Annotated in this window: 107 protein-coding genes and 9 tRNA genes (1 of these 116 only partly in view); 36 read left to right on the top strand and 80 right to left on the bottom strand. The window is 61.0% G+C overall.

The annotated features are described in order from the left end of the window. Position 1 precedes the first annotated feature (1 nt). The 8 genes from IF690_RS11100 to thrS all read right to left on the bottom strand — a co-directional run bounded on the left by IF690_RS11100 (position 2) and on the right by thrS (position 7,301). Positions 2-358, bottom strand: a complete 357-nt coding sequence (locus tag IF690_RS11100) for a MerR family transcriptional regulator (protein WP_007920509.1) — start codon at positions 356-358, stop codon at positions 2-4. Then, entirely contained in the window at positions 339-641 is a 303-nt protein-coding gene (gene ihfA / locus IF690_RS11095) for an integration host factor subunit alpha (RefSeq protein ID WP_002553164.1), read from the bottom strand. The genes IF690_RS11100 and ihfA overlap by 20 nt, the downstream gene beginning before the upstream one ends. Before the next feature lie 3 nt (positions 642-644). Continuing rightward, positions 645-3,023, bottom strand: coding sequence for a phenylalanine--tRNA ligase subunit beta (gene pheT / locus IF690_RS11090; RefSeq protein WP_202700063.1), 2,379 nt, complete (start codon positions 3,021-3,023; stop codon positions 645-647). A 36-nt stretch (positions 3,024-3,059) separates the two neighbouring features. After that, positions 3,060-4,076 (bottom strand): phenylalanine--tRNA ligase subunit alpha, encoded by a 1,017-nt coding sequence (gene pheS, locus IF690_RS11085; protein WP_202700062.1) that lies wholly within the window; start codon positions 4,074-4,076, stop codon positions 3,060-3,062. Positions 4,077-4,185: 109 nt separating this feature from the next. Further along, positions 4,186-4,542, bottom strand: a complete 357-nt coding sequence (rplT, locus tag IF690_RS11080) for a 50S ribosomal protein L20 (protein ID WP_007905879.1) — start codon at positions 4,540-4,542, stop codon at positions 4,186-4,188. A gap of 30 nt (positions 4,543-4,572) precedes the next feature. Continuing rightward, the gene (gene rpmI, locus IF690_RS11075) at positions 4,573-4,767 is read right to left on the bottom strand and encodes a 50S ribosomal protein L35 (RefSeq protein WP_002553160.1); all 195 of its coding nucleotides are present in this window, start codon (positions 4,765-4,767) and stop codon (positions 4,573-4,575) included. 60 nt (positions 4,768-4,827) lie between these two features. Beyond that, positions 4,828-5,379 carry a translation initiation factor IF-3 gene (gene infC / locus IF690_RS11070; protein WP_169914426.1) on the bottom strand — a complete coding sequence of 184 codons (552 nt, stop codon included), beginning with the start codon at positions 5,377-5,379 and terminating at the stop codon, positions 4,828-4,830. Continuing rightward, on the bottom strand, positions 5,379-7,301 hold the full coding sequence (gene thrS, locus IF690_RS11065; protein WP_009043059.1) for a threonine--tRNA ligase: 1,923 nt from the start codon (positions 7,299-7,301) through the stop codon (positions 5,379-5,381). The genes infC and thrS overlap by 1 nt, the downstream gene beginning before the upstream one ends. Positions 7,302-7,686: 385 nt before the next feature. On the opposite strand from thrS, the gene IF690_RS11060 reads away from it, so the two are divergent. Both IF690_RS11060 and IF690_RS11055 read left to right on the top strand, forming a co-directional pair. Next, entirely contained in the window at positions 7,687-7,986 is a 300-nt protein-coding gene (locus IF690_RS11060) for a hypothetical protein (RefSeq protein ID WP_007920518.1), read from the top strand. Between the two features lie 292 nt (positions 7,987-8,278). Continuing rightward, positions 8,279-8,491, top strand: coding sequence for a cold-shock protein (locus IF690_RS11055; RefSeq protein ID WP_003179963.1), 213 nt, complete (start codon positions 8,279-8,281; stop codon positions 8,489-8,491). A 73-nt stretch (positions 8,492-8,564) separates the two neighbouring features. Here the strand turns inward: IF690_RS11055 and IF690_RS11050 are convergent, their stop codons facing one another. After that, on the bottom strand, positions 8,565-8,876 hold the full coding sequence (locus tag IF690_RS11050; RefSeq protein WP_023968640.1) for an I78 family peptidase inhibitor: 312 nt from the start codon (positions 8,874-8,876) through the stop codon (positions 8,565-8,567). Positions 8,877-9,036: 160 nt separating this feature from the next. Further along, the gene (locus IF690_RS11045) at positions 9,037-9,342 is read right to left on the bottom strand and encodes a hypothetical protein (protein WP_202700061.1); all 306 of its coding nucleotides are present in this window, start codon (positions 9,340-9,342) and stop codon (positions 9,037-9,039) included. Between the two features lie 163 nt (positions 9,343-9,505). On the opposite strand from IF690_RS11045, the gene IF690_RS11040 reads away from it, so the two are divergent. Beyond that, positions 9,506-9,718, top strand: coding sequence for a hypothetical protein (locus IF690_RS11040; protein WP_202700060.1), 213 nt, complete (start codon positions 9,506-9,508; stop codon positions 9,716-9,718). Positions 9,719-9,752: 34 nt separating this feature from the next. Here the strand turns inward: IF690_RS11040 and IF690_RS11035 are convergent, their stop codons facing one another. The 8 genes from IF690_RS11035 to IF690_RS11000 all read right to left on the bottom strand — a co-directional run bounded on the left by IF690_RS11035 (position 9,753) and on the right by IF690_RS11000 (position 17,414). After that, positions 9,753-10,781 carry a nucleoside hydrolase gene (locus IF690_RS11035; protein ID WP_007920524.1) on the bottom strand — a complete coding sequence of 343 codons (1,029 nt, stop codon included), beginning with the start codon at positions 10,779-10,781 and terminating at the stop codon, positions 9,753-9,755. Positions 10,782-10,821: 40 nt separating this feature from the next. Then, complete coding sequence (rbsD, locus tag IF690_RS11030; RefSeq protein ID WP_202700059.1) at positions 10,822-11,226, bottom strand: D-ribose pyranase; 405 nt, start codon at positions 11,224-11,226, stop codon at positions 10,822-10,824. Beyond that, complete coding sequence (gene rbsK / locus IF690_RS11025; RefSeq protein ID WP_202700058.1) at positions 11,223-12,140, bottom strand: ribokinase; 918 nt, start codon at positions 12,138-12,140, stop codon at positions 11,223-11,225. The genes rbsD and rbsK overlap by 4 nt, the downstream gene beginning before the upstream one ends. A gap of 22 nt (positions 12,141-12,162) precedes the next feature. After that, a complete protein-coding gene (locus tag IF690_RS11020) occupies positions 12,163-13,182 on the bottom strand; it encodes a LacI family DNA-binding transcriptional regulator (RefSeq protein WP_202700057.1) in 1,020 nt (339 codons plus the stop codon). A gap of 3 nt (positions 13,183-13,185) precedes the next feature. Then, positions 13,186-14,163, bottom strand: a complete 978-nt coding sequence (locus tag IF690_RS11015; protein ID WP_202700056.1) for an ABC transporter permease — start codon at positions 14,161-14,163, stop codon at positions 13,186-13,188. Continuing rightward, positions 14,160-15,713 (bottom strand): sugar ABC transporter ATP-binding protein, encoded by a 1,554-nt coding sequence (locus IF690_RS11010; RefSeq protein ID WP_202700055.1) that lies wholly within the window; start codon positions 15,711-15,713, stop codon positions 14,160-14,162. The genes IF690_RS11015 and IF690_RS11010 overlap by 4 nt, the downstream gene beginning before the upstream one ends. A 57-nt stretch (positions 15,714-15,770) precedes the next feature. Beyond that, positions 15,771-16,727, bottom strand: a complete 957-nt coding sequence (locus IF690_RS11005; RefSeq protein WP_202700054.1) for a sugar ABC transporter substrate-binding protein — start codon at positions 16,725-16,727, stop codon at positions 15,771-15,773. 231 nt (positions 16,728-16,958) lie between these two features. Further along, the gene (locus IF690_RS11000) at positions 16,959-17,414 is read right to left on the bottom strand and encodes a hypothetical protein (protein ID WP_202700053.1); all 456 of its coding nucleotides are present in this window, start codon (positions 17,412-17,414) and stop codon (positions 16,959-16,961) included. A 324-nt stretch (positions 17,415-17,738) separates the two neighbouring features. Between IF690_RS11000 and IF690_RS10995 the strand changes: the two genes are divergently transcribed. From IF690_RS10995 to IF690_RS10985, 3 genes are all read left to right on the top strand, one after another. After that, on the top strand, positions 17,739-18,827 hold the full coding sequence (locus tag IF690_RS10995; RefSeq protein WP_202700052.1) for an asparaginase: 1,089 nt from the start codon (positions 17,739-17,741) through the stop codon (positions 18,825-18,827). A 234-nt stretch (positions 18,828-19,061) separates the two neighbouring features. Beyond that, entirely contained in the window at positions 19,062-19,304 is a 243-nt protein-coding gene (locus tag IF690_RS10990; RefSeq protein WP_075118956.1) for a DUF1654 domain-containing protein, read from the top strand. 4 nt (positions 19,305-19,308) lie between these two features. After that, positions 19,309-19,998, top strand: a complete 690-nt coding sequence (locus IF690_RS10985; protein ID WP_202700051.1) for an endonuclease — start codon at positions 19,309-19,311, stop codon at positions 19,996-19,998. 122 nt (positions 19,999-20,120) lie between these two features. On the opposite strand, the gene IF690_RS10980 is transcribed toward IF690_RS10985, so the two are convergent. Next, entirely contained in the window at positions 20,121-20,477 is a 357-nt protein-coding gene (locus IF690_RS10980; RefSeq protein ID WP_202701382.1) for an SPOR domain-containing protein, read from the bottom strand. 267 nt (positions 20,478-20,744) lie between these two features. On the opposite strand from IF690_RS10980, the gene csrA reads away from it, so the two are divergent. Next, a complete protein-coding gene (gene csrA / locus IF690_RS10975; RefSeq protein ID WP_007920550.1) occupies positions 20,745-20,939 on the top strand; it encodes a carbon storage regulator CsrA in 195 nt (64 codons plus the stop codon). Positions 20,940-21,283: 344 nt separating this feature from the next. Continuing rightward, positions 21,284-21,532 (top strand): hypothetical protein, encoded by a 249-nt coding sequence (locus tag IF690_RS10970; protein ID WP_009048117.1) that lies wholly within the window; start codon positions 21,284-21,286, stop codon positions 21,530-21,532. A gap of 74 nt (positions 21,533-21,606) precedes the next feature. On the opposite strand, the gene IF690_RS10965 is transcribed toward IF690_RS10970, so the two are convergent. From IF690_RS10965 to IF690_RS10940, 6 genes are all read right to left on the bottom strand, one after another. Next, positions 21,607-22,068: a DUF2214 family protein gene (locus IF690_RS10965; protein ID WP_202700050.1), complete on the bottom strand. Its 462-nt coding sequence runs from the start codon at positions 22,066-22,068 to the stop codon at positions 21,607-21,609. A 135-nt stretch (positions 22,069-22,203) separates the two neighbouring features. After that, positions 22,204-23,667, bottom strand: coding sequence for a glycosyl hydrolase family 18 protein (locus IF690_RS10960; RefSeq protein WP_202700049.1), 1,464 nt, complete (start codon positions 23,665-23,667; stop codon positions 22,204-22,206). A gap of 46 nt (positions 23,668-23,713) precedes the next feature. Further along, a complete protein-coding gene (locus IF690_RS10955) occupies positions 23,714-24,343 on the bottom strand; it encodes a lytic polysaccharide monooxygenase auxiliary activity family 9 protein (protein WP_202700048.1) in 630 nt (209 codons plus the stop codon). A 322-nt stretch (positions 24,344-24,665) separates the two neighbouring features. Next, a complete protein-coding gene (locus IF690_RS10950) occupies positions 24,666-25,016 on the bottom strand; it encodes a hypothetical protein (protein WP_202701380.1) in 351 nt (116 codons plus the stop codon). A gap of 155 nt (positions 25,017-25,171) precedes the next feature. After that, positions 25,172-25,534 carry an NUDIX hydrolase gene (locus IF690_RS10945; RefSeq protein WP_202700047.1) on the bottom strand — a complete coding sequence of 121 codons (363 nt, stop codon included), beginning with the start codon at positions 25,532-25,534 and terminating at the stop codon, positions 25,172-25,174. A gap of 789 nt (positions 25,535-26,323) precedes the next feature. Further along, positions 26,324-26,400: transfer RNA gene (locus IF690_RS10940), tRNA-Val, on the bottom strand. Positions 26,401-26,583: 183 nt separating this feature from the next. Between IF690_RS10940 and IF690_RS10935 the strand changes: the two genes are divergently transcribed. Next, entirely contained in the window at positions 26,584-27,867 is a 1,284-nt protein-coding gene (locus tag IF690_RS10935) for an NAD(P)/FAD-dependent oxidoreductase (RefSeq protein ID WP_202700046.1), read from the top strand. 210 nt (positions 27,868-28,077) lie between these two features. On the opposite strand, the gene IF690_RS10930 is transcribed toward IF690_RS10935, so the two are convergent. The 12 genes from IF690_RS10930 to truA form a co-directional block, all read right to left on the bottom strand. Continuing rightward, positions 28,078-28,154: transfer RNA gene (locus tag IF690_RS10930), tRNA-Asp, on the bottom strand. A 101-nt stretch (positions 28,155-28,255) separates the two neighbouring features. Further along, positions 28,256-28,332: transfer RNA gene (locus IF690_RS10925), tRNA-Asp, on the bottom strand. 59 nt (positions 28,333-28,391) lie between these two features. After that, positions 28,392-28,467, bottom strand: a tRNA-Val gene (locus IF690_RS10920). Between the two features lie 159 nt (positions 28,468-28,626). Then, on the bottom strand, positions 28,627-29,394 hold the full coding sequence (locus tag IF690_RS10915; protein ID WP_219733791.1) for an SDR family oxidoreductase: 768 nt from the start codon (positions 29,392-29,394) through the stop codon (positions 28,627-28,629). Positions 29,395-29,399: 5 nt separating this feature from the next. Then, positions 29,400-30,611, bottom strand: a complete 1,212-nt coding sequence (locus tag IF690_RS10910; RefSeq protein WP_009048109.1) for an O-succinylhomoserine sulfhydrylase — start codon at positions 30,609-30,611, stop codon at positions 29,400-29,402. Between the two features lie 33 nt (positions 30,612-30,644). Next, a complete protein-coding gene (gene purF, locus IF690_RS10905) occupies positions 30,645-32,150 on the bottom strand; it encodes an amidophosphoribosyltransferase (protein ID WP_009048108.1) in 1,506 nt (501 codons plus the stop codon). Between the two features lie 41 nt (positions 32,151-32,191). Beyond that, on the bottom strand, positions 32,192-32,749 hold the full coding sequence (locus IF690_RS10900) for a CvpA family protein (RefSeq protein ID WP_007921975.1): 558 nt from the start codon (positions 32,747-32,749) through the stop codon (positions 32,192-32,194). A gap of 99 nt (positions 32,750-32,848) precedes the next feature. Then, positions 32,849-33,526: an SPOR domain-containing protein gene (locus IF690_RS10895; protein ID WP_202700045.1), complete on the bottom strand. Its 678-nt coding sequence runs from the start codon at positions 33,524-33,526 to the stop codon at positions 32,849-32,851. Further along, a complete protein-coding gene (gene folC / locus IF690_RS10890) occupies positions 33,510-34,817 on the bottom strand; it encodes a bifunctional tetrahydrofolate synthase/dihydrofolate synthase (protein WP_202700044.1) in 1,308 nt (435 codons plus the stop codon). The genes IF690_RS10895 and folC overlap by 17 nt, the downstream gene beginning before the upstream one ends. Next, positions 34,814-35,734: an acetyl-CoA carboxylase, carboxyltransferase subunit beta gene (gene accD / locus IF690_RS10885; RefSeq protein WP_007921980.1), complete on the bottom strand. Its 921-nt coding sequence runs from the start codon at positions 35,732-35,734 to the stop codon at positions 34,814-34,816. The genes folC and accD overlap by 4 nt, the downstream gene beginning before the upstream one ends. 268 nt (positions 35,735-36,002) lie before the next feature. After that, on the bottom strand, positions 36,003-36,626 hold the full coding sequence (locus IF690_RS10880; protein ID WP_016704909.1) for a phosphoribosylanthranilate isomerase: 624 nt from the start codon (positions 36,624-36,626) through the stop codon (positions 36,003-36,005). A gap of 64 nt (positions 36,627-36,690) precedes the next feature. Then, the gene (truA, locus tag IF690_RS10875) at positions 36,691-37,515 is read right to left on the bottom strand and encodes a tRNA pseudouridine(38-40) synthase TruA (protein WP_016704910.1); all 825 of its coding nucleotides are present in this window, start codon (positions 37,513-37,515) and stop codon (positions 36,691-36,693) included. Between the two features lie 232 nt (positions 37,516-37,747). On the opposite strand from truA, the gene IF690_RS10870 reads away from it, so the two are divergent. Continuing rightward, positions 37,748-38,407 (top strand): M24 family metallopeptidase, encoded by a 660-nt coding sequence (locus IF690_RS10870; protein ID WP_202700043.1) that lies wholly within the window; start codon positions 37,748-37,750, stop codon positions 38,405-38,407. Between the two features lie 76 nt (positions 38,408-38,483). Here the strand turns inward: IF690_RS10870 and IF690_RS10865 are convergent, their stop codons facing one another. The 6 genes from IF690_RS10865 to leuC form a co-directional block, all read right to left on the bottom strand. Further along, a complete protein-coding gene (locus tag IF690_RS10865; protein WP_202700042.1) occupies positions 38,484-41,093 on the bottom strand; it encodes a motility hub landmark protein FimV in 2,610 nt (869 codons plus the stop codon). A gap of 202 nt (positions 41,094-41,295) precedes the next feature. After that, positions 41,296-42,306, bottom strand: a complete 1,011-nt coding sequence (locus tag IF690_RS10860; RefSeq protein ID WP_202700041.1) for an aspartate-semialdehyde dehydrogenase — start codon at positions 42,304-42,306, stop codon at positions 41,296-41,298. A gap of 178 nt (positions 42,307-42,484) precedes the next feature. Further along, positions 42,485-43,597 (bottom strand): aspartate-semialdehyde dehydrogenase, encoded by a 1,113-nt coding sequence (gene asd / locus IF690_RS10855; protein ID WP_007921989.1) that lies wholly within the window; start codon positions 43,595-43,597, stop codon positions 42,485-42,487. A 54-nt stretch (positions 43,598-43,651) separates the two neighbouring features. Continuing rightward, positions 43,652-44,734 carry a 3-isopropylmalate dehydrogenase gene (gene leuB, locus IF690_RS10850; RefSeq protein ID WP_202700040.1) on the bottom strand — a complete coding sequence of 361 codons (1,083 nt, stop codon included), beginning with the start codon at positions 44,732-44,734 and terminating at the stop codon, positions 43,652-43,654. A gap of 178 nt (positions 44,735-44,912) precedes the next feature. Next, positions 44,913-45,557 carry a 3-isopropylmalate dehydratase small subunit gene (leuD, locus tag IF690_RS10845; RefSeq protein ID WP_009048098.1) on the bottom strand — a complete coding sequence of 215 codons (645 nt, stop codon included), beginning with the start codon at positions 45,555-45,557 and terminating at the stop codon, positions 44,913-44,915. 10 nt (positions 45,558-45,567) lie between these two features. Then, positions 45,568-46,986 carry a 3-isopropylmalate dehydratase large subunit gene (leuC, locus tag IF690_RS10840; RefSeq protein ID WP_202700039.1) on the bottom strand — a complete coding sequence of 473 codons (1,419 nt, stop codon included), beginning with the start codon at positions 46,984-46,986 and terminating at the stop codon, positions 45,568-45,570. Positions 46,987-47,131: 145 nt separating this feature from the next. Between leuC and IF690_RS10835 the strand changes: the two genes are divergently transcribed. Together IF690_RS10835 and IF690_RS10830 are read left to right on the top strand one after the other, a co-directional pair. After that, complete coding sequence (locus IF690_RS10835) at positions 47,132-48,022, top strand: LysR family transcriptional regulator (RefSeq protein WP_053260337.1); 891 nt, start codon at positions 47,132-47,134, stop codon at positions 48,020-48,022. Between the two features lie 81 nt (positions 48,023-48,103). Continuing rightward, positions 48,104-51,382, top strand: a complete 3,279-nt coding sequence (locus IF690_RS10830) for a sensor domain-containing protein (RefSeq protein WP_202700038.1) — start codon at positions 48,104-48,106, stop codon at positions 51,380-51,382. 115 nt (positions 51,383-51,497) lie between these two features. On the opposite strand, the gene IF690_RS10825 is transcribed toward IF690_RS10830, so the two are convergent. The 11 genes from IF690_RS10825 to uvrB all read right to left on the bottom strand — a co-directional run bounded on the left by IF690_RS10825 (position 51,498) and on the right by uvrB (position 59,695). Further along, positions 51,498-51,944 (bottom strand): Hsp20 family protein, encoded by a 447-nt coding sequence (locus IF690_RS10825; RefSeq protein ID WP_038580533.1) that lies wholly within the window; start codon positions 51,942-51,944, stop codon positions 51,498-51,500. A gap of 121 nt (positions 51,945-52,065) precedes the next feature. Beyond that, a complete protein-coding gene (locus IF690_RS10820; protein WP_202700037.1) occupies positions 52,066-53,025 on the bottom strand; it encodes a tRNA dihydrouridine synthase in 960 nt (319 codons plus the stop codon). Positions 53,026-53,145: 120 nt separating this feature from the next. Beyond that, complete coding sequence (locus tag IF690_RS10815) at positions 53,146-53,583, bottom strand: acyl-CoA thioesterase (RefSeq protein ID WP_007922008.1); 438 nt, start codon at positions 53,581-53,583, stop codon at positions 53,146-53,148. Positions 53,584-53,631: 48 nt separating this feature from the next. After that, positions 53,632-54,465 (bottom strand): alpha/beta fold hydrolase, encoded by an 834-nt coding sequence (locus IF690_RS10810; protein ID WP_202700036.1) that lies wholly within the window; start codon positions 54,463-54,465, stop codon positions 53,632-53,634. Positions 54,466-54,494: 29 nt separating this feature from the next. Continuing rightward, positions 54,495-55,034, bottom strand: a complete 540-nt coding sequence (locus IF690_RS10805) for a TetR/AcrR family transcriptional regulator (protein WP_097302715.1) — start codon at positions 55,032-55,034, stop codon at positions 54,495-54,497. Positions 55,035-55,216: 182 nt separating this feature from the next. Beyond that, a tRNA-Glu gene (locus tag IF690_RS10800) sits at positions 55,217-55,292 on the bottom strand. An 80-nt stretch (positions 55,293-55,372) separates the two neighbouring features. Then, positions 55,373-55,448 (bottom strand) — tRNA-Ala (locus IF690_RS10795). Between the two features lie 53 nt (positions 55,449-55,501). Beyond that, positions 55,502-55,577, bottom strand: a tRNA-Glu gene (locus IF690_RS10790). Between the two features lie 79 nt (positions 55,578-55,656). Continuing rightward, a tRNA-Ala gene (locus IF690_RS10785) sits at positions 55,657-55,732 on the bottom strand. Between the two features lie 225 nt (positions 55,733-55,957). Further along, the gene (gltX, locus tag IF690_RS10780) at positions 55,958-57,439 is read right to left on the bottom strand and encodes a glutamate--tRNA ligase (RefSeq protein WP_007922014.1); all 1,482 of its coding nucleotides are present in this window, start codon (positions 57,437-57,439) and stop codon (positions 55,958-55,960) included. A 240-nt stretch (positions 57,440-57,679) separates the two neighbouring features. Continuing rightward, complete coding sequence (gene uvrB / locus IF690_RS10775; protein WP_038631267.1) at positions 57,680-59,695, bottom strand: excinuclease ABC subunit UvrB; 2,016 nt, start codon at positions 59,693-59,695, stop codon at positions 57,680-57,682. A gap of 337 nt (positions 59,696-60,032) precedes the next feature. Here uvrB and IF690_RS10770 point away from each other — a divergent pair, with 337 nt between their 5' ends. The 4 genes from IF690_RS10770 (at position 60,033) to IF690_RS10755 (ending at position 63,565) form a co-directional block, all read left to right on the top strand. Further along, a complete protein-coding gene (locus tag IF690_RS10770; protein WP_202700035.1) occupies positions 60,033-61,229 on the top strand; it encodes an amino acid aminotransferase in 1,197 nt (398 codons plus the stop codon). Positions 61,230-61,353: 124 nt separating this feature from the next. Then, entirely contained in the window at positions 61,354-61,548 is a 195-nt protein-coding gene (locus IF690_RS10765; protein ID WP_023968605.1) for a hypothetical protein, read from the top strand. Positions 61,549-61,768: 220 nt separating this feature from the next. Beyond that, positions 61,769-61,844 (top strand) — tRNA-Asn (locus tag IF690_RS10760). A gap of 563 nt (positions 61,845-62,407) precedes the next feature. Then, positions 62,408-63,565 (top strand): MFS transporter, encoded by a 1,158-nt coding sequence (locus tag IF690_RS10755; RefSeq protein ID WP_202700034.1) that lies wholly within the window; start codon positions 62,408-62,410, stop codon positions 63,563-63,565. A 54-nt stretch (positions 63,566-63,619) separates the two neighbouring features. On the opposite strand, the gene IF690_RS10750 is transcribed toward IF690_RS10755, so the two are convergent. Then, positions 63,620-65,158, bottom strand: a complete 1,539-nt coding sequence (locus tag IF690_RS10750) for a nucleobase:cation symporter-2 family protein (RefSeq protein WP_202700033.1) — start codon at positions 65,156-65,158, stop codon at positions 63,620-63,622. A 236-nt stretch (positions 65,159-65,394) separates the two neighbouring features. Between IF690_RS10750 and IF690_RS10745 the strand changes: the two genes are divergently transcribed. After that, positions 65,395-65,814: a hypothetical protein gene (locus tag IF690_RS10745; protein ID WP_202700032.1), complete on the top strand. Its 420-nt coding sequence runs from the start codon at positions 65,395-65,397 to the stop codon at positions 65,812-65,814. Positions 65,815-65,979: 165 nt separating this feature from the next. Here the strand turns inward: IF690_RS10745 and IF690_RS10740 are convergent, their stop codons facing one another. After that, positions 65,980-66,816, bottom strand: a complete 837-nt coding sequence (locus IF690_RS10740; protein ID WP_202700031.1) for an arylamine N-acetyltransferase family protein — start codon at positions 66,814-66,816, stop codon at positions 65,980-65,982. Between the two features lie 186 nt (positions 66,817-67,002). Here IF690_RS10740 and IF690_RS10735 point away from each other — a divergent pair, with 186 nt between their 5' ends. Then, a complete protein-coding gene (locus IF690_RS10735) occupies positions 67,003-67,467 on the top strand; it encodes a GNAT family N-acetyltransferase (protein ID WP_202700030.1) in 465 nt (154 codons plus the stop codon). Here IF690_RS10735 and IF690_RS10730 read toward each other — a convergent pair. Then, positions 67,436-68,998, bottom strand: a complete 1,563-nt coding sequence (locus tag IF690_RS10730; RefSeq protein WP_202700029.1) for a sensor domain-containing diguanylate cyclase — start codon at positions 68,996-68,998, stop codon at positions 67,436-67,438. The two genes, IF690_RS10735 and IF690_RS10730, sit on opposite strands and share 32 nt — an antisense overlap. Positions 68,999-69,255: 257 nt before the next feature. On the opposite strand from IF690_RS10730, the gene IF690_RS10725 reads away from it, so the two are divergent. Further along, complete coding sequence (locus IF690_RS10725) at positions 69,256-69,744, top strand: hypothetical protein (protein ID WP_202700028.1); 489 nt, start codon at positions 69,256-69,258, stop codon at positions 69,742-69,744. 51 nt (positions 69,745-69,795) lie between these two features. On the opposite strand, the gene IF690_RS10720 is transcribed toward IF690_RS10725, so the two are convergent. Further along, positions 69,796-70,650 (bottom strand): LysR substrate-binding domain-containing protein, encoded by an 855-nt coding sequence (locus IF690_RS10720; RefSeq protein WP_202700027.1) that lies wholly within the window; start codon positions 70,648-70,650, stop codon positions 69,796-69,798. A gap of 94 nt (positions 70,651-70,744) precedes the next feature. Here IF690_RS10720 and IF690_RS10715 point away from each other — a divergent pair, with 94 nt between their 5' ends. The 3 genes from IF690_RS10715 (at position 70,745) to tal (ending at position 73,726) form a co-directional block, all read left to right on the top strand. After that, entirely contained in the window at positions 70,745-71,383 is a 639-nt protein-coding gene (locus tag IF690_RS10715; protein WP_202700026.1) for an FMN-dependent NADH-azoreductase, read from the top strand. Between the two features lie 225 nt (positions 71,384-71,608). Beyond that, positions 71,609-72,610 (top strand): tRNA dihydrouridine(20/20a) synthase DusA, encoded by a 1,002-nt coding sequence (dusA, locus tag IF690_RS10710; RefSeq protein ID WP_202700025.1) that lies wholly within the window; start codon positions 71,609-71,611, stop codon positions 72,608-72,610. Between the two features lie 189 nt (positions 72,611-72,799). Continuing rightward, positions 72,800-73,726: a transaldolase gene (gene tal, locus IF690_RS10705; RefSeq protein WP_202700024.1), complete on the top strand. Its 927-nt coding sequence runs from the start codon at positions 72,800-72,802 to the stop codon at positions 73,724-73,726. A 75-nt stretch (positions 73,727-73,801) separates the two neighbouring features. On the opposite strand, the gene rssC is transcribed toward tal, so the two are convergent. Together rssC and rssB are read right to left on the bottom strand one after the other, a co-directional pair. Beyond that, positions 73,802-74,284 (bottom strand): anti-sigma factor antagonist RssC, encoded by a 483-nt coding sequence (rssC, locus tag IF690_RS10700; RefSeq protein ID WP_202700023.1) that lies wholly within the window; start codon positions 74,282-74,284, stop codon positions 73,802-73,804. After that, positions 74,284-75,465 (bottom strand): two-component system response regulator RssB, encoded by a 1,182-nt coding sequence (gene rssB, locus IF690_RS10695; RefSeq protein ID WP_007926968.1) that lies wholly within the window; start codon positions 75,463-75,465, stop codon positions 74,284-74,286. The genes rssC and rssB overlap by 1 nt, the downstream gene beginning before the upstream one ends. Positions 75,466-75,742: 277 nt before the next feature. Between rssB and IF690_RS10690 the strand changes: the two genes are divergently transcribed. After that, positions 75,743-76,042 carry a PilZ domain-containing protein gene (locus IF690_RS10690; RefSeq protein WP_053278169.1) on the top strand — a complete coding sequence of 100 codons (300 nt, stop codon included), beginning with the start codon at positions 75,743-75,745 and terminating at the stop codon, positions 76,040-76,042. 59 nt (positions 76,043-76,101) lie between these two features. Here the strand turns inward: IF690_RS10690 and IF690_RS10685 are convergent, their stop codons facing one another. Next, on the bottom strand, positions 76,102-76,785 hold the full coding sequence (locus IF690_RS10685) for an MlaA family lipoprotein (RefSeq protein WP_202700022.1): 684 nt from the start codon (positions 76,783-76,785) through the stop codon (positions 76,102-76,104). Between the two features lie 201 nt (positions 76,786-76,986). Here IF690_RS10685 and pcrP point away from each other — a divergent pair, with 201 nt between their 5' ends. Together pcrP and IF690_RS10675 are read left to right on the top strand one after the other, a co-directional pair. Beyond that, entirely contained in the window at positions 76,987-77,607 is a 621-nt protein-coding gene (gene pcrP, locus IF690_RS10680; protein ID WP_202700021.1) for an HAD superfamily inactivated hydrolase PcrP, read from the top strand. A gap of 113 nt (positions 77,608-77,720) precedes the next feature. Then, entirely contained in the window at positions 77,721-77,984 is a 264-nt protein-coding gene (locus IF690_RS10675; protein WP_007926964.1) for a DUF4404 family protein, read from the top strand. A gap of 45 nt (positions 77,985-78,029) precedes the next feature. Here IF690_RS10675 and queF read toward each other — a convergent pair whose 3' ends face one another. Both queF and copI read right to left on the bottom strand, forming a co-directional pair. Beyond that, positions 78,030-78,860 (bottom strand): NADPH-dependent 7-cyano-7-deazaguanine reductase QueF, encoded by an 831-nt coding sequence (gene queF, locus IF690_RS10670; protein ID WP_202700020.1) that lies wholly within the window; start codon positions 78,858-78,860, stop codon positions 78,030-78,032. Positions 78,861-78,928: 68 nt separating this feature from the next. Next, positions 78,929-79,483 (bottom strand): copper-resistant cuproprotein CopI, encoded by a 555-nt coding sequence (gene copI, locus IF690_RS10665; RefSeq protein ID WP_202700019.1) that lies wholly within the window; start codon positions 79,481-79,483, stop codon positions 78,929-78,931. A 155-nt stretch (positions 79,484-79,638) separates the two neighbouring features. Here copI and IF690_RS10660 point away from each other — a divergent pair, with 155 nt between their 5' ends. After that, complete coding sequence (locus tag IF690_RS10660; RefSeq protein WP_202700018.1) at positions 79,639-80,319, top strand: heavy metal response regulator transcription factor; 681 nt, start codon at positions 79,639-79,641, stop codon at positions 80,317-80,319. Further along, complete coding sequence (locus tag IF690_RS10655; RefSeq protein ID WP_286673838.1) at positions 80,319-81,680, top strand: heavy metal sensor histidine kinase; 1,362 nt, start codon at positions 80,319-80,321, stop codon at positions 81,678-81,680. Before IF690_RS10660 ends, IF690_RS10655 begins: the two co-directional genes overlap by 1 nt. 63 nt (positions 81,681-81,743) lie before the next feature. On the opposite strand, the gene IF690_RS10650 is transcribed toward IF690_RS10655, so the two are convergent. The 3 genes from IF690_RS10650 to IF690_RS10640 all read right to left on the bottom strand — a co-directional run bounded on the left by IF690_RS10650 (position 81,744) and on the right by IF690_RS10640 (position 84,994). Then, positions 81,744-82,988 (bottom strand): lipoprotein-releasing ABC transporter permease subunit, encoded by a 1,245-nt coding sequence (locus IF690_RS10650; RefSeq protein WP_202700017.1) that lies wholly within the window; start codon positions 82,986-82,988, stop codon positions 81,744-81,746. A gap of 64 nt (positions 82,989-83,052) precedes the next feature. Then, positions 83,053-83,736: a lipoprotein-releasing ABC transporter ATP-binding protein LolD gene (gene lolD / locus IF690_RS10645; RefSeq protein ID WP_164485326.1), complete on the bottom strand. Its 684-nt coding sequence runs from the start codon at positions 83,734-83,736 to the stop codon at positions 83,053-83,055. A 7-nt stretch (positions 83,737-83,743) separates the two neighbouring features. Next, a complete protein-coding gene (locus IF690_RS10640) occupies positions 83,744-84,994 on the bottom strand; it encodes a lipoprotein-releasing ABC transporter permease subunit (RefSeq protein WP_023968586.1) in 1,251 nt (416 codons plus the stop codon). A 94-nt stretch (positions 84,995-85,088) separates the two neighbouring features. On the opposite strand from IF690_RS10640, the gene IF690_RS10635 reads away from it, so the two are divergent. Beyond that, on the top strand, positions 85,089-85,676 hold the full coding sequence (locus IF690_RS10635; protein WP_023968585.1) for a PilZ domain-containing protein: 588 nt from the start codon (positions 85,089-85,091) through the stop codon (positions 85,674-85,676). Between the two features lie 61 nt (positions 85,677-85,737). After that, a complete protein-coding gene (locus IF690_RS10630) occupies positions 85,738-86,460 on the top strand; it encodes a glycerophosphodiester phosphodiesterase (protein WP_202700016.1) in 723 nt (240 codons plus the stop codon). 42 nt (positions 86,461-86,502) lie between these two features. Here IF690_RS10630 and sthA read toward each other — a convergent pair whose 3' ends face one another. Together sthA and IF690_RS10620 are read right to left on the bottom strand one after the other, a co-directional pair. Beyond that, positions 86,503-87,897: a Si-specific NAD(P)(+) transhydrogenase gene (sthA, locus tag IF690_RS10625; protein WP_007926939.1), complete on the bottom strand. Its 1,395-nt coding sequence runs from the start codon at positions 87,895-87,897 to the stop codon at positions 86,503-86,505. 201 nt (positions 87,898-88,098) lie between these two features. Then, positions 88,099-89,076, bottom strand: coding sequence for an FAD:protein FMN transferase (locus tag IF690_RS10620; RefSeq protein ID WP_202700015.1), 978 nt, complete (start codon positions 89,074-89,076; stop codon positions 88,099-88,101). 394 nt (positions 89,077-89,470) lie between these two features. Here IF690_RS10620 and IF690_RS10615 point away from each other — a divergent pair, with 394 nt between their 5' ends. After that, the gene (locus tag IF690_RS10615) at positions 89,471-90,769 is read left to right on the top strand and encodes an MFS transporter (RefSeq protein ID WP_202700014.1); all 1,299 of its coding nucleotides are present in this window, start codon (positions 89,471-89,473) and stop codon (positions 90,767-90,769) included. Positions 90,770-90,848: 79 nt separating this feature from the next. Here the strand turns inward: IF690_RS10615 and IF690_RS10610 are convergent, their stop codons facing one another. Beyond that, on the bottom strand, positions 90,849-92,312 hold the full coding sequence (locus tag IF690_RS10610; protein ID WP_202700013.1) for a glyceraldehyde-3-phosphate dehydrogenase: 1,464 nt from the start codon (positions 92,310-92,312) through the stop codon (positions 90,849-90,851). Between the two features lie 350 nt (positions 92,313-92,662). Here IF690_RS10610 and mfd point away from each other — a divergent pair, with 350 nt between their 5' ends. Genes mfd through IF690_RS10595 form a run of 3 tightly spaced genes read left to right on the top strand, consistent with a single transcriptional unit; the run spans position 92,663 to position 99,391 of the window. Further along, positions 92,663-96,112: a transcription-repair coupling factor gene (gene mfd, locus IF690_RS10605; protein ID WP_202700012.1), complete on the top strand. Its 3,450-nt coding sequence runs from the start codon at positions 92,663-92,665 to the stop codon at positions 96,110-96,112. Positions 96,113-96,122: 10 nt separating this feature from the next. Next, the gene (locus IF690_RS10600; RefSeq protein ID WP_202700011.1) at positions 96,123-96,686 is read left to right on the top strand and encodes a CsiV family protein; all 564 of its coding nucleotides are present in this window, start codon (positions 96,123-96,125) and stop codon (positions 96,684-96,686) included. 11 nt (positions 96,687-96,697) lie between these two features. Beyond that, positions 96,698-99,391, top strand: coding sequence for a DEAD/DEAH box helicase (locus tag IF690_RS10595; protein ID WP_202700010.1), 2,694 nt, complete (start codon positions 96,698-96,700; stop codon positions 99,389-99,391). Positions 99,392-99,496: 105 nt separating this feature from the next. On the opposite strand, the gene IF690_RS10590 is transcribed toward IF690_RS10595, so the two are convergent. The 3 genes from IF690_RS10590 to IF690_RS10580 all read right to left on the bottom strand — a co-directional run bounded on the left by IF690_RS10590 (position 99,497) and on the right by IF690_RS10580 (position 102,162). Beyond that, positions 99,497-100,240: an S-methyl-5'-thioinosine phosphorylase gene (locus IF690_RS10590; protein WP_202700009.1), complete on the bottom strand. Its 744-nt coding sequence runs from the start codon at positions 100,238-100,240 to the stop codon at positions 99,497-99,499. A gap of 11 nt (positions 100,241-100,251) precedes the next feature. After that, positions 100,252-101,250: a beta-N-acetylhexosaminidase gene (gene nagZ / locus IF690_RS10585; RefSeq protein WP_202701376.1), complete on the bottom strand. Its 999-nt coding sequence runs from the start codon at positions 101,248-101,250 to the stop codon at positions 100,252-100,254. Between the two features lie 204 nt (positions 101,251-101,454). After that, complete coding sequence (locus IF690_RS10580) at positions 101,455-102,162, bottom strand: TetR/AcrR family transcriptional regulator (RefSeq protein WP_202700008.1); 708 nt, start codon at positions 102,160-102,162, stop codon at positions 101,455-101,457. A gap of 252 nt (positions 102,163-102,414) precedes the next feature. Between IF690_RS10580 and lexA the strand changes: the two genes are divergently transcribed. Next, complete coding sequence (gene lexA, locus IF690_RS10575) at positions 102,415-103,023, top strand: transcriptional repressor LexA (RefSeq protein WP_007921301.1); 609 nt, start codon at positions 102,415-102,417, stop codon at positions 103,021-103,023. 10 nt (positions 103,024-103,033) lie between these two features. Beyond that, complete coding sequence (gene sulA, locus IF690_RS10570; RefSeq protein WP_202700007.1) at positions 103,034-103,507, top strand: SOS-induced cell division inhibitor SulA; 474 nt, start codon at positions 103,034-103,036, stop codon at positions 103,505-103,507. A gap of 103 nt (positions 103,508-103,610) precedes the next feature. Here sulA and IF690_RS10565 read toward each other — a convergent pair whose 3' ends face one another. From IF690_RS10565 to IF690_RS10535, 7 genes are all read right to left on the bottom strand, one after another. Beyond that, entirely contained in the window at positions 103,611-103,844 is a 234-nt protein-coding gene (locus tag IF690_RS10565) for a hypothetical protein (protein WP_009042980.1), read from the bottom strand. 252 nt (positions 103,845-104,096) lie between these two features. Further along, positions 104,097-104,621, bottom strand: a complete 525-nt coding sequence (locus IF690_RS10560) for a DUF6586 family protein (protein WP_009047965.1) — start codon at positions 104,619-104,621, stop codon at positions 104,097-104,099. 141 nt (positions 104,622-104,762) lie between these two features. After that, a complete protein-coding gene (gene topA / locus IF690_RS10555; RefSeq protein WP_202700006.1) occupies positions 104,763-107,375 on the bottom strand; it encodes a type I DNA topoisomerase in 2,613 nt (870 codons plus the stop codon). A gap of 114 nt (positions 107,376-107,489) precedes the next feature. Continuing rightward, positions 107,490-107,726, bottom strand: a complete 237-nt coding sequence (locus IF690_RS10550; protein WP_023968538.1) for a DUF1653 domain-containing protein — start codon at positions 107,724-107,726, stop codon at positions 107,490-107,492. A gap of 89 nt (positions 107,727-107,815) precedes the next feature. Continuing rightward, a complete protein-coding gene (fadA, locus tag IF690_RS10545) occupies positions 107,816-108,991 on the bottom strand; it encodes an acetyl-CoA C-acyltransferase FadA (RefSeq protein WP_180924835.1) in 1,176 nt (391 codons plus the stop codon). Between the two features lie 29 nt (positions 108,992-109,020). Continuing rightward, positions 109,021-111,168, bottom strand: a complete 2,148-nt coding sequence (fadB, locus tag IF690_RS10540; RefSeq protein ID WP_202700005.1) for a fatty acid oxidation complex subunit alpha FadB — start codon at positions 111,166-111,168, stop codon at positions 109,021-109,023. A 555-nt stretch (positions 111,169-111,723) separates the two neighbouring features. Continuing rightward, entirely contained in the window at positions 111,724-112,161 is a 438-nt protein-coding gene (locus IF690_RS10535) for a hypothetical protein (protein WP_009047960.1), read from the bottom strand. Between the two features lie 104 nt (positions 112,162-112,265). Between IF690_RS10535 and IF690_RS10530 the strand changes: the two genes are divergently transcribed. Further along, positions 112,266-112,703: a universal stress protein gene (locus tag IF690_RS10530; protein ID WP_007921319.1), complete on the top strand. Its 438-nt coding sequence runs from the start codon at positions 112,266-112,268 to the stop codon at positions 112,701-112,703. Between the two features lie 89 nt (positions 112,704-112,792). Here the strand turns inward: IF690_RS10530 and IF690_RS10525 are convergent, their stop codons facing one another. After that, a protein-coding gene (locus IF690_RS10525) for an ATP-binding cassette domain-containing protein (protein ID WP_023968535.1) crosses the window boundary here: on the bottom strand, positions 112,793-113,653 show its final stretch. The gene runs 1,059 nt beyond the window's last position; the window shows 861 of its 1,920 coding nt (coding positions 1,060-1,920); its start codon lies beyond the right edge, outside the window; its stop codon occupies positions 112,793-112,795.

Here is a 113,653-nt window from a genome sequence, read left to right as displayed (position 1 = left end):
ACTACTTCTTGAGTACCACCAGAACGTCCTCCAGTTCGGAGATCATCTGGCGGATCAGTTGCTTGTACTGGGTGGTGTCGTCTTTGGCTTCATCACCGGAAAGACGCAGGCGTGCTCCACCGATGGTGAACCCCTGATCATAAAGCAACGCGCGGATCTGCCGGATCATCAGCACATCCTGGCGCTGATAATACCGGCGATTTCCGCGGCGTTTGACAGGGTTGAGTTGAGGAAACTCCTGCTCCCAATAACGCAGCACATGCGGCTTGACCGCACAGAGCTCGCTGACTTCGCCGATGGTGAAGTAGCGCTTGCCCGGAATGACCGGGAGCTCGTCGTTATGACTTGGTTCCAGCATAAGCCTCAACTCGGGCCTTCAACTTCTGCCCTGGACGAAAGGTGACCACACGGCGTGCCGTGATCGGGATTTCTTCACCCGTCTTCGGGTTACGGCCAGGTCGCTGGCGTTTATCCCGAAGGTCGAAGTTACCGAAACCGGACAATTTGACCTGTTCGTTATCTTCGAGAGCGTGCCTGATTTCCTCAAAAAACAGCTCGACCAATTCCTTGGCCTCACGTTTATTCAGGCCCAGCTCTTCGTAGAGACGTTCGGCCATTTCAGCTTTCGTCAGAGCCCCCATACGTCACTTCCTTAACGTGGCGTTCAACCTGTCTTCGAGCGAGGTGAGGATATTTTGCGTCGTGGAGTTCACCTCATCGTCATTAAGAGTGCGCGATGGATGCTGCCAGGTCAAGCCAACTGCAAGGCTTTTTCTATGAGGATCAATGCCTTTACCTTGGTACACGTCAAACAACCTGAGGTCTGTCAGCCATTCGCCTGCATTTTCACGGATTACATCCAGTACTGCACTGGCGGCAACATCGCGATCAGCCAGCAAGGCCAAGTCACGACGTACTTCAGGAAAGCGCGACAACTCACGGAATTCCGGCATTTTTCCCGAGGCAACTTCGGCCAGGACCAACTCGAAAACGAAGACCGGACGGTCGAGACCGAGGGTTTTCGACAATTCAGGGTGGATAGCGCCGATATAACCAACCAGACGACCTTCACGCTCGATGCGCGCGGTTTGCCCCGGGTGCAACGCAGGGTGCTTGCCAGGCGCGAAAGTGAACGCGTCGAGTGCGCCGGCAAAGCCCAGCACCGCTTCCACGTCGGCCTTGACGTCGAAGAAGTCCACGACATCGCGACCTTGTGCCCAGCCTTCCGGCAGACGAGTGCCGCACACCACACCAGCCAGCATCGGTTCTTGCTTCAAGCCTTCCAGTTGACCGACGAAACGCAGACCGCTTTCAAACAGACGGACACGGTCCTGCTGACGGTTCAGGTTGTGCTGAAGCGCCTTGACCAGCCCCGGCCACAGCGACGAGCGCATGGCAGCCATGTCGTTGGAAATCGGGTTAGCCAGCAACAGTGGCTCGACACCCGGATTAAACAACTCGAACTGTTTCGGATCGATGAAGCTGTAAGTAATGGCTTCCTGATAACCGCGGGCCACCAGCAAACGACGCAGCTCGGGCAGATCGCTACGAGCCTCGGCCTTGGCTTGTGGAGCCAGGCGCGCCTGTGGGTAGCGAACCGGCAGGCGGTTGTAGCCGTATAGACGAGCCAGTTCTTCGATCAGATCGACTTCCAGGCTGATATCGAAGCGATGGCTTGGCACTTCAACTCGCCACTGCCCTGCTCCATCGGTGGAAATTTTCAGGCCCAGGGCACCGAGCAGACGCTCGACTTCCGGCGGGTCGATTTCCATACCCAGCATCTGGGTGATGCGCTCGGCACGCAGGGTGATCGGAGCGATCGATGGCAGGTGCTGCTCACTGACTGCTTCGATGATCGGGCCGGCTTCGCCACCGGTGATCTCCAGTAGCAGGCCAGTGGCACGCTCCATGGCTTCACGGGCCAGTTGCCAGTCCACACCACGCTCGTAGCGATGCGAGGCGTCGGTATGCAGGCCATAGGAACGAGCTTTACCAGCGACAGCGATCTGGTCGAAGAATGCACTTTCCAGGAAAACGTCGCGAGTAGTCGCAGTTACGCCACTGTGCTCGCCACCCATGACACCAGCAATCGCCAGGGTGCGGGTATGGTCGGCGATAACCAGGGTATCGCTGCGCAGGGTCACTTCCTGGCCGTCGAGCAAGACCAGCTTCTCGCCCTCTTCGGCCATCCGTACTCGAATGCCACCGTTGATTTCGGCAAGATCGAAAGCATGCAGCGGCTGCCCCAACTCCAGCATCACGTAGTTGGTAATGTCCACGGCCGCATCGATGCTGCGTACATCAGCGCGACGCAGGCGCTCGACCATCCACAGCGGGGTCGGCTTGGACAGGTCGACATTGCGGATAACCCGGCCCAGATAACGCGGGCAAGCCGCGGGCGCCAGCACTTCAACTGGACGCACTTCGTCGTGCGCAGACGCGACGGATAGCACTACTGGACGGGTGACGGGTGCGGCATAGAGCGCGCCGACCTCACGAGCGAGCCCCGCCAGCGACAGGCAATCACCGCGGTTAGGAGTCAGGTCGACTTCGATGCTGGCGTCGTCCAACTCCAGGTACTCACGAAAATCCTTGCCTACCGGTGCATCGGCCGGCAATTCCATCAGACCGTCATTGCCCTCTCCCACCTGCAGTTCTGCCTGGGAGCACAGCATGCCGTTCGACTCGACACCGCGCAGCTTGGCCTTCTTGATCTTGAAGTCGCCAGGCAACTCCGCGCCGATCATGGCGAAAGGGATCTTCAGGCCCGGACGCACGTTTGGCGCACCGCACACGACCTGGAAGGTTTCCGCGCCATTGCTGACCTGGCAAACACGCAATTTGTCGGCATCGGGGTGTTGCTCGGTGCTCAGCACCTCGCCCACCACCACGCCACTGAAAACACCGGCGGCCGGCGTCACGCTATCGACCTCAAGACCGGCCATCGACAGACGAGCAACCAGCTCGTCGCGACTTACCTGCGGGCTTACCCAGCCGCGCAGCCATTGTTCACTGAATTTCATCCTGCTCTCCTGAAAGATTCGTTACGGGCGTGCGACCTAGCGAAATTGCGCGAGGAATCGCAAGTCGTTGTCGAAGAACAGGCGCAAGTCATTCACGCCGTAACGCAGCATGGCCAGACGCTCGGCGCCCATGCCGAAGGCAAAGCCCTGGAACTCTTCCGGATCGATCCCGGACATGCGCAGCACGTTCGGGTGAACCATGCCGCAGCCCATGACTTCCAGCCAACCGGTCTGCTTGCAGACACGGCAACCTTTACCGCTGCACATCACACATTCCATGTCGACTTCAGCGGACGGCTCGGTGAACGGGAAGTACGAAGGACGGAAACGCACCGCCAGTTCTTTTTCGAAGAACACCCGCAGGAACTCTTCGATGGTTCCCTTGAGGTCGGCGAAATTGATGTCGCGATCGATCAGCAGGCCTTCGACCTGGTGGAACATCGGCGAGTGGGTGATATCGGAGTCGCTACGGTACACGCGGCCTGGGCAGACGATACGGATCGGCGGTTGCTGCGCTTCCATGGTGCGGACCTGTACCGGTGAGGTATGGGTGCGCAACAGCATGTTCGCGTTGAAATAGAAGGTGTCATGCATCGAACGGGCCGGATGGTGGCCTGGGATGTTGAGCGCCTCGAAGTTGTGATAGTCGTCTTCGACCTCGGGGCCTTCGGCGATGCCGTAGCCGATATGGGTGAAGAACTGTTCAATACGTTCCAGAGTCCGGGTCACCGGATGCAGACCGCCGGAGATCTGGCCGCGGCCAGGCAAGGTCACATCGATGGACTCAGCGGACAGTTTGGCTGCCAGCTCGGCCTCTTCAAACAAAGCCTTACGCGTATTGAGAGCCTCTGTAACACGCTCCTTGGCAACGTTGATCAGGGCGCCGACCTGCGGACGCTCCTCTGCCGGCAAATTCCCCAGGGTCTTCATCACCTGAGTCAATTCACCCTTCTTGCCAAGGTACTGAACCCGGATTTGCTCCAGGGCATTGATATCTTCAGCGCTTTGCACAGCCTCTAGTGCTTGAGAGACCAGCGCATCCAGGTTTTCCATGTACAGACTCCAGATACAAAATAGGGGAAGAGCTTGTAGGCTCTTCCCCTATTTATGACGTTTAACACCTGGGCCCACAGAGGTGAACCCGGGTGACTGTCGGGGGTACTTAAGCCAGAGTGGCTTTAGCTTTCTCGACAATCGCAGCAAACGCCGCTTTTTCGTTCACTGCCAGATCAGCCAGAACCTTACGGTCGATCTCGATGGACGCTTTTTTCAGGCCGGCGATGAAACGGCTGTAGGACAGACCGTTGATACGAGCACCAGCGTTGATACGAGCGATCCACAGAGCGCGGAACTGACGTTTTTTCTGACGACGGTCACGGTAGGCGTATTGGCCTGCCTTGATTACCGCTTGCTTGGCAACACGGAATACGCGGGAGCGCGCGCCGTAGTAGCCTTTAGCAAGTTTCAGAATTTTTTTGTGACGTTTACGGGCAATGACGCCACGCTTTACACGAGCCATGAGTTACTTCCTCTATTCTTGATCCAAAAATTAACGAAGGCGCAGCATGCGCTCGACTTTTGCCACGTCAGACGGATGCAGCAAGCTGCTACCGCGCAGTTGACGCTTACGCTTGGTCGACATTTTGGTCAGGATGTGGCTCTTGAAAGCGTGCTTGTGCTTGATACCGTTAGCAGTTTTCAGAAACCGCTTAGCAGCACCACTTTTGGTTTTCATCTTTGGCATGTTCGGATACTCCGCATTCAGTTGATAAACATAATCAGAAGGCCTGCCGTGCCCTGTTGATTACTTCTTCTTTTTCGGGGCGATGACCATGATCAGCTGGCGTCCTTCCATCTTAGGATGCTGTTCGACCGAACCGTACTCTTGCAGGTCAGCTTCAACCCGCTTGAGGAGTTCCATCCCCAGCTCCTGGTGGGCCATCTCACGGCCGCGGAATCGCAAGGATACCTTGGCCCTGTCCCCGTCACTCAGGAAACGTACCAGGTTGCGCAGTTTTACCTGGTAATCCCCTTCCTCCGTCCCTGGACGAAACTTGATTTCTTTTACCTGAATCTGCTTCTGGTTCTTCTTCGCCGCGGCAATCTGCTTCTTCTTCTCGAAGATCGACTTGCCGTAGTCCATCACACGGCAAACCGGCGGGACTGCGTCGGCGGAGATTTCCACCAGATCAAGCTTGGCTTCTTCAGCAATACGAAGCGCTTCATCAATCGAGACGATGCCAATCTGCTCGCCGTCAGCGCCAATTAACCGAACCTCGCGTGCCGAGATATTCTCGTTGATCGGGGCTTTCGGTGCAGCTCGTTTATCTTGTCTCATTTCACGCTTAATAATAATTACTCCGAATCTGGGCGACCACGCCGGGAAACCGCTTGTGCAAGGAACTCCGAGAACTGAGCGACGGGCATCGAGCCCAGGTCAGCACCTTCACGGGTACGCACAGCGACAGTCTGCGTCTCGACTTCCCGATCTCCAATAACCAAGAGATAGGGAACCTTGAGCAAAGTATGCTCGCGGATTTTAAAGCCGATCTTTTCATTTCTCAAGTCGGACTTGGCACGAAATCCGCTTTGGTTGAGGGTTTTTTCCACTTCGAGGGCAAAATCTGCCTGTTTATCAGTGATATTCATCACTACGGCCTGGGTCGGAGCCAGCCACGCAGGGAATGCCCCTTCGTAATGCTCGATCAGAATCCCGACAAAACGCTCGAAGGAGCCGAGGATCGCCCGGTGCAACATCACCGGATGTTTACGGCTGTTATCTTCGGAAACGTATTCAGCACCCAGACGGATCGGCAGGTTGAAATCGAGCTGCAAGGTACCACACTGCCAGACACGCCCCAGGCAATCTTTCAGCGAGAATTCGATTTTCGGACCGTAGAACGCACCTTCCCCCGGCTGCAGGTCATATGGCAACCCGGCGCTATCAAGCGCGGCGGCCAAGGCATTTTCAGCGCGATCCCACAACTCATCGGAGCCCACACGCTTTTCAGGGCGGGTGGAAAGCTTCATTTCGATGTCCTTGAAGCCGAAGTCGGCATAGACATCCATGGTCAGCTTGATGAATGCCGCGGATTCAGCCTGCATCTGCTCTTCGGTACAGAAGATATGCGCGTCGTCCTGGGTGAAGGCACGTACACGCATGATGCCGTGCAATGCACCGGACGGCTCGTTACGGTGACAGGCACCGAACTCGGCCAAACGCATTGGCAGCTCGCGGTAGCTTTTCAGGCCCTGATTGAACACCTGCACGTGGCACGGGCAGTTCATCGGCTTGATGGCGTAGTCGCGGCTTTCCGACTCGGTGGTGAACATGTTTTCGGCGTAGTTGGCCCAGTGCCCGGATTTCTCCCACAGGCTGCGATCGACCACCTGCGGAGTCTTGATCTCCAGGTAGCCGTTGTCGCGCTGAACCTTGCGCATGTACTGCTCAAGCACTTGGTACAGGGTCCAGCCATTCGGATGCCAGAACACCATGCCTGGCGCTTCTTCCTGGGTATGGAACAGGCCCAGGCGCTTGCCGATCTTGCGATGGTCGCGCTTCTCGGCTTCTTCGATACGCTGGATGTAGGCCGCCAGTTGCTTCTTGTCCGCCCAGGCAGTGCCGTAGACGCGCTGCAATTGCTCGTTCTTGGCATCTCCACGCCAGTAGGCGCCAGACAGCTTGGTCAGTTTGAAGGACTTGAGGAAGCGAGTATTCGGCACATGCGGACCGCGGCACATGTCGACGTATTCTTCGTGATAGTACAGGCCCATGGCCTGTTCATTCGGCATGTCCTCGACCAGGCGCAACTTGTAGTCTTCGCCGCGAGCCTTGAATACCTCGATCACTTCGGCGCGCGGAGTGACTTTCTTGATGACGTCGTAATCTTTCTCGATCAGCTGCTGCATGCGCTGTTCGATGGCCGCCAGGTCGTCCGGGGTGAAGGGACGCTCGTAGGCGATATCGTAATAGAAGCCTTCATCGATCACCGGACCGATAACCATCTTCGCTGTCGGATACAGTTGCTTGACCGCATGACCAACCAAGTGAGCGCAAGAGTGGCGAATGATCTCCAGCCCTTCTTCATCCTTTGGCGTGATGATTTGCAGGGTCGCATCGCTGTCGATCAGGTCGCAGGCGTCGACCAGTTTGCCATTGACCTTGCCGGCCACGGTGGCCTTGGCCAGACCTGCACCAATGGATGCGGCGACCTCGGCTACGGAAACCGGATGATCGAATGAACGTTGACTGCCGTCGGGAAGAGTAATAGTGGGCATGGCGCCTCCTCTCCTAGTGGTGACCCCTACCAAAGGTCACGTGGGTTGGGATGAGCCAGTACGCGGTTCGATCCAGGCCGTTCGTGACGAACGCCTGCCTCACAGTGGCAGGAGCCTTGCGGCCAACCGGTAAAACGAACCAGAGTGACTGGAGTTCAAATCAGAAAAATAGAGGCATAGACCGCGGTGGGATTGCAACTCGCCCAGAGCCTGAAAACACCCAAGCCGGGCATGCTAGCACAGATGAACGGTCATCGCGCCGTACTTGCCACCGGAAGCAGCGTAGCAGCGCTTTCTAAGCTACAAAGTGAACTTGATGTGCACGCAAGGTCTCAAATACACCGAGATTCGCCATTCTTGTACCAATCCCAGGAGAGCTCGACTCATGCGCCTCACCCAACTATTCGCCCTTGCCGCCCCTTTCGCCCTGCTGCTGCCACTGAGCGCGCAAGCCGCCTGGCCAGCCGGGGTACGCGCCGAATACATGAAGGATTGCACGGCTGCCGCCAGCCAGAGCGTTGATGTGAAAAGTGCGGAAAAGCACTGTGCCTGTGGTGCGGACAAACTCAATGAGAAATTCACTACCGACGAAATCAAACAACTCATGAGCAAGCAGACTCAACCGGATCCGGCGCTGAGAGCCAAGGCGCTGGATGCTATTGCCGCTTGCCGGGTGGTGAAATAAGCCTTTAAAGCGCGAGAGACGGTCCTGCTTCAAGCTTGAAGCGATCTGAAAACCGGCCTTTTTCACAATTTACGCAGCTTTTACGGCTTTTTTTATCACTGGATATTTTCGGTGAAAGCCCCTTAAACCGGGGCCTTCAGCCGATCAGAGCAACAAAACAGTCTCAAGCACCTGGGAATCGGCACGTCCAGGGGGCTCCCAAGTCGAACATTTCGACTATGATAGCCCAGTGTGCCCAGTTGGCCTGAGCAGCACAGTACTACTGAAAATATATGTTTCTTGGAGATACACCATGTCTAATCGCCAAACCGGCACCGTAAAATGGTTCAACGATGAAAAAGGCTTCGGCTTCATCACTCCTCAAGGTGGCGGTGACGACCTGTTCGTACACTTCAAAGCTATTGAAAGCGACGGTTTCAAAAGCCTGAAAGAAGGCCAGACCGTTTCCTTCGTGGCTGAGAAAGGCCAAAAGGGTATGCAAGCTGCACAAGTTCGTCCTGAGTAATTTCTCAGCGAGCTAAAAAAACCCCGTCCATGTGACGGGGTTTTTTATGCACGGTGCAAAAGTGCTGACAGGATCAGCCGCAGTTGACCCGAGTGACCACCAGATTGTTATCGGTGTTGAGGTTCAGCCGATCGGAACGATATTCCAGGGTGATCATGTCATTCGGCTTGAGAATACGGGCGTTCTGCGCACCTGCGCGAGTGCGTGCCTGTTCCAGCAGCTCAGGCGAGGCTTTTTTGCCGATGGCGAATTCGGCCGCCTTAGCCTCACAGCGGCTATGGCCGCTCTCGGTCGCTACCGGATCCTTATCCGGCGAAGAAGTGCTGCACCCTGTCAAAACGACTGCAGCCAACAAGGTACCGAATGACGCGAGCTTCCAAGGCATGAAGCCTCCTTTTCAAAAATAAGCAGAAATAGTGCGACAACCACTCTGACTATTGGTTTCACAAGCGGACTGGCCAATGGCCTCTTGGCCAGATAGCGGGCAAGTCTGCATCAGGTACGACCACGTTTCATGCAGCAATCGTGACCGGATATGAACAGCCTCAATAAATATCGATGTAATCGAACAGTGGCTTCGGCCAGTTCTGTTTCAGTGCATTAAAAATCTGCGTCACCCAGACCTCATCGCTGGCCGCTACAAGACCGACATAACCAGAGCCGGCGGCCCAGGTTTCCAGCCTGAACAGCAGGCCATCGATTTGCGCGCCACCGACCACGCCCGACGAGATATAGGCAATGCCCGCCTTGGTCACCCGCAGTTGGGTATGCACATCGTCACTGGCCGACGCCAGCAACTGGCGCACCGCCTCGAAGGTCAAGGCATCAGGGTTGTTCAAATCGATCTGCACACTGGCACCCTTTGAAAACAGACAATGACCAAGTGTCGCACAGCCCTCCCCTCATGCCTAAGTCGGAGTGCGAAAAGCCCGCCAAGGTGTTTAACTCTACAAGACCGGAAGCCCTCGACAAGCGCCTGTCCGGCCCTACCCTTTCCGAGCTTGCGAGACTTTCATGGCCACCGTAATTATCGACGCCGACATCAAAGCCAAATGGCCTGAAGGCCACTGTTCCTACAGTCCCGGCAGCCCCGAAGAGCTGGCGATCATCGGCATCGACTTACTGATCAGGGAGCTGGGCACCGAAGCGGCCCAGACATTCATCGAGCAGATATTCGAGAAGTATCCCGGCGAGCACTCGGGCACGCCGGATACAGGGAAGGCGTAACGCCCGGCAGGCTGGCACCTGCCGGGAATATCACTTATTTCAGGCGAGCCAGGCGCTCGGTCAGCAGATCGAAGAAGCCCTGGGCATCGCCATTCTCCACCCAGAACACGTTCTTCTCCTGCTTCAGGCCGTCGTACCAATCGACGATGGTCTGGCCGAAGGTCGGACCTTCACGGCTATCGATGACCATGTTGGCCTGGCGCCCGCTGAACAGTTCGGGCTTGAGCAGGTAGGCAACGACGGTCGCGTCGTGCACCGGGCCACCCGGGATGCCGTAGTGCTCCATGTCACCCTTGACGTATTCGTTGAGGATATCGCCCACCACCTTGCTGGCATTGTTGTTCAAGGCCGCGATCTTTTGCAGGCGCGCATCGCTGGTCAGCACCTTGTGGGTGACGTCCAGCGGCAAGTAAGTCAGCTTCACGCCGCTCTTGAGCACCACCTCGGCGGCTTGCGGGTCGGCGAACAGGTTGAACTCGGCCACCGGGGTGATATTGCCGCCATTGAAATGCGCCCCGCCCATGACCACCACTTCCTTGATGCCTTGGGTGATATCCGGTGCCTGGATCAACGCCAGCGCCAGGTTGGTCTGCGGCCCCAGCATGGCAATGGTGATGCTGTGGGGCTTGGCGGCGCGCAGGGTGTCGATCAGGTAATTGATCGCACTGCCCTCGGCCAGGCCTTTTTTCGGTTCATGTACCGTGACCCCGGAAATGCCTTCCTTGCCATGAATGTTCTCGGCATAGATCGGCGTGCGCAGCAACGGCTTCGGCGCACCGGCGTACACCGGCACCTCCTCGCGCCCCGCCCACTCACGGGCCAGGCGTGCATTACGCGAAGTCTTGTCCAGGCGCACGTTGCCGGCCACCGTGGTCAGCGCGCGGATCTGCAGCTCTTCCGGCGACGCCAGGGCGAACAGCAATGCAACCACATCATCGGCACCCGGATCGGTATCGATGATCAGATCGATTTTTTCTGCCGCATGGGCGCTGGTAGCAGTGAACAGGGACACGAGCAGAACACTCCGGATCAGGTGCTTCAGTAGCTGAGCATAGCGGTGCATGGCGCACTCCTTTGCGTGGTTGAACAGAGAGAGGCAACGCTCAGAACGTCACCCCGGCAATCAAAGCGATGTTGCAATAAGGCTGACATTCGCCCGTACGGACGATTGCCCGCGCCTGGCGGCTGAGCACCTTGAACTCATCGTGGCTCGACAGCCTGCGCGCCCCCAGCGCGCCCTCGGTGCTCAGCACCTCAAGCGCCTGCAAGACCGGGGATTGTCGATCCAGGATCTCCTGCGCCAGTACATGGCCCTCCACCTGCATCTCGCAAAGCACCACCTGCAAGGTACTGAGGAAATCCGGAATGCCCTGGGTCAGGGCCAGGTCGATCAATTCAACGCCCGGCGGCACGGGCAGGCCGGCATCGCCGATGACCACGATATCGCCATGCCCCAGGGAGGCGATCAGTCGCGACAGGGCGACATTGAGCAAAGGTGTCTTTTTCATGCGGGAGAGAACGCCTGTACGTCGGACAACGTGGGAATGGAAGGTTGTGCGCCTGGACGGGTCACCGACAGCGCTGCCGCGACCTGACCGAAACGAATCGCCTCGGCCTCGCTCTTGCCGGTAGCCAGGGCGGCGGCGAAACCACCGACGAAGGTGTCGCCGGCGGCCGTGGTATCGACCGCCTTGACCTTGGGCGCCGGGAAATGCTCGAAGCTCGTGCCATTGGCGAACAACGAACCCTGGGACCCGAGCGTGATGATGACCTTGCCGGCCCCGGCAGCGATCAGGCGGGCGGCCGCGGCTTCGGCGCTCGCCAGGGAATCCACTGGCAAGCCGCTGAGGGCCGCGGCCTCGCTTTCGTTGGGAATCAGATAGTCGATGGATGCGTACCAGTCCGCCGGTAACGGGCCACTGGCCGGTGCGGGGTTGAGAATCACTGTCTTGCCCAGTTCACGGCCGCGCCTGAGGCTATGCCCCACCGTAGGCAGCGGCACTTCGAGCTGGCAGATGATCACGTCGGCTGCCTGCAGCACCTTGTCGAAGCCGCTGACGACCTCTGGCGTGAGCTGACCATTGCCACCGGCCACGATCACGATCGCGTTCTGACTGCTGTCGTCCACCACGATCAAGGCGACGCCACTGGAGCCCGCGACAACGGTGACGGCCTGGCAATCGATCTGTTCGGCGAGCAACGCCGAGCGCAATTGCTCGCCGTAGGCATCATCACCGACGCAACCGATCATCGACACCTGGGCGCCCAGACGAGCCGCCGCCACCGCCTGGTTCGCCCCCTTGCCACCGGAAACCGTGGCGAACGACTGGCCGATCAGGGTTTCACCGGCACGCGGCAGCCGCTCGGCCCGGGTGACCAGGTCCATGTTGAGGCTGCCTACTACCACTACTTTTGCTGGCATACATCGATACTCACAATTCGATTCAACGGTACTCGGCGAATGCGCCGGCCACGGGCGCCGTCGACTCGCGCAGGACAATGCTTGGCGTGACGATACGCTGGTCGGTCGGCAATCCAGGGGCGGCGATACGGCGCAGCAACAGCTCCGCCGCCTGCTCGCCCAGTTGCAGGATCGACTGGCCGACCGTGGTCAGCGCCGGATACACATAACGGCTCATCTGGATGTCGTCGAAGCCGATCACCGACAGCTCGCTCGGCACTCGGATATTGCGCTCCGCCGCCGCTCGCAGCACACCGATACCCATCATGTCGTTGCCGGCGAAGATCGCGCTGGGCGGGTTGCGCTCCAGCAACCGGGCTGCCGCGTGATAACCACCGGTGCTGGTGAAGTCGCTCTGCAGGATACGTTCCGCAGGCACCTCCACGCCGGCTTCGCGCAACGCCCGCTGGAACCCCGCCAGACGCAGCTGCGCCACGCTGGTGTAGTCCGGGCCGCCGATGCAGGCGATATCACGATGGCCCAACTCGAGCAGATGACGGGTCGCCAGGTACGCACCGTGTTCGTGATCGATGCGTACCAGGTCCACATCCACCCCTTCCAGCCCACGGTCGACGATCACCATCGGCGTACGCACAGCAGCCAGCCCCTTGGCCAGCCCGCCGTCGCCACCGGCCGAGGTCACGATCAGGCCGTCGATGCGTTTTTCCAACAGCACCCGCAAGTAGCTGCGCTGTTTTTCCGGGTCGTCGTCGGAGTTGCAGAGAATCACGCAGTAGCCGTTGCGCTCGCAATAATCCTCGATCCCCCGGGCCAGTTCGGCGAAATACGGGTTGAGGCTGTTGGGCACCAACAGGCCGATGGTCGCCGTGGTCTTGGCCTTCAACGAGCGCGCCACGGCGCTGGGCACGTAGTCGAGCTGCTGGATCGCCGCCTCGACCTTGATCCGCACCTCCTCACTGACCGGGCGCGTCTTGTTCAACACGTGGGAAACCGTGGTGTAGGAGATCCCCGCGAGGGCCGCCACATCTTTGATCGTTGCCATGACTCAGCTCCGCCGGCTTGCGCGCTGACTGCGATACGTATCCAGCACCACCGCAATCACGATGACCGCGCCGGTGATAATGCGCTTGGTCGGCTCGGTCGCGCCGATCTGCGCCAGCCCCGCGGCCAGCACCGAGATAATCAATACCCCGAAAAAGGTGCTGATCACCGACCCGCGTCCGCCCATCAGGCTGGTACCGCCGATCACCACGGCCGCGATCACTTGCAACTCCAGGCCGGAACCGGCATTCGGGTCCGCCGCCTCCAGGCGGGAAATCTGGAACAGCGCGGCGATGCCCGCCAACAGCCCCATCAGGCTGAACACCAGGATCTTGTAGGGCTTGGGATTGATGCCCGCCAGGCGCACCGCTTCCTCATTGGTGCCGATACCGATCAGGTAACGGCCGAACACCGTGCGCGTCAGCACCGCCTGGGCGATGAAGATGATCAGCAAGGCGATGATGAAGGACGGCGAGATACCAAAGGCGATCGGGTTCGACAACCAGGCGAAGGCATCACCGATATAGGCCGTGCGCGAGCCGGTCATCTGGTAAGCCACGCCGCGAGCCATTTCCAGCACGCCGAGGGAGACGATGAACGAAGGAATGCGCCAGGCCACGGTGATCGAACCGGTGATGGTCCCGGCCAATGCCGCGCAGCCCATGCCCAGCAATGCCGCCGGGACCACGCTCCAACCCCAGCCGAGAATCGCCACGCTTACAGAGGAAGCCGCCAGGGCCAGCACTGAACCCACGGACAGGTCGATGCCACCGATGATCAGGACAAAGGTCATGCCCACCGCCAGCACCATCAGGTCCGGGATCTGGTTGGCCAACGTGCTGAAGGTGTCGTAGGAAAGAAAGTGGCTGCTCAGTGTCGAGAACAGCGCAATCATTGCCAGCAAGGCACCGGCCAACCCCAGATAGGTGCCCAGGCCGTAGTAGTTGCCGCCACGTTTGCCGGCCAAAGATGCAGTTTTCATGGGAGGTCCCTAGGCGTCGCTTCATTGAGCAACGCATCACGTTTTTGATAGCCGGCGAAAGCGGCAGCAAGCAGTTCATCCTGGGTCCAGCTGTCGCGCTCGAAGGTATCGATCAGGCGCCCGGCGGACAGCACGCCAATGCGATCGCAGATCAGCATCAGCTCCCGCAGGTCGCTGGAAACCACTACCAGCGCCTTGCCCTGGCGAGTCAGCTCGCCAAGCAGGCCGTAGATATCGAACTTGGCGCCGACATCGATGCCTCGGGTCGGCTCGTCGAACAGCAGTACCGCGCAATCGCGCTCCAGCCAGCGGCCGATGACCACCTTCTGCTGATTACCCCCGGACAGTTCGGACACCCGTTGCGCCGGCCCCGAACTGCGAATGCGCATGGCATCGATCTGCCGCTGCGCCAGCGCCGATTCGTCACGGCCATTGACCAGGCCGCCACGGGAGATTTCCGGCATGTTGCCCAGGGCGATATTGGCGCTGATGGACTGTGTCAGCAGCAGGCCTTCGCCCTTGCGATCCTCGGTGATCAGCGCAATGCCGTGGGCCACGGCGTCGACCGGCGAACGGATATTCGCCACCTGCGCTGGAGAACCCAGGGCAACCGTGCCGCTGTCGGCCTTGTCGGCGCCGAAGATCAGGCGCAACAGTTCGGTGCGCCCGGCCCCGATCAACCCGGAGATACCGAAGATCTCGCCGCTGCGCACCTCGAAAGACACGTCCAGGACCTTGTCGGAACGACTCAGGCCACTGACCGTCAGGGCCGGCGCGCCAATCTTGCGCGGGCCCAGATCGATGTGCTCGCCCAGCTCGCGCCCCACCATCAGGTTGACCAGTTGCTCGCTGTTGTAATTGGCCATCGGCTCGACACAGACCAGGCAACCGTCCCGCAGTACCGCAATGCGCTGAGCGACCCGGGCCAGTTCTTCCAGGCGATGGGAGATGTAGATGATGGCTACGCCACGAGCCTGCAGACGGGTGATCTGCTCGAAGAGCAACTCGACTTCGCGAGCCGTGAGCATCGCGGTCGGCTCGTCGAGGATCAGCACATGGCAGTCACCGATCAGGTTACGCGCGATCTCCACCATCTGCTGGTGGCCAATCCCCAGTTCGCCGACCAGGGTATCGGGGTCGATCGCCTCCAGGCCGACCTGGGCCATGGCCTCGATCGCCGCCTTGCGCAACTGTTTGCGATTGATCCAGCCACCGAGGCTGGGCAGGTTATCGAGGAACAGGTTCTCGGCCACCGACAGGGTCGGCAACAGATTGAGTTCCTGCATGACCATGCGGATGCCCTGCTCTTCGGCCTGGGTGCGACTGCCGGGGCGATAAGCCTGACCGTTGAAACGCATCTCGCCAGTGGTCGGGGTCACCAGGCCACCAATGATTTTCGACAGGGTGCTTTTGCCCGCGCCGTTTTCCCCGGTCAGCGCCAGCACTTCCCCGCGCATCAGCGTCAGGTCGATGCCGGTCAATACCGGTTGTGCATAGGTCTTGCCGATACCGCTGACCGAAAGGACAGCGTTCACAGCGGAAACTGACATAAGAAACTCTCCATGCGCCCGCCTGCTCAGGCGGGCGCCGTTGCGCCGCCAGAACGATTACTGGGTGACCAGCTCAACCGGAGTTTCGATCACGCCATTGGCGCTACCGTCCACCTTCTCGCCCTTGAGAATCTTCAGCGCTGTCTCGATACCGAAGACCGCCTGCTTGGCGGCGAACTGGTCGGCGGTCGCCAGCACGCGACCGTCCTTGAGCATCGGCTTGATGGCATTGATGTTGTCGTAGCCGACCACCTTGACCTTGCCCGTCTTGCCCGCCGCACGCACCGCCGAGACGGCACCGACGGCCATGCTGTCGTTACCGGCCAGCAGCGCCTTGAGGTTCGGGTATTCGCTGAGCATGGCGGCGGCGACACGGTTGCCGGCATCGATTTCCCAGTCACCGGATTGCAACGAGACCACCTTGATCTGCGCGGCCTCCATCGCATCCTTGAAGCCTGCGGTGCGCTGCTGGGCGTTGGTGGTGGTGGATACGCCTTCGATGATGCCGACTTCGTCACCGGCCTTCAGGTCCTTGGCCAGGTACTCGCCCACCAGGCGCGCGCCCTTGCGGTTGTCGGGGCCGACAAAAGGCACGCTGATGTTTTTGCTCTTGAGTACCGCCGGGTCCAGCTGGTTGTCGATGTTGATCACGGTGATACCGGCGTCCACCGCCTTCTTGATCACCGGCACCATGGCCTTGGAATCCGCCGGGGCGATCACCAGTGCGTTGACCTTGGAAACGATCATCTGCTCGACGATACGGATCTGGTTGGCGGTGTCGGTTTCATCCTTGATGCCGTTGGAGACCAGGTCGAAATCGGCGGCATGATCTTTTTGATACGCCTTGGCGCCGTCTTCCATGGTGAGGAAGAATTCGTTGGCCAGGGATTTCATGACCAGGGCGACCTTGGGTTTTTCCGGGGTCTCGGCGAATGCCGAAGAGAGAGGAAGCGTAGCGGATGCGGCAGCCAGAACAGCGACAGCGAGAAGACGTCCAGCGAATGGCAGCTTCATGGGTTCACTCCGATCTTATGATTATTGTGAGCAACGCTTGCGCTGGAGTACGCTCGACGACCTTCAGCCCCTGACGAACGCGGCTTGAAGCGAACCTGAGGCAGGTGTAACGCTTATCGCCCAGGACCTGCGCAAACGTTTGCGTAGAACGAACTATGCGAACCCTGCCGGGATTTGTCAACGGGAAAGCCAGCGCTCATGAGCACCGTGGAACGCCAGAACATCAGGCAATCATGCGGTGGTGCTGACCAACCCGCCCGCGCCTGACGAAGAGTCCTTGCTCAACTCCTTGACCAGATTCCCCACCACTTCCTGCAACGCACCGCTGGTATCGGCGATCTGGCCTTGAATCGCCATCACCACAGTCGCCTTGGCTTCCGGGGTCGGGTAACTCGCCGCCTGGGCTGCGGCCAACTGCTGCTGTTGCTCCTGCAATTGCGCCTGCAGTTCTTTCATGCGCTTGAGCAGCATTTTCACCACCAGACTCTGATTGTCCCCTTCAGAGCCTTGAGTCTCGGTCTTCTCGGCTTCGGCACCGGATGCCACCCGCAGCTTGCCGTCTTCGTCCAGCCCCAGGGCTTGCGCAGCGTTATCGGCGGCACCCTGGCTCAGAGCATCGATAGTGGCCGGCGATTTACCGTTGATGGTGATGGCCCCGGCAGCAGGGAAACCGACAGAAATAGACATGTGAGCTCCATAAAGAAATGATCCTTGAAGGGCATCGGCTGCAAGGACCAGCTCTTTAATTCAGGTTTTTCCTCATGACAATCAGAACTGTCGGACAACCGAACGCAAATCTTCCGACTATTCGGAAAACCGGACAGCAAAACGCCTCGCGCACCCGGCAAATAAAAAATAAATTGATATAAATCATTAAGTTAATAGAGTTTTTCGGCCACAGTCCGGCTGGTACAGATCCTGCTTTTCCTTTTCGCCCGCGGCATTCAGATCTGTCTCGGGTGTATCTAGATGAACCTGCACCAGCACCGTCTCACTACTAGAGAGAAAATAATGAAATCTGCTTTCAACACCCTTGTTCCGGGCGCCTTGGCCCTCCTCTTGCTCCTTCCGACTGCATTGCAGGCAAAAGAAGTCGAGACCAAACAGAAGCTGGCCAACGTGGTCGTGCTCGCTACTGGCGGCACCATTGCCGGCGCCGGTGCCAGTGCCGCCAACAGCGCCACCTACCAGGCCGCCAAAGTCGGCATCGAGCAGTTGATCGCCGGGATCCCCGAGCTGAGCCAGGTCGCCAATGTGCGCGGCGAACAGGTCATGCAGATCGCCTCTGAAAGCATCACCAACGAAAACCTGCTGCAACTGGGCCGCCGCGTCGCCGAGCTGGCCGACAGCAAGGACGTCGATGGCATCGTCATCACCCACGGCACCGACACCCTGGAAGAAACCGCTTACTTCCTGAACCTGGTGGAAAAGACCGACAAGCCCATCGTAGTGGTCGGCTCCATGCGTCCAGGCACCGCCATGTCGGCCGACGGCATGCTCAACCTGTACAACGCCGTCGCTGTGGCCGGCAGCAAGGAAGCCCATGGCAAGGGCGTGCTGGTCACCATGAACGACGAGATCCAGTCGGGTCGCGACGTCAGCAAAATGATCAATATCAAGACCGAAGCCTTCAAGAGCCCATGGGGCCCGCTGGGCATGGTGGTGGAAGGCAAATCCTACTGGTTCCGCCTGCCGGCCAAGCGTCACACCCAGGATTCGGAATTCGACATCAAGACCATCAAGAGCCTGCCTGACGTCGAAATCGCCTATGGCTATGGCAACGTCAGTGACACCGCCTACAAGGCCCTGGCCCAGTCCGGCGCCAAAGCCATCATCCACGCCGGTACCGGCAATGGCTCGGTGTCTTCCCGCGTAGTGCCTGCCCTGCAAGAGCTGCGCAAGAATGGCGTGCAAATCATTCGTTCGTCCCACGTCAATGCCGGCGGCTTCGTACTGCGCAACGCGGAACAACCTGACGACAAATATGACTGGGTGGTGGCCAACGACCTGAACCCGCAAAAAGCCCGCATCCTGGCCATGGTCGCCCTGACCAAGACCCAGGACAGCAAGGAACTGCAGCGGATGTTCTGGGAATACTGATTGACCCGCCCGACCTGCTCTGGTCGGGCACCGCTCCATCCCACACTCGCCTGCCCCGGGCGAGTGTTCCGTCCCAATGGGCCGGCTCTCTTCCTTGCCCGCAGATAAAAAACTCAATCGTTTTGCAGTAATCCGCGGATATCGCTGTCAGAAGAACTTCTTGAATTTTAAGCGGTTGCGAAATTTCCTACAGTAAAATACTGTACGCACATACAGCTTAATAAGGAATGTTCCGTGCCTGCCGCAGCAACTACCCCACCAAGCTCTTATGAACGCCTCGGTTTGCGCGTTCAGAAAATCATCAATTCGCCCAACGCGCAAAAAGCCAAGGCCGCCCTGATCTTCCGCCAGCCCGACGAAGCGATCGACGAGTGGGAGCGCCTGCTCGAAGAAATCGCCGAAAACGACAACGTCACCCTCGCCTATCGCGATGACGGCGGTGTGCAGATTTTCTGGGTCGTGCCGAAGGAAGACTGAGTCGATGATTGTCCGCTGTTTTGCTGTACTGCTGTTTTGCGTTGCCCTGAATGCCCACGCCGATGCGCCCCGCACCTTCAACGAAGCGAAGAAAATCGCCTGGAAGCTGTATGCCCCGCAATCCACCGAGTTCTACTGCGGCTGCAAGTACAACGGCAATCGGGTCAACCTCGCCGCCTGCGGTTACGTACCACGCAAGAATGCCAATCGCGCCGCACGCATCGAATGGGAACACATAGTTCCCGCCTGGCAGATCGGCCATCAGCGCCAATGCTGGCAACAAGGCGGGCGCAAGAACTGCACCCGCCACGACCCGATGTATCAACGCGCCGAAGCCGACCTGCACAACCTGGTGCCGAGCATCGGCGAGGTCAACGGCGACCGTAACAACTTCAGTTTCGGTTGGCTGCCGGCGCGGTCCGGCCAGTACGGTTCGTGCCTGACCCAGGTCGACTTCAAGGCCAAGAAGGTCATGCCGCGCCCGTCCATTCGCGGCATGATCGCCCGGACCTACTTCTATATGAGCAAACAGTACGGCCTGCGCCTGTCGAAACAGGATCGCCAATTGTACGAAGCCTGGAACAAGACCTATCCGGTACAACCCTGGGAGCGCCAGCGCAATCAGAGCGTGGCCTGTGTGATGGGGCGCGGCAACGAGTTCGTCGGTCCGGTGAACCTGAATGCCTGCGGCTGATCCCCGTTCAGCTTGCCGATAAACGCCTGGGGCATGGACAGCCCCTTCAAGATGGCTGAGGCCGACAAGGCCGGTCGCTCAACGCCGCAGCGACGACCTGGCCCGGCACTCAAAAGAACGGCTTACTGCGCGACGCGGTGCTCGATCACTTGCGGTTCGATATTGCGTTTCTTGGCCTTGGTCAGCTTCTCGACCAGCTCGGCTTTCTTGGCTTCGGCTTCGGCCTGGGAATCGAACGGACCGATCAGCACCCGATCCTTGCCATCTTCGACGACGACATAGGAAATGATCCCGTGCTCGATCAACCAGCCAGCCAGATCGCTCGTCGCCTGAGGCAGGGTGCCGGCGACCAGCACATCCCATTGCGGCGTCGCGGCGGCCTGCGACGGCTGTGCCTGGACAACCGGCGCCACCTTCTTGTCGACCTCGACTTGCTTGCCCTCACCGCATCCCGCCAATGCCAGGACCGCCATCATCATCGCTACTGTGCGCACAACCTACCCCTTGAAAGTCTGAGGCGGCGATTTTAGCACCCCAGCCCCCTGCACAAACGCCACAAAATCAGCGCAAAACAAGGAGAATGATATTTATCGCCTCTGTATAGTTGCACCTCGGGAATTAATACAGCGTCTGCGCGTCAGAAAGAGGCACCCACACAGTGGAACTTCGCAGTAATCTATACCCACTACTACCGACATCTGCACTACCTGAATCAGGTGCCCTACTAAACAATCAAGGAGAAGATCATGCTGATACTCACCCGCAAAGTCGGTGAAAGCATAAATATCGGTGACGACATCACGATCACCATTTTGGGCGTTAGCGGCCAGCAAGTCCGTATTGGCATCAATGCCCCGAAAGACGTCGCAGTCCATCGCGAAGAAATCTACCAACGGATCCAAGCAGGCCTCACTGCCCCGGACAAACGCGAAACACCTTGAGCGTCATGAGCGGCCAGCCCTTTGTCTTATCACAATGGCTGGCGCAGCGTCGTCGTTGATTGATTCCCCCGCAGCACACTCCCCTCTTCAAATGGCAGCGGCGCCGTTCAGGCCGCCAGCACCAGCCTTGGCAAAGCGCACTACCCAAACCCTCCACTGATAGCGCTCCATCCCGGCAATCTGTCGATACGACTCGGCCGGGAGAAAGCCCCCTCGTTTTTGTATAAATACTCAGTAGCGTGGCAACGAGCAGGAGGAGTAATTTCAAGAGCTACTGCCTCCGCGAGCCTGCCGAGGCTCCCCCCTTGCCATCGGCAGACGCTTTACGAACAAGGAGCGGTCATATGCAAGAGTTCGCTTACCTTCTGATCACCAACGACCTGAATGCGATGCGGACCATTGCCGCCTGCTCGACGGAGGGGCTCTACGAAGTCAAACGCGGAATATTTACCTTCCGTTCCCAAGCCAACGTCGACTACCTGCACCGCGCGCTGGCTATCGTCAGCGATGAGTTCGGCATCATTCCCGTGCAACAGGCCGAGTTCAAAACCAACCGGGCCACCATCAGCAAGGCTTTCAGCCAACTCTGTTAGAGAGCGCAGTGCTCGATGACGCGCAACCGCCCGTATCGAGCCCGAGGACGCTTGACTCGTTACCCTTCCTCGACTCATGACTGGCCGAGCATGACCCCACGCGCCATGCCACTGGCCGCTACCACCATCAGCACAATCAGCAGCGCCTGCAGGTGGCTGATGCGTGCAAACAGTGTGGCGCGGCCGGTATCGATTGAGGCGCCACGCCCCAGGGCGATTCGCCATTTGATCAGCACCACCATCGGCAATATTTCGAGCAACAGGATGATGATGAACAAGGTCATCTTGATGTGAAACAGCGGCTGATGCAGGTAGTAATCCGTACCTTTCTCGTAGCCGGCGAAGGCGCGCAACAAGCCGGTGATCAACAACACCGCAGCGGCCAGCCCCCAGCCGTTGTCGGCCAACAGAGCCCGGCGCACATCCGCCCCCTCGGTGACCACGCGACGCAACGCCGTACCACGATTGAGCACCGCCGCAAACGCGGCAGCAAAGGCCAACAGGTGTACAGCGGCGAGAAACCAGTGCATGAGCATCGCTCCATTCTCCATTGACGGATGACAAAAAACGGCCTGTGAGTATTAGCCCATAACCCGCAGCTTTGCCTTGCCCGGCGCACAACAAAAAAGGCGCCCGTCATCGAGGCGCCTTTGTACTGCTTCTACCATCGCTCACGCCCGACGCTGAACCGCCACCTTGGCCCAAAGGGTAAAGGCGACATCCGGAGTCCAGCCGGCATTCGAGGTGTGCTCCTGGAAGCACAGATACAGATTGCCTTGATAAGTCACACCATCATCTTTGCGATAGTGATGATTCAGCTGCCATTCCGGATATTGCGGGTCAGATACCCCGCCTGCGGTCTTGATGTTCAGGTTGGTGCTCGGCAATGACTGATGCCCCTGGGCGTCCGTGGCGCTGACAAAGTAGCTGTACAGCGTATCGGTTTTCAGACCTTCATCCTTCAGGGTCAGCGAGGCCGTCTGAGCCACCGGCTTGCCATCGCGGAACAGGGTGTAGAACTCGATCGGACGAACACCGTGGGCAGCACTCCAGCTCAAGGTCACGCTGTTCTCTGTCTGTGCCGGAGAAAACAGGTTGCCCGGCGCCGAAGGTCGCTCCTCGCCGCTGCCACCATGGATCAGCGGCGCATAACGATCACGGAACTCCCAGTTGTAACGGACACCGTACTTGTTGAGGCCGTCATCCCAGTTGACCGACCAGGTCATCAGGCCCTTGATCGGCAAGCCAGCACGATCCAGGCGCTTGAAGGCATTGCTCACCGCCGCAGGGTCAATGACATACCCGGTCGCCGCCGCGTCGACGTTGGCCGGCAGACCGATCACGAACTTGTCGGCAGGGATGGCGATATAGCCACGCGTACCCGTGACCAGGCTCTCGGTCAGATAAAACAGAAAATCCTCCTTCAGCGCATCGTTGTTCTGGGCAATCCAGGCACCCTGCCCGCCATTGGCTTCCTGGACCCACAGACCGTCGCCGCCCTGGTTGTAGTACTGCGGCGCGATGAAATCGTAGTAGCCATCCAGCGCCTGGATATAATCGACATACTTGCCTCCCGTGACGAGGTAGGGAAACTCCGGCGCCATGCTGATGATGAAGTGCTTGCCCTCGCCGGCGTAGTGATCCTTCACCAGCTTGAGCGCCGCCGGCAGCACAGTCTTGTTGTCGGCAAAATCGATGGCGCTCTGCTCGAGGTCGATGTCCAGCCCATCGAAACCATAGGTTTCCACCAGACGGATGATTTCGTTGGCCAGCGCTTGCTCGTTGCCCTTGTGCAACTCGATGTGAGCGTCCGCACCGCCAAGGGAAATCAACACCGCCCGCCCCTGACTGTTGAGCACGCCAACCTGACGCCGGAACTCCTCATCCGACAGGTTGTAGGGCTTGAAGGTAGGAATACCGTTGCCCTTCATGAAGGCCACCGCCACCACGTTGTATTCCTTGGGTACATCCACCAGGTCGAGGTTGGCGAACTGCCCCTGCTGGTAGCCGTCACTGGGACCTGCCGGCCAGTTGTGCCAGAAGCCCATGAGAATCTTCTTGCCCGCGATCGACGGCATCAACGATGCCGAATCATTCGCCTGAGTCTTTACCGATGCAAAGTTGATCTTGTTCACGTTCTAATCCTTCAGAACCCTTTAAAGAGAATGACAACTTCTGCTGTTATTTGAAGTCGACGTCGAATGCCTGATAGAACGCATTGCCGGTGTTGGCGACAATCCACGCCAGCACAATCACGTGATGGCCTTTCTTGTTCCTGGGCAGGGTCACTTGATGTTCGACCTTGGCTTTCATTTCATCGCCGTGCTGGTCATACGGAACTTGTGTGTAGAAGTCCTTGAAGAAAGCCTGCGGCTCCAATTGCGCACGGCTGATACGCTGTTTCGGATCCCAGCCATCTTTGGTGATGAACCAGCTGTAACCGCGGGTCACATGAGGAGCGGTGTACTCCCAGTTGACCTGGAACACCTGTCCCGGATCGACGTTGAGCAACGGCCAGGAGAACGAACGCCCGAGCTTCTTCGACATTTCTTCATTGGTGAAGTTGAGGCAATCACGCTCGTCGGTCTTGCCGCCGCTGAGGATATGCCCATCAGCCGGTGGCACAACGCTGGCGACGTCGCTCTCATATGGTTTCTGGAAAGGTCCGCCCACCAGGGCCGGGAAGTTTTTACCGCCTTCCATCTCATTGACCTGCCAGGTGCCGAGCAGCCCCAACTCGACGGCGACAGCGCCACGACTGGAGGGGGACACGACACGTCCGTGTTTCGGTTGAACTAATGGCTTATTCATGATTCCTCACTCCATTGATTAAATAAAACTCCTTCTTGAGGAGAACTTTCAAGCTAGTTCAAGTCGGTGTTTTGTCTACCGATTCCCGCATACAGAATGCCGGGCAAATTGTCGCACCTCAACAAAGTCGGGACATCAGCGAATAATTACAGCGCAAACCTACAGGAAGAAAGGCAAATAACTTACACAAGCAAATAAAACAAATATTCAACTAATCTCTTGTTAGCCAATATTCAGGATAAACAATGGAGGTCTCCAAGAAACCATAAACCCGGCAAGGGCCGGGTTCATGATCTGTTTACTGATGATGTTCAGAAAGAAATTACAGGCAAGTTGCCAACGCTGCCAGTCTACGCTTGGCAACCCAGTCGTCCTGGGTCGCATAATAATTGACGGTGGTACCCGAAGCCTGCCCCCGTATATCGGCGAAAGACTCCGCCGAACGGGTATAGACCGTGTACCCACCCACCTTGGCAGACTCCAGGTAGGCTGACGCATCCACCCCGAACACAGCTTCGTCCTGCCAGGCAAATTGCACACACTGCGCCACGACCTGCTCCGCCTTGGCCGACGAGAGCACCTTATAGGGGCTCTTCGAACGCGCCTCATTCATCGCCGAACCGGCACACCCCGCCAGCAACGCCGCGACCATTACCGCCATCAACACCCGCATCATGCTACCTCGCCGTGAAAACGCGACTGTATCACTCACACGACAAGCAATTGGCACTCCGCTGCGAGAAAACCGCTCGAAGGCCATTCGCTCACTGGCCGGAAAAACAAAAGCCCGCACAAGGCGGGCTTCTTCATGAATCGATAACACCTCGGTCAAAGGCGGCGTAAAAACGAATTCACAATACTCTTGGTGGCGGCCGTTGCATCCAGCTCTCTGGCAGCCCCATAGGCATGCCAGACGATGGCTGCTATTTCATTCAGGGGGCGGGCATCCTCGGCATTGGCCACGGCAACCTCGAACACGTGATGCCGTACATTGCCGGCGTCGAACTCCAGGATGTAAAGAGGCTCACTGGCATCCAGCCCTGTCTCTTCACGCAACTCACGTATCGCGGCGGCAGCGAGAGTCTCCCCAGGCTCGACCTTGCCGCCCGGTAAAGACCATTTTGAGCGATCCTTGCGAACAAAAAGAATGTGCCCTCCGTGCGCACAAATAACCGTCGCTCGACTCCTCATACCTGCCCCCTACCCGATCACACCCTGCCTGCATCGCACAGGGAACGTGCATACAGACCGAAAACAGACTTAAAAGTGTCACGAAAATGTCATGAAATGCATAAGCATTAAGGATGCCAAAAAGACAATGGCACAGCCCGGAGAGAGGACGCATGTCGTTGAGTCAAAAAACAGCAAAGCCCATCCATGCAAACAGAGATTTACCTCAAATAAAAACTGCATGCATCTCTACAGGCATCAGTGCACTTCGGATTGTGGATCAGGAGAAGTATCGGGATTCTTTCCATGACAACAAATGCCCAATCCACATGACCTGCCTGTAATTGCCGCCGAGATCAAGATGTATATTCAAATATCTGCCACCGAAGGCCACATAGATACAGCTATTTATATAACCAACTTTATCGACACCTTGGTGGATCAATACAAAATAGCTTTTCTCGAAGTTGGCCCTACATCCCTGGCTCAGTCATGCAATACCACGCGAATACTGAGATACACATCACCACCTTCAGCAAAGAGGAAGGATCTACGCAACGTTGTGGGCGATTGCATGCACAGCAGAAATTCCCACAGGAATATATCCAGGCCCTGATGGGCATGCCGACGAGAAGATGCCGAAACACTATCAGGAGGGGCGCACCGAAAAAGAGATCGTGTACCTGGAGGTGGGTGCCGATTCGACCTTTTGAGTGGGGGGTTTGCAAAGGTTTTGAAAACCGCAGACAACAAAAAAGGGCCCACCTTTCGGTGGGCCCTTCCAGACCGCCCAGCAGAGCGGATTTTGTTTGGTAGGCGCGATTGGACTCGAACCAACGACCCCCACCATGTCAAGGTGGTGCTCTAACCAACTGAGCTACGTGCCTGCTGTGAGGCGGCATTCTACGGAATTCCGGAGGGGTGTCAACACCTTTTTTGCAGCTAACCCTCTGAATATGCGAATTTTTATTTTTTGAGCCTGCCAAGAAGATTTTTCGATGGCTGGCGGGCGTTTTTCAACTCGGGTAGGATCGACGCAATCGTCAAGAATATTAAACAGAGGTTGCAGGATGGCGAACACTCCTTACCCACAGTCGTATTACGCGGCATCAGCCAATGCCGCCCCAGCCCGCCCGCTGCTGCAAGATGACGTGGAAACCGATGTCTGTGTGATCGGTGCCGGCTACACCGGCCTGTCCAGCGCCCTGTTCCTGCTTGAGAACGGTTTTAAAGTCACCGTCCTGGAAGCGGCCAGGGTTGGCTTCGGCGCTTCTGGGCGTAACGGTGGGCAGATCGTCAATAGCTATAGCCGCGATATTGATGTGATTGAACGCAGTGTCGGCCCCAAGCAGGCTCAATTGCTTGGCCAGATGGCCTTCGAAGGCGGCAGGATCATTCGTGAGCGGGTCGCCAAGTATCAAATCCAGTGCGACTTGAAGGATGGTGGAGTGTTCGCCGCCATCACCAGCAAGCAGATGGGCCACCTGGAGTCGCAGAAGCGCCTGTGGGAGCGCTACGGCCACACCCAGCTGGAATTGCTGGATCAACGCCGCATTCGCGAAGTCGTCGCCTGTGACCTGTATCAGGGCGGCATGCTCGACATGAGTGGCGGGCACATCCATCCACTTAACCTGGCACTGGGCGAAGCGACAGCCGTGGAATCCCTGGGTGGCGCTATCTACGAACAATCCCCTGCGGTGCGTATCGAACGCGGCGCCAATCCAGTGATACACACCCCACAAGGCAAAGTCAGGGCCAAGTTCGTCATAGTCGCGGGCAACGCCTACCTGGGCAACCTGGTGCCGGAACTGGCCGCCAAATCGATGCCATGCGGCACCCAGGTCATCACCACCGAACCGCTGGGTGATGAACTGGCAAAAAGCCTTCTCCCTCAGGATTACTGCGTCGAGGATTGCAACTACCTGCTGGATTACTACCGTCTTTCTGCCGACAAGCGCCTTATCTTCGGCGGTGGCGTGGTGTACGGCGCTCGCGACCCGGCAAATATCGAAGCCATCATCCGACCGAAGATGCTCAAGGCTTTCCCGCAACTCAAGGATGTGAAGATCGACTACGCCTGGACCGGCAACTTCCTGCTGACCCTGTCGCGCCTGCCGCAAGTCGGACGCCTGGGCGACAACATCTATTACTCCCAGGGCTGCAGCGGCCATGGCGTCACCTACACCCATCTGGCGGGCAAGGTACTGGCAGAGGCCCTGCGCGGCCAGGCAGAGCGTTTTGACGCCTTTGCCGAGCTGCCGCACTACCCCTTCCCTGGCGGCCAGTTGTTGCGTACCCCATTCACCGCGCTGGGCGCCTGGTATTACAGCCTGCGGGACAAGCTGGGGTTCTGATAGCCCTGCCCCTCTCCAAATAAAAAACCGCCCATAAGGCGGTTTTTTTGAGCTCTGTAGAGGAGAGATATCGACTGCCTGAACGGCACAGAAAAGGTGGATTCCGAAAACAAAAAACCCCGGTCTCTCGACCAGGGTCTTTGCTATCGATCCGAAGAGCCTGCGGCTTCTTCGGCACCTGAGGGCGTTCAGTGTTCCCTCAAGTAGATATGGCGCAGCGGACGGGACTCGAACCCGCGACCCCCGGCGTGACAGGCCGGTATTCTAACCGACTGAACTACCGCTGCGTATCGCTTGGACTTGCGTCCATGTAAACCGTTTAAATCGTCTGACTGGAAAGCTTCGAAGCCTTTCAATCTCAGAACAGGAATTCCTGATCTGGAAAATATGGCGCAGCGGACGGGACTCGAACCCGCGACCCCCGGCGTGACAGGCCGGTATTCTAACCGACTGAACTACCGCTGCGCGTCGGTTGGACGCTTCCATGGAAGCCTCCGCCTTTCTTTCGAAAGACACTCAAGAAGTGGTGGGTGATGACGGGATCGAACCGCCGACCCTCTGCTTGTAAGGCAGATGCTCTCCCGGCTGAGCTAATCACCCTTTGCTTCGTTGAGGCCGAGAAATTTACGCAGATAGCGATGCTAAGTCAATACCCTGCTTGAAGTTTTTCTGAAAAAGACAAAATCACGACAACGCCCGCAGAAGGGATCAACAATACCGGCGACCTCAAGCCGCGTCCGCCGCGCCCTTCACACGCCATCAATCGCGATAAATCATTTTCTTGCTCATGCCGCCGTCGACCACGAACTCCTGGCCAGTGACAAAACCAGAGTTCTTCGACAACAGCCACGCCACCATCGCCGCCACATCTTCGACCGTGCCTACCCTGCCCGCCGGATGCTGGGCATGATCGGCATCGCTCAGGGGCTCGGCCCGACGCGCCGCCGGATCCCGGGCATCGATCCAGCCGGGGCTGACCGCATTGACCCGAATCTCCGGTCCCAGGCTCATGGCCAGCGCATGTGTCAAGGCCAGCAGACCGCCCTTGCTCGCCGCATAGGCTTCAGTGTCGGGTTCCGATTGCCGGGCACGGGTAGATGCCAGGTTGACGATGGCTCCGCCGTGGGCGCGCAGATACGGCGCACAGTGCTTGGCCAGGAGCATCGGACCGCTGAGGTTCACCGCCAGCACCCGATTCCAGTAAGCCAGGTCGAGGCTTTCCAGGGTGATGTTGCGCGGATCGGCGACCGCTGCGTTACACACCAGCGCATCGAGGCGCCCGAACTGCCCCAACACTTCGGCGACACCCAGAGCGACCTGCGCTTCATCCGCTACATCCATGCCGATGAACCAGGCGCTGTCACCCAAGACCTTGGCCACCTGGGAGCCGCGCACGCGGTCCAGATCGGTCAACACCACCTGCCAGCCCTCGCTGATCAGCCAGGCGGCAATGCCCAGGCCGATACCGCGTGCCGCGCCAGTCACCAACGCGACGCGGCCGTTGGCAATGCTCTGCTGTTCGGACAACTCGATCACAAGGCTGCCAAGCCGCGCGCCAGGTCGGCTTGCAGGTCCACCACATCCTCAAGGCCGACAGCGATACGAATCAGGCTGTCACGAATGCCCGCCGCCTCACGCTCTTGCGGCGCCAGACGGCCGTGAGAAGTGGTACTCGGGTGAGTGATGGTGGTCTTGCTATCACCCAGGTTGGCGGTAATGGAGATCAGGCGAGTGGCGTCGATAAAACGCCAGGCCCCTTCCTTGCCACCCTTGACCTCGAAGCTCACCACCGCACCGAAACCACGCTGCTGACGCTTTGCCAGCTCGTATTGCGGATGGCTTGGCAGACCGGCGTAGTGCACCTTCTCGATGCCGTCCTGCTGCTCCAGCCATTCGGCCAGGGCCTGGGCATTGGCACAATGGGCGCGCATACGCAGGTTGAGGGTCTCGAGCCCCTTGAGGAAAATCCAGGCATTGAACGGACTCAGGGTCGGCCCCGCGGTACGCAGGAAACCCACCACTTCTTTCATCTGTTCGCTGCGACCAGCCACCACACCGCCCATGCAACGACCCTGGCCGTCGATGAACTTGGTCGCCGAGTGCACCACCACGTCCGCGCCCAGCTTCAGCGGCTGCTGCAATGCCGGGGTGCAGAAACAGTTGTCGACCACCAGCATCGCGCCCTTGGCGTGAGCCACCTCGGACAGCGCAGCGATATCCACCAGCTCGGCGAGCGGGTTGGACGGCGATTCAACGAACAGCAACTTGGTATTGGCCTTGATTGCCGCATCCCAGCCGGACAAGTCCGCCAGGGGCACGTAATCGACCTCGATACCGAAGCGTTTGAAATACTTTTCGAACAGGCTGATGGTCGAACCAAACACACTGCGCGAAACCAATACATGATCGCCCGCGCTGCACAAACTCATGACCACCGAGAGAATGGCCGCCATGCCAGTGGCCGTGGCCACGGCCTGCTCGGCGCCCTCCAGGGCGGCAATGCGCTCTTCAAACGCTCGCACGGTCGGGTTGGTGTAGCGGGAATAGACATTGCCCGGCACCTCGCCAGCGAACCGCGCGGCCGCATCGGCGGCCGTACGGAACACGTAGCTGGAGGTGAAGAACATCGGATCACCGTGTTCCCCTTCCGGGGTACGGTGTTGGCCGGCGCGCACGGCCAGGGTATCGAAAGCTACGCCATCAAGGTCGCTGTCCAGCCGACCGGCATCCCAATCCTGACTCATGCCGCCTACTCCTTATGTCTTTAGTGCTCTAAATCAGTTGTTGTACAGATCGATGATCGCACTGACCGCCTGGGTCTTGGCCTTGGAGGCATCGTTACGTGCGTTTTCGATCTTGTTCAGGTAGGCCTCGTCGACGTCGCCGGTGACATACTTGCCATCGAACACCGCGCAGTCGAAGCTCTCGATCTTGATCTTGCCGCCACCGACCGCTTCGATCAGATCAGGCAGATCCTGATAGATCAGCCAGTCGGCGCCGATCAGATCAGCCACATCCTGAGTCGAACGATTGTGTGCAATCAGCTCATGCGCGCTCGGCATGTCGATGCCGTATACGTTCGGGAAGCGCACGGCAGGCGCCGCGGAGCAGAAGTAGACGTTCTTCGCACCGGCTTCACGGGCCATCTGGATGATCTGCTTGCAGGTGGTGCCACGAACGATCGAGTCATCCACCAGCATCACGTTCTTGCCGCGGAACTCCAGCTCGATGGCATTGAGTTTCTGGCGCACGGATTTTTTCCGCGCAGCCTGGCCCGGCATGATGAAGGTCCGGCCGATGTAGCGGTTCTTCACGAAGCCTTCGCGGAACTTGACGCCCAGGTGGTTCGCCAGCTCCAGCGCCGCGGTGCGGCTGGTATCCGGAATCGGGATGACCACGTCGATATCGTGATCCGGACGCTCGCGCAGGATCTTCTCGGCCAGCTTCTCACCCATGCGCAGGCGTGCCTTGTATACCGACACGCCGTCGATAATCGAGTCCGGACGCGCCAGGTAGACGTGTTCGAAGATGCACGGAGTCAATTTCGGATTGGTCGCGCACTGGCGGGTATGCAGCTTGCCGTCTTCGGTGATGTAGACCGCTTCGCCCGGAGCCAGGTCGCGGATCAAGGTGAAGCCCAGCACATCCAGGGACACGCTTTCGGAGGCGATCATGTACTCGACGCCTTCGTCGGTGTGACGCTGACCGAAAACGATCGGGCGAATACCGTGAGGGTCACGGAAGCCAACGATGCCATAACCGGTGACCATGGCCACTACCGCATAACCGCCAACACAACGGTTGTGCACGTCGGTCACGGCGGCGAATACGTCTTCTTCGGTCGGTTGCAGCTTGCCGCGCTGGGCCAGCTCGTGAGCGAAGACGTTGAGCAGGACTTCCGAATCGGAATTGGTGTTGACGTGACGCAAGTCAGATTCGTAGATCTCCTTGGCCAGCTGTTCAACATTGGTCAGGTTACCGTTATGCGCCAAAGTAATGCCGTAAGGCGAGTTGACGTAAAACGGTTGAGCTTCGGCCGAAGTCGAGCTGCCAGCGGTCGGATAACGCACATGGCCGATACCCATGTGACCAACCAGGCGCTGCATGTGCCGTTGATGGAAAACGTCACGGACCAGACCGTTGTCCTTGCGCAGGAATAACCGGCCATCATGGCTGGTCACGATACCGGCAGCGTCCTGGCCGCGGTGCTGGAGGACGGTTAGCGCGTCATACAGCGCCTGATTGACGTTCGACTTACCGACGATACCGACGATGCCACACATGCGACGCAACCCCTACTTAATGAAACTGAACTGAACACATCTTACTGAGGCGTTTTGGCCGGTAAGAGTTGTTCCTTGAACGGTATTTCAGCGGGTACGCTGATACCGCTGGCCAGCCACTGACTGCTCCACCCCAATATGAGGTTTTTTGACCAGTCTGCAACCAATAGAAATTGTGGCACCAGTCGCGACTGCTGCCACCAGGAATCCTGTTGTACCGGCCCCAGGCTCAACAGCCCGACTGCCACGACCACCAGCAACGCGCCACGCGCCGCGCCGAAGGCCATGCCGAGGAATCGATCGGTCCCGGATAGCCCGGTGACGCGAACCAATTCGCCGATAAGATAATTGATCATTGCGCCCACGATTAAAGTGGCGACAAACATGATGGCACAGCCCGCGATCACGCGAGCCGAGGGCGTCTCGATATATCCGCTGAGGTATTCGGACAGAGAGCCACCAAACATCCAGGCAACGACTCCTGCGACGATCCAGGTAAGCAGCGACAGCGCTTCTTTGACGAAGCCGCGGCTCAAACTGATCAAAGCGGAGATGGCGATGATTGCAACGATCGCCCAGTCAACCCAGGTAAATGGCACAGTGCAGCCTACAGACGGATAAGGCGGCGCATTTTAACAGAGCGCATGGCCGTCGGTAAGCTGCGATTCACTGTGCTTTGCAAATCAAGGCGATAGCCTTTAACCGCGTTCAGGCTGGAAGCGCACGACAAAACCCTTGAGGTTCTGCTGGCGACTCAGCAAATCGCGCAGGCGGTCTGCCTCGGCCCGCTCGATCAACGGACCGACGAATACCCGGTTCTTGCCGTCGGCGGAACGGATATAGGCGTTGTAACCCTGGCTGCGCAAGGTTTTCTGCAGGTTTTCAGCGCTTTCCCGACTGGACAGGCTGGCCAGCTGCACCGACCAGCTGACCGACAGGCCATTCGCATCGACACGACTTGGGGTCGCATCGGGCTTGGCTGGCGCTGCGGCAATCGGCTGGGCCGGAGCCGGCTTGGGCGCGGGTGCAGGCGGCGGAGCCACTGGCTTGCTCGCAGCGACTGGCGCCGGAGTCGGGGCTGGAGCCGAAGCAACCGGGGCACTTGGAGCAATCGGCATCGAAGGCGCGGCCTGCTGGGCCACCTCTTCATCGGTGGGTACCGGCTCTTGTGGCAACGCCTGTGGCTCGGGCACCGCCACAGGCTCGACCTGAATCTGGGTTACCGCGGGGGCCTGAGGTGCTGCCGGCGCCTCGACATTGACATGCCGCTGCTCATCTTCGCGGGAAAACAGCATCGGCAGGAAAATCACCGCCAACGCCACCAGAACCAGGGCCCCAACCATTCGCTGCTTGTAGACGTTATCCAGCATAGCCATGTGCAGCTTCCTCCGTGGAGCGCCGAGCGAGCCACTCGAGCGCCTCGGCAACACAATAAAAAGATCCGAACAGCAGAATCTCGTCTTCGGCCGTAGCCTGCGCACATTGCCCTTCCAAGGCAGCGGCGACACTCTCATAAGACGTTACCGAAGCCCCAAGGTTCTCCAGTGCCGCCTGCAAGTCCGCAACGGGACGCGCGCGGGCAGAATCCAGCGGCGCCACCGCCCAATGCTCGACACAGGCATCCAGACGGGCAACCACACCCTCCAGATCCTTGTCCGCCAACAGGCCGAATACCGCCAGGCGCTTGCCCGCCACGGGGCGGCGCATCAGGCGCTCGGCCAGATATTCCGCGGCATGAGGGTTATGCCCGACATCCAGCAACAGGTTCAGGCGCTTGCCCTGCCATTCGAACTGACGGCGATCCAGGCGCCCGACCACTCGCGTCTGCCGCAAGGCTTCGGCGATGCGTTCGGCCTGCCAAGGCAGCCCCAGCAGCAAATAGGCCTGCAAGGCCAGCGCAGCGTTCTCCATGGGCAGATCGAGCAACGGCAGGTCGTGCAACTCGACCACATTGCCCTGCGCATCGAGGCCGCGCCACTGCCAGTTCGCCTCGGTAATCCCCAGGTCGAAATCACGACCGCGCAGGAAGAACGGGCAGCTCAACTCACGCGCCTTGTCCAGCAAGGGCTGGGGAGGATTCAGGTCACCGCAGAGCGCAGGCGCGCCCTGGCGGAAAATGCCGGCCTTCTCGAAGGCGACGGATTCACGGGTGTCGCCCAGGTAATCGGCATGATCGACGCCGATACTGGTGACCAGCGCCAGATCGGCATCCACCAGGTTGACCGCATCCAGGCGCCCGCCCAGGCCGACCTCCAGCACCACCGCGTCGAGACCGGCACGCTGGAACAGCCAGAAGGCCGCCAAAGTACCCATCTCGAAATAAGTCAGGGAAATTTCACCACGCCCGGCTTCGACCGCGACAAAGGCCTCGCACAACTCGGCATCGCTGGCTTCGACGCCATCGATCTGCACGCGCTCGTTGTAGCGCAACAGATGGGGAGAATTGTAGACACCGACCTTCAGCCCCTGGGCTCGCAGCAAGGATGCCACGAACGCACAGGTAGAACCCTTGCCGTTGGTACCGGTCACCGTGACGACCCGAGGTGCCAACCTGCCCAATCCCATGCGGGATGCTACTTCTTGCGAGCGCTCCAGCCCCATGTCGATGGCTGACGGATGCAACTGCTCAAGGTAGGCAAGCCAGTCGCCAAGGGTACGTTCGGTCATATGTTTGCAGGCACCGGAGGCACCACGATCGCCTCGACAGGCGCGGCCACGAACTCAGGCGTCGGCAGGCCCATCAGCTGAGCCAGCAGGTTACCCAGGCGCGGACGCAGCTCCTGGCGCGGGATGATCATGTCGATGGCGCCATGCTCCAGCAGGAACTCGCTGCGCTGGAAACCTTCCGGCAGCTTTTCACGCACAGTCTGCTCGATCACACGAGGACCGGCGAAACCGACCAGGGCCTTGGGTTCGGCGACAATCACGTCACCCAGCATCGCCAGGCTGGCGGAAACGCCACCGTAGACCGGGTCGGTCAACACGGAAATGAATGGCAGCCCTTCTTCACGCAGGCGCGCCAGCACCGCGGAGGTCTTGGCCATTTGCATCAGGGAGATCAGCGCTTCCTGCATCCGCGCGCCGCCGGAAGCGGAGAAGCAGACCATCGGGCAACGCTTTTCCAGCGCGTAGTTGGCGGCACGCACAAAACGCTCGCCGACAATGGCGCCCATGGATCCCCCCATGAAGGAGAACTCGAACGCCGATACCACTACCGGCATGCCCAGCAGGGTACCGCTCATGGAAATCAGCGCGTCCTTTTCACCGGTCTGCTTCTGGGCCGCGGTCAGGCGATCCTTGTACTTCTTGCCGTCGCGGAACTTCAGACGGTCTACCGGCTCCAGGTCGGCGCCCAGTTCGGCACGGCCTTCAGCATCGAGGAAAATGTCGATACGGGCGCGAGCGCCGATGCGCATGTGATGGTTGCACTTGGGGCAAACGTCCAGGGTCTTTTCCAGCTCCGGACGATACAGCACCGCCTCGCAGGATGGGCACTTGTGCCACAGACCTTCAGGCACCGAGCTTTTCTTCACCTCGGAACGCATGATCGAAGGGATCAGTTTGTCTACTAACCAGTTGCTCATGCTTTCTTTCTCCAGTACCGGCGGCCCGAACGCTCTGGTTCGCGGCCCCGCGTATGCCCTTGAGCTAAATTCATGTGTGCGGCGATGATCTGTTCGCTACCGCGGTCAGCGCGAGCTTGACCTGCCTGTACCGAACGGCTCCTCAGCCATCCCGGCAACCCCCGGATAGAGCGGTTGCCACTTCGATTTCGGCCCGCCCAGCGACGGTGCCGGCCTGTTTTGTACAGTGGTGTTATGGACGGCGGCGGACTGCCAGCCGTCACATCGACTAACAACTGCCGCGAACGGCTTGCATAAATGCGCGAATCTTTGCGTGATCCTTGATGCCCTTGCTCTGCTCCACCCCACCGCTGACATCCACCGCGTACGGGCGAACCTGCGCTATCGCCTGGCCGACATTCTCGGCAGTCAAGCCACCGGCCAGGATGATCGGCTTGCTCAAGCCTTGCGGTACCAGTGACCAGTCGAAGGCTTCGCCGGTTCCACCGGGCACGCCCTCGACATAGGTATCGAGCAGGATGCCGCTGGCCCGCGCATACGCCGCGCAACTGCCGGCAATATCGTCGCCAGCCTTGACTCGCAGCGCCTTGATGTAAGGCCGGTGATAGCCCTCGCAGTCCGCCGGCGTTTCATCGCCATGAAACTGCAACAGGTCCAGTGGCACCGCATCGAGGATCTCGCCCAGCTCGCAGCGGCTGGCATTGACGAACAGGCCCACGGTGGTCACGAACGGCGGCAGCGCGGCAATGATTGCCCGCGCCTGCTGGACACTTACCGCCCGCGGGCTCTTGGCGTAGAACACCAGCCCGATGGCATCGGCCCCGGCCTCGACTGCCGCCAACGCATCCTCAATGCGGGTAATCCCACAAATTTTGCTGCGAACGGCCGACATGTCGTTTAAACCTCAGGGCAAATCCGGGGAAAGTCCCGGATGGTAGCAAATGCTTTTCCGGGCGTCAGCCGTCAAGTTCCGAGAAACCGGTGAGGAAATGTGGCCCGATGTATCGCTCGGGCAACTCGAACTCATCGTGGTACTCGACCTGCACCAGATACAACCCGAAAGGATGCGCCGTCACCCCGCCCGTGCGGCGAATCCGGCTCTCCAGCACTTCCCTGGCCCACTCGACCGGACGCTCGCCCGCGCCGATAGTCATCAGCACCCCGGCGATATTGCGCACCATGTGATGCAGGAACGCGCTGGCGCGGATATCCAGGACAATCATCTTGCCGTGGCGAGTGACCCGCAGATGATGGATTTCCTTGATCGGTGACTTGGCCTGGCATTGCCCGGCGCGGAACGCACTGAAATCGTGGGTGCCCACCAGATGCTGGGCGGCTTCGGCCATCCGCTCGACATCCAGCGGGCGATGATTCCAGGTGATCTCCTCGTTCAAGTGCGCCGGACGGATCTGGTCGTTGTAGATCACGTAGCGGTAGCGGCGGGCAATCGCCTTGAACCGCGCATGAAAATGCGCCGGCATGACCTTGGCCCAGCTCACACTGATGTCGTGGGGCAGGTTGATATTGGCCCCCATCACCCATGCCTTCATCGAACGTTCGGCCTGGGTATCGAAGTGCACCACCTGCCCGCAGGCATGCACACCGGCGTCGGTACGCCCGGCGCAAGACAGCAGCACCGGCGAATCCGCCACCCGGGACAGCGCCTTCTCGAGGGTTTCCTGGACACTCGGGACCCCGGAAGCCTGGCGCTGCCAGCCGCGATAACGCGAGCCCTTGTATTCGACACCCAACGCGATTCTGAAAAAGCCTGCGGCCGCCATTTCGGCGGCCGCGTTATCTATATTTGCCAAGAACTTACAGCCTGCTGATATGCGCAAAGGCGGCCATTATAAGGCGCGCGCAGGCAGACGCCATGCACGGCCCGCTTTTAGTTGAAGTTTGCCGGTTATGCGCCGGCGAGCGTAAACAGGATTGCGTGAAAACCAGGACCAACGCTATATAGATAAATATATAGCGATAAGCATAAATCCACTCGACCGGGACCTCTGACCAATGACCGCCATCAACAAGGAGGCCGTAGGCCTCGCCTACAGCCTGCAAGGCATGCTCCACGCCAAGCACAAGACCTGGGAGGCCATCACGCAGATAGCCGCGCGCATCCAGCCAGGCATGCTCGAATCCCAGGCTCGCGCATTGGGGCTGGAGGTGCTTGCAGAGCTGGGCATGGACAGGATCTGGCACCCGGCGCTGGTGCGTTTTGGCATAAACACCCTGAAGACCTTCAAGCAACGCTCCGAAGGCGATCCGATACTGGGTGACAACGACATCTTCTTTATCGACCTGGGAGTGGTCTGGGACCGTCACGAAGGCGATTGCGGCGCAACCTTCGTCACCGGCAACGATCCGGAGATGCAAGCCTGCGCCGCGGCAGCCCAAACCCTGTTCGAACGGGTCCGCGATCATTGGAGCGAGCACAAGGTGGCCGGCCCCGCCCTGTATCGCTATGCCGAAGAACAGGCGAACGCCATGGGCTGGGTGCTGAACCTGGAGATCAAGGGGCACCGGGTCAGCGACTTCCCCCATGCCATTTATCGAGCGGGCGACCTGGGCAACTTCGAGGCGTGCCCCAATGTCGGCCTGTGGATCCTGGAAATCCAGATCGCCCACCCTACCCGGCCGTTCGGCGCCTTCTACGAAGACCTGCTGGCCTGACAGCACGAGCGCTGATCAGCCCGGAAACAAAAACGGCAGCCTCGATGGCTGCCGTTTTTTTGCTGCTAGCGCCGACTCAGACCAGACGCGCGAGCATTTCCTTGGCTTCGCTTTTCTGACCGTCGTTACCTTCACTGATGACTTCGCCGAGAATATCCCGCGCGCCATCGTTGTCGCCCATGTCGATGTAGGCCTGGGCCAGGTCGAGCTTCGTCGCCACTTCGTCGGCGCCGGAAAGGAAATCGAAATCCCCTTCGTCGGCGCTGCCCACGGCGTCTTCCGCGGTAAAGGTCGGCTCGGCCAATTCCGGCTGCTCAAGGCTTTGCGACAGGCGATCCAGCTCGGCGTTGACATCGTCCAGTTCGGACGCAAAAGCATCCTTGGCGGCGGGCTGCGCATCCATCTCGTCCGCCAGGGACAAGTCGAAGTCCGCAGGCAGTTCAAGATCGTCGAGCGCAGCTTCGGTCACCGTAGGCACCTCGACAGCCGGCAGGTCCTTCAGGTCGTCATCCAGGCTGAGAAGGAAATCCTCGTCGGCTTGCGCCGCGGCAGGAAGGTCTTCGCCCAGATCCAGGTCGAAATCCGACAGATCATCCAGGCTTTCCTTGGCTTCGGTCTGCTGCTGCAGCACCGACTCGAAACTCAGGTCGTCATCCAGCGGAAAGTCGTCCAGCTCGGGTTCAACTTGAGCAGGAGCAGCCGGAGCAGTTGGCTCCGCTGGAGAGGCCGCCTCCAGATCGTCCAGGCTCAGATCGAAATCGGTATCCAGATCGTCGACAGCCGCTACCGGCGCAGGCTCCTGAGGCTCGTCGAGCAACAGTTCCTTGACGTATTGAGCATCCAGCGCCGCCGCTACAGCAGCCGCGCCGAGACCTGCAGCCGCCACCGCAGCCATCGCCGGGAAACGGCTTTTCAGTTGCTCGACTTCCGCGTGGTTCTTGCCATTGGCCACCAGCTGACGTTCCTGGGCCACAAAAGCGCTGCGATCGCCCTGATGGCCATAGACTTCCATCAGTTTCAAGCGCAACTCGCTACGCTGCGGCTCCAGCTTGACGGCTTCCTCCAGGATCGCCGCCGCCTGGTTCAGGCGACCGCCATCGATATGGGACTGGGCCTGATCCAGCACATCGACCGGATGCTCGACCGCAGCAGCCACCGGCGCCGCGGCCACCACCGGCGCCACGACTGGAGCTGGAGCTGGAGCTGGAGCTGGAGCTGGAGCTGGAGCAAGCTTGACGCTCGGCGGTGGAACTTCAAGGCCTTCGAAGCTGCTTTCCGGCAGCTCCAGGTCCTTGGACAACTCAGCCTCTTCGGACAAAGCGCGCGCCATGCGCAGATGCTTTTCCGCCTCCTGCTGAGCCTTGCGGCGGCGAGCCAGCAACAGCAGCAGCAACAGCACCAGCACTGCCCCACCGCCCGCCAGCCCCAGGAGGATCGGGTTGGTCAGCAGGTCGTTGAATTTGTCTTCATCGGAAGCCGACGTTTGCGTCTGGGCCGGTGTCGCTTCAGCCGGGGCCTCGCCCGCAGCTGCCGCAGGATCGGTCACTGGCGCCGCCGGGGTCGCAGGCTGCTCAGCCAGTTGCGCCGGCATGGCCGCGGTTGGTTGGGCTGGCGCCACGGCACCCGCCCCTTGCGCCTGCAATTTGGCCAACTGGTCGTTCTTCAATTCGATCAGGCGTTGCAGCTTGTCCAGCTGGCTCTGCAAGTCCGCCATGCGGCTTTTCAACTCGGCGTTGTCACGCTTGGCCGTATCGAGGCTTTCCTGAGTCACCGCCAGCTTGTTGCTCAGCGCCTGGCTATCGCCAGCCGCACCCTTGCCCCGCGCCTTGCCCGACTCGGCAGACACCAGGCTCAGATTATCCTTGACCGCACCTTGCGCAGGCGCCTTGTCCGCGCCGGCGCGCCGGGTGCCGTCCAGTTGCTGCTGAGCACCGCGTGATGCCAGGCGACGCCCCTGACGCCACGCCGTATTCTGCGCGGCGACCTCGGCGATCGCTTGTGGTTGCGGCAGGCTGGTGCTCTGCACTGCATCGGGCAGGCGCAATACCTGCCCGGTTTTTAGCCGGTTGATGTTGCCATCGATAAAGGCATCCGGATTCAGCGCCTGGATGGCCAGCATGGTTTGCTGGACCGAACCGCCATTACGGGCCTTGGCGGCGATTTCCCAGAGGGTGTCGCGGGCCGAGGTGGTGTACTGGGCAGGCTTGCTGGCACCGGTGACTGGCGCGGCAACCGCTGGAGCCTGGGCCGCGGATTGCGCGGCCGCCTCAGCGGTTTGCGGGGAAAACTTGGACGGATCGAGCAGGACGCTGTAGTCGCGCAGCAGACGGCCATTGGGCCACATCACCTGCACCAGGAACTTGACCATCGGCTCGGAGAGCGGCTGGCTCGAAGTGACCCGCAACACGCTCTTGCCGTTGGCATTGAGCACCGGGGTAAAGCTCAGGTCATTGAGAAAAGCCTGGCGATCGACACCCGCCTTGGCGAAATCTTCAGGCGAGGCCAGGCTCGGCACCACCTCGGCGGCGGTGAGATCCTTGACGTCCAGCAATTCGATTTCTGCAACCAGTGGCTGGTTCAGAGTCGACTTCAGGGTCAGCTCCCCGAGCCCAAGCGCCTGCGCCATACCGGAGGACAGCGCCGACGCGGCCGCTATTGCTAACACCAGTTTGCGAACTTGAACCATAGCCTCATCCTTTGTTTGAACATTCCTCGGCCAGCGAGAAGGTGTTGTAGCGCTGCCGTAAGGCATTGCGTGCGGCCTGAAGGGCCGCTTCGCGCGATTATGTCTGCATGCCTTGGAAGCCCGCGACAGCAGCTCACCTCCAGCAACCAGCCAAGCATAGCGCCCAGCTAGAATCATTCTGCAAATTGTTGCCAAGTATCTTTTACAGCAGGTCTTTTATCAACAACTCAGCCAGCTGCACCGCGTTGAGCGCAGCCCCTTTGCGTACGTTATCTGACGTCAGCCAGAGATTAAGTTCCGCCGGGTCGTCGATCCCCGCGCGCACCCGACCAACGTAGACCACATCCTGCCCTACTGCATCGCCCACCGCGGTCGGGTAGTCGCCCGCCTCTACCAGTTCAATGCCAGGCGCCGCTTCGAGCGCGGCATTGACCGCGTCCAGGTCGATCGCCGTGGCTGACTGCAGAGTCACGCTATAGCTATCGCCAAAAAACACCGGGGCTTGAACACAAGTGACAGAAATCTTTAATGAAGGCTGCGCCAGCACCTCGCGCAACTCCCGGACCAGACGTTTTTCCAACAAGGTGTGACCGTGCTCGTCGGGCGTACCGACCTGGGCCAACAGGTTGAACGCCATCTGCCGGTCGAAGAAGCGTGGCTCCAATGGGCGGGCATTGAGCAGTTCGGCGGTCTGCCGCGCCAGCTCGGTTACCGCTTCGCGGCCCTGGGTGGACACCGCCAGGCTGGCGGTCAGGTTGACCCGCTGGATCCCGAACAATGCCTGCAAGGGCGCCAGGACCACCGCCAGCGACGTGGCCGCGGCGCTGGGGCTGCTCAGCTGCACGGGCTTCTTCAGGCCGGCCAGCACGCGCGCGTTGGCTTCCGGCACCAGGTTCGGCGCCTGGGCCGAAGGCAATGCGCCCGACAGGTCGATCACCGCGCAATTGGCCGCCGTGGCCCGCGGGGCGAAGCTCAGGGTCACCGCCGGGCCGGCAGCGAAAAACGCCAGTTGCACCTTGCTGAAATCGAACTCGTCGACCTCGCGCACGCGCACATTTTTTCCACGAAACGGCACCGAGTGCCCCGCCGACTCGCTGCTGGCCAGCAGATGCAGGTTGGCGATCGGAAAATCGCGTTCTTCGAGAATCTGGACGAGGGTTTCGCCGACAGTACCGGTGGCACCGATCACGGCGATATCGAAGGACTGGTTCATGCTGCTACCTCTGGCGAAACGGGGGGAGCGGCACTTTACCCGGCGCTCGGGGGCGAGGCAATTCAATGGGGAGCCGCGGGCCTCATCACCAACCAGCTGGTTCCTGCAGCAGGCCTGTGCCGATATGAAAAAGCCCGCGCCTCTTGCAAGGCGCGGGCTCTTTCAACGCATCAGAGGATCAACGCTCGAGCAGGATCCGCAGCATACGGCGCAGCGGTTCGGCGGCGCCCCACAGCAGCTGGTCGCCGACGGTGAATGCGCCGAGGAACTGCGAGCCCATGTTGAGCTTGCGCAGACGACCCACCGGGATGTTCAGGGTACCGGTGACCTTGGTCGGGCTCAGTTCCTGCATGCTGATATCGCGCTGGTTCGGCACCAGCTTGACCCAAGGGTTGTGCTGGCTGATCAACCCTTCGATATCGGCGATCGGCACGTCCTTGTTCAGCTTGATGGTCAGCGCCTGGCTGTGGCAGCGCATGGCGCCGATGCGGACGCAGATACCGTCGACCGGGATCGGGCTCTTGAAGCGACCGAGGATCTTGTTGGTCTCGGCCTGGGCCTTCCACTCTTCGCGGCTCTGGCCGTTCGGCAGTTCCTTGTCGATCCACGGGATCAGGCTGCCGGCCAGCGGCACACCGAAGTTCTCGGTCGGATAGGCATCGCTGCGCATGGCTTCGGCGACCTTGCGGTCGATGTCGAGAATGGCGCTGGCCGGGTTGGCCAGGTCATCCGCCACGGCGGCGTGGGTCGCGCCCATCTGCTTGATCAGTTCACGCATGTTCTGCGCGCCGGCACCGGACGCCGCCTGGTAGGTCATGGCGCTCATCCATTCCACCAGACCGGCTTCGAACAGGCCGCCCAGGCCCATCAGCATCAGGCTGACGGTGCAGTTGCCACCGATGTAGTTCTTGGTGCCGGAGTCCAACTGCTGGTCGATGACCTTGCGGTTCACCGGGTCGAGGATGATCACCGCGTCATCCTGCATGCGCAGGCTGGAGGCGGCGTCGATCCAGTAGCCCTGCCAGCCGGCTTCGCGCAGCTTGGGGAAGACTTCGCTGGTGTAGTCGCCGCCCTGGCAGGTCAGGATCACGTCGAGGGTCTTCAGCTCTTCAATGCTGTAAGCGTCCTTGAGCGGAGCAATGTCCTTGCCCACGGACGGGCCTTGGCCACCGACATTGGAAGTGGTGAAAAACACCGGCTCGATAAGATCGAAGTCCTGCTCTTCCAGCATCCGCTGCATGAGCACGGAACCGACCATGCCGCGCCAACCGATCAGACCTACACGTTTCATCGCAACTACACCTATACAAAAGTGGGCCACCGTCTGAGCGGTGGGCCCGAAAGATTACAGATTCCGCAGCGCGGCGACTACTGCATCGCCCATTTCCTGCGTACCCACCTTGGTGCAACCGGCCGACCAGATGTCACCGGTGCGCAATCCCTGGTCCAGCACCAGGCTCACGGCCTTTTCGATGGCATCCGCCGCGTCGTTCAGGTTGAAGCTGTAACGCAGCATCATCGACACCGACAGAATGGTCGCCAGCGGGTTGGCGATGCCCTGCCCGGCGATGTCCGGCGCCGAACCGTGGCATGGCTCGTACATGCCCTTGTTGTTGGCATCCAGCGACGCGGACGGCAGCATGCCGATGGAACCGGTGAGCATCGACGCTTCGTCGGAAAGAATGTCGCCGAACATGTTGTCGGTGACGATCACGTCGAACTGCTTCGGCGCACGCACCAGCTGCATGGCAGCGTTGTCGACGTACATGTGGCTCAGCTCGACATCCGGGTAATCCTTGGCCACCTGCTCGACCACCTCGCGCCACAGCTGGCTGGACGCCAGGACGTTGGCCTTGTCCACCGAGCAGAGCTTCTTGCCGCGCACACGGGCCATGTCGAAGCCGACACGGGCGATGCGACGGATTTCACTCTCGCTGTACGGCAAGGTGTCGTAGGACTGACGCTCGCCGTTGTCCAGTTCGCGGGTGCCGCGTGGCGCGCCAAAGTAGATACCGCCGGTCAGCTCGCGGACGATGAGGATGTCCAGGCCGGAGACGATTTCCGGCTTGAGGCTGGAAGCATCGGCCAGTTGCGGATAGAGGATCGCCGGACGCAGGTTGCCGAACAGCCCCAACTGCGCACGGATCTTCAGCAGGCCGCGCTCAGGGCGGATATCACGCTCGATCCTGTCCCATTTCGGGCCGCCCACGGCGCCCAGCAAGACCGCGTCGGCTGCCCGCGCACGATCCAGGGTCTCATCGGCCAGCGGCACGCCGTGCTTGTCGATGGCCGCGCCACCGATCACGTCGTGGCTCAGCTCGAAGCCCAGGCTGTACTTGGCGTTGGCCAGCTCCAGCACCTTGACCGCCTCGGCCATGATTTCCGGGCCGATGCCGTCACCTGGGAGAATCAGAATCTGCTTGCTCATGCTTTCCTCATTTGCTCTGTCGGTGTGCTGGTCGGCACGCCCGGAAAAATACTGTTGCCTGGCCTGCGCGCCGTCTACCTGTAGAGAACGAAGCGCCGGCCCGAATATCAAGCCCGCTATGATTTTTTAGTGGTTTCAGGACCTATCGCGAGCAAGCTCGCTCCTACAACAACGCCGATCAGGCGTCGCGAAACAACCACGGCTGGCTGGCCCGATGCTTGGCCTCGAAGGCGGCAATCGCGTCGCCATCCTGCAAGGTCAGGCCGATATCGTCCAGACCGTTGAGCAGGCAATGCTTGCGGAACGCATCGATCTCGAACTTCAACACCTTGCCATCGGGACGGGTCACCGTCTGGGCCTGCAGATCGATCTGCAGCTGGTAGCCCGGCTCGGCCTCGACCTGCTGAAACAATTCATCGACTTCAGCATCGCTGAGGATGATCGGCAGCAAACCGTTCTTGAAGCTGTTGTTGAAGAAGATGTCGGCGTAGCTCGGCGCAATGATGCTGCGAAAACCATATTCTTCCAGCGCCCAAGGGGCGTGCTCGCGACTGGAGCCGCAACCGAAGTTTTCCCGGGCCAGCAACACGCTGGCGCCCTGGTAGCGCTCGGCGTTGAGCACGAAGTCCTTGTTCAGCGGGCGCTTGGAGTTGTCTTGGTACGGCTGGCCGACATCCAGGTAACGCCACTCGTCGAACAGGTTCGGGCCGAAGCCGGTGCGCTTGATCGACTTGAGGAACTGCTTGGGAATGATCTGATCGGTGTCGACGTTGGCACGATCCAAAGGCGCGACAAGACCGGTGTGCTGGGTGAAAGCTTTCATGCTGCGCTCCTTAGATCAATTCACGGACGTCGACGAAGCGACCGTTGACGGCGGCGGCCGCGGCCATGGCCGGGCTGACCAGGTGAGTACGCCCACCGGCGCCCTGCCGGCCTTCAAAGTTGCGGTTCGAGGTCGAAGCGCAATGCTCACCCGATTCCAAACGGTCCGGGTTCATCGCCAGGCACATCGAGCAGCCCGGCTCACGCCATTCGAAGCCTGCTTCGAGGAAGATCTTGTCCAGGCCTTCCGACTCCGCCTGGGCCTTCACCAGGCCCGAACCCGGGACCACGATGGCCTGCTTGATGGTCGAGGCCACCTTGCGGCCCTTGGCGATGACGGCCGCGGCACGCAGGTCTTCGATCCGCGAGTTGGTGCAGGAACCGATGAATACCCGGTCCAGCTGGATGTCGGTGATCGCCTGGTTGGCGGTCAAACCCATGTATTTCAAGGCACGGACAATAGAGTCGCGCTTGACCAGGTCCATCTCCTTGGCCGGGTCCGGCACGTTCTGATCGACGGCCAGCACCATCTCGGGCGAAGTGCCCCAGCTGACCTGCGGCTTGATCTGCGCCGCATCCAGCTCAACCACGGTGTCGAACCGGGCGTCGGCGTCGGACACCAGGTCCTTCCAGGCTTCGACGGCGAGGTCCCATTCCGCGCCCTTGGGTGCGAACGGACGACCCTTGACGTATTCCACGGTCTTTTCGTCCGCCGCCACCAGGCCCACGCGGGCGCCGGCTTCGATGGACATGTTGCAGATGGTCATGCGGCCTTCGACGGACAGGTCGCGAATCGCACTGCCGGCAAACTCGATGGCATGGCCGTTACCGCCAGCGGTGCCGATCTTGCCGATCACGGCCAGGACGATGTCCTTGGCGGTCACGCCAAATGGCAACGTACCCTCGACCCGCACCAGCATGTTTTTCATTTTCTTGGCGACCAGGCACTGGGTGGCGAGCACATGCTCGACCTCGGAGGTGCCGATACCGTGGGCCAGGGCGCCAAAGGCACCGTGGGTCGAGGTGTGGGAGTCGCCGCAGACCACGGTCATGCCGGGCAAGGTCGCGCCCTGCTCCGGGCCGATGACGTGAACGATGCCCTGGCGCACGTCGTTCATCTTGAATTCGACGATGCCGTATTCGTCACAGTTGTCGTCGAGGGTCTGAACCTGCAAACGCGAGACCTGGTCGGCAATCGCGCTGATGCCGCCCTTGCGCTCCGGCGTGGTCGGTACGTTGTGGTCCGGGGTCGCGATGTTGGCATCGATGCGCCAAGGCTTGCGCCCGGCCAGACGCAGGCCTTCGAAGGCTTGCGGCGAGGTCACTTCATGGATGATGTGACGATCGATATAGATCAGCGCCGAGCCATCGTCGCGCTGCTTGACCAAATGCGAATCCCAGAGCTTGTCGTAGAGCGTTTTGCCGGCCATCAGACGGTTCCTCATCATTTTCTATGCCGCGGGTCTCTGACACCGGTCAATAACCCCTTGGCTTGTGAGGCTGATGCTATGGCGTTACATTAAATAACTCAAATTCATATTTTTTATACTTTGGATAACCGACTGGAATACGACCATGGACCTGGCCAACCTCAATGCCTTTATCGCGATTGCCGAAACCGGCAGCTTCTCCGGAGCCGGAGAACGCCTGCACCTGACCCAACCGGCCATCAGCAAGCGCATCGCCGGCCTTGAGCAACAGCTCAACGTCCGACTGTTCGATCGCCTGGGCCGCGAGGTGGGCCTGACCGAGGCCGGACGCGCCCTGCTGCCACGGGCCTATCAGATCCTCAACGTGCTGGACGACACCCGCCGGGCGCTGACCAACCTGACCGGCGAAGTCAGCGGCCGCTTGACCCTGGCGACCAGCCACCATATCGGCCTGCACCGCCTGCCGCCCCTGCTGCGCGCCTTTACCCGGCGTTACCCGGAAGTGGCCCTGGACATCCAGTTCCTCGACTCGGAAGTGGCCTATGAAGAGATCCTCCACGGTCGCGCCGAGCTGGCGGTGATTACCCTGGCCCCCGAGCCCCATACGCTGGTCAAGGCCACACCAGTATGGAACGACCCGCTGGACTTCGTCGCCGCCCCCGAGCACCCGCTGGTGAGCAACGGCACGGTCAGCCTGGCCGATATCGCCCTGCACCCGGCGGTATTTCCTGGCGGCAACACCTTTACCCACCATATTGTCCAGCGCCTGTTCGAGGCCCAGGGCCTGACCCCGAACATCGCCATGAGCACTAACTATCTGGAAACCATCAAGATGATGGTGTCTATCGGCCTGGCCTGGAGCGTCTTGCCGCGCACCATGCTCGACGATCAGGTGGCGCGCATTCCTTTACCGGGCATACAGCTCACTCGCCAGCTAGGCTATATCCTGCATACCGAACGGACGCTGTCGAATGCTGCGCGGGCTTTCATGGCCTTACTGGATGCACAAGTCGATTGGCCAGGGACCAAGGCGTAAGCGTCCCGGCATGGCTTATGCCCCCTCTTTGCCTGCCCGGACCCGCGCCTAACGCTCTTTTCAGCCCAAGGCCCGCTACTCATGCCAAAACCCGCTGACCGTCTACCGCCCATGCCGCGCATTCACGCGCTCGACCCCAAACAGTCGGAGCAAAGCTGGGAGAGCGCCCCGCAGCTGCTTGCCGCACTCAATGGCGCACGGCTGGGCGCCTGGTACTGGGACATCGAAAGCGGACAAATCAGCTGGTCGCGGGGCACCCAGGCGCTGTTTGGCTTCGATCCGCGCCAGCCGCTGCCCAAAGACCTGGAATACCTCGACCTGCTGCCCGAGGAAGACCGCGCCAAAACCATTCGCGCCTTCCATTCGGTGCTGGCCGGCGCGCCGCTGGAGCAGGCGATGCATCACCGCATCCGCTGGCCCGACGGCAGCCTGCACTGGCTGGAGATCAATGGCAGCGTGCTGCCGGACAAACACGGCAAGCCCCGGATGATCGGCGTGATTCGCGAAATCACCCATCAACGCCAGCGGGAGCAGGCCCTGAGCAGTTCGGAAAAACGCTTTGCCACGCTGTTCCACCTGTGCCCGAACATGGTGCTGCTGACCCGCCTGGAAGATGGCCTGATCAGCGAAGCCAACCAGTACTTCGAAATCCTCTTCGGCTGGCCGGTGCAGCACGTCATAGGCCGCACTACCCTCGAACTGGGCCTGTGGGTCGACCCGGAACAACGCGCGCAAATGGTCAAGGCGGTCCAAAAGCGCGGCCAGGCCGCCACCCTCGAAGTGCAACTGCGCGCCAGCAACGGGCAGATTCACGACGGCATTCTCAGCGCCCAGAAAGTCGAGCTGGAAGGCCAGGCCTACCTGCTCAGCACCTTCCTCGACACCAGCGAACGCAAACTCGCCGAACAGGCCCTCAAGGACAGCCAGGAGCGCCTCGACCTGGCCCTGGACTCGGCCCAGCTCGGCACCTGGGACTGGGACATTCCCAGCGGCATGCTCTACGGCTCGGCCCGCGCCGCACAGCTGCACGGCCTGGAGCCGATGCCGTTCCATGAGTCCTTCGATGCGTTTTTCGAGGGCGTGCCCGACGAAGAGCGCGACAACATGCGCGATGCCTACCGCAGCCTGCGCGAAGGCCCGGCCGGCAATTATCAGCTGACCTATCGCGTACAGCTGGCCGATGGCTCGTCACGCTTTCTGGAAAGCCGTGCCCGCCTCTACCGCGATGAGCAAGGCAACCCGCTGCGCATGGCCGGGACCTTGCTGGACATCACCGAACAGGTCGAGCGCGAGCAGCGCCTGGTGACGTCCGAGGAGAAGTTCGCCAGCCTGTTCCAGGTCAGCCCGGACCCGATCTGCGTCACGCTCCAGGAAACCGGGCAGTTCATCGAGATCAACTCCAGCTTCACCCAGACCTTCGGCTGGACCGTCGACGAAGTGCTCAACCGCAGCGCCGACGAAATCGGCCTCTGGGACGACTCCGCCCAGCGCCTGCAACGGATCGAGCAGGTGATTCGCGAACAGGCGCTGAACAACGTCGCGGTGGTGGTCCGGCACAAGGACGGGCAACCCCTGACCTGCATCATTTCCAGCCGGCAGATCACCGTCGACAAACAACCCTGCATTGTCACCACGCTGCGCGACATCACCCAGCAACAGCGCTCCGAAGCCGCGCTCAAGGCCAGCGAAGAGAAGTTCGCCAAGGCGTTCCACTCCAGCCCCGACGCCATTACCATCACCGAGCGCGACACCGGGCGTTACCTGGAGGTCAACGACGGCTTCTGCCGGCTGACCGGTTACCGCGCCGAAGAAGTGATCGGCCGCACCGTGTATCAGGTCGGTATCTGGGCCGAGGAAAAACAGCGCTCGATCCTGCTCGCCGAGCTGCAGATCAAAGGTCGGGTCAATCACCTGGAAATGCTTGGCCGCAACAAGCGCGGAGAGATCCTGACGGTCGAGGTGTCGGTCGAACCCATCACCCTCAACGAGACCCCCTGCCTGCTGCTCACCGCGCGGGACGTCAGCCTGCTGAAAAACGCCCAGGCGCAGATTCGCCACCTGGCCTACCACGACCCGCTGACCAACCTGCCCAACCGCGCCCTGTTGATGGACCGCCTGAGCCAGCAGATCGCCCTGCTCAAGCGCCATAACCTGCGCGGTGCCCTGCTGTTTCTCGACCTGGACCATTTCAAGCACATCAACGACTCCCTCGGCCATCCGGTGGGCGACACCGTGCTGAAGATCGTCACCGCCCGGCTCGAGGCCAGCGTGCGCATGGAAGACACCGTGGCCCGCCTGGGCGGCGACGAGTTCGTGGTCCTGCTCAGTGGCCTGGAGGGCAGCCGCAGCGAAGTCAGCGACCAGGTACGGGAACTGGCCGACACCCTGCGCGAGCTGCTGTCCGAACCGATGTTCCTCGACGGCCAGCGCCTGCAGGTGACCCCAAGCATAGGCGTGGCCCTGATTCCCGATCATGGCTCGACCCCCACCGACCTGCTCAAGCGCGCCGATATCGCGCTGTACCGGGCCAAGGACTCCGGACGCAACACCACCCAGATGTTCCACAACACCATGCAGAAAGCCGCCAGCGAGCGCCTGCGCATGGAAACCGACCTGCGCCTGGCGCTGTCCCGGGGCGAATTCAGCCTGCACTTCCAGCCCCAGGTCGACGCCCGCGACAACCGCATCGTCGGCGCCGAAGCCCTGGTGCGCTGGCACCACCCCGAACTGGGGGCGCAATCGCCCACCGAGTTCATCAAGGTCCTGGAAGACAGCGGCCTGATCCTCGAGGTCGGTACCTGGATTCTCGACGAAGCCTGCCAGGCCTTCAGCCAACTGGTCGCCGAAGGCCTGGTGGACCCGCTCGATTTCAGCCTGTGCGTGAACATCAGCCCACGGCAGTTCCGCCAGAATGACTTCGTCGAGCGCATAGAGCGCAGCCTGAGCCAATACCAACTGCCGTCTTCGCTGCTGAAGCTGGAAATCACCGAAGGCATCGTGATCCAGAACCTGGAAGACACCATCAGCAAGATGCGGCGCCTGAAAAAACTCGGTGTGAGTTTCGCCATGGACGACTTCGGCACCGGTTATTCGTCGCTGACCTACCTCAAGCGCTTGCCGGTGGATGCGCTGAAGATCGACCAGTCCTTCGTCCGCGACGCGACCCACGACCCCAACGACGCGGAGATCGTTCGCGCCATCGTCGCGATGGCCCGCAGCCTGGACTTGAATGTGATCGCCGAAGGCGTGGAAACCGCGGAGCAGCTCGAGTTCCTGCAAGGCCTGGGCTGCCACTTGTATCAGGGTTACCTGCACAGCCGCCCGTTGCCGCTGGAGGATTTGAAAGCCTTGCTGGCCTGACAGATCACAGGCGGCAATTGCCAGTGTTTGGCGCAACCATAAAAAAGGCCCCGACTGGTCGGGGCCTTTTCAGCGACTCAGCGCTTGATCAAACGCCTGTGTGGCTGCGCATGAATCAATGCTGCAGCGCCGGCTGCTGCGTCCCGTTGATCGGGATGCGCTTGGCTTTCGCTTCTTCCGGGATCACCCGCAACAGGTCGATGCTCAACAGACCGTTGCTCAGACCGGCGGCCTTGATCTCGATATGATCGGCCAGGCGGAAGGACAGCTTGAACGCACGCTGGGCAATGCCCTGGTGCAGGAAGGTGACGCCTTCGTTCGCGTCACGCTTGCCGCCACTGATGGTCAGCACACCCTTCTCGACTTGCAGCTCCAGGTCTTCTTCCTGGAAACCGGCGGCGGCCACGACGATGCGGTACTGGTCGTCACCGTGCTTTTCGACGTTGTAGGGCGGATAGGTGCTGCCTGGCTCATTGCGCAGGGCGGTTTCGAACAGGTCGTTGAAACGGTCGAAACCCACCGAGGAACGGAACAGTGGCGCGAGGGAAAATGCAGTACTCATGGTTCAAATCTCCTGAAAACAATCAGCAAGTTTTTTTGTCTCCGCGACCCGAATTCGGCATCGCGTACCCCTTAGATAGGGACCGCCCATTGCATTTCAAGAGACTTTTTGCAGATTTTTTTCAGGCCGCCTCGGCCACTGGCAAGCCCAGCAAACGCGAGACTTGATCCGGTTCGGTTTCACGGCGCAGGACGGTGAACAACTCCACCGCCTCGGGATAATTGCGGGTCAGCATCGCCAGCCACTGCTTCAGGCGGCCCGGCGATTGGCGAGCCGTCATCTGTGCCTTGGCTTGCAGCCAGAAGTCCTGGATCAGCGGCACCAGCTCGGCCCAGGTCATCTCGACCATCTCCTCCCCGGCCCGCGCGGCAGCGATTTGCCGGGCCAGGTCCGGACGCGACACCAGGCCACGACCGAGCATGATGTCTTCCACGCCGCTGACTTCGCGGCAGCGGCGCCAGTCTTCGACGCTCCAGATATCGCCGTTGGCGAACACCGGCACCTTGACCACGTCCTGCACCCGCGCAATCCACTCCCAGTGCGCCGGTGGCTTGTAGCCGTCGACCTTGGTCCGCGCATGCACCACGATATGTTCCGCGCCACCTTCGGCCAACGCGGTGGCGCACACCAGCGCGCCATCCGGGCTGTCGAAGCCGAGGCGCATCTTGGCAGTCACCGGGATATGCGCAGGCACGGCACGCCGCACATGCTCGACGATCTGGTTGAGCAACTCCGGCTCCTTGAGCAGCACCGCACCGCCACGGGATTTGTTGACGGTCTTGGCCGGGCAGCCGAAGTTCAGGTCGATGACTTCGGAACCGAGTTCGCAGGCCAGCGCGGCGTTTTCCGCCAGGCACACCGGATCGGAACCCAGCAGCTGCACCCGCAGCGGCACGCCGGACGCGGTCCGGGCGCCATTCAACAACTCGGGGCCGAACTTGTGGAAATAGGCCGGCGTGAGCAACTGGTCGTTGACCCGGATGAACTCGGTCACGCACCAGTCGATACCACCGACCCGGGTCAGCACATCCCGCAGGATGTCATCGACCAACCCCTCCATGGGCGCCAAAGCAATTTGCATGAATCACACTCAACGTAAAACGCGGTAGAAAAAACGTGCGGCAGTTTACTGGGTTTCGCTGGGGAGCAGGTATTTCAACGGGTGGATGGTCACAGGCGACGATACAGCCATGCCGAAGGCTCAGCTCGCGCCTTGCAATGCCGGTCCATAACCTTCGAGAAATTCCGCCGGCATGCGCTTGGGCTTGCCGCTGGACAGCTCGATGCAGACAAAGGTGGTCTGGGCCCGCAGCAAGGTGGCGCCGTCGCTCGGACGCACCAGCTGGAAACGCCGCGACATCTTCAGGCGCTGGTCCCAATCGACGATCCAGGTCGCCAGTTGCAGCTCGTCGCCTTCATAGGCCGCCGCCAGGTAGTCGATTTCGTGACGAACCACCGCCATGGCTCGATCCAGGCGGCGGTACTCGCTCAGGTCCAGGCCCAGGCGCTGGGAATGACGCCAGGCGCAACGTTCGAGCCAAGTGACATACACCGCGTTGTTGGCATGCCCCAAGCCGTCGATGTCTTCGGCCCCCACCTGCAGATCGATGATAAATGGCGTTGCCAGATCCCAGCCCATGCCCCACTCCCGGTCAGATTATTCGACCGGGGCAGTGTAACGGATTGCTCAGGCGGATTGGCGCGCTTGCAGGCTGCGGCCGGCCAGCAGCGTCAGCACACCCTCGATCACCCGCGGGTCGGCCAGTACGCGCTGATGCCCGCCTTCCTTAAGGCGCAACAAGCGGCTGTCGAACCAGGCCTCGTGGATCAATTCGGACTCCTTGACCGGGACAAAGTTGTCGTCTTCGGCATGCACGATCAACCCGGGCATATCCAACTGGTAGCACGCGACATCCATGGCCGCGGCGCGCATGCCGACATCCTGCTCCACCTGGCGGATAAAGGCCGAGCGCGCCTTCGGCGGCAGGCGCACATAACGGGCGAAACCGCGCAACACACCGAGTATTCGCGCTGGGGCGGCGATGCTGACCAGAGTCTCGGTACGCAAGCCCAGTTGCACCGCCAGCATGGCGCTGGCGCCCCCCATGGAGTGGCCGATGACCGCGCGCAGCGGCGGCAACTCCGCGGCGGCTTCAAGCATGGCCCGGGCAAACAGCATCACATTGGCCTCGTGACCGGGAGAACGTCCGTGAGCGGGACCATCCAGCGCCACGACGCTGTAACCGGCATCCACCAGCGCATCGATCAGGCTGGCGAATTGCGTAGGACGCCCTTCCCAGCCATGCATCAGCAGCACCGCCGGCCCCTGGCCCCAGCGCAACGCCGAAAGCCCGAAACGCAGGGTGATGCGCTCCGAACGCGCCAGCAGCGGCAGCTCCCAGTCACGCGGCAGTCGCTCGCGCGGCGTCATGAATACCAGCCGCATCTTGCTGGCGACCAGCTTCGGTGCAACCCAGCCCAAGGTGCCATTAACGCCACGAACCCAACTTAACGTGCTCATCGCTTCTCTCCTCAGGCCAGCGCCTCAGGTCATAGCACCGCCGACTTGGCAGCGCGCAGTAAACGGTCCGACAGCTCACCGGCTCCCAGCGCCCGGGCCAGGGACAAGCCACCCACCATCAGGGCCAGGTCGGCCAGGGCCTTGTCGATGTCTTCAGGCGTGGTCGCCAACTGGGCCAGCATCAGCTCGATGTGTTCATTCAGGACTTTGCGGAAATCGTCCGGCAGGCGCCCCATCTCACCGACCGATGCCGGGATCGGGCAGGCCTGCTCAGTGGAGTCGCGGTGCTTGCGCGACAGGTAGAACGCCGCCACCAGCGCCCGCCGCTCTTCACCGGTCAGCGACGCATCCATATCGGCAATCAGGCCCCGGCGCTGGGCCAGCAATTGGCTGAACGCTTCCAGCATCAGGGCATCCTTGCTTTCGAAATGCGCATAGAAGCCACCGACCGTCAGGCCCGCGGCGCCCATCACTTCGCCCACACTCGGCTCGGCCGGGCCACGTTGCACCAGCGCGGAGCTGGCGGCCTGGAGAATGCGTTCGCGGGTTTGAGCTTTTTTATCGTTCATCGTTGCCTCCGAATATTACGATCAAAATATTATTCTCATAATAAATTTTCGCAAGTCGTTAGTGTGACCGCCGGTCAGAAGAACAGTGTGGGGAGAAAGGGAGAATTGGCCAAACGCCAGAAAAACAAAAGGGCCATTCAATAATTGAATGACCCTTATAAATCCCGCAGAGCGGGTAATCGTGGCGTCCCCTAGGGGACTCGAACCCCTGTTACCGCCGTGAAAGGGCGGTGTCCTAGGCCACTAGACGAAGGGGACACAAACCCTTCTATACAACTGATCAGTGCTGAGAGCTGATCGATTCAAGGTCGGTGTGGCCAGACCTTGAACTGTAAAATTGGTGGAGCTAGACGGGATCGAACCGTCGACCTCTTGCATGCCATGCAAGCGCTCTCCCAGCTGAGCTATAGCCCCGGATTTTTCGCCTCGCGGCGGAGCGACATCTTGCAATATCGCTTCTGTAAAACTGGCGTCCCCTAGGGGACTCGAACCCCTGTTACCGCCGTGAAAGGGCGGTGTCCTAGGCCACTAGACGAAGGGGACACAAACCCTTCTATACAACTGATCAGCGCTGAGAACCGATCGATTCAAGGCCGGTGTGGCCAGACCTTGAACTGTAAATTGGTGGAGCTAGACGGGATCGAACCGTCGACCTCTTGCATGCCATGCAAGCGCTCTCCCAGCTGAGCTATAGCCCCTCGTCGGTGAGGACGGGGCGAATCTTAAGGGCGTATCGGAAGGCTGTCAAATTTTTTTTCAGCTTTTTTTAAAAAAATTTGCCGGCATAACAATCACTTACCGCCCTCCCCCGTAAATCCGGGGCTTTTGCGGACCGTTGTGCCCTCCGCCAACGACCGCAATTTCACTGCTTGCACAGTTTCGCGGGAGCCAGCGTGCCGGTTCCCGCGAATCAGCGCGCTGAATCAGGCGATCGCGCCCAACAGCTTTTCCCACTCTTTGTTTTCTTTCTTCGACACGCCACCCAGCAGGTCGATGGCCTGGCGCAGGCGGAAACGGGTCAGGTCCGGCCCCAGGATTTCCATGGCATCGAGCACCGAGACCGAGCTGGCCTGGCCGGTGATCGCGGCGAACATCAGCGGCATGGCATCACGCAGCTTCAGCTCCAGGGATTCGACCACGGCCTGGATGGTCGCGGTGATGCTGTCCTTTTCCCACTGACGCAGGCTTTCCAGCTTCCACAGGATCAGTTGCATCAGTTGCCGTACCTGATCGCCCGAAAGTTTCTTCGATTCGAACAGCTTGGCATCCGGGGTCACGCCACCGGCGAAGAAGAACCCGGCCAGCGGCGCAATCTGGCTGAAGGTTTCCACCCGGCCTTGCACGTGCGGCGCAATCTTCATCAGGTATTCGGGGTTCAGCGCCCAGGTCTGCACGCGGCTGGCGAACTCTTCCACCGGCAGGTCGCGCAGCCACTGGCCATTGAGCCACGACAGTTTCTCGATATCGAAGATCGGCCCACCCAGGGAGACGCGCGACAGGTCGAAGTTATCGACCATTTCCTGCAGCGAGAACTTCTCGCGCTCGTCCGGCATCGACCAGCCCATGCGGCCCAGGTAGTTGAGCATGGCTTCCGGCATGAACCCCATGCGCTCGTAGAAGGTCACCGAGGTCGGGTTCTTGCGCTTGGACAGCTTGCTCTTGTCCGGGTTACGCAGCAGTGGCATGTAGCACAGCTGCGGCTGCTCCCAGCCGAAATACTCGTAGAGCAGAATCAGTTTCGGCGCCGAAGGCAGCCATTCTTCGCCACGCAATACGTGGGTGATGCCCATCAGGTGGTCGTCGACCACGTTGGCCAGGAAGTAGGTTGGCAGGCCATCGGTCTTCATCAGCACCTGCATGTCCATGCGATCCCACGGGATCTCGACATCGCCACGCAGCATGTCCGGCACCACGCAGACGCCCTCGCTCGGCACCTTCATGCGGATCACATGGGGTTCGCCAGCGGCCAGGCGGCGGGCAACCTCCTCCTTGGACAGCAGCAGTGCGCGGCCGTCGTAGCGCGGCGTCTCGCCACGGGCCATCTGCTCGGCGCGCATCTGGTCCAGCTCTTCGGCGGTGCAGAAGCACGGGAAGGCATGGCCCATGTCGACCAACTGCTGGGTGTACTTCTGGTAGATCTCGCTACGCTCGCTCTGCCGGTACGGGCCGTGCGGGCCGCCTACGTCCGGGCCTTCGCTCCAGTTGATGCCCAACCAGCGCAAGGCGTCGAAAATCTGCTGCTCGGACTCGCGGGTCGAACGCAGTTGATCGGTGTCTTCGATGCGCAGGATGAACTCACCGCCGTGCTGCTTGGCGAAGCAGTAGTTGAACAAGGCGATGTAAGCGGTACCTACGTGGGGATCCCCGGTAGGCGATGGCGCGATGCGCGTGCGGACGGTGGTCATGGCATGTCTCGAAAAGAAGATGAAAAGCAAAGATCGAACAAGAGGCGAATGGTAACAGGCGATGCCGGCCCCGCTCCAGTGAGCAGGGCATTTAAGCCAGGGCCGAGGCTACTCGAAACGAATCGGTAGCCGCTGCCGCAGGCTGCGATAGGTCCGCAGGACCTCCAGCGATTTCAAGAATGCCACGGCCGTACCGGCCGATCGCAGCCTACGGCAGCGGCTACAGGCAGCAATTGCAGATCAGACCGTCAGCAAACGCTCGCGCAGCTTGCCGATTTCGTCGCGCATCTGCGCCGCGGCTTCGAACTCCAGGTCGCGGGCCAGCTGGTACATCTTCTCTTCGAGCTGGCGAATGCGCTTGGCGATCTCGCTCGGCGAACGCAGTTCGTTTTCGTAGCGGGCATTTTCCTCGGCGGCCTTGGCCATGCCCTTGCGCTTCTTGCTGCGCGAACCGGGCACGGTGGCGCCTTCCATGATGTCGGCGACGTCCTTGAACACGCCTTTGGGGGTGATGCCATTGGCCAGGTTGAAGGCGATCTGCTTGTCACGACGACGCTCGGTCTCGCCGATCGCCCGCTCCATGGAGCCGGTGATGCGGTCGGCGTAGAGAATCGCCCGGCCGTTGAGGTTACGCGCGGCCCGGCCAATGGTCTGGATCAGCGAGCGCTCGGAACGCAGGAAACCTTCCTTGTCCGCATCGAGAATCGCCACCAGCGACACTTCCGGCATATCTAGGCCTTCGCGCAGCAGGTTGATCCCCACCAGTACATCGAAGGTGCCCAGGCGCAGGTCACGGATGATCTCGACCCGCTCCACGGTGTCGATGTCCGAGTGCAGATAACGCACACGCACACCGTGATCGGCGAGGTAATCGGTCAGGTCCTCGGCCATGCGCTTGGTCAGGGTAGTCACCAGGACTCGCTCTTCCACGGCCACGCGCTTGGTGATTTCCGACAGCAGGTCATCGACCTGGGTCAGCGCCGGACGCACTTCCACCTGCGGGTCGACCAGGCCAGTCGGGCGCACCACCTGCTCGACCACGCGGCCGGCATGTTCGGCTTCATAGTTGCCCGGCGTGGCCGAGACGAAGATGGTCTGCGGGCTGACCCCTTCCCATTCGTCGAAGCGCATCGGCCGGTTGTCCAGCGCCGAGGGCAGGCGGAAGCCGTACTCCACCAGGGTTTCCTTGCGGGAACGGTCGCCTTTGTACATGGCGCCGACCTGCGGCACGCTGACGTGGGACTCGTCGATCACCAGCAAGGCGTCCGCCGGCAGGTAGTCGTACAGGGTTGGCGGCGCCGCTCCGGCGGGCCGCCCGGACAGGTAGCGCGAGTAGTTCTCGATGCCGTTGCAGTAACCCAGTTCGAGGATCATCTCCAGGTCGAAACGGGTGCGCTGCTCCAGGCGCTGGGCTTCCACCAGCTTGTTGTTGCTGCGCAGGTACTCCAGGCGCTCCTGCAGCTCGACCTTGATTCCCTCGATGGCATCCAGCAGGGTTTCCCGCGGCGTCACGTAGTGGCTCTTGGGATAGAAAGTGAAACGCGGCAGCTTGCGGATCACCTCGCCGGTCAGCGGGTCGAAGGCGGAGATGCTTTCCACCTCGTCATCGAACAGCTCGATACGGATCGCTTCCAGGTCGGATTCCGCCGGGTAGATATCGATCACATCGCCACGCACACGGAAGGTGGCGCGGGCAAAATCCATGTCGTTGCGGGTGTATTGCAGGTCGGCCAGGCGGCGCAGCAAGGCGCGCTGGTCGAGCTTGTCGCCGCGATCGACGTGCAACACCATCTTCAGATAGGTTTCCGGGCTGCCCAGGCCGTAGATGCAGGACACCGTGGTGACGATGATCGCGTCCTTGCGCTCCAGCAGCGCCTTGGTCGCCGACAGACGCATCTGCTCGATATGGTCGTTGATCGAGGCGTCTTTCTCGATAAAGGTGTCGGAGGACGGTACATAGGCTTCCGGCTGATAGTAGTCGTAGTAGGAAACGAAGTACTCCACCGCATTGTTCGGGAAGAACGCCTTGAACTCGCCATACAGCTGCGCGGCCAGGGTCTTGTTCGGCGCCAGCACCAGGGTCGGGCGCTGCACCTGGGCGATCACGTTGGCGATGCTGAAGGTCTTGCCCGAGCCGGTCACACCGAGCAACGTCTGGTGCGCCAACCCGGCCTCGATGCCCTCGACCATCAGGCGGATGGCTTCCGGCTGATCGCCGGCGGGCTGGAAGCGGGTGACTAGCTGGAATTCAGACATAACGTACCTCTGGGGTTCACTCCAGCGCGACGCCGCCGCACAGGAACGAGAAAGACCGCAAACGACGAGGGTCGCAGGGAAAATACTGGATTGTGCTGGATGTGGAGGCAAATTCCATAGCTTTCAAGGTAAAGCTCCCAAGCCCCTCTACGACTTTGCTGTTGCAATAAGACTAACGGTCGAAAAATAAACTGAAAAACTTGCCGGAAAAGCCCTTTCAGCTGTCGCCGCGCACAGTGATGTGCCTCTATACTAGCTCCCCGTTTGTGCACCGCTCTAGTGCATTCGGCTGGAGCGCGACACGTCCCTCCACACTCCATTCAGAGCCGCCGTAATAATGAGCCTGTTCTCCGCTGTCGAAATGGCACCACGCGATCCTATCCTGGGCCTCAACGAAGCATTCAACGCCGATACCCACACCAACAAGGTCAACCTGGGGGTCGGTGTTTACTGCAACGAGGAGGGGCGAATTCCACTCCTGCGCGCCGTTGTCGAAGCCGAGACGATCCGCGCCGCTCAACATGCCTCCCGTGGCTACCTGCCGATCGACGGTATCGCCGCCTACGACCAGGCCGTGCAGAAGCTGCTGTTCGGCAACGATTCGCCACTGCTGGCCGCCGGTCGCGTGGTGACCACCCAGGCCGTCGGCGGTACCGGCGCGCTGAAGATCGGTGCCGACTTCCTCAAGCAACTGCTGCCAGATGCGGTCGTGGCCATCAGCGATCCAAGCTGGGAAAACCACCGCGCGCTGTTCGAAACCGCCGGCTTCCCGGTGCAGAACTACCGTTATTACGACGCGGCCACCCACGACGTGAACCGCGTCGGCCTGCTGGAAGACCTGAATGCCCTGCCAGCCCAGTCGATCGTGGTCCTGCACGCCTGCTGCCACAACCCGACCGGCGTCGACCTGAGCCCGGAAGACTGGAAAAACGTGCTGCAGGTGATCAAGGCGAAAAACCTGGTGCCGTTCCTCGACATGGCCTACCAGGGCTTCGGTGACGGCATCGCCGAAGACGCCGCCGCCGTGCGCCTGTTCGCCGAGTCGGGCCTGACCTTCTTCGTCTCCAGCTCGTTCTCCAAGTCCTTCTCGCTGTACGGCGAGCGCGTTGGCGCCCTGTCGATCATCAGCGAGTCGAAAGAAGAAAGTGCGCGCGTGCTGTCGCAAGTCAAGCGCGTGATCCGCACCAACTACTCCAACCCGCCGACCCACGGTGCAAGCATCGTCGCCGCCGTGCTCAACAGCCCGGAACTGCGCGCCCAGTGGGAAGCCGAACTGGCCGAAATGCGCCTGCGGATCCGCGGCATGCGCCTGCAGATGGTCGACCTGCTGGCCAAGGGCGCGCCACAGCGCGACTTCAGCTTCGTCGCCCGTCAGCGCGGCATGTTTTCCTACTCCGGCCTGACCGTCGATCAAGTGACGCGCCTGCGCAACGAGTTCGGCATCTACGCCCTGGACACCGGCCGCATCTGCGTGGCCGCGCTGAACCAGAGCAACATCGACGTCGTGACCAAGGCCATCATCCAGGTGATCTGAGCCACGCGCGGCGAATGAAAAGGGGGAAGCCTGAGGGCTTCCCCCTTTTTTGTGGGCTGCCCTCGCCGGCCCGATGCCCACTAGACTGAATCCAGCTTTCCTTCTTCCCTATCGAGAACGCCCCATGAGACACGACGACCTGCGAGCCGACCGCGACGAACTGGACCACTTCCCCCGCCCGCAGAAACGCGAGAAGAACCTGGTCCTACAAATTGCCCTGGGGGTATTTTTCGGCGGCCTGGCGCTGTGGCTGGTGCAACTGGCCGCCACCTCGCTGGCCGCGAAGTTCATGCTGGGCACCTTTACCTTCGGCGGTTAAGAGCGCTCAACCGGTCAGTCCAGCCGAGCGCTGACTGGCGGCAGAGCGCGTGAAACCACTGCCGGAGCGCCTTGCCAGACCTGCGCCGCGGTTCCGGTAACCGCCAATAGCCAAATCGCCAGGGATTGGCGTCATGACATAGGCCAATCGAGTTCACTCACGCGAAAAGCTGTTTTTGGATGCTTGACTTCTCCTTTTTAATCAGTAAGATACGCCGCATTCCGCGATAGCTCAGTTGGTAGAGCAAGTGACTGTTAATCACTGGGTCCCTGGTTCGAGTCCAGGTCGTGGAGCCATCTTCCTACACTGATTGGCCAGCAATACTTCCAGGAGCGCCCTGCTCCTACGGCGAATCAGTTCAGCGTCAGCCTCCCCCACGATCGATTCAGCGCATGCCAGATCGGCATGCGGATAGGCGTTTGCGCGGCACCCGATTCCAACCTGTCTCCGATTGCCTGGCGCCAGCACCTCAAGTAGGCTGTACCCCTTCTCACGCCAGCCGTCACGACTCATGTTTTTCCCTGCACAGTCCCATCACAGCGTTCTCTCGATGAGCCCATCGCAAACCTTTGCGATGTCGCAATCCGACTGCGCAATCAATCGACGCCGCCGCAGCGTGCTGTTCGCCTTCACCTTCTCCCCTCACGCCTGAACCTCACCGTTGCGCCCGAACCCGGCGCGGACCTGATGCTGCAGCGGCCCTTGCCTGCCGCGCATCGATTCATCCGCCGCTTTGCACCGCAGAATCCTGGCCCGGCCTACACCTGCGTAAGCCGAACCGGACCCCCGCCCAAACCAAAGCGTCGCGCCACCGCAAACCGTTTTTGAGCGCCCGACTCGTCGGGTGCAGGTGTCTTCCATGAACAAAATCCTGTTGGCCGCGCTGATCCTCGGCATCTCGATTGTCGGCCTGAGCATCGGCGCCACTGTGCCGGTCATTGCCTTGCGCCTGTATCAAGCCGGTGCCTCGAACACCCAGATCGGTATCATGTCGGCCCTTCCCGCCGCCGGCATGATGCTATCGGCTTTCCTGGTAAACGGCCTGTGTCAGAGACTCAGCCGCCGGCAGATCTACCTGCTGTGTTTCAGCCTGTGCGCTTTCAGCATCGGCGCCCTGGAAATCCCCGGAATCAGCCTCACCGGCCTGGGGTTGGCGCGGATCGTCATGGGCTTCGGCGCAGGGCTGATCATCATCCTGGGGGAAACCTGGGTCAACGAGATGGCCGCGGACACCGTGCGCGGGCGGGTGATTGCGGTCTACACCACCTGCTTCACCGTGTTCCAAATGATTGGCCCGGGCCTGGTGGCGCTGCTCGGCACCGAAGGTCCAGCGGTGATCGCCACCGTCAGCGCGGGCTACCTGCTGGCCATTGCGGTGATCTGGCTGACCCTGCCACGCCAGTGCCCTGTCGCCGCACACGCCGAGAACAAGAGCTTCTCGGTACTGGGCTTTATCCGTGTGGCGCCAGCGCTGTGCGTGGGCATCCTGTTCTTCGCCTTCTTCGATACGGTGGTTCTCTCGCTGTTTCCGGTCTACGCCGCGACTCACGGCTACGCCATCAAACTCGCGGCGCTGATGGTCAGCATCATTCTGCTGGGGGACGCGGCGCTCCAGTTTCCCCTGGGCTGGCTGTCGGACAAGGCCGGACGCACCGCCATCTACCTGGGCTGCGGCGTGGTGTCGTTGGTGATCGGCCTGGGGCTGCCGTTGCTGATGAACTACCCGGTGCTGCTCTGGCCGAGCCTGGTGATACTCGGCGCGGCGGCCGGCGGGGTGTATACCCTGGCGATCATCCTGATCGGCCAGGCATTCAGCGGCCCCGACCTGGTCACGGCCAACGCCGGCGCGGGGTTGTTGTGGGGTATCGGCAGCCTGCTGGGGCCGCTGCTCAGCGGCGCCGCCATGAGCGGTAGCGCCCACGGCCTGCCCATGGCGCTATCAGCGGCCGCCGCCGTGGTGGTGCTGTTCGCCTTGTCGCTGGTCCGGCAAGGGCTGCCGGACCGGGTCGCGGAGTAACCGGCCACCAGTCTGGACGGATTGCGTCCAGCCTGGCGACTCGATCAACCGACCCTAGACCTTGCTGGTCTCAACCGCGCCCGAAGCATGGGCCGAGGACTGATGAGCCGCCGGAGAATGCTCGCCATGGGACGTCTCCAGCACCGGGATCTCGTTACCCTCGGCATCGTGCAGCTTGCCGCCACTGAAATAATCGCCTTCACGCAGCGCCGCCAGGTCCTGGTAACGCAGGGTACGCTCGGACGCCACGGCGAACACCGACTGCTGGTCCGAGTTGCCCAGGGTGAAGTGGTTGAACGTCAGGTTCAGCGCGATGGCCATGATCGCCGACGAGCTGATGCCGGAATGGAAAATGGTGGCGAACCAGCTTGGGAAATGGTCGTAGAAGTTCGGCGCGGCGATGGGAATCATGCCGAAGCCGATCGAGGTGGCGACGATGATCAGGTTGACGTTGTTGCGGTAGTCGACCTTGGACAGGGTCCGGATACCGCTGGCCGCCACGGTGCCGAACAGCACGATACCGGCACCGCCAAGCACCGAAGTCGGTACCGCGGCGATCACCCGCCCCATGAACGGCAGCAGACCGAGGATCACCAGGAACACCCCACCGGTGGCCACCACGTAGCGGCTCTTGATCCCGGTCACCGCCACCAGCCCGACGTTCTGCGCGAAAGCGCTCTGGGTGAAGGAACCGAAGATCGGCGCGATCATGCTCGACAGCATGTCGGCGCGCAGGCCATTGCCTAGGCGCTTGGAGTCGACCTTGGTGTCGATGATCTCGCCCACCGCGAGGATGTCGGCCGAGGTCTCCACCAGGGTCACCATGACCACGATGCACATCGACAGGATGGCGGCGAAATGGAAGGTCGGCATGCCGAAATGAAACGGCGTCGGGAAACCGAACATCGGCCCCTGGGTGACCATGGAGAAATCGGCCATGCCCAGGAACACCGCGATGATCGTCCCCACCACCATGGCCAGCAGGATCGACAGCCGCGAGAGGGTTGCGCTGCCGATCTTGCTCAGCAGCAACACCAACACCAGGGTGATCGCCGCCAGGCCGATATTGGCCATGCTGCCGAAGTTTTCCGCATGACTATTGCCACCCATGGCCCAGCGCGCAGCCACCGGCATCAGGGTCAGGCCGATGGTGGTAATCACGATGCCGGTGACCAGCGGCGGAAAGAACTTGGTGATGCGTGAAAACACCGGAGTGATCAGCAGACCGATCAGCGAGGCGGCGATCACCGCCCCGAGAATCGACTGGAAGCCCCCTTCGCCACCGCTGCTGACAATCGCCACCATGGTCGCTACGCCCGAGAAGGATACGCCCTGGACCAGCGGCAGCTGACAACCGAAAAACGGCAGGCCGAGGGTTTGCAGGAGTGTCGCCAGGCCGCCGGCAAACAACGATGCGGCAATCAGCAGACCGATGTCCGCCGGGGCCAGGCCGGCGGCCTGGCCGACAATCAAAGGTACCGCAACGATACCGCCATACATGGTCAGAACATGTTGCAGGCCGTAAGCCATATTCGCGCCAAGACCGAGGTTTTCATCTTCAGGCCGTTGCGGTGAAACAGAGGGCGTTTTCATGGTTGGGGGGTTCCCTAGTTTTTGTTATGGGCACACTGTATTCAACAGTAGAGACAAATGTCCATAGAGTTGTATACACTTTATTCGGCGCCACCCAACCTCATAAGTCCGCGCCATCCGATAGCCAGCCCCCGCCTTTCAGCTCCCGAACACCGCGCCAGACACCCTGATAGAATCCCCGCCGCCAAGGGCACCCATCCAGGCAACGCCCTTCGTCTACGCATGGAAGCGCTTGAATGAATCATCTATGGCAAACCTTTATCCTCGCCTATGGCAGCTTCCGCACGGTCATAGTGCTTCAGGGCTTCGCGGTTGCCGTATTCGGTGCCTGTTTCACCGATAGCCTGTGGCAAGGGTTCTGGTTTGCCCTCGGGATGTTCGCCTTGTTCGTCAGCGGTGGCCTGCTGTTTGGCTTTCTGCCCATGGCGCTGGTGTTTACCCCCCTGTACGCCCTGCTCTGCGCCAAGGGACTGGCCAATTGGCTCAGCAGCCTGCTGCTGGGATTGACGATTGCTGGCGTGCTCTGCCTTCATCCAGCCTTGCGCTTGCTGATGCCGCTCTGGCTGCTGGACAGTGCATTGATTGCGCTGCTGACTCACTGGACGTATCGCCGGCAGCTGAAGGATGGTTATGAGCAGATGCCTTCATGGCGCTGACCTGGGCCGCCTCTTGACTCGGCATTCGCCAGTCCCGCGCAGCCGGCGGGGCTACAGCGTATCCATGGGTTCCACGGAAACCTTCGTCGATCGCCGCGAGCCTGGGTGGAGACCGACGATTTCTAGCTGACCCGCGACACCGAGGAACCTTGAGGCCCGGGCCGATCAGGCCGGTTGCGGCAGCGCGAGCAAATCGCCGAGGACCTCTCGCAGCCGCGGATGCTGCGGGACCCGAATGACGAACTCGTTCTGCAACAGGGCAATCAACTCGTCGGGGTCGGTGATCTGCCGCCGCTCGCTGTCCCGGCCCAGGCGATGCACGGCGTAGCTGCCGTTATTCAGGGTCCGGCGCAGGCCTTCGCCCATCAGCGCGACTTTCAACTGGCCGAGAAACGGTGAGTCCTTGTGGGTCGAGACGAACCAGTTGCCCATCTCGTAATCCGCCGCTTCCTGCCGTTGCAGGTCAAACACGTACATCGCCCGCCACTCGCCGACGACCTTGGCGCGCAGGGTGTAGCTGCCGTCACGCTCGGTGATGCGATAGGGTTCGTGGGGCGTGGCCTGCTCGTCCTCGGTATCGAGCAGCAGCGGCGCGGTAGGCACCATGCCGCCAAAGCCGACATCCGAGACATAACGCACGCCGTCCAGGGTCAGCAGCACCAGGCGGTGGGTACGCGCCGGCCAGGCATCTTCCGGCCCGCCCATCACCACCCGCCCGGTAATACCCCGCGCGTCGTAGCCCAGGTGCTGCAACAACACCTGGTACATCTGGTTGAGTTCGTAGCAGTAGCCGCCACGGCCCTCATGCAGGACCTTGTGTTCCACCGAAGCCAGGTCGATCGGTACCGGCACGTGCAACAGGGTCGACAGGCTTTCGAAGGCGAAGGTACTGGTGTGGCGCAACTGCAGCTCGCGCAAGGTCGCCAGGGTCGGTGGCGGTGCGCTGTCGTAGCCGAGCCGTTGCAGGTAAAGCGCGAAGTTCATCAGGTGAGGCTGACTCATGGAGTTGTCCTTATGCATGAGGTGTCGCATATCGGCGCTATGTATAAGCCATTACCCCCTCGAACCGACAATTGATTTGGCCAATATCCCTGTTCGAAACAGCCCATTCATGGGCCTGCCAAGGCTTGGGCGTGTGCCTGTAATAAGCGGCCGAAGCCTCCTCCTTCCCTGCCGGAAAAACCTGTCATGGAAACACTGGAAGGCCCGCGAATCCTCCGGCAAGCACTGCAACTCTCCGACGCCGACGCCCTGGTCAAGGCCGCCGGGGATGGCCAGAAGATCGACCGCAAGAACCGCAAGCTGGAAATCGGCAGCACCTGGATCGCCACGGACGGGCAGAAAACCTTCGTCAACACCGAAGCCAAGCACCTGATGCTGCGCCATGCCTTCGAGGTGCTCGACTGTATGCGGGTGCAATTCACCACCGACGAAATCAATGAGACGTCGCGCAACGCCATCCTGCGCCTGGGAGCCAAGCAGGAAGGCATCGTGCGTCATGAGCGGATCATGCCCGATGGCCGCAAGCGCAACTCAGTGCGCTTCAGCATCATCGACAATGAGTGGCCGCAGGTGAGGCGATACCTCGAACACAAGTTGGGTTACCCGGAGAACCTGACTGTCAGCGGTCCGAACGCGCCAATGGCTCGCTGACGCTCTCGACTGCCACCTGATTGCGCCCGGATTTCTTGGCCTGATACAGCGCGGCATCGGCGTGCTCGAGGAATGCTTCGATGCTGTCGCGCCCGCTCGGCACAAAGCAGTAGCACCCCAGGCTGAGGGTGACCCGGCCAAAGGGCGAGCCGGTATGGGGAATGTTTTTTTCCATGACGCTATGGCGAATCTGCTCGGCCATGGCGAGGGCGCCCGGCAGCTCGGTATCGGGCAACAGGACCACGAACTCCTCCCCGCCATAACGCACCGCCAGGTCGGCCTTGCGCTGGCAGCAATCCCTTAGCACCTGCGCCACCTCGGCCAGGCACTGGTCTCCGGCGACATGGCCGTAGGTGTCGTTGTAGCGCTTGAAGAAATCGATATCGAGCATGATCAGGCTCAGCGGGCTCGCCTGCCGCCCTCCGCGCCCGAATTCGGTTTCCAGCGCCCGCTCCAGCAGCCGGCGATTGGCCAGGCCGGTCAGGCTGTCATGGGTCGCGATCACCTCCAGCGCCGCCTGCGCGGCCCGCAGGTCTGCCTCGATACGTTCGCCGTTGCGCACCTGATGCACGAACACCCAGCCGAACAGGCCGATCCCCATGACCACCAGGGCGACAATGGCACTGGACTGGTAGGCGCTGGCATACCAGTCCTTGAGGACCGCATCCTTCGAGCTGGCCGCCCCCACCACCAGCGGGTAGGCCTCCAGCTGCCGATAGCCATAGAGCCGCATCTTTCTGTCGACCAGCGAACGAATCATGGCCGTGCCCGAAGGCGCCTCGGGCAAGTACTTGCTGAAAATCTCCCCGCGAGCCAGGGACGCGCCGATCTGCCGCTCCTCCAGCGGACGCCGCGCCAGCAAGGTGCCGTCGGAGAGGGCGAGGAACATGATGCCGTTGTCATCGATATCGAAGCTTTTGAAGAACTGGTCGAAATAGGCCAGCTTGATACCGGCTAGCAATACACCTTCAAAATTGCCCTGCTTGTCATTCAGGCGCCGCGACAGCGGAATGATCCACTCGCCGCTTTCCCGACTGCGGATCGCCGGGCCGACGTGAGCCAGCAAGGAGGTGTTCTGCTGATGGAAGCGGAAGTAGTCCCGGTCGACCACTCCCTCGCCAAGCGGCAGTCGATTGGACGAGGTGACGATCCAGCGCCCCGCCTGATCAAACAAGTACAGGTCATGCAGCTGTTTGAGCGTCTGGGCCCGCTGCGCAAAGATCTTCTGCAGGAAAGGCTTCTGCGCCGGGCCGTAACCGTCTTTCTGAATCCAGTCGGCCAGGCTGGCCAGCACCAGGTCGGCCTCGATGAAGGTGTCCTCGGCCTGTTGCGCCATGGCCCGGGTCAGGTTCGACGAGGCGACCTGCGCCCGCGCCATATCGTAGTGATAGGACTGCGCCAGCTGCAGATAAAGCAGGCCGCACAAGCACAGGCAAACCATCGAAATGAATACCACCGCGGCCTTGAGCAACGGCAGTCGCTTCAAGGTTCGATCGGAAGAATGGTGAGGATCGTGAATCGGGATAGGCAAAGCATCATCCTGGCAGGGTAAGGCATCCAATGCAGCCGGGCTGGCCAATCCTAAGAGGTAATAGCGGACAATTCAGGGTGGCATCGTCTGAAAATGTAGAGCATTTTTCTGATACTCATCAGGGATATATAAAAAACACCCTGCCACACTACAAACATCGGCAGCCAGCAGATGGTCATGAATCGCTGGCCACTATCCGCCAAGGTAAAGTACCTTCCGAGACTACGCTTACCCTCACATCACGATAGGAAGTCGGAATGAGTAAGGTCGATGAACTCGCCGCAAGGCTGAAACAAAAACAGGACAGCTGGGCCAAGGAAGACATCTCGGCAGACAAGGCCATCGAGCTGTGGCCGGCGCAGGTCTATGAGATGTACCACCAGGTCGAGACCTGGCTGACGCCCCTGTCAGAGGCCGGCCTGAATATCCGGCGCGTCCCCACTCGCGTGTTCGAGAGCCACCCCTCTGGTGCCACCTTCAACTATGCCATCGATCAACTGCTGATCGAGGGCAACCATCAGAGCATCCTCCTCGACCCCATCGCCCGCTTCACCACGGGTGGCGCCGGGCGTGTCGAAATCCATGGCAAAGGCCCGGAGCGCTACATGCTGCGCAGCGGCAGCGAGCATGGCGAGGGGCACTGGCTGATCCAGACGGTTCCCGACTCCGGTAAATCCAGGCCGGCCCCGCTCGAATTCAATGAAGACACCCTGCTGTCGGTGATCCAGGAAGGCCTGGATCTCTGATCTCCGCCCAAGCGACTGCCCCTCGGGCAGTCGCGCGGCCAAAGCCGAAGGCTAGCCCCTCCGCGCCGCACAATAGGCCACTATCACCTGGGACAACGCAGCCACTATGCCCTGATCGGCATGCTTGGCCGTGAACAGCCGAAACTCCGCATCAGGCAGTGCCGGCAAACCATGCTCCGCCCCTAACACCGCAAGCCCCTGCCCCAGCTGACTGGTGGCTATCGGGGCCACCGCAAACCCGGAGAGGGCCGCTGTGCGCAACGCCGCGGTGCTCGAGCAAAGCATTGCCGTACGCTGGGCGATTCCCGCTTGCGCCAGACACTGCAGGGCCACCGCACGATAAGGGCATGGCTCGGGAAACAGCGCCAGCGGCAATGGCGTCGGCAAGCGGCCGACCAGGTGCGCGGAGCTGGCCCATACCAGCGGTTCCTGCCACAGCAGCAGGCCCGGCTCCCGGGTTTCACACAGCGAACCGATGACCACCTCAAGACCGCCCTGCTGCATGCGCTCCAGCAATGTGCCGGGAATATTCACCTGGATATCGATTTCCATGCCCGGGTACTGCGCCGCGAACTCCTGCAAAAGGCGCAGCAGGCGGGGCTCGACAAAGTCCTCGGACATGCCGATCCGCACCCGGCCGTGAAACGGCGAACGCGTCAACTCGGCCCAGGCATCGCGATTCAAGGCGAGAATTGCGCGGGCATAGGCCATCAGGCGCTCGCCATCGGCGGTCAAGCGCCGGGAGCGCGTGGTACGGGTCAGCAGCGGCTTGCCGACCTGCTCTTCCAGGCGCCGCAGATGCCCGCTGACCGCCGACTGCGTCAGGTGCAGCCGTTCGGCGGCACGGCTGAAACCTTCCTCGTCCACCACCGTCACAAAGGTCTTGAGCAACAGAACATCGAACATATAAAGATACGCAATCAATCAACCATTTATTTACGATTTATATTCTGCAATACGCTATGTTGCAATACCGGCATTCCTCCTCCGAGATGCCGTCATGACCCACCTGTTGCATATCCAATGCTCCCCCCGCAAAGAGCGCTCCGCCTCGCAACACATCGCCCGCGGCTTTATCGACCGCTACCAGACCCACCACCCCAACACCGAAGTCAGCACCCTGGACCTGTGGAGCCTGGACCTACCGGAATTCGACCAGCACGCCATGGACGCCAAGTATGCCGGCCTGCAAGGCATGCCCCTCTCCCCCGACCAGCAAGACGCCTGGAACACCCTCCAAACCCTCGCCGCCCACCTGCACAACGCCGACCTGCTGGTACTTTCCGTGCCCCTGTGGAACTACAGCATCCCCTACAAGCTCAAGCACTTCATCGACTTGGTCACGCAGAAAGACATCCTCTTCAGCTTCACCGCCGAACACGGCCTGTGCGGCCTGTTGCACAACAAAACCGCGGTCGTCGCCTACGCCCGCGGCCTCGACTTCTCCCCGCAATCCGACACACCGGCGGAACGCTTCGACTTCCAGAAGCCCTACGTCGAGGCCTGGCTGAAGTTTGTCGGAATCACCCAGGTGCACGCGCTGATCGTGGAAAAGACCATCCTGGGGTATGAGGTGGATCAGGCGGCGCGGCAAGAGGCCGGGAATCGGGCCAAGGAGTTGGCGGACAGCTTCAAGTGATTCAAATGCAGCGAAAATCCGCCTGACCGAGCCGCCATCGAATCACACAAAAAAGCGGGTGAACTTAAGACTGCCCGCTTTTTATTACCCTGCCGCTATTCATACAACCAACCGGAATATAAGAAACGAAGACCATTCATCCTCCTGGTATGCGCGCCCTTCCAACCCCGGAACTCCATTCCTGATAAACTTCCCCTCCTTCGCCTTACCCATCCAGATTGCCCCATGCTCTTATCTCCTGCTCCAACTGCCTCGCCAGTCCTTTCTCGCCGCTTCAGCGTTGCACCGATGATGGACTGGACGGATAGGCACTGCCGCTTCTTCCTGCGCCTGCTGTCCAAGCACGCCTTGCTCTACACCGAGATGGTCACCACCGGTGCGTTGCTCAATGGCGATCATGAGCGTTTTCTGCGTCATGACGAATCCGAGCATCCCCTGGCGTTGCAGCTGGGGGGCAGTACACCGGCGGATCTGGCGGCTTGTGCGCGGATGGCGCAGGAGCACGGTTATGACGAGGTGAACCTCAACGTTGGCTGTCCGAGCGATCGGGTGCAGAACAATATGATCGGTGCCTGCCTGATGGGGCATCCGGGGCTGGTGGCCGATTGCGTGAAGGCGATGCGCGATGCGGTGAGCATTCCGGTGACGGTCAAGCATCGGATCGGCATCAATGGCCGCGACAGTTATGAAGAACTGTGCGATTTCGTTGGCCAGGTGTGTGAAGCTGGGTGCACCAGCTTTACCGTGCATGCACGAATCGCGATTCTTGAGGGGTTGTCGCCGAAGGAAAACCGCGACATTCCTCCCCTGCGGTATGACGTGGCGGCGCGGTTGAAGGCGGATTTCCCGGAATTGGAGATCATCCTCAACGGCGGCATCAAGACCCTGGAAGCCTGCCATGAGCACTTGCAGACCTTCGACGGCGTCATGCTGGGCCGCGAGGCCTATCACAACCCCTACCTGCTGGCCGAGGTCGATCAGCAGCTGTTCGGCAGCACGGCACCGGTGATTTCCCGGGCCGAAGCGCTGGCGCAGTTGAGGCCCTATATCGCCAGGCACCTGGCCACGGGTGGCGCCATGCACCACATCACTCGCCATGTGCTGGGGCTGGGCACCGGTTTTCCGGGGGCGCGCAAGTTCCGCCAGCTGCTCTCGGTGGACATCCACAAGGCCAAGGATCCGCTGGCGCTGCTGGATCAGGCGGGGGAGTTGCTCGAAGGCCGCTAACGGTCGCACGGGTTGAACCTGGCGGGTGTTTTGGCATCGTAGTAAGCGGATAGCACCCCAGCATTCAAACACCTGTTTTTCAGGTTGTTGCCCTTGGGGCTCGTTTAGACCTCCGCTTACCTCTTCACGCCCTTGAGCGGCTGTCAGCGCTCGGGTAATGTCAACAGACCCACAGGACAGAGCACACTCATGACTTCCAAGCTGGAACAACTCAAGCAGTTCACCACCGTGGTTGCCGACACCGGCGACTTCGACGCTATCGCCCGGGTCAAGCCGGTAGACGCCACCACCAACCCTTCCCTGCTGCTCAAGGCCGCGGCCATTCCGGGTTACGCCGAGCTGCTGAACGCCTGCGTCAGCGATGTCAAGGGTGATGTTGGCCTGGCCAGCGACCGTTTTGGCGTCGCGGTGGGTAAAGAAATCCTCAAAGTGATCCCGGGCCGCATTTCCACCGAAGTGGATGCACGCCTGTCGTTCGATACCGACGCCATGCTCAAGCGCGCCCATCGCCTGATCGAGCTGTACGACAAGGCCGGCATCGGCCGCGACCGTGTACTGATCAAGATCGCCTCCACCTGGGAAGGCATCCGCGCCGCCGAGCAACTGGAACGCGAAGGCATCCAGACCAACCTGACCCTGCTGTTTTCCTTCGCCCAGGCGATCGCCTGCGCCGAGGCCGGAGTGTTCCTGATCTCGCCGTTCGTGGGCCGTATCTACGACTGGTACAAGAAGGCCAGCGGCAACGACTACACCGGCGCCGACGATCCGGGCGTACAGTCGGTGACCCGCATCTACAACTACTACAAGGCCAATGACTACAAGACCGTGGTCATGGGTGCCAGCTTCCGTAACCTGAACCAGATCGAGCAACTGGCCGGCTGCGACCGCCTGACCATCAGCCCGGATCTGATCGAGAAGCTGGCCGCCGACACCGGCAAGCTGGAGCGTAAACTGGCGCCGGGCCACACTGGCGAAACCCGCCAGAGCCTGAACGAAGCGCAGTTCCGCTGGGCCTCCAATGAAGACGCCATGGCCACCGAGAAACTGGCCGAAGGCATCCGTCAGTTCGCCCGCGACCAGGAAAAACTCGAGGCCCTGCTGGCCGCCAAACTCTGATCGAGCGAGCGCCAACGCAAAAAGGGCGAACCCTCGCGGGTCCGCCCTTTTTTATGCGCTGATGCTTTTATCGGATCAGTGACGCTCCAGGGCGTTCACCAGATCATGGAAAGCCTCGCGGTTGGAGTCGTTCAGACCCATGAGGATTTTGTGCGCTTCCAGCACCTTGAGCCGCACCACTTCTTCCGACTGGTCCTGCGATGGCAGGTCAGTCAGGCATTCCGGGCAAGGAATCGGGCGGTCAACAATGTTGAACACCTGATCAAAGCCCATGGACTGCAGCAGCCGAGTGATATCTTCGTGGGTGGTGACGACGGTCGGCAACAGGCCGACCTTCTGCCGCGACAGGATCGACAGCTTGGCCAGCAGGCCCAGGGTGGTGCTGTCGATGCTACGGGTTTCGGTCAGGTCGATCACGATCGCCGAGAAGTTCAGCGCCGTGAAGATCCGCTCAATAGTCGCATCCAGCGCCGAACACAGGGTCAGGCGCACTTCACCGATAAACTTCAGGACAAAGGTGCCGTCCTGCTCGGCGAACTGGATTCTACCGGTACTCATTAAAGATTCCTGCTCAACACCAACAGGGCGATATCATCCGGCATCTCCCCTAGCGTGGCCAATCCAAAAACCTGCCGCAGACCATCCAGGCTGCCGCCTGCCGTTCTCACCCGTTCAGGTAAGGCGGCTTCTTTCTCTTTGAGTGTGGGTTCCGGCAAAAGGTCCAGAATGCCATCAGACATCAACGTCAAGCTGAAGCTCGGAGGCAGTTCCAGAATGTGGTCTTCGTAGGTGGCTTCATTGAACAAGCCTACCGGCAGACCGCGCCCTTCCAGGTAACGCACACTGTCTGGCGTGTACAACACAGGCAATGGCAGGTGTCCGCCAATGCTATAGGTCAACAAGCCCGTCTCCTCGTCGATGACGCCACCGACCATTGTCACGTGTTTGCCCAGCTTACAACTGATCAGGCCACGGTTGATATGGCCCAGGACTTCCGACGGTTTGAATTCCGGCAAAGTGCCATTGCGCTTGGACTCGAACAGCAAGCGCGTGGTCATGAACTTGAGCAGCACCGTGACAAAGGCCGAAGACGCGCCATGGCCGGAAACATCCGCCAGGTAAAAGGCTACGCGACGCTCGTCGACACGAAAGTAGTCGACGAAATCGCCGGACAGGTACAACGACGGAATGATCTGGTGCGCGAACTTGAACTCATCGATGGTCCATGGGCTCACCGGCAGCATGTTCATCTGCACCTGGCGCCCGGCGTTCTGATCTTCCTGCAGCAGGCTCAGGCTGGCTTCGAGTTCGCGGTTGGCGGCTTCCAGCTTCTCCCGGTAGCGCTGGTTTTCCAGCAGCAGGCGCGCACGATCCAGGGCCCGGCGCACCGAGTGCTCCAGCACCGCGAGGTCTTCCAGCGGCTTGATCAGGTAATCCGCCGCGCCCAGGCGCAAGGCCTCGACGGCATCGTTCATCACACCGGCACCGGAAACCACGATGACCGGGGTTTGCGGTTCGATGTCGGTTACCTGACGGATAAGTTCGAGGCCGCCCATCTGTGGCATGCGCAGATCGCAGATCACCAAGTCGGGCTTTTCCTGCTCGAACACCTGAAGTCCCTGCTGGCCGTTACTGGCCTGCAGGACGCTGAAGCCACTGTCTTCCAAATAGGCCGCGAGGCTCGCGCGCACTACTTCGTCGTCATCGATTATCAGCAGCGTGGCACTGGTTTTTGGCATGTGGGCAAACGGCGCCAGAATTAGGTTGGCGTAGGTGGCTGGGCACGAGGCCTGGACACACACTACTGGATTTGCTTTCTAGCCACTCTGGAAATGGAGTCAGGGCCCATAGCCCTGCACGCTCGACCATCAGAGGTGCCCTTCTAAGGCGCAGACGGTACTCCCATCCGCGGGGCGTTTCAAGCTCATGCCGATGGTCGCTGGACGTCTTTACACCTCAAATCACCGGGAGTTATAAGAACAGACAAATCCGCAACTTAAACGCAGGATGGCGCCTATGAGCCCAAACGATCGTGACTACAGTGAAAAGCGCGATTACATCCGCATGCGGGTGGATGCAGAGGTCACGCTGATCCACCAGGGCCAGGTGATTCCAGCCGTCTGCATCGACCTTTCCAGCAGTGGCATGCAGGTCCAGGCACCACGCTCATTCAAGGTCGGCGACCAGCTCAGCGTGCGTATCGACTCCGAGCACGCCGCCCTCAGGGGACTGGAGGCGGACACCGAAGTGGTCTGGGTCACCGAGCTCGAAGGCAACGGCCAGAAACTTGGCCTTACAATCCTGAAGATGAACTGATTCTGAAACCCATGAAAAAGGCGGCCTCGAGGCCGCCTTTTGCATGACTGGGTCGACGCTTAGAAATCGTCTTCGACCTTACCGTCCTTGACCTTGAATTCGCGGTTCTGCAGGTAGGCATTGCGAATGAAGGTGTACTTGTCGCCACTGATCAGCTTCTCGCTCGACAGCAGGCTGGCGCGGGTGTCGACGACCTCCAGGGCAAACACGCTGTTACGCACCGGCACGTCGTTCACATAACGGTAACCGTCGGTAAAGCTGTCCACATACTTGGCCGGCGCGTCGCGCAGGGTGCTCGGACCGAAGAACGGCAGCATCACGTAAGGACCGCTGCCGACGCCCCAGTAACCCAGGGTCTGGCCGAAGTCTTCATCGTTACGCTGCAAGCCCATCTTGGTGCTCACATCGAAGAAACCCGCCACGCCGATGGTGGTATTCATCAACAGCCGCGCAGTGTCGACGGCAGCGGCATGAGGCTTGGCCTGCAGGATATCGTTGGCCAGGTTGCCGACATCACCGATGTTACGGAAGAAGTTGTGAATGCCGTCTTCGAGAAATTGCGGTGTTACGGCCTGATAACCTTTTGCCAGGGGCTTCAACGCATAGGTGTCGATGGTGTCGTTGAAGGTGAAGATCGGGCGGTTGATGCTTTCCCACGGATCGTCTTCCGCCGCGTGGGCCAAAACCGGCACCAACAGCATGCCGGCACATATAAGCTGAGCGAGACGATTGCTCCAGCGCATAGCAGAAACTCCTTGGATTGTACTGTCGCGGGCGCTATGCCCTGGCGGTAAGCGCGCTAGTATAAGTCGGATATATCCATTTATGCAGCACTGGCGCAGTGCTTCGCCCTCTCCCCCTCGTTTGCGTGGCCTGTTCACAGGGATGTCATCCAACGGTCATCTGCCGTCGATACTCTTGCAAGGTATTTCAGGGACGTCACGATGCCTCACGCCGAAGCCTTGCCTATATCCGCCCCCACCCTGACCGCCGTACTCTTTGGCCTCAGCGGTTGCCTGGTGGACTTCGGCGCGCGGATGCGCCTGCACAGCGCCGACCACCCGATCCTGGAACAGTCCCACGCCACACACGGCGCCCTGGACATTCTGCACAGCCTGCAACATCAAGGCGTACCTTGCGCCTGGCTCGACGAGTTGCCCGCCACACTCAGCCAGCGCCTGGCGAGTTCACTACCCGACTGGGTCGTCCCGTCCCCCAACACAGGCTCCCGCTGGCCTGCTCCCGATGCCTGCTGGCAGGCGCTGATGGCCCTGAATGTCAGCCGGCTGGAGGGCTGCGTGCTGGTCAGCGGCGAACCGCGCCTGCTGCAATCGGGCCTCAACGCCGGTCTGTGGACCATCGGCCTGGCATCCTGCGGTTCGCTCTGCGGCATGAGCCCGACCCAATGGCAGGCACTGAGTCAGCAAGAGCGCGAGCTCAAACGCGGCAAGGCCACCCTGCATCTATTCAGCCTCGGCGTGCACTCGGTGATCGACCATCTGGGCGAGCTAGCAACTTGCCTGGCCGACATCGGCCAGCGCCGCCTGAAGGGTGAAAAACCCTGACTTGATCAAGATCATGCACATTGCCCGCGAGTGGATTACGCTAAAGTTCAGACATGGACCTTTAGCGAATCGGCGCGGTCCATGGCTGTGCCTATCAATGAAGGGAGAACGCCATGCCTGCCCGCGAACTGCAAGAACAGCTCAATACCCTGCGCGAGCAATTGGAGCAGAACCCACCGCTTTCGGAAGCAGAACGCGCCAATCTGCAGGAATTGATGCAACAGATCGAGCTCGAGCTCAAACTGGAAAACGCCACCCAGGACACCAGCCTGGCCGACGGGGTCAACCTTGCCGTCGAACGCTTCGAGCTTGAACACCCCGCCATTGCCGGCACCTTGCGCAACATCGTGCAAACTCTCGGCAACATGGGGATTTAACCCCTTCCAGACAAAAAAGCCCCGCTACCAGAGCGGGGCTTTTCTTTACTGGCGAACCAGTCGGAAGTTGGCGAAACTCGCGGTTTCGGTACTGCGATACGGGTTGATGTCCAGGCCACCGCGACGCACATAACGCGCATACACCGTCAGCTTCTCCGGCTGCAACAAACGCTGCAGGTCGAGGAAAATCCGCTCCACGCATTGCTCATGGAAGTCCGAGTGCTGGCGGAAACTCACCAGGTAGGCCAGCAGGCTGGCGTGATCCAGCGCCGGACCACGGTACTCCACCACCACGCTGCCCCAGTCCGGCTGGCTGGTGACCGGGCAATTGGATTTGAGCAGATGGCTGTGCACGCTCTCCTCGACGATCCTCGACCTGTCGCACTGCAGCAGTTCCGGACGTGGGTGTTCGTAGCTGCTGACGCTGATATCCAGCTCATCGATGCAGGTACCCGGCAAGGCCACCACACCTTCCGCCTGCACTTCGCCCAAGCTGCGGATCCGCACGCCCACCGGCTTGCCGGCCGCCGCAGAGAGGTCGGCACGCAAGGTTTCTTCCAGGCTCTGGCGATCCGCGAAAGGGGTCTGGTTCAGCGAGTTGAGGTACAGCTTGAACGACTTCGATTCGATGATGTTCGGGGAGTCCGCCGGAATGCTGAACTCGGCGATGGCCACTACCGGCTTGCCGGAAGGCAACAACCAGGACAGCTCGAAGCAGTTCCAGAAGTCCACGCCTTTATAAGGCAGGGTGTCGGCGCTCAGGCCCAGCTCGGCCCATTTTGCCGCCCGCGGGATCGGGAACAGCAAGGACGGCGTGTAGGTGGAGACATATTCACTGGACTTGCCCAGCGGCGAATGTTCGGCTGCGGGATGCATGGCGGAAACCTGACTGAAGAATCAGGCGATTCTATCAGTCTTTGCCTCCGCCTTTGAGCCCCTGGCGCTTACTGGCTGACCGTCAGCTTGCCGACCATGCCCGCCTGATAATGCCCCGGGATATTGCAGGCGAACTCCAGGCTGCCGGCCTTGCTGAAGGTCCAGGTCAGCTCAGCGGTCTTGCCTGGCTCCACCAGCACGCTGTTCGGGTCATCGTGCTTCATGCCGGGCATCGCGCCATGCCCCATGGCCGCGTGATCCATGGCCCCGGCGGGCATGCTCTTCATCGCGGTGGGCGTCAGCATGCCGCTCTGCTGCATCTTCAGCATTTCCTGCTGGTGCTCGGCATGCATGGTCGCGGTGCCGAGATTGAGCTCATGCAGCAACTGGCCCTTGTTGATCAAGACGAAACGCACGGTCTCGCCAGCCTTGATGTCCAGGCTCTTGGGGGTGTAGGACATGTCGTTCATGACCAGCTCCACCGTACGGGTCGCCTTGGCCGCCGAGGCCGCCTGACCGAAATCGTAGGTCTGCACCGGCGATGCCCAGGCTGGCGCACCCAATGTCAGCAAACACGCGGCCAGCGTCAATGAACGAGATAAAACACCCTTGGGCAAAAACATAATCGCACTCCAACAAGATGAGGTTCAGCTTGTGTGAAACTCTAAGGCCACACCGCTGCCAACCAACTGACTGCTAAATTACAACTTTGTCAGCTTGCGCCGTGCAACCGTCGCCCACGGTATAAAGCCCGCGTTCCATTTACCATGAGTCGCCCATGAAACTGCTGATCGTCGAAGACCAACCGAAAACCGGCCACTACCTGCACCAGGGCCTGAGCGAGGCCGGCTTCAATGCCGAACTGGTGGCCGATGGCACCACGGGCCAACACCTGGCGCTGACCGGCGACTATTCCCTGTTGATTCTCGACGTGATGCTGCCGGGCCGCGATGGCTGGCAGATCCTGCAAGCCGTGCGCGGCGCCGGGCTGGAGATACCAGTGCTGTTCCTGACCGCGCGCGATGCGGTGGAGGACCGGGTTCACGGCCTGGAGCTGGGCGCCGACGATTACCTGGTCAAGCCTTTCGCCTTCTCCGAACTGCTGGCTCGGGTCCGCAGCCTGCTGCGGCGCGGCAGCTCTACCCCCCAGGAAACCACCCTGCAACTGGCGGACCTGCGCCTGGACCTGATTCGCCGGCGGGTCGAACGCAGTGGCCAGCGCATCGACCTCACCGCCAAGGAGTTCTCGCTGCTGGAAATGCTCCTGCGGCGCCAGGGCGAGGTGCTGCCCAAGACGCTGATCGCCTCCCAAGTCTGGGACATGAACTTTGACAGCGATACCAACGTCATCGAAGTGGCGATCCGCCGCTTGCGCCTGAAGATCGATGACGATTACCCGAACAAGCTGATCCACACCGTGCGCGGCATGGGCTACGTGCTCGAAGAGCGCCAGGCCTGATGCGCCGCTTGACCCTGAGCGGCCGCCTGGCCCTGTTGTTCGCTGGCTGCACCGCGCTGGTTTCGTTGCTCGCCGGGGTGCTGTTCAACCGCGCCAGCGAGGCGCACTTCATCGAGCTCGACCAGCAACTGCTGGAAGGCAAGCTGATTGCCATGCGCAGCGCGCTACAGGGCGCCGCCGACCCGCAGCGCTTTGCCGAACGCAAGGCGCAGTTGCAAGATGAGCTCAGCCATCAACCGGACCTGACGCTGCGGGTCACAGGCGCGGATGGCGCCGTCTGGTTCGACAGCGCCAAGGCGCTGCCGGCCACTCCGGCCCAGCCGACCGAGCTATACAGCCTGCAACACGGCGGTACCGCCTACCGTGTCTACAGCGCGGCCCTGGAGCCTGGCCAGGCCGGCTCGCCAGAGTTGACCCTGATGCTCGACATCACCCACCACCAGCACTTCCTGCAACGCATGCAGCACCTGATCTGGCTGACCGTCGGCCTCTCGGCCCTGGCCACTGCTCTGCTCGGGGCCTGGGCCGCGCGCAGCGGTCTGCGTCCGTTACGGCGGATGAGCGAGGTGGCCGCGGGCGTGTCCGCCAGCTCGCTGACCCAGCGCTTGCCGGAGCAGCAGATGCCCGGCGAACTGGCCGAGCTGGCCCACGCCTTCAATGCCATGCTCGGGCGCCTGGACGACTCCTTCCAACGCCTCTCCGCGTTCTCGGCGGACATCGCCCATGAACTGCGCACCCCGCTGTCGAACCTGCTGACCCACACCCAGGTCACCCTCACCCGCCCACGGGCGCTGGAAGACTATCGCGAAGCGCTGCACAGCAACCTCGAAGAGCTGCAGTGGATGGCCCAGCTGGTCAACGACATGCTCTACCTGGCCAAGGCCGACCACGGCCTGCTGACGCCAAAACGCGAAGCCCTGGAGCTGGGTGAGGAAACCGACCTGCTGCTGGAGTTCTATACGCCCCTGGCCGAAGACGCCGGTATCGTCCTGGGCCGCGCAGGCAGCGCGAACATCCAGGGCGACCGCAGCATGTTGCGCCGCGCCCTTTCCAACCTGCTGGATAACGCCTTGCGCTTTACCCCGGCTGGCGGCGAAGTGCGGGTGCGGCTTGGCGAAACCGCCAAGGGTCCATACCTGCGGGTGGAAAACACTGGCGAAGGTATTCCGCCTGAACGCTTGCCACGGCTGTTCGACCGCTTTTACCGCGCCGACCCGGCGCGCCATGAAGGCAACAGTGAACATGCGGGCTTGGGACTGGCCATCACCCAATCGATCATCCGCGCCCATGGCGGGCAGATTCGTTGCGAATCGGCGCAGGGCCGGACGAGCTTTGTGATTGAGTTGCCGAGGCAGGAGTGAGCGGAGGATGTGCGAGCAGGCTCCTCGTAGGAGCGAGCTTGCTCGCGATAGCGATCCTGGGCCTCAGGAGTAACGCAACGCCGTCGCCGGCTCGACCTTCGCCGCGCGCCAGGCTGGATACAGGGTCGCCAGGAAGCTCAGGACAAAACCCGCGGTGCAGATCAGGGCCACGTCGCCGCCCTGCAGCTCGGAAGGCAGGTTACTGACGAAGTACACGTCGGAACTGAAGATGTGCTGGCCGCTGACCCGCTCCAGCCACCCCACCAGCGCACTGACGTTCAACGCCGCGATCACTCCCAGCACGCCACCGATCAAGGTGCCGACGATACCGATCACCGTCCCCTGGACCATGAAGATCGCCATGATCTGCCGTGGCGTGGCGCCGATGGTGCGCAGGATCGCGATATCCGCGCCCTTGTCGTTCACCACCATGATCAGCGTGGCGATGATGTTGAACGCGGCCACGGCCACGATCATCAGCAGCAATAGACCGATCATGGTCTTTTCCATCTTCATCGCGCTGAACAGGCTGCCCTGGGTGTGGGTCCAGTCATCGGCCTTGTAGCCAGCGCCCAGGCTGGCCGCGATAGCGCTGGAAACCTTGGGCGCAGCGTACAAGTCCTTGACCGCCAGGCGCACGCTCTGCACCTGGTTCGGCTGCCAGTGCTGCATCTCGGCAGCATCGGCCACATGGATCAGGCCCATGGAGCCGTCGAGCTCGGCCCCGACCTTGAACACCCCGACCACATTCAAGCGTTGCATGCGCGGGGTGATGCCGCCCGGCGCGGAACTGATTTCCGGCACGATCAGGGTCAGCTTGTCGCCGACATTCAGGCGGAAGCGCCGTGCCGTGATCTCCCCGATCACGACCCCGAACTCGCCCGGTTTCAGGGCATCCAGACGGCCCTGCACGATGTGCTGGGCAACGATGGAGACCTTGCCTTCCTGGGCTGGGTCGATGCCGCTGATCTGGATCGGCTGCATCGAGCCCTTGTAGGAGAGCATGCCTTCCATCTCGGTGAATGGCACTGCGGCGGTCACCTCGGGATTTTTCATCGCCGCGGCGGCCACCGGCTGCCAGTCGTCGATCGGCTTGACGCCGACGATGGTGGCATGGGGCACCATGCCGAGGATGCGCGAGCTCATTTCGCGCTGGAAACCGTTCATCACCGACAACACCACGATCATCGCCAGCACGCCCAGGGCGAGGCCGATCATCGAGGTCATGGAGATGAAGGAAACAAAGCGATTGCGGCGCTTGGCGCGGGTATAGCGCGTGCCGATAAAGATCGATAACGGTCTGAACATTCGCTGGGGCACCGTATGGAAATTAAAGACCCGGCGCCTGCTTCAGGCGCCGGGTTGCAGCCAATCAGATGGGCGTCAGGAAACCTTCCTGCAGGTGCAGGACGCGATCCATCTGGCGAGCCAGGTTCATGTCGTGGGTCACCACCAGGAACGCGGTACGCATCGAGGTGCTGAGTTCCAGCATCAAGTCCTGGATGCCTTGCGCGGTGTGGGAATCGAGGTTGCCGGTCGGCTCGTCGAGCATCACCAGCCCTGGCTTGTTGACCAGGGCGCGAGCGATGGCCACACGCTGGCGTTCGCCACCGGACAGCTCGGCCGGCTTGTGCTCCAGGCGATGGGCCAGCCCTACCCGCTCCAGCAAGGCCGTGGCCCGCTGGCGGGCCTCCGGGATCGCGGTCTTGCCGATCAGCAGCGGCATGCAGACGTTTTCCAGGGCGGTGAATTCCGGCAGCAAGTGGTGGAACTGGTAGACGAAACCGAGGGAGCGGTTGCGCAGCAGGCCGCGCCCCTTCTCGCTGAGCGCCGAAAGCTCTTCACCGTCGAGCCAGACGCTGCCCTTGGTTGGCGTGTCGAGGCCGCCCAGCAGGTTGAGCAAGGTACTTTTGCCCGAGCCGGAGGTGCCGACGATCGCCACGCGCTCGCCCGGGTGCAACTCCAGTTGCAGGCCGGACAACACCACCACCGACTCCGGACCTTCCTCGTAGGACTTGCCCAGGTCGCGACAGCTCAGAATTGCTTTTTCACTCATGCCCAACTCACTCATAACGTAGCGCCTCCGCAGGCTGGGTGCGCGCGGCACGCCAGGCTGGATACAGGGTGGCGAGGAAACTCAGGACCAGTGCCGCACCGCAGACCATCAACACGTCTTCGGCCATCAGTTGCGATGGCAGGTAGTCGATGAAGTACACGTCGGCATTGAGGAATTTGTGCCCGATCAGGCCTTCGAGGGCCGAGATCGCCGCGCTGACGTTCAACGCCGCGAACATCCCGACCACGGCGCCGATCAAGGTACCGATCACACCGATCACCGTGCCCTGGACCATGAAGGTCGCCATGATGCTGGCCGGCGTCGCGCCCAGGGTGCGCAGGATCGCGATATCGCCCTTCTTGTCGTTCACCACCATCACCAGGGTGGAAATGATGTTGAAGGCGGCCACGGCGACGATCAGCAGCAACAGCAGGCCGATCATGGCTTTTTCCATGCGGATGGCCTGGTACAGGTTGCCGTGGGTACGGGTCCAGTCACGGGCGTAGTACTGGTTCTCGCCCAAATGCTCGGCAATTTCCCAGGCGGTGCGTGGCGCCTGGAACAGGTCGTCGAACTTCAGGCGCAGGCCCTGGACCTGATCCGGCTTCCAGCGGTGCAGGCGGCCCAGGTCGTCGAGGTTGGTCAGGCCCAGGTAGCCGTCCAGCTCGCCGGCGCCGACATGAAAGATGCCGACCACGGTAAAACGCTTCATGCGCGGGAACATCCCGGCCGGGGTCACCGTGACCTCGGGCGCGACGAAGGTCAGCTTGTCGCCCAGGCCAACTCCCAGCTTGGTCGCCGCCTTGTCGCCGATCACGATGCCGAAGCTGCCGGGCGCCAGGTCGTCCAGCCTGCCCTGCTTCATGAAGTTATCGATGATCGAAACCTGGCGTTCCTTGGCCGGATCGATGGCGTTGAGCAGGACCTTCTGCACCTGGCCGTTATTGGTCAGCAACCCCTGCATCTGGGTGAATGGCGCAACCGCCAGCACCTTGGGGTTCTGCTTGACCTTGTCGGCCAGGCCTTGCCAGTCGCTGATCGGCTCACCGGACTCGATGGTCGCGTGGGGCACCATGCCCAGCACGCGGGTGCGCATCTCATGGTCGAAGCCATTCATCACCGACAGCACGACGATCATCACGACCACGCCCAGGGCGAGTCCGATCATCGAGGTCAGGGAAATGAATGACACGAAATGATTGCGACGCTTTGCACGGGTATAACGCGTGCCAATAAATACGAAGAGAGGTCTGAACATGTCGGGGCTTGTTCGGAGGAAAAGAAGACGTCCTTGTGGCGGGTCCTGGTAAGCAGCTTTACACTCAGACCACCGCCGCTACCATGGGTTCGCCATGTCGACATTAGATGAAGAAGATCGCCGCGAATACTACCGTATCGAGGACACGATCGCACTGGAAATTAGCCCCTTGTCCGCCCACGAAGCGGCGAGCAAGGAAGTGTTGCAGGATGCGTCGCCGCTGTTCAACCTGCTCAGCGAGCTGCATCTGAGCGAATTCGAATCGCAGCACCTGCTGCGCCAGGTCAGCGAGCGCGACCGGACCCTGGCCAACTACCTCAAGACCATGAACAAGCGCATCGACCTGCTCAGCCAGGTGGTGGCGCAGACCGTGCTCGGCAAGTTCGGCGAGCCGCAGCGGGTGATTCTCTCCGAAGGCGGCATCGAGTTCGAACATCACCTGTCCTACCCGGCCGGCACCCACCTGGCGGTCAAGCTGCTGCTGATGCCCCAGGCCTTGGGCCTGTTGCTGCGGGCCAAGGTCACCCACTGCGAAACCCGCAGTTTCGGCACGTTCGAAATCGGTACCGAGTTCGAATCATTGACCGACGCCCAACGCCAGCTGCTGGCGCGCTATATCCTGCAGCGCCAGGCCCAGGAACGTCGCCAGGCCCGAGAGCAGAACGACCCGGCCGCCGATTGACCTGTGACCCCAGCGCGCAGCACCGACCATCTAATGGAAAAATTTCCGTGAAGGAGCAATCGTGACCCTGATTTATGGCCACCGCGGCGCTAAAGGCGAAGCACCGGAAAACACCCTGACCAGCTTCCAGCAGTGCCTCAAGCATGGCGTGCGCCGTTGCGAACTAGACCTGCACCTGTCCATGGACGGCGAGCTGATGGTGATCCACGACCCGACTCTCAAGCGCACCACCGACCGCCGCGGCAAGGTGGTCGAGCACAGCGCCGAAGAGCTGGTGACCTACGACGCCCGCAAGGGTGGCCCGGGCTGGGTCACGCCCTGCCCGATCCCGCGCCTGGAAGAGCTGTTCGAAAAGTGCGACTTCGAGCACTGGCAGCTGGAGGTCAAGAGCGCCTCGCGCACCCGTGCCGCCACCACGGTGTTGGCAATTCGCGAAATGGCGCAGCGTTTCGGCCTGCTGGACAAGGTCACCGTCACCTCCAGTTCACGGGAAGTGCTCAAGGCGGCTGTCGAATTGACCCCGGACCTGTCGCGCGGACTGGTTGCCGAATACGCCTGGCTCGACCCGTTGAAGGTCGCGCAAAGCTATGGCTGCAAGATTCTGGCGTTGAACTGGACACTCTGCACCCCGGAGCGGCTGCAACGGGCGCAGCGCCAGGGTTTGCATGTATCGGTGTGGACAGTCAACGAGCCTGCGCTGATGCGCAGGCTCGCCGACTTCGGCGTAGACAGCCTGATTACAGACTTTCCCGGTTTGGCCAGCGCCACGCTCGAGAGTTACTGAAATCGGTCTCCCCGGCCGGCTCAGGCCACCGGCCGGAGTCGCTCAAAAAAGCCGGTTGAGGCCGTCGTAAGCTGCGACCCGATAGGCTTCGGCCATGGTCGGGTAGTTGAACGTAGTGTTGACGAAGTACTTCAGGGTATTGAGCTCGCCCGGCTGGTTCATGATCGCCTGGCCGATGTGCACGATCTCCGAAGCCTGGTAACCGAAGCAGTGCACGCCCAGGACTTCCAGGGTTTCGCGGTGGAACAGGATCTTCAGCATGCCTTGCGGCTCACCGGCGATCTGCGCGCGGGCCATGCTCTTGAAGAAGGCCTTGCCCACTTCGTACGGCACCTTGGCCTGGGTCAGTTCCTGCTCGTTCTTGCCGATCGAACTGATCTCCGGAATCGTGTAGATCCCGGTCGGTACATCGTTGACGAAGCGCCAGCTGCCGTTGTCGACAATGCTGCCGGCGGCCGAACGCCCCTGGTCATGGGCGGCACTGGCCAGGCTCGGCCAGCCGATCACGTCACCGGCACCGTAGATGTTCGGCACGCAGGTACGGTAGTTCTCGTCCACCTCGATCTGGCCACGGCTGTTGACCTTGACCCCGATGTTTTCCATGCCCAGCCGGTCGGTGTTGCCGGTCCGGCCATTGCACCAGAGCAAGGCGTCGGCCTTGATCTTCTTGCCCGACTTGAGGTGCAGGATCACGCCATTGTCGAGGCCTTCGACGCGGTCGTATTCCTCGTTGTGGCGCACGGTGATGTTGTTGTTGCTGAAGTGGTAGCTCAGCGCCTGGGAGATCTCGGAATCCAGGAAGCTCAGCAACTGGCCGCGGTTGTCCACCAACTCGACCAGCACCCCCAGGCCACTGAAGATCGAGGCATATTCACAACCGATCACACCAGCGCCATAAACGATGAGTTTGCGCGGCGTATGGCCAAGGCTGAGGATGGTGTCGCTATCGTAGATGCGCGGGTGGTGGAAATCGATATCGGCCGGGCGATACGGACGCGAGCCGGTGGCGATGATGATGTGCTTGGCCACCAGCTTCTCGACCACACCGTTGGCGCAGACCACTTCGATGGTCTGCTCGTCGGCGAAGCTGCCGGTGCCGAAGAACACGTCGACCCGGTTACGGGCGTAATAGCCGGTGCGCGAGGCAACCTGCTTGGAGATGACCTTCTCGGCGCTTTTCAGTACATCGGGAAACGAGAACCAGCGCGGCTCGCCAATAGCCCGGAACATCGGGTTGGTGTTGAACTGCATGATCTGCCGGACCGAGTGACGCAAGGCCTTGGACGGGATGGTGCCCAGGTGGGTGCAGTTACCGCCGACCTGGCGACGGCTATCGACCATCGCTACCTTGCGCCCTGCTTTCGCGGCGTTCATTGCCGCACCTTCTCCAGCGGGGCCAGAACCCAGCACCACTACGTCGTAGTTGTAGACAGCCATGCGTACTCCTCAGAACAGGCCGCGGCACCCGATGCGGCACCTGCGGCTAAATCATGTCGCGGCCAGCGGCATGAAGGATCAATTTGGCTCGGTTACGAACCCGGGCACAGTCTATAGAAGCGTCAACGCCGCGCACATTAACCCTTGGTCGCGTCGCCGGCTACTTTTGCCTGCGACATCGCGCCGCGGCACTGCGCAAGATTAATGCTTTTGTCCGGCAAACAGGCGATCAAACGCGCGGTTGCTGCGTGTGACGAAGCCTGTATCGGCACGAATCACAAAAAATGCGGCGATATCGTGTTTTTCCGCGTAATCCCAGCCGCGCTCGGGGCCGAGGATCAGCAACAGGGTCGATAACCCATCGGCCATCACGGCCGCGGGATGGATCACCGTGACCGAGGCCATCCCATGTTCGACAGGCTTGCCGGTGCGGGCGTCGAAGGTGTGGGAATAACGCTGCCCATCGCGCTGGAAATAATTGCGGTAGTCGCCGGAAGTCGAAACCCCATACCCATCGACGGCTATGACCCGCTCGGCGACCTGTCGATCGTTCCGCGGCTCCTCCAGGGCAATGCGCCACGCCGAACCGTCGGGTTTCCTGCCGGCCGCCTTGAGTTCGCCAGTGGCTTCGACCAGGTAACTGTCGATGCCCATTTCCGCGAGCCTGGCGGCAATCCGGTCCACCGCATGACCGGCGGCGATGCTGTTGAAATCCACCTCGACCGCGGCGTCCTTGCACAGCTGGTCGCCCTCGATACGCAGATGGGTATAGCCGACCCGCTGCCGCGCCTGCGCCAATGCCTCATCACTGGGCACCGCCTCCCCGCGCCCCTGCGGGCCGAAGCCCCAGAGATTGAGCAACGGCTCGACCGTCAGATCGAAGGAGCCCTGGCTGTCCCGCGATAACTGCTGGCCGACCTCGATCAACCGCAGGACCGCCGCCGTCATCGCCTGGCAGCTATTGGCCGGCAGATCGTTGAAGCGTTCGATGTCCGAGTCGCTGCGATAGGTCGACATCTGTCGGTCGACCTGCGCGAGTATCTGCTCGACCTGGGCCTGCACCTCACTCGGCGCGGCCAGGCCTGCCCGCCTCACGTACTTGATCGAGTAGGTGCTGCCCATGGTCGGGCCACCGAAGCTTTCCAGCGAGTCGCCCCGATCACATCCGGCCAGGGCCACGACCAAAACGACAGGAACCCACCCTCGCACCCAAGATCCACCCAGCAAGACTTCGCCTCCCGACACTCGATTTCCCTCTCGGCTTCGTCCGACCAGGGCGGGCCATTATGCGGCAACGGCCCCAGGTTTGATGCAGCCGGACTAACGCCATCGCGAGCAAGCTCGCTCCTACAAGGGATGGGTAAGCCTTTAGGAGCGAGCGTGCTCGCGATAAATTTCAAGCCTTCGCCTGCCACCTACTTAGCAAGCAAGCTAAGAGTTTTTGTTGCCTCGGCAGACTCATACACATATTGTTACAAACTGTCTGGCCTGCGGCTTAGCCGCCCCAGACCGTGCAACCAGGACGGGTAACGACCAGGGATCGCTAACAAAATAGCCAAAGTGAGTGAATAAAATGTCCACGACCACGGGCAAAGGCAAGGCGATCTTTCGCGTTGTCAGCGGCAACTTTCTGGAGATGTTCGACTTCATGGTCTACGGCTTCTACGCCACGGCCATTGCCAAGACCTTCTTCCCTGCCGACAGTGCTTTCGCGTCATTGATGCTATCGCTGGCGACCTTCGGCGCCGGCTTCCTGATGCGCCCGCTGGGCGCGATCTTTCTCGGCGCCTATATCGACCGTCATGGCCGCCGCCGGGGCCTGATCATCACCCTGCTGCTCATGGCCGCGGGCACCGTGCTGATCGCCTGCGTCCCGGGTTATGCCACCCTCGGCGTCGCTGCGCCATTGCTGGTGCTGCTCGGCCGCTTGCTGCAAGGGTTCTCTGCCGGGGTGGAGCTGGGAGGGGTCTCGGTTTACCTGGCGGAAATCTCCACCCCGGGCCGCAAGGGCTTCTTCGTCAGCTGGCAATCGGCAAGCCAACAGGCCGCCGTGGTATTCGCCGGCTTGCTGGGCATGGGCCTGAACCACTGGCTGAGCCCGGAGCAAATGGGCGACTGGGGCTGGCGCGTGCCGTTCCTGGTGGGCTGCATGATAGTGCCGGCAATCTTCATGATCCGCCGCTCGCTGGAAGAAACCCCGGAATTCCAGGCACGCAAACACCGCCCTACCCTGCAGGAAATCATCCGCTCCATCGGCCAGAATTTCGGCATCGTCCTAGCCGGCATGGCACTGGTGGTGATGACCACCGTGTCCTTCTACCTGATCACTGCCTACACCCCGACCTTCGGCAAGGCCGAGCTGCAGCTGTCGGACCTGGACGCCTTGCTGGTCACCGTGTGTATCGGCCTGTCGAACTTCTTCTGGTTGCCGGTGATGGGCGCCGTCTCGGACAAGGTCGGACGCAAGCCGCTGCTGCTGGCGGCGACCGTCCTGGCGATCCTGACGGCGTACCCGGCATTGTCCTGGCTGGTGGCCAACCCGAGTTTCAGCCACCTGCTGATCGTCGAGTTGTGGTTGTCCTTCCTCTATGGCTCTTACAACGGCGCCATGGTGGTGGCCCTCACCGAGATCATGCCGGTGGAAGTACGCACCACCGGTTTCTCCCTGGCCTACAGCCTGGCGACCGCCACCTTTGGCGGCTTCACGCCGGCAGCCTGCACCTACCTGATCCATGTGCTGGACAACAAGGCGGCGCCGGGTATCTGGCTCAGCGGCGCGGCGGTGCTGGGCCTGATCGCGACCCTGGTGCTGTTCCGCGGCAATCGCCACGAACTGCGCAGCGCACAGGCGGCGATAGCCGATGGCGCCTGACGGGACGCTATCGCGAGCAGACGCCACAAACAAAAACGCCCCGACAAGTCGGGGCGTTTTCATGTGCGGCTACTAAGACTTAGCGCGGGAACGCAGGCGGGTTCACACCAGCCATGTCTTCCATCACGCGAACCACCTGGCAGCTGTAACCGAATTCGTTGTCGTACCAGACGTACAGAACAACGCGGTTATCCTGGGTGATGGTCGCTTCAGCGTCCACCACACCGGCGTGGCGCGAACCGACGAAGTCGGTGGAAACCACTTCCTGGGAATTGACGAAGTCGATCTGCTTGTGCAGATCGGAGTGCAGCGCCATGTAGCGCAGGTACTCGTTCATCTCTTCACGGGTAGCGGCTTTCTCAAGGTTCAGGTTGAGAATGGCCATCGACACGTTTGGCGTCGGAACGCGGATCGCGTTGCCGGTCAGCTTGCCGGCCAGCTCAGGCAGGGCCTTGGCAGCAGCGGTAGCAGCACCGGTCTCGGTGATCACCATGTTCAGCGCGGCGCTACGGCCACGACGATTGCCCTTGTGGAAGTTGTCGATCAGGTTCTGGTCGTTGGTGTACGAGTGAACGGTTTCGACGTGACCGTTGACGATGCCGAACTTGTCGTTCACGGCCTTGAGCACCGGCACGATGGCGTTGGTGGTGCAGGACGCAGCGGAAACGATCTTGTCGTCAGCGGTGATGTCAGCGTGGTTGATACCGTGAACGATGTTCTTCAGCTTGCCTTTGCCAGGCGCGGTCAGGACGACGCGGTCGATACCCGGGCAAGCCAGGTGCTGGCCCAGGCCATCGGCGTCGCGCCATACGCCAGTGTTGTCCACCAGCAGCGCGTCTTTGATGCCGTACTGGGTGTAGTCCACCTCGGTCGGGTTCTTCGCGTAGATAACCTGGATCAGGTTGCCGTTGGCGGTGATGGTGTTGTTGGTTTCGTCGATGGTGATGGTGCCGTTGAACGAACCGTGTACCGAGTCGCGACGCAGCAGGCTGGCGCGTTTGGTCAGGTCGTTCTCGGCGCCTTTGCGCACCACAATGGCACGCAGGCGCAGGCCGTCGCCGCCACCGGTTTTCTCGATCAGGATGCGCGCCAGCAGACGGCCGATACGACCGAAGCCGTACAGGACCACGTCGGTGCCTTTACGGGGCGACGCGTTTTGCTGGCCAACCACGTCAGCCAGCTCTTCGCGAACGAATTGCTCGGCGGTGCGGCCATTGCCTTCGCTACGGAATTTGAATGCCAACTTGCCCAGGTCCACCGAAGCCGCGCCGAGCTTGAGCTCGCTCATGGCCTTGAGCAGTGGGAATGTTTCGTGGACGGAGAGTTCGCTATCGTCGCAAGAGCGATGGCGAGCAAAGCGGTGAGCTTTGAGAATCGCGATGACAGACTGGTTGATCAGGCTGCGGCCATAGATCGAACTCACCACATTGTTATTGCGGTAGAGCTGACCGATAAGCGGAATCATCGCTTCTGCGAGCGCTTCACGGTCGATCCATTCACCAAGACACTGGTCGGGCTTCTGAGTCACGGGAACCTTCCACATGTAGGGGCTGAAAAAAGGGGCTACATTATGCAGCCGAGTCCCCTGCGTAGCAATGCGCGCCTGTCGCGCAGAACGTAACAAAACTCCATCCGAAAAAAACACGCCCCGCTCCAGCCCAGTAAATACGCGGGTTTCAGAAAGGCCTCATTTTACGCGGCAACCCAGCGTTGTCTGTAACCCTCCGTAACACCGCCCCAATTCGGCACTACATTTCCTGCCAAAAAACGCGTTTTTTTGTCATAACCACTACATTTTCCGCAACCGCGTAATAGACACATCAGCAACTGACAGCCGGTATGCCGGACCGCTACAATTACCGACTTTGTCGCAACGCTGGAGCTCAACCTTCCGTGCCCGTTCTGCGTCTACCGCAACTCCCTGCCGCCGCCGGCAAACAGCACTGGGGCAATCTGCCCGGTGCCGCTCTCAGCCTGGCCATTGCCGAGGCCGCCAGCGCCGCCAAGCGCTTCACCCTGCTGCTGACCGCCGACAGCCAAAGTGCCGAACGGCTGGAGCAGGAGCTGAGTTTCTTCGCCCCGGATTTGCCCGTGCTGCATTTCCCGGACTGGGAAACCCTGCCCTACGACCTGTTCTCGCCGCACCAGGACATCATCTCCCAACGGATCGCCAGCCTGTACCGGCTGCCGGAGCTGGAACACGGTGTGCTGGTGGTGCCGATCACCACGGCCTTGCATCGCCTGGCGCCGACCAAGTTCCTGCTCGGCAGCAGCCTGGTGCTGGACATCGGCCAGAAGCTGGATGTCGAACAGATGCGTACCCGCCTGGAAGCCAGCGGCTATCGCTGTGTCGATACGGTGTACGAGCACGGCGAGTTCGCGGTGCGCGGCGCCTTGATCGACCTGTTCCCGATGGGCAGCAAGCTGCCTTATCGCATCGACCTGTTCGATGATGAAATCGAGACCCTGCGCACCTTCGATCCGGAAAACCAGCGTTCCATCGACAAGGTCGATTCGGTGCGCTTGCTGCCGGCGAAGGAATTCCCGCTGCAGAAAGAGGCCGTCACCCGCTTCAAGGCCCGTTTCCGCGAGCGCTTCGACGTCGACTTCCGCCGCTGCCCGATCTTCCAGGACCTGAGCAGCGGGATCACCCCGGCCGGCATCGAGTATTACCTGCCACTGTTCTTCGAAGACACTTCGACCCTGTTCGACTACCTGCCCCAGGACACCCAGGTGTTCTCCCTGCCGGGCATCGAACAGGCGGCCGAGAACTTCTGGAACGACGTGCGCAACCGTTACGAAGAACGCCGCGTCGATCCGTCCCGTCCTTTATTGCCGCCCGCGGAGCTGTTCCTGCCGGTGGAAGACTGCTTCGCCCGCCTGAAAAGCTGGCCGCGGGTAGTCGCCAGCCAACAGGACATCGAGGCCGGTGGCGGCCGCGAGCGCTTCCCGGCGCAGACCCTGCCCAACCTCGCCATCGAAGCCAAGGCCAATCAGCCACTGGCGGCCCTGGCGACCTTCCTCGACGAATTCTCCGGACGCATACTGTTCACCGCCGAATCCGCCGGGCGCCGTGAGGTGTTGCTGGAGTTGCTGGAGCGCCTGAAGCTGCGGCCGAAGACCGTCGACAGCTGGCCGGACTTCGTCGCGGGCAAGGATCGCCTGGCGATCACCATCGCGCCGCTGGACGAAGGCTTGCTGCTGGACGATCCGGCCCTGGCGCTGGTGGCCGAAAGCCCGCTGTTCGGCCAGCGCGTGATGCAGCGCCGACGCCGGGAGAAGCGCGCCGACGCCAACAACGATGCGGTGATCAAGAACCTCACCGAGCTGCGCGAAGGCGCGCCGGTGGTGCATATCGATCATGGCGTGGGTCGCTACCTGGGCCTGGCCACCCTGGAAATCGACAACCAGGCCGCCGAATTCCTCACCCTCGAATACGCCGAGGGCGCCAAGCTTTATGTGCCAGTGGCCAACCTGCACCTGATCGCCCGCTACACCGGTAGCGACGACGCCCTGGCACCGTTGCACCGCCTGGGTTCGGAAACCTGGCAGAAAGCCAAGCGCAAGGCCGCCGAACAGGTGCGCGATGTCGCCGCCGAGCTGCTGGATATCTACGCTCGCCGCGCCGCCCGCGAAGGTTATGCCTTCGCCGACCCGAAAGCCGACTACGCCACCTTCAGCGCCGGCTTCCCGTTCGAAGAAACCCCTGACCAGCAAACCACCATCGAAGCGGTGCGCGAGGACATGCTCGCGGCCAAGCCGATGGATCGCCTGGTCTGCGGCGACGTCGGCTTCGGCAAGACCGAAGTGGCGATGCGCGCCGCCTTCATCGCCGTGCACGGCGGCAAGCAAGTGGCGATCCTGGTCCCCACCACCCTGCTCGCCCAGCAGCACTACAACAGTTTCCGCGACCGCTTCGCCGACTGGCCGGTGACCGTGGAAGTGATGAGCCGCTTCAAGTCCGCCAAGGAAGTGAATGCCGCGGTGGCCGACCTGGCCGAAGGCAAGATCGACATCGTCATCGGCACCCACAAGCTGCTGCAGGACGATGTGAAGATCAAGAACCTCGGGCTGGTGATCATCGACGAAGAACACCGCTTCGGTGTGCGCCAGAAGGAACAGCTCAAGGCCCTGCGCAGCGAGGTCGATATCCTGACCCTGACTGCCACGCCGATTCCGCGCACGCTGAATATGGCGGTGTCGGGCATGCGCGACCTGTCGATCATCGCCACGCCGCCGGCCCGACGCCTGTCGGTGCGCACCTTCGTCATGGAGCAGAACAAGAGCACGGTCAAAGAGGCGCTGCTGCGCGAGCTGTTGCGTGGCGGCCAGGTCTACTACCTGCACAACGATGTGAAGACCATCGAGAAATGCGCCGCCGACCTCGCCGAACTGGTGCCGGAAGCGCGCATCGGCATCGGCCACGGACAGATGCGCGAACGCGAACTCGAACAGGTGATGAGCGACTTCTACCACAAGCGCTTCAACGTGCTGATCGCCTCGACCATCATCGAGACCGGTATCGACGTGCCGAGCGCCAACACCATCATCATCGAGCGCGCCGACAAGTTCGGCCTGGCCCAGCTGCACCAGTTGCGCGGCCGGGTCGGTCGCAGCCACCACCAGGCCTACGCCTACCTGCTGACACCACCGCGCCAGCAGATCACCCCGGACGCGGAAAAGCGCCTGGAGGCGATCGCCAATACCCAGGATCTCGGGGCTGGCTTCGTGCTCGCCACCAACGACCTGGAAATCCGCGGCGCCGGCGAACTGCTGGGGGACGGCCAAAGCGGCCAGATCCAGGCGGTGGGCTTCACCCTTTATATGGAGATGCTCGAGCGCGCGGTGAAAGCCATCCGCAAGGGCGAGCAGCCAAACCTCGACCAGCCGCTGGGTGGCGGTCCGGAAATCAACCTGCGCCTGCCGGCGCTGATTCCCGAAGACTACCTGCCGGATGTGCACGCGCGACTGATCCTCTACAAGCGCATCGCCTCGGCTACCGACGAGGACGGCCTGAAAGACCTGCAAGTGGAGATGATCGACCGCTTCGGCCTGTTGCCGGAACCGACCAAGAACCTGGTACGCCTGACCCTGCTGAAACTGCAGGCCGAGCAGCTGGGCATCAAGAAGGTCGACGGCGGCCCGCAGGGCGGTCGTCTCGAGTTCGCCGCCGATACTCCGGTGGATCCGCTGGCGCTGATCAAACTCATCCAGGGCCAACCCAATCGCTACAAATTTGAAGGCGCCACGCTGTTCAAATTCATGGTGCCGATGGAACGCCCGGAAGAACGCTTCAACACATTGGAGGCGCTGTTCGAGCGCCTCACCCCGAAAACTGCTTGAAGGACGCCCCATGCGCCTGTTTCGCTCACTGACCTTGCTCCTGACCCTGGTCGCCCCCTCGGCATTTGCCGACATGTATCAGGTCGAAATGATTCTGGTCCGACAGAATGCGGTTCCCGCCATCGTCAGCCGCGCCGCCCCCGAAGACTGGGCCGCCGGCGCCCAACGCCTGGGCGCCGACAGCCAGCGCACCCCGGCGCTGGGCGGCGTGGTCGAGAAACTCACCGCCAGCGGCGACTACAGCGTGCTGATGCACAAGGCCTGGCAGCAGGCGCTGGACGAAAACCCGGTGAAAATCGCCGTCAGCGAAGGCCAGGAACAATTCGGCCAGTTTCCGATCGAGGGCACCCTGACCCTCAAGCTCGGGCGCTTCACCGATGTGGATGCGCAGTTCTGGGTCAACCAGATCGACAGCAACGGCCTGGTGACCGCCAGCGAACGCCTGAAGCAGGAAAGCCATACTAAGAACGGCCAACTCAACTATCTCGACAACGGTCACCTGGCCCTGCTGATCAAGATCACCTCGCTGTCGGCCCCCGCGCCGCGCGAGACGCCTCCTGAAATCGTGGACTGACAGAAGTCCCTATGCCCCCGCCCCTGACCAAACCCCTGGCACCTTCCTGGGTCAGCCGATTCAAGGAGCAAGCCCTGGAGCGTGGCCGGCGCTACGCCCTGGAGAACCGCGTCAGGATCGTCCAGGCCGGCGACAGCGTCATCACCGCCAGTTGCGAAGGCTCGGGGGGCAACGTCTATCGACAGACCATCAGCCTGCGCGAGTCGGCCAAGAACACCTTGCTGCTGGTCGAAGCCTCCTGCACCTGCCCGGTGCGCGGCAATTGCAAACACATCGCCGCGGTGCTGCTGAAAATCGAGGAAACCCTGGCCTACCCGGCGGCGGCGAAAGACGCCGAGCTGCTGGAAAAGCTCCAGGCCGTGCTGGAGAACCGCAGCCCCGCCCCGCTGCCGCAACAGATCGTGGACAATGTGCAACCGGTACCCCGGCTATGGCTGGCCAGCATCGAGTTCAGCGCCTTCGAACCGCGCAACGGCAAGATGCAGCGCTACATCCAGCACCGTGCCGCGCTGTCGTTCAGCTACCTGGAGGAATACGTCAGCGGGCAGAAAAACGCCGACGTGGTAATTCGCCAGAAACACCAGACCCTGCGCATCAAGCGCCAGCCGGAAGTCGAACAACGCTATCGCGAACAGTTGCGGGCCTTGGGTTTCAAGATCGCCACCCGGCAGAGCAAGGCCCTGCCGGAAAGCGCCGGCGAGCTGTATGAAATGGTCAACGACAGTGCCTGGCTGACCTTCACCCTCAACGAATTGCCCAAGCTGCGCACCCAGGGCTGGGAGCTGCAGATCGACGATGATTTCGGCTTCGACCTGACTGCCGTGGACGACTGGTACGCCACGGTGGACGAGGCGCCGGGACGCGACTGGTTCGACCTGGAACTGGGCATCATCGTCAACGGCGAACGCCTGAGCCTGCTGCCGATCCTGCTCAACCTGATGCGCTCCCATACCGAGATCCTCAACCCGGAACGCCTGGCCAAACGCCGGGACGACGAGCTGATCCTGGTAAACATTCCCGCGCGTCCCAACTCGCCCAACGGCCCCCTACAGGTGGCGCTGCCCTACGGCCGGCTGAAGCCGGTGCTGGCCACCCTGGGCGAGTTCTATCTGCAGGAGCCCGGCGAAACCACACTGCGCCTGAGCAGTGCCGACGCGACCCGCCTCAATTCGCTGGAAGACCTGCCCTTGCTCTGGGAGGGCGGCGAACATATCCGCTCCTTCGCCCAACGGCTGCGAGACATCAAGGATTACTCGGCCCCCGCGCCGGAAGGCCTGAACGCCACCCTGCGCCCTTATCAGCTCGAAGGCCTGAGCTGGATGCAGTCCCTGCGCCAGCTGGAAGTCGGTGGCATCCTGGCCGACGACATGGGACTGGGTAAAACCCTGCAGACCCTGGCCCACGTGCTCAGCGAAAAGAACGCCGGACGCCTGGACCGGCCCTGCATGGTGGTGATGCCCACTAGCCTGATCCCCAACTGGCTCGACGAGGCGGCGCACTTCACGCCGCAGCTCAAGGTCCTGGCCCTGTATGGCGCCGGCCGCAAGAAGCACTTCGCCCGGCTGACCGACTACGACCTGATCCTGACCACCTACGCGCTGCTGCCCAAGGATGTCGAGCAACTCGCCGCCCTGCCCCTGCACGTCCTGGTGCTCGATGAAGCGCAATACATCAAGAATCCGTCGAGCAAGGCGGCCCAGGCCGCGCGCGCGCTCAACGCCCGGCAGCGCCTGTGCCTGAGCGGCACGCCGCTGGAGAATCACCTGGGCGAGCTGTGGTCGCTGTTCCACTTCCTGCTGCCCGGCTGGCTGGGGGACGTGAAGCGCTTCAATCGCGACTACCGCGTACCGATCGAGAGACACGCCAGCGAAGTGCGCCTGCAGCACCTCAACGGACGGATCAAGCCCTTCCTGTTGCGCCGCACCAAGGAACAGGTGGCCACCGAACTGCCGCCCAAGACCGAGATCATCCATTGGGTGGAGCTCAATGAAGCCCAGCGCGATGTGTACGAAACCATGCGCCTGGCCATGGACAAGAAAGTCCGCGACGAGATCACCCGCAAGGGCGTGGCCCGCAGCCAGATCATCATTCTCGAGGCGCTGCTGAAACTGCGCCAGGTGTGTTGCGACCTGCGCCTGGTCAACGAAGATGCGGTGCCGACGCGGGGCAGCTCCTCCGGCAAGCTCGACAGCCTGATGGAGATGCTCGAGGAGTTGTTCGACGAGGGGCGGCGCATCCTGCTGTTTTCGCAATTCACCTCGATGCTGGGCCTGATCGAGGCCGAGCTGAAACGGCGCAACGTCGCCTACGCCCTGCTGACCGGGCAGACCCGCGACCGCCGCACGCCGGTCAGGGACTTCCAGAGCGGCAAGCTGCAGATCTTCCTGATCAGCCTGAAAGCCGGCGGCGTCGGCCTCAACCTGACCGAAGCCGATACCGTGATCCACTACGACCCCTGGTGGAACCCGGCCACGGAAAACCAGGCCACCGACCGCGCCTATCGGATTGGCCAGGAGAAGCCGGTATTCGTCTACAAGTTGATTGCCCGCGGCACAGTGGAAGAGAAAATCCAGCACCTGCAGCAGGAGAAGTCCGACCTGGCGGCTGGCGTGCTGGATGGGCGCAAGGCCGGGGACTGGAAGCTGCAGAGCGAAGACATCGAAGCCCTCTTCGCCCCGCTGCCCGACAAGAAAGGCGGACGCTGATCTGTAGCCGCTGGCGCAGCCTGCGATCGGCTGCGCAGCAGACGTAAATACCGCGGACTGAGGTTTTGCGGGCGCTACGCGCTCGATCGCAGCCTTCGGCAGCGGCTACAGGTTTGCCGCGAGGACCCGCGCCAGCGTCGACTTCACCTTGCCCATGCCGTCCTGCAATGCCTGCTCGATCTCGGCCATGCTAATCACCGCAGCGGACTTGCCCGCCGCCGGGTTCACCACCAGCGCCAGGCAGGCATAATCCAGCTCCAGCTCACGAGCCAGCGCCGCTTCCGGCATACCGGTCATGCCGACGATATCGCAGCCGTCACGCTCCAGGCGGGCGATCTCCGCCACGGTTTCCAGGCGCGGGCCCTGGGTGCAGGCGTACACACCCTGGCTGCTGAATTCACAGCCTTCGGCCTCCAGCGCGGCGATCAATTGCTGGCGCAGCGACTCGCTGTAGGGATAGCTGAAGTCGATGTGGGTGACCTGCTCCAGGTCGTCGGCAAAATAGGTGTGCTCACGACCGCTGGTGTAATCGATCAGTTGATGCGGCACGCAGAAATGCCCGGAGCCCATCGCCGGATGAATGCCACCCACCGCGTTGACCGCCAGAATCGCCTCGGCCCCCGCCTGCTTCAACGCCCAGAGATTGGCCCGATAGTTCACCTGATGCGGCGGGAAGCGATGGGGGTGGCCATGGCGCGCCAGAAACAACACCTCGCGCCCGGCGTATTCACCCAGCTGGATATCCGCCGACGGAGCGCCATAAGGGGTGTCCAGGGGCAAGGATTGGCGAATGCTCAAGCCTTCGAGCCGGGTCAGGCCGGTGCCGCCGATAATCGCGTAAACCGTCATCGCAAAGGCCCTTAATCGATCAGTTGAGCATCCTTGAGTGCCCCGAGCGCCGCCAGCCAGCGCGGATCCTGACGATAGTCGGTGCAGGCGAACGCCTGGCCACGCATCCGCGCGATACGCGCCGATGGCTTCACCTTCAGTCGCTGGGCCGCGCTCAAGGCCAGCTCGGCCGCTGCCCGGTCGTTACATACCAGACCCATGTCGCAACCGGCCGACAGCGCCGCTTCGATCCGGCTCGCCGCATCGCCCACCACGTGCGCACCGGCCATCGACAAGTCGTCACTGAAAATGACACCGTCGAACTGCAATTCACCGCGCAGGATCTCTTGCAGCCAACGGCGGGAGAACCCGGCCGGCTGGGCATCGACCTGAGGGTAGATGACGTGGGCCGGCATCACCGCCGCCAATTGCTTGCTCAGGCGCGCGAAAGGCACCAGGTCCTTGGCGCGAATCTCGTCGAGGCTGCGCTCGTCATTGGGGATCGCCACGTGGGAGTCCGCCTCGGCCCAGCCATGACCAGGAAAATGCTTGCCCGTGGCCGCCATGCCGGCGCTGTTCATGCCACGGATAAAGGCGCCCGCCAGCAACGCGGCGCGCTCGGGGTCGCCCTCGAAGGAACGGGTACCCACCACGGCGCTGCGCTGATGATCGAGGTCCAGCACCGGCGCAAAGCTCAGGTCCAGGCCGACGGCCAGCACTTCGGTGGCCATGATCCAGCCACACTGCTCGGCCAGGTACTCGGCATTCGGGTTGTCGGCGATGGCACGCATGGCCGGCAGCCGCACGAAGCCCTGGCGCAGGCGCTGCACGCGGCCGCCCTCCTGGTCCACCGCCAGCAGCAGGTCAGGGCGAATCGCCCGAATGGCCGCGCTCAGCTCACGTACCTGCCGCGGATGCTCGATATTGCGGGCAAAGATAATCAACCCTCCCACTTCGGGCTGGCGCAGGAGTTGGCGATCTTCAGCCGTCAGCCAGGTACCGGCGACATCCACCATCAAGGAGCCTTGCAGGCCTGTGGTCATAGCAATTCCTTAGTAACGAAGTGCGCGCACGGCATCGCAAAGGGTGCAGGCGTGGCGCAGACGCACGAGTCCATTGCCGGCGGCAAAGCCCGGCAAGCGAGGATCGGCGAAAGGTGTGAAGAGAGGTAGGAAACGAGAGTCGACATGGGCGGCTAGCTTAGCGGATGTAAGCTGCCGCGCCCACCCGGACGGTCAGGCCTTGGCGACCGCCGGAGTCGATTTGCTGCGCGGCTTGAGCTGCGCCGTGGCCATGGCATCGTCGGTGACCCCGGTTTCGGCACGCATGCCGGCCGCGAGGAACGGCACCATCAGGCGCATCACCTGTTCGATCGAGGTGTTGACCCCGAAGTCGGTCTCGGCAATCGCACGCAACGCCTTGATCCCCGACATGCTGAACGCCGCCGCTCCCAACATGAAGTGCACACGCCAGAACAGTTCGATCGGTGGGATGCGCGGCGCGGCTTCATTGACCAGCAGCATGTAGCGGCGGAACACCTTGCCGTACATGTCTTCCAGGTAACGTCGCAGGTGCCCCTGGCTCTGGCTGAAGGCCAGGCCCAGAAGACGCATGAAAATGGACAGGTCATTGCCACTGCGAGGCTGGACCACCAGGGCCTGCTCGACGAGGATTTCCAGCAGCTCTTCGAGGCTTGGCTTGCTGCCCGGCTTGGCCGAACGCCGCTCCAGCTCACGGTCGAGGCTGATGCAGAATGGCCCGAGGAAGCGCGAGAACACCGCCTGGATCAAGGCCTTCTTGGAACCGAAATGATAATTCACCGCCGCCAGGTTGACCCCGGCCTTGCTGGTGATCAGCCGCAATGAGGTTTCGGCAAAACCTTTTTCCGCGAACAACTGCTCGGCAGCATCGAGAATGCGTTCAACGGTTTCCGACTGGGCCATGGCTACTCCGCCTGACAAACACTTGTTTGAAACATACGTTTCAGCCCCAGCCTTGTCAAGCCTGCCTATCCGTTTTGCGGCCGATCAGTCAGCTATTTAACCATACCTGCCGCGTCCTGTAGCCAGCCACGCGACACCCGACATGCGCAGCAGCAACCCGACCGTCCAGCGGCGATTGGAAAAAGGAGGATTGCCAAGCGCCATTCACTGTATATAATTCCAGTCACTGTATAAAAAGACAGAGCGATCGACATGCTAAAACTGACGCCACGCCAAGCTGAGATTCTGGCTTTTATCAAACGTTGCCTCGAAGACAACGGCTACCCGCCGACCCGTGCGGAAATCGCCCAGGAGCTGGGTTTCAAGTCGCCCAACGCCGCCGAAGAACACCTCAAGGCGCTGGCCCGCAAGGGTGCGATCGAAATGACTCCAGGCGCCTCCCGCGGCATTCGCATCCCAGGATTCGAAGCCAAGCCCGACGACTCCAGCCTGCCCATCATTGGCCGGGTTGCCGCCGGCGCACCGATTCTCGCCGAACAGCACATCGAAGAGTCCTGCAACATCAATCCGGCCTTCTTCCATCCACGCGCGGACTACCTGCTGCGGGTTCACGGCATGAGCATGAAGGACATCGGCATCTTCGATGGCGACCTGCTGGCCGTGCATACCACTCGCGAGGCCCGCAATGGCCAGGTCGTCGTCGCCCGCATTGGCGATGAAGTCACTGTGAAACGCTTCAAGCGCGAAGGCAGCAAAGTCTGGCTGATTGCCGAAAACCCTGAGTTCGCCCCTATCGAAGTCAACCTGAAAGATCAGGACCTGGTGATCGAAGGCTTGAGTGTCGGCGTCATTCGCCGCTAAAGGAGGCTCTATGCAGTTCCCTCACACACCACAGCATGCACAACTGCCACTGTTCGAAGCGTTCATGGCCCAACCCCTGGCGCCTATCCTCAAAGAGGCAGTCGAATCGTCCTGGCGCAACGAACCGGAAGCCTTCAGTGAACTGTCGTTACGCGGTGCCGCCGGGAACTGCCTGAGCCTGCTGGCGCCTATTCTCAGGGAACTGAGCCAGGACCAGGACGCGCGCTGGCTGACATTGATTGCCCCGCCGGCCAGCCTGACCCAGGCCTGGCTGCGGGACGCCGGCCTGAACCGCGAACGGATTCTGCTGCTGCACCCGCGCGGTGCCCAAAGCGCGCAACAACTGGCTTGCGAGGCTCTGCGCCTGGGACGTAGCCACACCGTTGTCAGTTGGCTCAACCCATTGAACAGCAGCGCCCGTCAACAGCTCATCAGCGCAGCCCGCACAGGCGACGCACAAAGCCTGAATATCCGCCTGGGCTGACCGCAAGAAGCGTCAATGGACACGCTTGAATGACACAAGGCTTCTCCAGGATTGAGAAGCCGAAAGGAGGCGACGAACGACAGCAAAAAACCGACAAACGGACTCAGTGAAGAATCCGTGGCCCCTCTTCTTTCTCCAATTCGCCTTCAACCAGGCGACCCGCCATCTGCACACCCACACTCAACATGGCCTTGGCCACCTCGACATGCTGGCCTTGCAAGAAGGCTTTGGCATCCTCTGAAAAGTCCAGAGTGACCAGAGAACCCTCGTCCTCGGCCCTGCGCAGCTCGATACGACCGTCTGGCAATTCGACAATTTCTAGAAAGGACGTTGGCATAAAGGTCTGTTCTCCACGAAAGGCCGGGATTATATCAGTCATCACCCCGACCTCGCGCGGGCCCAAACGGTTTTCTTTATTGGCCTGGCATTACAAACAAGCATTTGTCATCAAAACTGGCAGCGACTTCCTTATCGGAAAACGATGTAATGGCCTGCCTCTTCCTGATGATGCGTTGACCATGGCGCTCGGGAAGATCTGGATGTCTTGCCCCTTACCCATCCTTGAATGCTGGGTCGCACTAGCGGCGACTCAACACTCATTCAGGCCATCACGGAAGCGAATTGCCAAAGCCTTGAGGTTCTGACGCCATTGCTCCAACTCCTCCCGGCTCAGCTCCGGTGCCTGTTCTTCTTCATCGAGGTTCACTGCGACGATCAGCGGCTGGGTGACATCACCCTTGGGTTTATGCGGTACCCGCGGTGGCTGGAACATCGCCGAATGGGCGGCCAGCAGCTTCGCCAGCCAGGTCTCAGGGTTATGGGCTAGCTCGACGAGCTCGGCCAACTCAGGGATGGCGATGCTTTCCAGCACCTCGCGGGTCAGCAGCAGCTCGGCACGGGGTGCATTGGCCTGCGGGAGGCGATAGAAGCCTGCAATTTCATGGCACAAGCCAAGCAGCGCGCCATACAGATGAAACAACACTGACTCTCGCCCTGCCTGCACCAGTGCCTGAGCATTCATTGCCCCGCCCGCTTCCGCTCGCGCCAAGGCCTCCAGCGACAGACCGGCGAAGTAAATTTTCTGGTTGGTGCGGGTATAGAGTTCGTGGGCCATGACGGCAATCTCCACAACGAATAAATAACAGCGGGCTGGCCGTACAGTGTCGTGGAACACTCCAGCCCACCGCAAGCCCAAAAGAAAGGCCGCGTACCCTTGAGAAGTTACGCGGCCTGTCAGAAGCGTCCGATGCGGACCTTAACGCTTGTCTTCGACTTTCCAGCTACCACCGTCGTAGAACGCCCGCCAGCCGGTCGGCTTGCCGTCGACTTCGGTCTGCACGTACTGCTCCTTGGTCTTGCGGCTGTAGCGGATCACCGCCGGGCGCCCCTCCGGATCCTTCTTCGGCGCTTCGCAGAGGAAGTGATACTTCGGATCGATCTCATCCTTGTGCGGAATCAGTTCGAGCACCAGCGGTGCGCGGGTCTCACGGTTTTTCGGGAACTGGCTGGCCGCCAGGAACAGACCCGATGCCCCGTCGCGCAGAATGTAGGTGTCGTTGACCTTCTCGCATTTCAGCTCGGGCATCTTCACCGGGTCCATCTTCGGCGGCGCCGCGTCACCGCTCTTGAGCAGCTTGCGGGTGTTCTTGCAGGTCGGATTGGTACAACCGAAGAACTTGCCGAAACGACCAGTCTTGAGCTGCATCTCGCTGCCGCACTTGTCACACTCCAGGCTCGGACCTTCGTAGCCCTTGATGCGGTAGCTGCCCTCTTCGATCTCGTAGCCCGCGCAATCCGGGTTGTTACCGCAGATATGCAGCTTGCGTTTCTCGTCCAGCAGATAGGCATCCATCGCCGTGCTGCAGATCGGGCAACGGTGCTTGCCGCGCAATACCAGCGATTCGGACTCACCCTCGTCGTCCGCAGCAATCTCGTCGCCCGGTACCAGGTTGACCGTCGCCTTGCAGCGCTCTTTTGGCGGCAGGCTGTAACCCGAACAACCGAGGAACACACCAGTGGAGGCGGTGCGAATCTGCATTGGACGACCACAGGTCAGGCACGGGATATCGGTCATCACCGGCTGGTTGGCGCGCATGCCGCTGTCACTGCCTTCGGCCACTTCGAGTTTCTTCTTGAAGTCACCGTAGAACTCGTCAAGGACATTTTTCCAGTCGCGCTCGCCCTGGGCCACATCATCGAGGTGCTCTTCCATGCCGGCGGTGAAGCCGTAGTCCATCAGGTTGGAGAAGCTCTCGGACAGACGCTCGGTGACGATGTCGCCCATCTTTTCCGAATAGAAACGACGGTTGTGCAGCGCCACGTAGCCACGGTCCTGGATGGTGGAAATGATCGCCGCGTAGGTCGAAGGACGACCGATGCCACGCTTTTCCATTTCCTTGACCAGGCTGGCTTCGGAGTAACGCGCCGGCGGCTTGGTGAAGTGCTGGCTCGGGTCGAGCTTGATCAGCTTCAGCACATCGCCCTGCGCCATGTCAGGCAGGACATCGTCGTCGCCTGGCTTGCTCATCTGCGGCATGACACGGGTGTAGCCGTCGAACTTGAGGATACGGCCCTTGGCACGCAGCTCGAAGCCACCAGCGGCGACACTGACGGTGGTCGACAGGTATTGCGCCGGCAGCATCTGGCAGGCCACGAACTGGCGCCAGATCAGCTCGTAGAGGCGCTCGGCATCACGTTCCATGCCCGACAGCTTGCTTGGGTGGGTATTCACATCGGACGGACGAATCGCTTCGTGCGCCTCCTGGGCCCCTTCCTTGCTGCTGTAGAAGTTCGGCGAGGACGGCAGGTACTTGTTGCCGAACTCTTCTTCGATATAGCTCCGCGCCATCGTCAGGGCGTCAGCCGAGAGGTTGGTCGAGTCAGTACGCATATAGGTGATGTAGCCAGCTTCATACAGACGCTGGGCCATCATCATGGTTTTCTTCACCCCGAAGCCCAAGCGGTTGCTCGCGGCCTGCTGCAGGGTGGAGGTAATGAACGGGGCCGACGGCTTGCTGCTGGTCGGTTTGTCTTCACGCTTGGCGATGGTGTAGGTCGAAGCCTTGAGCTTCTCCAATGCCGCCATGGCCTGGGCTTCGCTCAACGGCTTGAAGGCCTCGCCGTTTTCCCGGGCCACTTCGAAACGCACATTGGCGCCCTTGGCGGTGCCGAGGTCGGCATGAACTTCCCAGTATTCTTCAGGGATGAAGGCACGGATTTCGCGCTCGCGCTCCACCACCAGCTTCACCGCTACCGATTGCACACGACCGGCAGACAGGCCACGGGCGATTTTGGCCCACAGCAGCGGCGAAACCATGTAACCCACCACGCGGTCGAGGAAGCGCCGCGCCTGCTGGGCATTGACCCGATCGATATCCAGCTCGCCCGGCTGGGAGAAGGCTTCCTGGATCGCCTTCTTGGTGATTTCGTTGAACACTACACGCTTGTAGCGGCTGTCATCCCCACCAATGGCTTCCCGCAGGTGCCAGGCAATAGCCTCCCCTTCGCGGTCCAAGTCCGTTGCGAGATAGATAGTGTCAGCATCCTTGGCGAGCCGGCGCAGCTCTTCGATGACTTTTTCCTTGCCTGGAAGGATCTCGTACTTGGCTTTCCAGCCGTGGTCCGGATCGACTCCCATGCGCGAGACCAGTTGCTTGCGCGCCTTCTCCTTGGCCGACAGCGCCGGGGCTTCACCAGCAGCCGCCTTGCCGCGCTTGGCGGCAGGCTCTTTGGCGGCGCTCGCCGAACCACTGGTGGGCAGGTCTCGGATATGGCCGATACTCGACTTCACCACGTATTGGTTACCCAAGTACTTGTTGATGGTCTTGGCCTTAGCCGGGGATTCCACAATGACCAGCGATTTGCCCATGGATCGGAAAATTCCTGAATTCGAGAAGTGAGAGGCGGTTGGCGCCTGACGCGGCACCGCTATATATAGTGGCAACAAGGTGAGGTCAAGCGCAGGGTTTTGCGCGACCTCGGCTCATGGCCGTGAAAAAAGGCTGGGTTCGGCCTGCACCAAAGCAAAGCGTGGCACCTGCTCGCCGTCAACTTCGACCGACTCCAGGAACATGCTCAAGGGGCGCACCCAGAAGCCGTAATCGCCATACAGGGCTTGATAGAACACCACTTCCTCTTCCGTCTCGGAATGCCGCGCCACGCTGAAAACGCGGTACTGCGGCCCCTTGTAATGCTGATAGAGCCCGGGTTGTAATTGCATGTTCTGGCCCTCGCGCAAAATAAAAAATAATAAATCTTCAGAAAAACAAAAACCGGGGCACTGGGCCCCGGCTTCCATCAACGCAACGCTTAAACGCGTTCGAAGACGGTGGCAATACCCTGACCGAGGCCAATGCACATGGTGGACACGCCAAAGGTGCCGCCATTCTGCTTCATGACATTGAGCAAGGTGCCGGAGATACGCGCACCGGAACAACCGAACGGGTGACCCAGGGCGATCGCGCCGCCGTGCAGGTTAACCTTCTCGTTCATCTTGTCGAGCACTTTCAAATCTTTCAGCACCGGCAGAGCCTGCGCCGCGAAAGCTTCGTTGAGCTCGAAGAAGTCGATATCGGCAATTCCCAGGCCCGCGCGCTTCAGTGCTTTCTGCGTGGCCGGTACTGGACCATAGCCCATGATCGCCGGATCCACACCCGCCACAGCCATCGAGCGGATCACCGCCATCGGCTGGATGCCCAGGTCCTGGGCACGCTGCGCCGACATCACGATCATGCACGAAGCACCATCGGTGATCTGCGACGACGTACCGGCCGTCACGGTACCGCCCTTCGGATTGAAGGCCGGCTTGAGGGCCGCCAGGCTTTCCAGGGTGGTCTCGGGACGAATGGTTTCGTCGTAGTCGAACAGTTTCAGGAAACCGTTCTCGTCGTAACCCTGCATCGGGATGATTTCGTCCTTGAACTTGCCTTCCACGGTCGCCTTGTGGGCGAGCTGGTGGGAACGCAGGCCGAAGGCATCCTGTTGCTCACGGGTAATGCCGTGCATCTTGCCGAGCATCTCGGCGGTCAGGCCCATCATGCCCGAGGCTTTCGCCGCGTACAGGGACATGTGCGGGTTCGGGTCGACGCCATGCATCATGCTCACGTGGCCCATATGCTCGACGCCCCCCACCACGAAGACGTCACCGTTGCCGGTCATTATCGCCTGGGCCGCGGTGTGCAGCGCGCTCATCGACGAGCCGCACAGACGGCTGACGGTCTGGCCGGCCGAGGTGTGCGGGATCTGGGTCATCAGCGACGCCATGCGCGCGATGTTCCAGCCCTGCTCCAGGGTCTGGTTCACACAGCCCCAGATCACGTCCTCGACTTCCGCCGGATCGACCTTGGAGTTGCGCTCCAGCAATTTGCTGATCAGGTGCGCCGACATGTCTTCGGCGCGGGTGTTGCGGTGCATACCGCCCTTGGAGCGGCCCATCGGAGTACGACCGAAGTCGACAATCACGACGTCTCTAGGATTCAAGCTCATATGTTCACTCTCGCTCTAGTAGGGGGCGCTTAACCGAAGAAGCTCTGGCCGTTCTTGGCCATCTCGCGCAGCTTCGCGGTCGGGTGGTACAGCGCGCCCAGATCGGCGTACTGGTCGGCCAGGGCAACGAACTCGGCAACACCGATCGAATCGATGTAGCGCAGCGCACCGCCACGGAATGGAGGGAAACCAATACCGTACACCAGGCCCATGTCGGCTTCGGCCGCGGTCTCGACGATGCCGTCTTCCAGGCAACGAACGGTCTCCAGGCACAGCGGGATCATCATCCAGTTGACGATGTCCTCGTCAGTGACTTCACGCTGCTCGTACACGATAGGCTTGAGCACTTCCAGCACCGACGGGTCGGCCACTTTCTTCTGCTTGCCTTTCTTGTCGGCCTCGTAGGCGTAGAAGCCCTTGCCATTCTTCTGGCCCAGGCGCTTGGCTTCGTAGAGCACATCGATAGCCGAACGGCGATCGTCTTTCATGCGATCCGGAAAACCTTCGGCCATCACGTCACGACCGTGGTGGCCGGTGTCGATGCCGACCACGTCCATCAGGTAGGCCGGGCCCATTGGCCAGCCGAATTTTTCCATGACCTTGTCGATGCGCACGAAGTCCACACCGGCACTGACCAGCTTGGCGAAACCGCCGAAGTACGGAAACAGCACGCGGTTGACCAGGAAGCCCGGGCAGTCGTTGACCACGATCGGGTTCTTGCCCATTTTCTTGGCGTAGGCAACGGTGGTGGCCACAGCCAGCTCGCTGGACTTCTCGCCACGGATGACTTCGACCAGCGGCATCATGTGCACTGGGTTGAAGAAGTGCATGCCGACGAAGTTTTCCGGACGCTTGAGGGCCTTGGCCAACAGGCTGATGGAAATGGTCGAGGTGTTCGAGGCGAGGATGGTGCCTTCTTTGACCTGGCCTTCGACTTCGGCCAGAACCGCTTGCTTGACCTTAGGGTTCTCGACGACCGCTTCGACCACCAGGTCGACGTGGCCGAAGTCACCGTAGGACAGCGTTGGACGAATGCCGTTGAGTACTTCGGCCATCTTCGCCGCGGTCATGCGACCTTTATCGACACGGCCGACCAGCAGCTTGGCGGCTTCCGCCAGGCCTTGCTCGATACCGTGTTCGTTGATGTCTTTCATCAGGATCGGCGTGCCTTTGGATGCCGACTGGTAGGCGATACCGCCACCCATGATGCCGGCACCGAGTACGGCGGCCTGCTTCACGTCGTGGGCGATTTCGTCGTAGGCCTTGGCCTTTTTCTTCAATTCCTGGTCATTCAGGAACAGGCCGATCAGGCTCTGCGCGGCAGAGGTCTTGGCCAGTTTGACGAAGCCCGCTGCCTCGACTTCCAGCGCCTTGTCACGACCGAAGTTGGCGGCTTTCTGGATGGTCTTGATGGCTTCGACCGGCGCCGGGTAGTTCGGGCCAGCCTGGCCGGCGACAAAACCCTTGGCGGTTTCGAAGGACATCATTTGTTCGATGGCGTTGAGCTTGAGCTTTTCCAGCTTCGGCTGACGCTTGGCCTTGTAGTCGAACTCGCCGGAGATGGCGCGCTTGACGGTGGCCAGAGCCGCTTCATGCAGTTTTTCCGGGGCGACGACAGCGTCGACCGCACCGACTTTCAGGGCGTCTTCAGCACGGTTTTCCTTGCCGGCGGCAATCCATTCGATAGCGTTGTCGGCACCGATGATGCGTGGCAGGCGAACGGTACCGCCGAAGCCCGGGTAGATGCCCAGCTTGACTTCCGGCAGGCCGATCTTGGCGCTGGAGGACATGACGCGATAGTCAGCTGCCAGGCACATTTCCAGACCGCCGCCCAGTGCGATGCCATTGATCGCGGCGACAGTCGGAACGTTGAGGTCTTCGAAATCGCTGAAAATCTTGTTGGCTTCGAGGTTGCCTGCGACAAGCTCTGCATCCGGCAGCTTGAAGTTATCGACAAATTCGGTGATGTCGGCGCCGACGATGAAGACGTCCTTGCCACTGCTGACGATCACACCCTTGACCGACGCATCTGCCTTGATGGCGTCCACGGCCGAACGCAATTCGTTCAGGGTAAGACGGTTGAACTTGTTGACGGACTCACCCTTGAGGTCGAAATTCAATTCGACGATGCCACTTTCAAGAGCCTTAACCGTGATGGCTTTACCTTCGTAAATCATCAACTGATCTCCACGATATGGAAGCTGAACAGTACACGTCGGACGCTAACTTCTGACTCGGCAGCGACGTTTCCATCGATGCTACGCCAATCCGCCAGGCACACCCGCCAACGCGATAGTCGGGATTCTGGAAGAGCCGTCTGGTAATACAAACGCTCAATTCATACGCCCGTTTGATTCGGGTACGCCACATTCAGGCAAAATCCGACAATTGTCAATCGCCCAAAAGGTTGTTTGAAACGCGACTTCTTAGTCATTCCAGACGGGCACGCACCATCAACAAGCCTGCTCATCTCAGGACATTCATAGAATCAATCTTTAGAAAAGTCGCCCTAATACGTGGCCCCATAACCGATTCGCGGCTACGCTGGCACAATCCTGGAGCGAAAATATGGATGCGTGGCCGAAAACCAGGCGTAAGATCAGCGACAACTCTCTCCCCCGTCGGTCAGAACCAGGGGACTAGAAAGGATTTACCGGCCTGCCTGGCCAACCCAGCCCGACCCTGTCGGGCTTTTTATTGCCTGCCTGCGCCATTGCAGCGCAGGTCATGCTTCACGCCAGCGCCTTGAGCACCGCGGCAATGTCTTGCAAAACACTGGCCTCGCCACGTTCGCCCCAATACAAGACGATCATCTGCCGGTCGGCTTCGACCTTGAACACGTTGGCCGGCAGCGTGCGAAAGTGCTCGAGCAAGGCAGGGTCCGCACAGGCTTCCCGCCATTGGTTGACCCACATGCCCGGCGCACTTTGCCAGTAGGCCCAGCAGGCCGGCTGTGTGCCGCGCCGCGGCCGATGGTATTGCGCACAGGGGCTTGGAGGCTGCGGATCCATCCAGTGCGGCCACTCCTGAGGCGCCAATTGCATGCCCAAGCCCATGCGGCGCGCCTCCATGCGCAGGGCGATCTGCCCGCTCTGGCGGCGCGACGGGCGCAGCCAGGCCAGCGGGCTCAACACCACCGCGAGGATTGACACCACTATCCAGACCGTCATATCTGTACTCCCGATTCTTGATGAGTCGATTGATCCAGGTCGGAACCAATCCGCTTGAAACCAGCCATACTTGAAGCTATTGCAATCCTCAGGAGGTGCACCTCATGCCCTACCACCATATTCTGGTCGCCGTAGATCTAACCGAAGAGTGCGATCCTGTTATCCACCGGGCCCGCGAGCTTTCGGTCAGCAACAGCGCCAAATTGTCCCTGGTGCATATTGTCGAGCCGATGGCCATGGCGTTCGGCGGCGACGTGCCGATGGACCTGTCCCAATTGCAACAGCAGCAGTTCGACCAGGCCAAGGAACGCCTCGATCGCCTCATCACCAAATACCCTGAGCTGTCCAAGGAATACAGCCACCTGACCTATGGCCAGCCACGCCAGGAAATCCACCATCTGGCCAAGGAACAGGAATGCGACCTGATCGTGGTCGGCAGCCATGGCCGGCACGGCCTGGCCCTGCTATTGGGCTCGACCGCCAACGACGTGCTGCACGGCGCCCCTTGCGACGTGCTGGCCGTGCACCTGGTCAAGCGCTGAGCCCGCCGCCGGCAGAATTCTCCGCCCGCACCGGCCCTGCAAAAAAAGCCCGACATGTATGTCGGGCTTTTTTATTGACGCCAGGTCACTCAGGCATCCAGCTCGGCCCAGCGCTCGACCATCGCATCCAGTTCAGCGTTGAGCTGTTCCAGCTGGGCGATGACCGCCGTGGTCTCGGCCGCAGGACGCTGATAGAAGCCGGCGTCGGCCATCTCCGCTTCCACGCTGGCGATCTGCTGCTCCATGGCTTCGATCTGGCCAGGCAACGCCTCGAGCTCCCGCTGCAACTTGTAGCTGAGCTTCTTCTTGGCCGCAGGTGCTTCCTGTGCCGCAGCGGGTGCCGCAGCGACAGGCGCCACCACCGCCGAGTTCAGCTCGGCCTTGCCCGACTTGTTCTCGGTCACACCCAGCAGGCGTGGCGAACCGCCCTGGCGCAGCCAGTCCTGATAACCACCGACGTATTCGCGAACCTTGCCTTCGCCTTCGAACACTAGGGTACTGGTCACCACATTATCGAGGAATGCCCGGTCGTGGCTGACCATCAGCACGGTGCCCTGGAAGGTCAGCAGCACTTCTTCCAGCAGCTCGAGGGTTTCCACGTCCAGGTCGTTGGTCGGTTCGTCGAGCACCAGCAGGTTGGCCGGCTTGCTGAACAGCTTGGCCAGCAACAGGCGGGCACGCTCGCCACCGGACAGCGCCTTGACCGGCGTGCGGGCACGCTGCGGGCTGAACAGGAAATCCCCCAGATAGCTGAGCACGTGACGGCTCTGGCCATCGATATCGATAAAGTCGCGACCTTCGGCGACGTTGTCGATCACGGTCTTTTCCAGGTCCAGTTGATGACGCAACTGGTCGAAGTAGGCCACATCGATACGCGTCCCCTCCTCGACCTTGCCGCTGCTCGGCACCAGGCCACCCAGCATCAGCTTGAGCAGTGTGGTCTTGCCGGT

Source organism: Pseudomonas sp. SK3(2021) (assembly GCF_016772375.1).
GTDB classification, from domain to species: domain Bacteria; phylum Pseudomonadota; class Gammaproteobacteria; order Pseudomonadales; family Pseudomonadaceae; genus Aquipseudomonas; species Aquipseudomonas chlororaphis_I.
Note: the sequence above shows the minus strand (reverse complement) of the source record. Positions and strands in the feature narration are given on the sequence as shown.

What these genes read in the sequence shown, in the direction of transcription:
- IF690_RS11005 (WP_202700054.1), bottom strand. Translation starts at nt 16,727, where the DNA reads ATGAAGCTGCCATTCGCTGGACGTCTTCTCGCTGTCGCTGTTCTGGCT.
- IF690_RS10610 (WP_202700013.1), bottom strand. Translation starts at nt 92,312, where the DNA reads ATGTGGAAGGTTCCCGTGACTCAGAAGCCCGACCAGTGTCTTGGTGAA.
- IF690_RS10550 (WP_023968538.1), bottom strand. Translation starts at nt 107,726, where the DNA reads ATGCAATTACAACCCGGGCTCTATCAGCATTACAAGGGGCCGCAGTAC.
- rbsK (WP_202700058.1), bottom strand. Translation starts at nt 12,140, where the DNA reads ATGCCAGCAAAAGTAGTGGTAGTAGGCAGCCTCAACATGGACCTGGTC.
- fadA (WP_180924835.1), bottom strand. Translation starts at nt 108,991, where the DNA reads ATGAGCTTGAATCCTAGAGACGTCGTGATTGTCGACTTCGGTCGTACT.
- IF690_RS10910 (WP_009048109.1), bottom strand. Translation starts at nt 30,611, where the DNA reads ATGAGTCAGGATTGGGATGCCGGTCGGCTGGACAGCGACCTTGATGGC.
- topA (WP_202700006.1), bottom strand. Translation starts at nt 107,375, where the DNA reads ATGGGCAAATCGCTGGTCATTGTGGAATCCCCGGCTAAGGCCAAGACC.
- IF690_RS10880 (WP_016704909.1), bottom strand. Translation starts at nt 36,626, where the DNA reads ATGTCGGCCGTTCGCAGCAAAATTTGTGGGATTACCCGCATTGAGGAT.
- lexA (WP_007921301.1), top strand. Translation starts at nt 102,415, where the DNA reads ATGCTAAAACTGACGCCACGCCAAGCTGAGATTCTGGCTTTTATCAAA.
- IF690_RS10815 (WP_007922008.1), bottom strand. Translation starts at nt 53,583, where the DNA reads ATGGGCTGGGATCTGGCAACGCCATTTATCATCGATCTGCAGGTGGGG.
- IF690_RS10945 (WP_202700047.1), bottom strand. Translation starts at nt 25,534, where the DNA reads ATGAGGAGTCGAGCGACGGTTATTTGTGCGCACGGAGGGCACATTCTT.
- IF690_RS10865 (WP_202700042.1), bottom strand. Translation starts at nt 41,093, where the DNA reads ATGGTTCAAGTTCGCAAACTGGTGTTAGCAATAGCGGCCGCGTCGGCG.
- csrA (WP_007920550.1), top strand. Translation starts at nt 20,745, where the DNA reads ATGCTGATACTCACCCGCAAAGTCGGTGAAAGCATAAATATCGGTGAC.
- rssB (WP_007926968.1), bottom strand. Translation starts at nt 75,465, where the DNA reads ATGCCAAAAACCAGTGCCACGCTGCTGATAATCGATGACGACGAAGTA.
- IF690_RS11015 (WP_202700056.1), bottom strand. Translation starts at nt 14,163, where the DNA reads ATGAAAACTGCATCTTTGGCCGGCAAACGTGGCGGCAACTACTACGGC.
- purF (WP_009048108.1), bottom strand. Translation starts at nt 32,150, where the DNA reads ATGTGTGGCATCGTCGGTATCGTCGGTAAGTCGAACGTCAATCAGGCG.
- IF690_RS10720 (WP_202700027.1), bottom strand. Translation starts at nt 70,650, where the DNA reads ATGTTCGATGTTCTGTTGCTCAAGACCTTTGTGACGGTGGTGGACGAG.
- IF690_RS11040 (WP_202700060.1), top strand. Translation starts at nt 9,506, where the DNA reads ATGGCCACCGTAATTATCGACGCCGACATCAAAGCCAAATGGCCTGAA.
- IF690_RS10980 (WP_202701382.1), bottom strand. Translation starts at nt 20,477, where the DNA reads ATGATGATGGCGGTCCTGGCATTGGCGGGATGCGGTGAGGGCAAGCAA.
- IF690_RS10985 (WP_202700051.1), top strand. Translation starts at nt 19,309, where the DNA reads ATGATTGTCCGCTGTTTTGCTGTACTGCTGTTTTGCGTTGCCCTGAAT.
- IF690_RS10735 (WP_202700030.1), top strand. Translation starts at nt 67,003, where the DNA reads ATGGAAACACTGGAAGGCCCGCGAATCCTCCGGCAAGCACTGCAACTC.
- IF690_RS11020 (WP_202700057.1), bottom strand. Translation starts at nt 13,182, where the DNA reads ATGGCAACGATCAAAGATGTGGCGGCCCTCGCGGGGATCTCCTACACC.
- ihfA (WP_002553164.1), bottom strand. Translation starts at nt 641, where the DNA reads ATGGGGGCTCTGACGAAAGCTGAAATGGCCGAACGTCTCTACGAAGAG.
- truA (WP_016704910.1), bottom strand. Translation starts at nt 37,515, where the DNA reads ATGGCGGCCGCAGGCTTTTTCAGAATCGCGTTGGGTGTCGAATACAAG.
- IF690_RS10690 (WP_053278169.1), top strand. Translation starts at nt 75,743, where the DNA reads ATGAGCCCAAACGATCGTGACTACAGTGAAAAGCGCGATTACATCCGC.
- IF690_RS10955 (WP_202700048.1), bottom strand. Translation starts at nt 24,343, where the DNA reads ATGAATAAGCCATTAGTTCAACCGAAACACGGACGTGTCGTGTCCCCC.
- leuD (WP_009048098.1), bottom strand. Translation starts at nt 45,557, where the DNA reads ATGAAAGCTTTCACCCAGCACACCGGTCTTGTCGCGCCTTTGGATCGT.
- IF690_RS11100 (WP_007920509.1), bottom strand. Translation starts at nt 358, where the DNA reads ATGCTGGAACCAAGTCATAACGACGAGCTCCCGGTCATTCCGGGCAAG.
- sulA (WP_202700007.1), top strand. Translation starts at nt 103,034, where the DNA reads ATGCAGTTCCCTCACACACCACAGCATGCACAACTGCCACTGTTCGAA.
- IF690_RS10755 (WP_202700034.1), top strand. Translation starts at nt 62,408, where the DNA reads ATGAACAAAATCCTGTTGGCCGCGCTGATCCTCGGCATCTCGATTGTC.
- IF690_RS10895 (WP_202700045.1), bottom strand. Translation starts at nt 33,526, where the DNA reads ATGGCTATGCTGGATAACGTCTACAAGCAGCGAATGGTTGGGGCCCTG.
- IF690_RS11010 (WP_202700055.1), bottom strand. Translation starts at nt 15,713, where the DNA reads ATGTCAGTTTCCGCTGTGAACGCTGTCCTTTCGGTCAGCGGTATCGGC.
- IF690_RS10600 (WP_202700011.1), top strand. Translation starts at nt 96,123, where the DNA reads ATGCGCCTGTTTCGCTCACTGACCTTGCTCCTGACCCTGGTCGCCCCC.
- tal (WP_202700024.1), top strand. Translation starts at nt 72,800, where the DNA reads ATGACTTCCAAGCTGGAACAACTCAAGCAGTTCACCACCGTGGTTGCC.
- IF690_RS10580 (WP_202700008.1), bottom strand. Translation starts at nt 102,162, where the DNA reads ATGGCCCAGTCGGAAACCGTTGAACGCATTCTCGATGCTGCCGAGCAG.
- IF690_RS10685 (WP_202700022.1), bottom strand. Translation starts at nt 76,785, where the DNA reads ATGCGCTGGAGCAATCGTCTCGCTCAGCTTATATGTGCCGGCATGCTG.
- IF690_RS10860 (WP_202700041.1), bottom strand. Translation starts at nt 42,306, where the DNA reads ATGAACCAGTCCTTCGATATCGCCGTGATCGGTGCCACCGGTACTGTC.
- pcrP (WP_202700021.1), top strand. Translation starts at nt 76,987, where the DNA reads ATGCCTCACGCCGAAGCCTTGCCTATATCCGCCCCCACCCTGACCGCC.
- fadB (WP_202700005.1), bottom strand. Translation starts at nt 111,168, where the DNA reads ATGATTTACGAAGGTAAAGCCATCACGGTTAAGGCTCTTGAAAGTGGC.
- IF690_RS10530 (WP_007921319.1), top strand. Translation starts at nt 112,266, where the DNA reads ATGCCCTACCACCATATTCTGGTCGCCGTAGATCTAACCGAAGAGTGC.
- gltX (WP_007922014.1), bottom strand. Translation starts at nt 57,439, where the DNA reads ATGACCACCGTCCGCACGCGCATCGCGCCATCGCCTACCGGGGATCCC.
- IF690_RS10805 (WP_097302715.1), bottom strand. Translation starts at nt 55,034, where the DNA reads ATGAACGATAAAAAAGCTCAAACCCGCGAACGCATTCTCCAGGCCGCC.
- dusA (WP_202700025.1), top strand. Translation starts at nt 71,609, where the DNA reads ATGCTCTTATCTCCTGCTCCAACTGCCTCGCCAGTCCTTTCTCGCCGC.
- IF690_RS10650 (WP_202700017.1), bottom strand. Translation starts at nt 82,988, where the DNA reads ATGTTCAGACCGTTATCGATCTTTATCGGCACGCGCTATACCCGCGCC.
- lolD (WP_164485326.1), bottom strand. Translation starts at nt 83,736, where the DNA reads ATGAGTGAAAAAGCAATTCTGAGCTGTCGCGACCTGGGCAAGTCCTAC.
- IF690_RS10870 (WP_202700043.1), top strand. Translation starts at nt 37,748, where the DNA reads ATGACCGCCATCAACAAGGAGGCCGTAGGCCTCGCCTACAGCCTGCAA.
- IF690_RS10970 (WP_009048117.1), top strand. Translation starts at nt 21,284, where the DNA reads ATGCAAGAGTTCGCTTACCTTCTGATCACCAACGACCTGAATGCGATG.
- pheT (WP_202700063.1), bottom strand. Translation starts at nt 3,023, where the DNA reads ATGAAATTCAGTGAACAATGGCTGCGCGGCTGGGTAAGCCCGCAGGTA.
- IF690_RS10740 (WP_202700031.1), bottom strand. Translation starts at nt 66,816, where the DNA reads ATGAGTCAGCCTCACCTGATGAACTTCGCGCTTTACCTGCAACGGCTC.
- IF690_RS10995 (WP_202700052.1), top strand. Translation starts at nt 17,739, where the DNA reads ATGAAATCTGCTTTCAACACCCTTGTTCCGGGCGCCTTGGCCCTCCTC.
- IF690_RS10565 (WP_009042980.1), bottom strand. Translation starts at nt 103,844, where the DNA reads ATGCCAACGTCCTTTCTAGAAATTGTCGAATTGCCAGACGGTCGTATC.
- IF690_RS11055 (WP_003179963.1), top strand. Translation starts at nt 8,279, where the DNA reads ATGTCTAATCGCCAAACCGGCACCGTAAAATGGTTCAACGATGAAAAA.
- accD (WP_007921980.1), bottom strand. Translation starts at nt 35,734, where the DNA reads ATGAGCAACTGGTTAGTAGACAAACTGATCCCTTCGATCATGCGTTCC.
- IF690_RS10745 (WP_202700032.1), top strand. Translation starts at nt 65,395, where the DNA reads ATGAATCATCTATGGCAAACCTTTATCCTCGCCTATGGCAGCTTCCGC.
- IF690_RS11000 (WP_202700053.1), bottom strand. Translation starts at nt 17,414, where the DNA reads ATGTCTATTTCTGTCGGTTTCCCTGCTGCCGGGGCCATCACCATCAAC.
- IF690_RS11050 (WP_023968640.1), bottom strand. Translation starts at nt 8,876, where the DNA reads ATGCCTTGGAAGCTCGCGTCATTCGGTACCTTGTTGGCTGCAGTCGTT.
- IF690_RS10615 (WP_202700014.1), top strand. Translation starts at nt 89,471, where the DNA reads ATGTCCACGACCACGGGCAAAGGCAAGGCGATCTTTCGCGTTGTCAGC.
- IF690_RS10655 (WP_286673838.1), top strand. Translation starts at nt 80,319, where the DNA reads ATGCGCCGCTTGACCCTGAGCGGCCGCCTGGCCCTGTTGTTCGCTGGC.
- IF690_RS10765 (WP_023968605.1), top strand. Translation starts at nt 61,354, where the DNA reads ATGAGACACGACGACCTGCGAGCCGACCGCGACGAACTGGACCACTTC.
- thrS (WP_009043059.1), bottom strand. Translation starts at nt 7,301, where the DNA reads ATGCCCACTATTACTCTTCCCGACGGCAGTCAACGTTCATTCGATCAT.
- IF690_RS10675 (WP_007926964.1), top strand. Translation starts at nt 77,721, where the DNA reads ATGCCTGCCCGCGAACTGCAAGAACAGCTCAATACCCTGCGCGAGCAA.
- leuB (WP_202700040.1), bottom strand. Translation starts at nt 44,734, where the DNA reads ATGAGCAAGCAGATTCTGATTCTCCCAGGTGACGGCATCGGCCCGGAA.
- IF690_RS10770 (WP_202700035.1), top strand. Translation starts at nt 60,033, where the DNA reads ATGAGCCTGTTCTCCGCTGTCGAAATGGCACCACGCGATCCTATCCTG.
- IF690_RS11035 (WP_007920524.1), bottom strand. Translation starts at nt 10,781, where the DNA reads ATGCACCGCTATGCTCAGCTACTGAAGCACCTGATCCGGAGTGTTCTG.
- IF690_RS10935 (WP_202700046.1), top strand. Translation starts at nt 26,584, where the DNA reads ATGGCGAACACTCCTTACCCACAGTCGTATTACGCGGCATCAGCCAAT.
- IF690_RS11060 (WP_007920518.1), top strand. Translation starts at nt 7,687, where the DNA reads ATGCGCCTCACCCAACTATTCGCCCTTGCCGCCCCTTTCGCCCTGCTG.
- IF690_RS10965 (WP_202700050.1), bottom strand. Translation starts at nt 22,068, where the DNA reads ATGCTCATGCACTGGTTTCTCGCCGCTGTACACCTGTTGGCCTTTGCT.
- IF690_RS10660 (WP_202700018.1), top strand. Translation starts at nt 79,639, where the DNA reads ATGAAACTGCTGATCGTCGAAGACCAACCGAAAACCGGCCACTACCTG.
- IF690_RS10825 (WP_038580533.1), bottom strand. Translation starts at nt 51,944, where the DNA reads ATGAGTACTGCATTTTCCCTCGCGCCACTGTTCCGTTCCTCGGTGGGT.
- folC (WP_202700044.1), bottom strand. Translation starts at nt 34,817, where the DNA reads ATGACCGAACGTACCCTTGGCGACTGGCTTGCCTACCTTGAGCAGTTG.
- IF690_RS10830 (WP_202700038.1), top strand. Translation starts at nt 48,104, where the DNA reads ATGCCAAAACCCGCTGACCGTCTACCGCCCATGCCGCGCATTCACGCG.
- IF690_RS10640 (WP_023968586.1), bottom strand. Translation starts at nt 84,994, where the DNA reads ATGTTCAGACCTCTCTTCGTATTTATTGGCACGCGTTATACCCGTGCA.
- IF690_RS10750 (WP_202700033.1), bottom strand. Translation starts at nt 65,158, where the DNA reads ATGAAAACGCCCTCTGTTTCACCGCAACGGCCTGAAGATGAAAACCTC.
- copI (WP_202700019.1), bottom strand. Translation starts at nt 79,483, where the DNA reads ATGTTTTTGCCCAAGGGTGTTTTATCTCGTTCATTGACGCTGGCCGCG.
- pheS (WP_202700062.1), bottom strand. Translation starts at nt 4,076, where the DNA reads ATGGAAAACCTGGATGCGCTGGTCTCTCAAGCACTAGAGGCTGTGCAA.
- IF690_RS10950 (WP_202701380.1), bottom strand. Translation starts at nt 25,016, where the DNA reads ATGCGGGTGTTGATGGCGGTAATGGTCGCGGCGTTGCTGGCGGGGTGT.
- queF (WP_202700020.1), bottom strand. Translation starts at nt 78,860, where the DNA reads ATGCATCCCGCAGCCGAACATTCGCCGCTGGGCAAGTCCAGTGAATAT.
- IF690_RS10595 (WP_202700010.1), top strand. Translation starts at nt 96,698, where the DNA reads ATGCCCCCGCCCCTGACCAAACCCCTGGCACCTTCCTGGGTCAGCCGA.
- IF690_RS10590 (WP_202700009.1), bottom strand. Translation starts at nt 100,240, where the DNA reads ATGACGGTTTACGCGATTATCGGCGGCACCGGCCTGACCCGGCTCGAA.
- IF690_RS10715 (WP_202700026.1), top strand. Translation starts at nt 70,745, where the DNA reads ATGACCCACCTGTTGCATATCCAATGCTCCCCCCGCAAAGAGCGCTCC.
- sthA (WP_007926939.1), bottom strand. Translation starts at nt 87,897, where the DNA reads ATGGCTGTCTACAACTACGACGTAGTGGTGCTGGGTTCTGGCCCCGCT.
- uvrB (WP_038631267.1), bottom strand. Translation starts at nt 59,695, where the DNA reads ATGTCTGAATTCCAGCTAGTCACCCGCTTCCAGCCCGCCGGCGATCAG.
- leuC (WP_202700039.1), bottom strand. Translation starts at nt 46,986, where the DNA reads ATGGCCGGCAAAACGCTCTACGACAAGCTCTGGGATTCGCATTTGGTC.
- rssC (WP_202700023.1), bottom strand. Translation starts at nt 74,284, where the DNA reads ATGAGTACCGGTAGAATCCAGTTCGCCGAGCAGGACGGCACCTTTGTC.
- rbsD (WP_202700059.1), bottom strand. Translation starts at nt 11,226, where the DNA reads ATGAAAAAGACACCTTTGCTCAATGTCGCCCTGTCGCGACTGATCGCC.
- rplT (WP_007905879.1), bottom strand. Translation starts at nt 4,542, where the DNA reads ATGGCTCGTGTAAAGCGTGGCGTCATTGCCCGTAAACGTCACAAAAAA.
- IF690_RS10835 (WP_053260337.1), top strand. Translation starts at nt 47,132, where the DNA reads ATGGACCTGGCCAACCTCAATGCCTTTATCGCGATTGCCGAAACCGGC.
- asd (WP_007921989.1), bottom strand. Translation starts at nt 43,597, where the DNA reads ATGAAACGTGTAGGTCTGATCGGTTGGCGCGGCATGGTCGGTTCCGTG.
- rpmI (WP_002553160.1), bottom strand. Translation starts at nt 4,767, where the DNA reads ATGCCAAAGATGAAAACCAAAAGTGGTGCTGCTAAGCGGTTTCTGAAA.
- IF690_RS10560 (WP_009047965.1), bottom strand. Translation starts at nt 104,621, where the DNA reads ATGGCCCACGAACTCTATACCCGCACCAACCAGAAAATTTACTTCGCC.
- IF690_RS10725 (WP_202700028.1), top strand. Translation starts at nt 69,256, where the DNA reads ATGAGTAAGGTCGATGAACTCGCCGCAAGGCTGAAACAAAAACAGGAC.
- IF690_RS10535 (WP_009047960.1), bottom strand. Translation starts at nt 112,161, where the DNA reads ATGACGGTCTGGATAGTGGTGTCAATCCTCGCGGTGGTGTTGAGCCCG.
- IF690_RS10635 (WP_023968585.1), top strand. Translation starts at nt 85,089, where the DNA reads ATGTCGACATTAGATGAAGAAGATCGCCGCGAATACTACCGTATCGAG.
- IF690_RS10820 (WP_202700037.1), bottom strand. Translation starts at nt 53,025, where the DNA reads ATGCAAATTGCTTTGGCGCCCATGGAGGGGTTGGTCGATGACATCCTG.
- IF690_RS10810 (WP_202700036.1), bottom strand. Translation starts at nt 54,465, where the DNA reads ATGAGCACGTTAAGTTGGGTTCGTGGCGTTAATGGCACCTTGGGCTGG.